The organism is Ideonella sp. (genome assembly GCF_044358605.1).
Lineage (GTDB): Bacteria > Pseudomonadota > Gammaproteobacteria > Burkholderiales > Burkholderiaceae_C > Ideonella.
On sequence record NZ_JBIKNQ010000005.1, the window covers coordinates 1 to 111,040 of the forward strand.

Below are 111,040 nucleotides of genomic sequence, written 5' to 3' on the forward strand. Positions count from 1 at the left end.
GGCCTGTAGGACTCACCCGTAGGGCAGGGCGTCCAAGGGCGCTGGCGGGTGTTGCTCTCCTTGCCCGGGCACCAGCCCGGGCTGCGGATTGCGCCTACTCCAGCGCCCTTGGACACTCCTGCGCGGGAAGGATTTGTATGTCAACAGACCCTAGCAGCGGCTCATTGACTGACGGCGTGGCAGCAGCAGTAGTCGGCCTGGGCCACGTCAGAGCTCTGCCAAGTGTTGGCGCGCGAGCCGACCGCCCCCACGCTCTGGCCACCCAGATAGAAGTCTTGGTCGTTCATCACCAAAGCACCCAGGTCACCCAAGCCACTGGGGATGAGCACCGAGCCGTCCCCCACTTTTTGTCGCAGTGACTTGCCCACCATGTTCCAGGCCTTGCCAAACTGGCTGCAGGCCCTGGCGCAGGTCTGGCTTGTACCTTCGTCTTGCTGGTCCGTGCTGCGGTCGAACACAAAGTTGCGGCGCACGGCACCCACCACGCCGGGCGAGGCCACCAGCTCATAGCCGTCCTTGGTGTAGAGCCCGGCGCGCTGCGAGTCGAGGATCTGGTAGGGGTGCTTGGCCATGCAATAGGCCGCTGCAGTCGCCCCTGTCACTGCGGGCTCAAAGGTAAAGCTCTGCGCCGGTGGGTCTGCCGCCCAAACAGCCGAAGCCAACCATGGCGCCACCAAGACACCGATCAATGTGTGCACAAGACTTTTCATGTGGATCTCCCTGAAGTGCCGCGCGCTGCGTTGACCCGATGTCAAAGCATGCGGCGCGTGGCGGCACTATCGAAGAGATCCGTGCGCGGTGGAGCCCCTGAGGCGGGGGAGACGCCCCCTTCAAGCAAGGGGCCTAGGGTCTGTTGAGCCTAGACCAATCCCAGCAGCCGCAGCGCCAAGTGATGCAGGCGTGAAGCCGGGTCGGCCAGGCCGTTGACGATGTTGAGATGGTGGCAATACGGCAGCGTCTCGCAGATAGGCACGGCGCTCGGCCCCCATTGGTGGCGGATCAGCAGGTTTTGGCGCAGGAACTCTTCGCTTTCTTCCACCCCCACCACTGCCATCAAGGGCCGCTTGGGGCGCGGAAAGAAGGCCGGGCTCAAGCGTTTGACGCTGGCCGGGGTCAAGCGCAGATCGTCTTTCAAGAAGGGCGTGTGACGCAGCGGCTCCAGGTCAAACAAACCCGAGATGGACAAGCCGCCATGCACCAACTGGGGCGGCAGGTCAGTGCCAAGGTCGCGCCAGCGGCAGCACAGCAGCATCGCCGCCAAATGCCCGCCCGCCGAATGGCCGGCCACCACGATGCGCTTGGGGTCGCCGCCCCAATCGCTGGCATGGCGGTAAACCCAGGCCAGCGCCTGCGCCATCTGCAGGGCAATCTGTTCGATGCTCACCGCCGGGCATAAGCTGTACTCGGGCAAGACCACCGTGGCCCCGGCCTGCACCAAGGCGGGGGCGACGAAAGAGTGGTCATCTTTGCTGAGTGAGCGCCAATAGCCCCCGTGGATGAAGACCAAGATGGGCGCACCCGGCTGAGACGAGGGGAAGACATCCAAACGCTCGTCGGGGTGCTCACCATAGGCCTGGTTCAGCAAGGCCCCTGGGCTGCCTTGGCGTGCCAGACCAGAGGCTTCGCGCCAGCGCTCAAACAGCGCCGCATGGTCGGGGATGCGCGCGCGGTTGTTGTACTGCACATCGAGCCACTGGGTATCCATTGCACTCATGCAAGCCTCCTGGGTTGACGGGGAGGCCTCAAGGATAAACGCAAGTTCAGTCCGTGGGCGTCTGCAGGCCCAGCGTGTAGACATGGACGATGCCGTGGCCCGCCGCCGCGTCGTCAAACCGATAGCGTTCGGCATCCAGGCGCAGCGTCAAGGTGCGGTTGAGCGCGTACTGCACCCCGAGCCCCAGTTTGACGCTGCCCGTCGAGCGGCTGATGCTGTCATGCCGCGGCACCAGGCCGCCCTCGCCCTGGTAGTTCACCACCGTGCGCGCATACACGCCACCCACTCGCGCACTGAGCGCCCAGTCGGCGCCCAGCGGCATCAAGCCCACCACATCAAGATGCATACCTTGGAGCTTGACGCGACCCGACAAGCCCCCGGTGGGCAGCGCAAGGGCCCGCACGCCCAGGTCACCCAGATGAAAGTACCCCCCTTCCAAGGCCCAGAAGCTGTTGAAGCGGTAGCCTCCAAAGAGCTTCAAGGCGGGGCTGCTGCGGTCGTGGCTGACGGCCCCCAAGCTACTGCCCAGGGGCAGTGGGTGTTGCAGCAGCGTCTGCGCATCAAACTCGCCGTGGGCTTGGCCTGCGGCGAGGCCCATATAGGCATGGCTGTCTTGTGCACTTGCAGTGGCGCAAGTGCACAGCAGACCGAGCCCACAGGCCCAGCCCCGCAAACGAAAGACTTTGTTCATGGCGATCCTCTTGGTGATGATGCGGAAATGGCGAACCGGTTAACGGGGGCGGTGCGGCCCGACGCCGTCAGACAACACAATTTCCACGCGGCGGTTCAGGGCCCGCCCCTCCGCGCTTTGATTGCTGGCCACAGGGCTGCTCTCACCCACGCCACGCATGGACATGCGGTCAGCCGAAATGCCCGCTTCGCGCAGCACCGTGCCCACCATGTCGGCCCGCTGGCTGGACAGCGCCAAGTTGTGGGCCTCGGTGCCGGTGCTGTCGGTGAAGCCTTCAATCGTCAAGGTGCGGTGCGGATGCTCCTTGAGCACCACGGTCAACTGATCCACCAAGCGCAGGCCGGCAGGCTTGAGCTGGGCTTGGTCGGAGTTGAACAGCACATCGTCCAGCGTCAGTACCATGCCACGCGGGCCGGGCCGGGCCTTGAGCTCGCGCAGGCGCTCTTGCAAGGCGCGATTCTCGGCGCGCACCAAGTCGGTCTGCATCTGCGAGCGTTGCATCTGCTGCTGCGCCACCCGGGCCTCTTCGGTGCGGGCATTCAGGCGAATGGCATCACGCGCGGCGCCCGCATTGCCAGATGACTCCTCGGCAGCGCGCTGGTCCATGGCCTCACGGGCGATGGCCACGCGCTGCCGAGCCAGATAGGCCAGGTGGCTCACCTCTTCCGCCGGGTCTTGGCGCTGCCAAGAGGCTTGCGCGGTTGTGAGCGCACCTTGGGCCTGGCGCATCTCCGTGCTGGCATAGCGGTTGGCCCGGGGGTCCATCTCGGCGCTGCGGTAGTCCGCGCTGGCTTGGGTCAACTGGGCATTGGTGTCGGGCGTGGCGCTGCAAGCCGCCATTAGCGCCGCACTCAGCAAAGCCAGAGTGAAGGGAAACTTTGAAGTCATGATGAATCCTTGAGAAGTCGTGGATAAGGCCGGTAGGTTTAAGGGGTCACACGCCGAAGCTCTTCGCGCAGCACGCGGTTGCCTTCACCCAGGGCCGCAGCGGCCTTTTGGGCTTTGGCACTGCGCGCTTTGGCTTCGGCCAGGTTGGCGTCGGCCTGGGCCTCCATCGCCAAGCGCTGAGCCGCCTTGGGCTTGTCATCGGCCAAGGCCACCTGCGCCTGCGCCAGCTTGTCGCGAGCGCTGCGCAGCTCAGTGGGGGCCGTCTCGGCCGCGCCCGCACTGGCCGCACTGGTGACGGCTGCCTGTGCGCTCAGCATGGGTTGGGTGGGCGGTGGCGTAAGGCTGGCGCAGGCTCCCAGCAGCAAGGCCGCGCTGCTGAGCCCAGCGAGCGCCGCCGTGGAGCGTCTCGACCAAAGTGTGAGAAGAGTCGACCGTGTGTGCATGGGGTCTCCTGGTGAGCATTGAGGGCCAGCAATGCCTCAGAAGGCACGGCTTGGGTTGGCCCTCAGTCTGCTAACTAACGCAAGCGTTGTCGGTACGACGGCGTACAGACTTCATCACGGGGTCTCCCTACAGTGCATTCAGGGCCAAGCCAGGGTTGCACCGACTCCAGCAATGGCGTGCTGCGCTCTAGGCCCTTCATCGACCTCCACACCTTCAACCCAGGACCCCCATGACAACCCCCCAAACCGATTCCCTGCGCTCTAGCGCCCATGCCACCGCCGCACAACTCGGTGATGCACTGAACTCTGCCGAAGGCATGGCCAAGCACGCCACCCACTCGGCCGCAGATCAGGTCAACCAAAGCCTTCATGCGCTGGTGCAAGAAGTCAGCCCCAAACTCACCAGCATGGCGGAGCGTGTGGCCCAGATGTCGCGCCAAGGCATGGCGGCCATGCAGAATGGCCAGCACCAAGTCAGCGACTCTCTGCACGATGCCAAGGACAGCACAGTCAGCTACATCCGCCATGAGCCTGTCAAGTCGGTGCTGATCGCTGCGGCCTTGGGGGCTACTTTGGTCACCGTGTTCACGATGCTGACCCGCAGCAAGCACTGAGCGCACCGGTCATGGCTCACTCATTCCTCAGACTGGTGGCTGCGCAGCCCGAGCTGCTGGCCGAGCATGCCCTGGGCTATATGCAACTGGCGGCCGAAGAAATGAGTTGCTTCTTGGCGCACTGCCGCCTTCGACTGTGGTTGACGGTGGGCGCGGTGTGCGGCGCCACGGCGGCCGTGGTCTTGGCCGGTGTGGCGCTGCTGCTGTGGGCCATGCTGCCGATCACCCCGGACAGCGCAGCTTGGCTGCTCTGGGCGGTACCCACCGCACCCGCCTTGCTGGCCGTGGCTTGTGCCCTGCGCTTACGAGCGATGATGCAGCGGCGCCCCTGGCGCGCCTTGCAAGTGCAATGGGCACTCGACGAGGCCGCATGGCGGGCGTGAGCCTCAGCGCAGTGGAGCGCTTGGCCGCTTCGCGCTTGCGCTGGGCGCAAGCGCGACACGCTCCAGCGCCTGCGCCCCTGTCGAGCCAGATCCAAGCACTGCTTGCGCCGACCATTCAGCGTCACCCTTGGCGCTGGATGGTGGGGGCACTCGCGTCGGGCGGTGTCTTGGCCGCCACATGGAAGCACCTGCCCCGTGCCAGTCGAGAAGCGCTACTGAATGCCGCCCAAGCGCTGGGGCAAGAGGCTTTGCTGCAAGCTTGGATACAGGCGATGTGCGTTGGCACCGTGCCTGATGCGGCCAGCGCCGACGCACCAGCGCCGCCTTGAGAGCGACGCTGGCGGCGTGTGCTCAAAGACTGCCAGTGAGCAGCAGAACGATCACCACCAGCAACAGCAGGCCCAAGGCCCCTGAGGGCGCATAGCCCCACCCTCGGCTGTGTGGCCAGGTGGGGATCACCCCCACCACCATCAGAATCAAGACGATCAAGATCACGGTACCTAAGCTCATGGGGTGTCCTTGCAAATGGGGAAAAAAGTCACCCCCAGCATGAGCGCCTGCCAAGCGTTCGACTGTTCGCCGCCGCACGGTGGTGCAGCGCAGCGCAGCCTAGAGTCGCCGCATGCCACACCCGCTGTTAGCGCGCCCCCTTCTCCTCCTCTTCTGCACCCTGGGGGGCCTGCTGAACAGTGCCTGTACCGCCTTGTTGCCCAGCACGCGCCAAGAGGTGTCGGCGCCCTGGGCCAGCTATGAAGAGGCTGTGCAATCGCTCAGCGCCTTGAAGCCCTATCAGACTCCTCGGTCCGCCGTGCATGCGCAAGGGCTGGATCCACAGCATGCGCCAATGGTCAAGCGCTTGCACTTTGCGGATGTGCTGCAACGCCTCTCACCCGCCATGCTGCTGCACCCCAGCGAGACGGACCGTGGCATTCGAGACTGCTGGCAGGCCGGCCAGCGCTGCATGGGATACGCCGTCGCTGTGCGCAAGGTGACGCGCCTGAGGGTCGGCAACTTTTGGTTGGACTCCCTGAACTTCAAGCGCATCACCGTCACCTCTGGTTGGAGTGTGGAGGCTCTGTTGGTGTTTGTTGACGATGAGCTGGTCTATGCCTTGGTGGGCGGGCATCCCACCATCCTGGCCCATGAAGAAACACGCAACCCCCTAGGCCCGCTACAGAGCTGGGGCAATCACCTGATGGACTGAGTGCAAGCCTCGGCTCGTGTTCGTCAACGCACCGACAGCCAACGCGCTGCTCAGCAATGCTCGGTACTCCCTCACTTCTCAAGGAAGCCACCATGTCCTCACATTCGACGTCATCTTCAACCCACGCAGACTCTGCGGCATCAACGCATCGAGACACCCGAGCTGCCAGCACGGTGGCGGCGGATCTCTTTCATGACTCCACCATCACGGCGCGTATCAAAGGACAGTTCCTCTCCAAAGACCGATTTGATGGCACCGACATCAGTGTCTCCACCCAGCTAGGCCGTGTGACCCTAGATGGGCAAGTCAAGACCCAAGCGCAGCGCGAATGGGCCGAGAACGCCTGCATGGCGGTGGACGGTGTGCTGAGCGTACGCAACGCGCTGAACGTGGTCCCTGAGCCGCATGAAAACCACGGCGACCACGCCTCAGCCAAACACCAAAGCAAGACCGAGCGCTTGGCCTCGGACACCTGGTTGACCACCAAGGTCAAGGCCGAACTGCTGGCCGACAGCGTGACCAAGTCCTTCCAGATCCATGTGAAGACCTTTCATGGCGTGGTCAGCTTGCATGGTGAAGTCGCAAGCCACAAGGCCATCACCCATGTCACCGCACTGGTGGCCGCGATGGACGATGTCAAGCATGTCGATCCGTCCGGCCTAAAGGTCAAGCATCCACCGCTTTGAGTAGGTGCCTCAAGCGCGGCGCTTCTCAGCGCCGCAGCTTGAACACCTTGCGGGCTTGAAGATCCTCACCGTAGCACGCGCACGACGCTGTACACAAGGCCGCATGATCCAGCACGGTGAACTCGCCACGGTGGTAGTCAATCAAGCCTCGGAGCTGGAGCGCCCTGGCCGCCAGCGTCACACTCACCCGCCGCACCCCCAGCATCAGGGCCAAGACCTCATGGGTCACATGAAATTGGTGCGCAATCGAGCGGTCATCGCACATCAGAAGCCACCGCGCCAAGCGCTGCGCGATGTTGTGAAAGCACAAGCACGCCACGGCCCGCGCCAGTTGATCCGTCTGGCACGCAAGGTATTGCAGAAGCTTGCTGCGCAGCACGCCGCTATCATTCAAGGCCTGGCCGAAGTCTTGCCGAGAAACACGCCAGGCTTCACCCGCATACAGAACACGCGCGGCCATCGGCGCCTGGGGTATACCCAGCACCAAATGGGCGCCGATCACGCCCTCGTGCCCCACCAAGCTCACCGCGAGCGCGGCGTGGCCGTGCGCCTGGCCCAACAAGGCCACCGCCCCCGAGCCCGGGAAGAGCAAGAACTTAGCAGCATCTCGGTGCCCACTCAGCGTGAGCGCCGCCGCCAAGCTCATGGGCTCGCAAATGGCCAGCAAGTGGCGCCGGTCGGCAGCAGGCAGGGCGGCAATGAGGTCGTTCGTCATCATGCAGTGCGGGCTATGGCGAAGGGTTTATTCAGCCACCACATGGGGCAACAGGCGGCCATACTCGCGGCGCACCACTTCATAGCACTCACAGGTACGGGCCTCCAGGCCGGGCCGGTCGAGCACCGAGATATGGCCTCGAGCGTACTTGATGAGGCCAGCGCGTTGCAGCTTCAGCGCCGCCTCGGTGACGCCCTCTCGGCGCACACCCAGCATGTTGGCGATCAGCTCCTGGGTCATCCAGAGGTCGGGGCCGGGCAACCTATCGAGGCTCAACAAGAGCCAGCGGCAGAGTTGTTGGTCCAGCGAGTGATGCCGATTGCACACCGCCGTTTGAGCCATCTGGGTGATCAGCGCTTGGGTGTAGCGCAGCAGCAAGTGCATCACCGGGCCAGAGTCATTGAACTCTTGCTTCAAGAAGCGGGCGCTCAGCCGATAGCCCTGGCCGGCGCTTTGCACCACGGCGCGGCTGGGCGTGGATTCACCGCCCATGAAGAGCGCAATGCCCACCAAGCCTTCAAAGCCCACCACCGCAATCTCGGCCGACCCACCGTCTTCCAAGACATAGAGCAAGGACACGATGGCCGTGGTGGGGAAGTAGACATGACCGATGGTGGCACCCGACTCATAAATCACCTGCCCCAACGGCAGGTCGACGGGCTCCAGTAGCGGCTCCCAGCGCTCCCAGATGGAGCCCGGTAGTGCCGCCAAAAGGTGGTTCGTTCGGGCCTTGCTGTCCAAAATCATGTGTAGATCCTCACTCAATTTTGTTAGACGAACTCGCTGATGACAGCAGCACGCGAGGACGATGGCTGACTGTAAACCTACGCTGCGGTTCCCACCGTTCGATAGCGCACAGACCCCTATCGGCCAGCCTTGCATGCTGCGTGCTTTGCAAGGAACACCATGTCTCAGCCTCCTGCCCATGACCTGTCTTGGTGTACGGCCTGCAGTGCCGCCCCGCCCGACTTGAATGCTGCGGAGGTGAGCCACTTGCAGGCGCATCTCGTGCTGTGTAAGCGTCAGCGCAGGTGGGGCGAGCGCTGGCAATGTGTGGCGCAAGACCTGCTGGTGCTGGCCACGGCGCGCCTGCTCACCACAGCCCTGTTGATCGCGGCGGCGGTTCTGTTGCTTCAAGCCCTATAGGGCGGCGGACGTGTTGTCCGCACGACCCCGCGACTCGGTAGATGTGGCCGCGCTGCCGCCGCTGCTGAGTGCCTTGCGCCACCCGCTGCAAGCCCCGCTGCGGGCCGAACTGTTTGGCCCGCAGCGCTTTGGCCAGCATGGGCGCAGCTTGGCCATGAGCCATGCTGTTGCGCCCCAGCCTTGGCGCAGAGCGAGCTTTGCACCAGCGCTGCGCAGCAATGTCGCTGCGCTGCGTGAGGCTCACAACGCCATGGCCGAGCAGGCGCGCCTAGGGCACGACCTATCCCCCGCCACCGAGTGGCTGCTGGACAACTTCCACCTCATCGAAGCCCAGGTGCAAGCCGTTCATGAGGGCCTGCCCCACCGCTACTTCCGCGCCCTGCCCAAGCTCAGCACGGCCCCATTGAGTGGCCTGCCACGCATCTACGGTGTGGCCTGGGCCTTTGTGGCGCACACCGACAGCGCGTTTGATCTTCAGCTGCTGGAAACCTTCTTGTTAGGCTATATCAGCCAAGGCACGCTGACCTTGGCTGAGTTGTGGGCCCTGCCGACGACCCTGCGAGTGGTGCTGATCGAGAACCTGCGCCGCTTGGCCGAGCGTGTCGCCACGCAGCAGGCCGCCGTCGACTTGGCCAACCTCTGGGCGGACCGCGCCGAGCCTCCACCCTTGAGTGTGTTGATGCAGCAGAAGGAGGCGTTGGAGCGGCGCGGCGTGGCCACCGTCTTCTTGAATCAGTTGGCACAGCGCTTCAGCGCTGAAGAGCCCAGCGCACTGTGGGCCAGCGCTACCCTGCAATCCTGGTTGCTCCAAGCCCTGCCCCGGCCCGCCGCCAGCGCCGCTCAACAGGCGGCTGAGCAAGCCGCCGACAACCTCAGTGTGAGCAACGCCGTGCAGTCGCTGCGCGCCATCGACGATGCGGACTGGCCGGGTGTGGTGGCGCGGGTCAGCCCGCTGATGCACCGCATGCTCGGCCACGCCTTGTTTGCGGCGGAAAGCACGCCCACCCAAGACGACAGCCTGCATGCCCTGGAGCGGCTGGCGCGCCGCAGCGGGCGCGGAGAGTTAGAGGTCGCCGATGCCTTGCTGCAACGTTTGCAAGCAGCCGCGCCAGATCAGCCTTGGCAGGCCACGGCCCAGCATTGGCTGCACGGAGAGGGGTTCAACGCTCTGGCGGCTGACTTGGGCCTGCCCCGCAGGGGCCAGTGGCTGCAGCGTGCCCGCAAGCTGGGCAGCAGCGCCTACATCGCTTGTGTGCTGGGAGCCAGTGCAGCGGCAGTGATGTGGGCTTGGCCCCAGGCGCCACTCCCGCTGAGCCTGATGATCTTGTTGGCCGCGCTGATGGGCATCACGCTGTCAGAGGCGGTTCAGGCCGTGCTGAACCGGCTGATCAGTGAGTCGGTGCGGCCCAAGCGCCTGGCGCGCCTGGCCTGGCCCGAGGGCGTGCCGGCTGCTCACCGTGTGCTGGTGGTCATACCCGCCTTGCTGAGCGACGCCCCGACGCTGCGAGCGCTCTTGCTGAGGCTGCAGTTACACCAGTTGGCCAACCCCGAGCCGCAAGCCCAGTTTGCGCTGCTGACCGATTGGCCCGACGCACCGCAAGAGCACCTGCCCTCCGATGCAGGCCTGTGGGCCGAGCTGCAAGCGCAGCTGCAGGCGCTTAACAAGGGCGTTCAGCCTTTGCCCTGCTTGCCAGGCGACGCGCTGCCGCCCCCGCGCTTTGTGGCTCTGCACAGGCCGCGCGTCTTCAGCCCCGGCGAGCAGTGCTGGATGGGCTGGGAGCGCAAGCGCGGCAAGCTGGAGCAACTGCTGCGCCAGTTGGCCACCGGCTCGGGCGGAGATTTTTCAGTGCCCGGCCCCAGCGGCGCCTTGGCCAGCGGCATCACCCATGTGCTGACGCTGGACAGCGACACCGAGCTGCCGCCGGGCCGCTTGCGCGAGCTGCTGAGTGTGGCGGCCCACCCCTACAACGCACCGTCGCTCAGTGCAGAGGGGCGGCACCTGCGGCATGGCTGGAGCATCTTCCAGCCGCGCCTGGCGAGCCCGTTGGCACAGGGCGCCCAGGACACCCGCTACCACCGCCTGATGTCAGACGGCGGGGGCCTAGACCCTTACAGCGCTGCCAGCTCGGACGTCTACCAAGACTTGTTTGGGGAAGGCAGCTTCAACGGCAAAGGCCTGCTGCAGGTGCAGGCTGTGCAGGCCTTGCTGGGCGGGCGCCTGCCCAGCAATCAGGTCTTGAGCCATGACCTCCTGGAAGGGGCCATCGCGCGCTGTGCCGTGGTCAGCGACCTCAGCGTGGTGGAGGCCAGTCCCTGCCACAGCGATGTGGCGGCCGAGCGGCTCTCGCGCTGGACACGCGGCGACTGGCAACTGCTGCCCTTTGTGCTGCAAGCCGGCCGCTATGGCCTGAGTGGCTTGCAAGTCTGGAAGATGGTGGACAACCTGCGCCGCTCGCTGCTGCCGCCAGCCGTGCTGCTGTGGTGGGGCCTGAGTCTGGCCGGATTTGGCCCCGGGCCGCTGCAGGTGTTGGCAGCAGCGGCCGCGGCCTTTGGCGCGGGGCCTGTGATGGGGGCGCTGGCCGGCTTAGTCACCCGCCGCAGTGATGTCGCACGCAGGCACTTTTGGCATCGCGGCCTGATGGAGGTGCTGCGCGCCTTGGGTGTGACGCTCTGGAGCCTGGTCACCCTGCCCTTGGCAGCTTGGCGTGCGCTCAATGCGGTGGGCTTGGCGCTGTATCGCCAATGCATCAGCCGCCGTCACCTGCTGCAATGGACCACCTCGGCCAGCGTGGCAGCGCGCCAAGACCACAGCCTGACGGGGGCCTGGCGGCGGCATGGCTTGTTGAGCGCGGCCGCCCTGCTGGCAGGGGGCGCGGCCGTGGTGGCGGGCACGCCCTGGCCGCTGTGGGCAGCGGGCAGCGGCCTGCTGTGGGGTTTGGCGCCGTTGATGTTGTGGTGGATCAACCAGCCGGCTCAAAACCCCCAGGCCGAGGCGGCCCTGCAGCCCGACGAGGCGGAGGCCCTGGCCCAGATTGCCCGCGAAACCTGGCGCTACTTCGAGCGCGTGGTCGGGCCTGAAGATCGGCACTTGCCGCCCGACAACCTGCAAACCAGCCCGCATGAGATGCTGGCCCACCGCACGTCACCCACCAATATCGGCCTGTATCTGCTGAGTGCGGCCTGCGCCCGGCAATGGGGCTGGCTGGGCACTGAAGACTTGCTGGACCGCCTAGAGGCCACGCTGGCCACTGTGCAAAGCCTGCCGCACTATCGGGGCCACTTGATGAACTGGACGGCCACCCGCAGCCCCCAGCCTCTGCTGCCGCTGTATGTCTCCACCGTGGACAGTGGCAATCTGGCCGCCCATTTGCTGACCGTGGCCCAGGCCTGCCTGGCCTTGGCCGCCGAACCCTATGCCGCAGCGCCTAGGCTGCTGGCCCAGCAGCGGGCCGAGCGCGAGGTTCGGCGCTGCTGGCCGCTGCGCCACCACAACGGCGCGGCGCGCGTGCAGCTTTGCGATGCACTGCTCGATGCACGCCGCAGCCGCCAGTCGGCCCAGCGCGACGAACACGCCGCCGCCCAAGGCCTGGCGCCGCAGGCCGCACGCCGCCTGCACGCTGTGGCGGCGCAAGCCCAAGCACAGGCCGAGGCCATGGACTTTGGCATGCTTTATCACCCGCAGCGGCGCCTGTTTCACATTGGCCTGCGGGTGGCCGAACAGGCCTTGGACCCCGGTTTTTTTGACCTGCTGGCCTCGGAGGCCAACCTCACCAGCCTGCTGGCGGTGGCCCAAGGGCAGGTGCCGGTGCAGCACTGGAAGGCCTTGGGGCGGCCCTTTTTTGCCGTGGGCGTCAGGGCCGGCTTGCGCTCTTGGTCGGGCTCGATGTTTGAGTACTTGATGCCGCGCCTGGTTTTGGCCGCACCGCCCGGCAGCGTGCTGCACGACGCTGCGCTGACGGCTTTGGACGAACAGCGTGCCTTTGCGAGCCACCACCGGGTACCCTGGGGCTTGTCTGAATCGGCCTATGCCGGGCGCGACCACACCTTGGCCTATCAATATGCGCCCCAGGGCGTGCCACGCTTGGCGCTGCGGCGCACACCGCCAGACGACTTGGTGATTGCGCCCTACGCCACCGCTTTGGCGGCCATGCTGGCGCCGCGCCTGGCCTGGCGCAACTTCGTCGCCCTGCAGCGCTGGGGTGCGCGAGGGCGCTACGGCTTCATCGAGGCACTGGACTTCAGCCTCAGCCAGCGCCACGGCGGCCAGGCTTGCAGCCTGGTGCAGACCTATATGGCGCACCACCAAGGCATGACCATCGTGGCGCTCAGCAATGTGTTGTTGGGCGAGGTGGTGCAAGGCTGGGGTGCGGCGCACCGGCCGTGGCAGGCGGTGGCGTCGCTGTTGCACGAGCGCTCGCCTCGGGCCGTCTCGCGCCTGGGGCCTTGTGCAGCGGTGCCGCCGCATCGGGCCGCCTCGGCACACGCCACCGGGGGCTTGCGCGAGGTGCCCCCCGGCGCCACAGCCCTGGCGCCGACGCATCTGTTGTCCAACGGCCGCTACCGCGTCAGCCTCAGGCCCAACGGTGCCGGCTGGAGCCGCTGGGGCAGCACGGGCCTGAGCCGCTGGCGCGACGATGCGCTGCGCGACGCCTATGGGCACTTTCTGTACCTTCAGCGGCCGCATCATCCGACACCGCATTCCCTGACCCTGCACCCAGCGCCAGACCCCGGCGCCATCTATCGCTGCCACTTTCATGCCGACCGGGTGAGCTTTGAGGCCGAGTGGCCGGACCTGCTGGTGCGCACCACCGTGTGGGTGAGCCCCGAAGATGACATTGAATTCCGCCAGGTGGAGTTCAAGCACCTGGGTGATGCCCCGCTGACCCTGACACTGATGTCCGCCTTTGAGCCCACCCTGAGCGACGACCGCGCAGATGAGGACCATCCCGCCTTCAGCAATCTCTTTGTGCAGGCCCACTGGCAGGCGCAGGCCCAGAGCCTGTTGTTCAGCCGCAAGCCCAGGCTCACCGAGGACCCGGCCACGCATCTGGTCCACTTTCTGGCGGACCGCGACCCGGCAGTCACAGGGCTGCACTACCAGACCCGCCGCCTCGACTGGCGCGGGCGCCAGCGCGATGTGAGCCAGCCCTTGGCCCTGTTGCAGCCCGTGCCGCTGAAAGACACCGAACTGAACACGGGCCTGGACCCGGTCTGCGTGCTGGCCGCGACCCTGACTCTAGCGGCCGGAAGCACCGCCCGCCTCACCTGGGCCACCGCCGCCAGCACCGATGTGGGGGTGCTCTGGGCCGTGGTGGACAAGTACAGCCAAGGGCTGCAGGTGCAGCGGGCCTCGTTGATGTCCAGCACCCTGGCGGCCAGCCGCCTGCAGGCTCAGGGGCTCAGTGGCGAGGCTTTGCTGGCTCTGCAAACCCTGAGTACCGCCATGCTGCTGAGCTTGACCCGCGCAGACAGCCACGGGCCAAGGCCGAGCCGGGTGGCAGACCGCCGCGACCTGTGGCGCTTTGGGCTCTCGGGCGAGCGCCCTCTGCTGCTGGTCAGCGTGGCCACAGCGGCCGGCATGGGCCTGCTGCGCACTTTGGCCCAAGGCTTGCGGCTGTGGGCCTGGGGTGGCGTAGCCTGTGACTTGGTGGTGCGTTGCACTGGGCCGAGCTCCTACCACCAAGCGGTTCAACATGAGGTGGCCGGGCTGGTGGACAGCTATCGAGCCGAAGAGCCTGAGGCCCACCCGCAACGCCCAGGGTTCTTTTGGCTGCGCGGTGAAGACCTCAGCGCTGCGGAGTGGGACAGCTTGCGCAGCCTGGCCCGCTTGCATCTGCACGCCGATGGCCGGCCCTTGGCCCATCACCTGTTGCTGCGGCTGGACCGGCATGAACATGCCCTGGCCACCCGCCGATCGCAAGGCCACGTAGTGCTGCCACAAGGCCCCGGCGCTGGCCCCGCCTGCGTGCCTGCGGTGGGCCGCTTTGCCGCCGATGGCTCCGGCGAGTTCACCTTTGAGGTCAGTGCCCAGCAGCGCCCCCAACGGCCCTGGATCAATGTGTTGGCAAATCCCAGGTTCGGGGCGCAGTGCAGTGAAGCCGGCGGCGGCTACACCTGGGCCGGCAACAGCCGACTGCAGCAGCTCACCGCCTGGTCTAACGACCCCATCAGCGACCCCGCCTCGGAGTGGTGGTGGCTGCAAGACGAAGACAGCCAAGCGCAGTGGCCGCTGGCCGCCGCCGCCGGCTGCGAGCCCAACCTGCTCTATCAGGTGACGCACGGCCAAGGCTACACGCGCATCAGCCACCAACGCGGCACACTCAGTGTGAGCGCCACCTGGTGCGTGGATGCCGAGGCTTGCGTCAAGCAGGTTCAGGTGCGCTTGCACCACGCCGGGCCGCAGACCCTGCACTTGCGGCTGGTGGGAGTGGCCGAGTGGCTGATGGGCGCCCACCGACGCGACCGCAACACCGTCAGCACTGCCCTCTTCAAGCAGCGGCTCGAAGGCCACGGCCGCACCCTCACCGCGCTGCTGTGCAGCCAGAACGACCACGCTGCAGGCTTTGGCGGTCAAACCGCCTATCTGGCGCTAGTGGGCGAGGCCGACGAGGACGCAGACTGGACCTGTGACCGCCGAGAGCTGTTTGATGCCCAAGGGCGGCGTGTCTTGCCCCAGCACTTTGGCCAGCGCAGTGGTGAGGGTTTGGACCCGTGCGCCGCGCTGAGCCTGTCGGTGAGGCTGCGCCCCGGGCAGACAGTGGAGCGGACATTTCTGCTGGGCCATTCCGGCAGCGCTGAAGGGGCGCGCGGCCAGGCCTTGCAAGCTGCACTGGTGGCGCCTTCAGAGCGCTTGGCGCTCAGCCGCCACCACTGGGACCAACGACTGCAGGCGCTTGAAGTCACCACCCCCGACCCTTTGTTTGACGCCCTGGTCAATCGGTGGCTGCTGTATCAAACCGTGGTCTGTCGCCTTTGGTCCAAGGCCGGCTTCTATCAGGCTGGCGGGGCGACCGGGTTTCGGGACCAGTTGCAAGACGCGATGGCCCTGGCCTGGGCTGAGCCCGCACTGCTGCGCCGCCAACTGCTGCGCTGCGCCGGGCGCCAGTTTGCCGAGGGCGATGTGCAGCACTGGTGGCACTGGCCCAGCGGTGCGGGCGTGCGCACCCACTGCAGCGATGACCGGCTGTGGTTACCGCTGGCCTGCGCCCATTACCTGCGCTGCACGGCAGAATTGGCCGTTCTGGAGGAAACGCGCCCCTTCTTGGTGGCCCCGGCACTGGCCGCAGGCGCCGAAGATGCCTACACCACGCCGCAACTCGGTGCGGAGGCGACGCTGTATGAACATGCGGCGCTCGCGATAGACGCCAGCCTGGCGGTGGGTGAGCACGGTCTGCCCTTGATGGGCGGTGGCGACTGGAACGATGGCATGAACCGGGTCGGCGCCGAGGGCCGTGGCGAGTCCGTCTGGCTGGGCTTTTTTCTATGCCACGTGGTAGAGCAGTTCGCGCCGATAGCCAGAGCCCGCCAGGACCTCGCCCGCGCCGAGGCCTGGCAGGCGGCGGCGGCCGGCCGGCGCCAGGCGCTGGCCGGCCCGGCTTGGGATGGGCGCTGGTTTCGGCGAGCCTTCTTTGACGACGGCAGCACTTTGGGCAGCAACGCCGATGCCGAAAGCCGCATCGACCTGGTGGCGCAGGCCTGGAGCGTGTTGTCTCAAGCCGCACCGGCGCCAATGCAGGGCTTGGCGCTGGAGGCCATGTTGTCTCGCCTGGCCGAACCAGACTATGGCCTGTTGCGCTTGCTGGCGCCACCTCGCCAATCGGCCCTGCCCAGCCCCGGCTATGTGCAGGCCTACCCACCTGGGGTGCGCGAGAACGGCGGGCAATACAACCATGCGGCAGTGTGGGCCTTGATGGCGCTGGCCGAAGCACAGCAGCATGCCGCCACACAGCGCGCGCAGGGCGCCGAGGAAGTCTGGCAGCTCTTTACTTGGCTCAGCCCCGCTCATCGCAGCGCCCACCCCCTGCGCGGCCCGGCCTACGGGCTGGAGCCCTATGTGATGGCGGGGGACATCTGCAGCCAAGCGCCCTACCTCGGCCAAGGCGGCTGGAGTTGGTACACCGGCTCGGCGGCCTGGATGCACCGGGCCGCCGTGGAATCTCTGCTGGGCCTGCACTGGAGTGCCCACAGCCTGCATCTACAGCCCTGCCTGCCCAAGCACTGGCCGCAGGCGGAGGTGGTGCTGCGCCGCGACGGGCGGACCATGACCTTCACCTTGCTGCGCGTGACGCCCGAACAAGCCAGTGCCGAGTGCCTACGACGCCAGGCCCACCGACTGGAGGTGGGCGAGCGCCTGGCTTGGCCTGACTTACCCACCCAAAGCCACTTTTTGGTGCCGTTGCTGCTGCACTCGGTCGGCTAACGCACGGACGAAGGCACTCGCGCATCGCATGCTGGTGGCTCATCAACGGAGGTTTCACATGTTTTCTTTCAAAGCTCCCCTCTTGGCCTTCTTGGTCGCCAGCTCCGTGCTGGGGACGCTCGGCGGCTGTGCGGTGACGCGCGGTCAAGAGTCGCTGGGCGCCTACATCGACGACGCCAGCATTACCACCGCCGTCAAAGCACGCTTTGTCGACAACCCAGATGTCGACGCCAGCAGCATTCGGGTGGAAACACTCAACGGCACCGTGATGCTGTCGGGCTTTGCCAAGAACAACACCGAGCGCAGCACGGCGGAGTCCTTGAGTTGGAAGGTGAAGGGCGTGCGGGCAGTGCGCAACGAGCTCGTCGTTCGGCCTTGAGTGCCCTATGTCTGCGAACAAGCCTTCCGCCTATCTGCACGCAGACAGCGGCGCCGTGCGATTTTGGGTGCGGGTCAATGAGCTGCCTGTAGGCGCTAGCGTACCCAGTCATGTTCTGCGTTATTTGTATCAACCCGACGGCCCAGACGGCGATGCCCTGGCCCTGTATCTGGCCCATGCCGAGGCCCTGGCCGAGGCGGTGAGGCGGCGCGTGGCGGGCGGCTCCATCGAGCCCGTCATGCTACGCCAGAGCGACCTTGACCAGCCCCCCGGTTGAGCCCTCGGCTGCCCCGCCCAGCATCGGCCCCGGCCTGACGGCGGCGGAGGCGGCCAGAGCGCTGCGACTGTTCGGCCCGAATGCGCTGCAAAAGCCGGTGAGACGGGGCCTGTGGCGGCTCACGCTGGAAGTTGTCTCAGAGCCCCTCTTCATGCTGTTGACGGCAGCTGGCCTGCTGTACCTGGCATTGGGGTCGCGGGTGGATGCGCTGATGCTGCTGGGGTTTGTGCTCCTGAGCCTGGCGATCACCCTGACTCAGGCACACCGAACGCAAGGGGTTCTGGCGGCACTGCAAGACCTTGCGACGCCCCAGGCCTGGGTGCTGCGTGACGGCCAGCGACTGCGCATCCCCGGCGCCGAGGTGGCGCGAGGCGACCTGATGTTGCTGAGCGACGGCGACCGCGTGGCCGCCGACGCAGACCTGCTGCAAGCGAGCGACCTGTTGGTCGACGAGTCCATCCTCACGGGCGAATCCCTGCCCGTGGCCAAGGCGGCGGCAGGGGCAGAGGCTGATCGTCGAGTGCTCGCCGGTTGTTTGGTGCTGGCCGGAACAGGTTGGGCCCGGGTCACCGAGACGGGGCTCAGCACCGTGCTCGGGCGCATGGGCAGCAGCCTGCAAGACCTGAAGAGCCCGGACAGCCCGATGGCGCTGGAGATACGGGGGTGGGTTCGTCGCTTGAGCTTCTGGGCCTTGGCTTTGAGTGCAGGCTTGGCCCTGGCTCAAGGCTGGCTGTACCAAGATTGGCTGGGCGGCCTCTTGGCCGGCATCACCCTGGCCATGGCGCTACTGCCGCAAGAGTTGCTCATCATCTTGACGGTGTTCAGCGTGATGGCCGCTTGGCGGCTCGCGCGCCAGGGCGTTCTGGTGCGACGACCCGCCACCGTTGAAGCCTTGGGCAGCACCAGCGTGCTGTGCATGGACAAGACAGGTACCTTGACCCAAAACCACATGGCTGTGGTGGCCTGGGTGAGCCAGACAGAACAAAGGTGGCTGCTGGGGACAGGGCCGCCGCAGTCGCCGGAAACCTCAGGGCTGGCCACGGTGGCGCTGCTGGCTTGTGAATCCGAGCGATTTGACCCCATGGATCAAGCCATCGTGGCCTGGGCCAGCGACGGCATTGCTGGCCCGCAGACAGAGCCGCGCCTGAAGCTGGTGCATGAGTACGGACTGAGCCCTGAGTTGATGGCCATGACCCATGCCTGGCAAGGCCGCAGTGAAGAGCCCGCTCAACTGGCCATGAAGGGCGCCCCTGAGGCCGTGATCTCCTTGTGCCGCCTATCACCAGCCCAGCAAGGGCCAGTGTTGGCGCAGGCCAATGATCTTGCAGCCAAGGGATGGCGGGTGCTGGCGGTGGCCTCCGCCAGCCACACGGCCGAGGTCTGGCCGGAAACGCCTCATGGCTTTGACTGGACCCTGCTCGGTCTCCTGGCTCTGGCAGACCCTTTGCGGCCGGAAGCCCAAGGCGTCGTGCAGGCTTGTACCGCCGCCGGGTTGAGGGTGCTGATCATCACCGGGGACCACGCAGGCACCGCACAATCGATTGCCCAACAAATCGACCTCGGCCGCAGCACCGGCGTGATCACGGGGCTGCAATTGGAAGCCCTGCCCGCAGGGGACTGGGGGCCACTGGTTCGGCAGACGGCCGTATTCGCCAGGGTGACGCCTGTGCAAAAGCTGGCCCTGATACAGCACCTTCAGTCGGAGGGCGACGTGGTGGCCATGACCGGCGACGGAGTCAATGACGCCGCAGCCTTGAAAGCAGCTCATATTGGCATTGCGATGGGTGCGCGTGGCACCGATGTCGCACGTGAGGCGGCAGCCCTGGTCTTGATGGATGACCAACTCGGCGGCATCGTGCACGCCCTGCGCGCCGGTCGGCGTTTGGAGGACAACCTTCGCGATGCCATGGCATTTGCTATCGCTGTTCACGTTCCAATTGCAGGCTTAGCCCTGACACCTCTGTTGTTGGGTTGGCCCACGCTGCTGGCACCTGTCCACATCGCGTTTCTGGAGATGGTCATCAGCCCGGTCTGTGCCATTGTGTTGGAGGCCGAGCCCCTGAAACCACAGGCCATGCATCGGCCTCCTCGCTCGGCCGGGTCACCCTTGTTGTCGGGCGCTCTGCTGCGCCAAAGTTTGCTGCAAGGCATGCTGGTGTGGCTGCTGGTCAGTACCCTCTATGGTATGAGCTGGTGGCTCAGCGGTTCAGTCGACACGGTGCGCAGCCTTGGGTTCACCGCCTTGCTGACGGCTTGCTGGGGCCTCATCCTGAAGCACCACACATGGCGTGGTGGTGCACTGTCGGCACAGGCCCCCTTGGCCATCGTCACTGGCCTGACCGTCACAACCTGGATCTTGATGATGAGCATCGAGCCGGTTCGCCAACATTTGGGCTTTGGCCCTGTGAGTGTGGAACTGATCGCCGCGTGCATCGCCTGTGGCTGGACGACTTATCTGGCTCTGAAGGGGCTTGATCACCGGTTTCATGCAGGTACCGAGGGTTCTCCATGAGTGTTTTCGGTATAAGGCGGCTTTCGCCCAAAAAGGGTGCATGCCACAATTGCAATCGATTGCTAAAAGAATAACTCGAAAGTTTCCTTGCTTTTTGGGGCCTTGAATGACGCAATCTTTGGCTGGGCACTAAACTGTTTGATGCAGTCCGCCTTACGCGAGGCTTTCGAACTCGTTCAACACTCGGTCACCCCCCCCTAGAAGCTCATTCCGTTCGGTTACCTCGTTGTTTCACCTGTCAAAGATTAGGGTGAAGCCCGAATTCGCTGAATGAAAGTTCTGGATATAGTTCAGGCTTCGCGACCCAAAAAGTCGCTTTTATGACATCAGCGCTCCTTGAGAGCGACTGGAGGAAAACGAGTGAATTACGCTGAAGCACAGCGCGACCCTAACAAAAACCGAGTTGGGTTGAGCGTCGTGGTTGGGCTCCATGTCATCCTCGCTTGGGCCATTGTCACGGGCAATGCGAAGAAGGTGGTCGACGTGGTCAAAGGCCCAATCGAGACCAAAATCATCGAGGAGGTCAAGCCGCCCCCGCCTCCACCACCGGAAAAGTTGCCGCCGCCACCACCCAAGAACCTGCCGCCGCCGCCCGCTTGGGTGCCTCCGCCCGAAGTGAACGTCCAGGTGCAACAGCAACCGACGATCACGACGCAAAGCGTGAACCCCCCGCCCGCCCAGGAATTTAAGCCAGCGGCAGCGACACCGCCTGGGCCGCCTACGGCGCCCCCGGCACCGCCCGCGCCTCCGGCACGAACGGCGCCGTCGATTCGCTTTGGTGAGGCTGATAAGCCCGAGTACACCCCGGCGGCTCGACGTGCCGAAATCGAGTGCGAGGTGGTGGTGTCTTATGTGATGGAAACCACGGGTGTCATCACTGAGGCCAACGTCGAGAAATCTTGCGGATCGTCCCGAGAGCACAAGCAACTGGACAGAGCCACGGTCGATGCCGTCAAAGCCGTTCGCGGCAAACCCGGCACGGTTGACGGAAAGGCCGAGCGGCTCTCCGGCCGCGTGGTTTATGTCTGGAAGCTCGAGTAAGCCCTCACCGATCTGACCTTACCCCATCCCTGCGCAACCATCTCTTATCGAACCGCGAAAGCCTAATGGCTGCGCTCTGACCCTTTGTATTCCGGAGGAACCATGTCCTTTTTGAACACCATCCGTGCCCCGTTCTTGGCGGCCGCCCTTGCCATCGCTTCCCTGAGCGTGGCTCCCACCGATGTCCTGGCGCAAGCTGCATCCGCAGCTGATGCAGCGGCGCCTGCTGCGGCCTCTGCACCTGCTGAGCCCGTTGCGGCTCCCCCCGTCGGTGTGGCGACTCCTGAAGTCAAGAAGGAAGAAATCGAGAACCCCTATGGCCTGAAGGCCATGGTGAAGCACGCTGGCTGGTTCAGCGTGACCACCATCACCCTGGCCATCATGATCATCATGTCGGTCGGCAGCTGGTACATCATCATCGTGCGCCTCTGGGAGCAGAGCAAGCTCTACAAGAGCGCCCGCGAAGCCGCTGGCTTCTGGTCCGCTGGCACCGTGAAGAAGGCCACTGAAGCTCTGCCTGAGCGCAGCGCCTTCCGTTATGTGGCCGAAGAAGGCATGAAGGCCGCCGAGCATCATGAGGGCACGCTAGTCGGGCAAATCGACCGCCACACCTGGATCGGCATGAGCGTGCAGCGCGCCGTCGACACCATCAACTCTTCGCAGCAGAACGGCTTGGCCTTCTTGGCAACGGTTGGCTCTACCGCTCCTTTCGTTGGTCTGTTCGGCACGGTGTGGGGCATTTTGCAAGCGTTGACCCAGATCGGCGTTTCTGGTCAGGCCTCGATCGACAAGGTGGCAGGCCCCGTGGGTGAAGCGCTGATCATGACGGCCATCGGCTTGGCCGTGGCTGTGCCTGCGGTGATCGGCTACAACTGGTTGATCCGCCGCAACAAGCTGGCCATGGAGCAAGTTCGCTCTTTCGCTGGCGACCTGCACAACGTGCTGCTGGCTGGCAAGAAGTAATTGTCATGGGCTCCCGCCGGGGCTTTAAAAGGCCTCGGCAGCAACAAAGCGAGAGGAAACACCCATGGGAATGAATGTGGGTTCATCTGACGGTGACGATGACGGCGCGATGAACGCAGCCATCAACACCACGCCCCTGGTGGACGTGATGTTGGTGTTGCTGATCATCTTCCTCATCACCGTGCCGGTGGTGACGCAGTCAGTCAACCTGACTCTGCCCAAGGAAATCAACATCCCTACTCAAACCAAGCCGGAGAACGTGCTGCTGGCGGTGAGCAAGGATGGAGATGTCTATTGGGGCATCAAGAAGTACCCGGACGTAGACACCTTGGTGGCAGACCTTAAGAAGGAGGCCGTTAAAGATCCGCAGCCAGAAGTACATATTCGCGGTGACGAGGCCGTCCGCTACGAGTCCATCGGAAAGCTGATGGTGGCGGTCCAGCGCGCTGGTATTGCCAAGGTGGGGTTCATCACCGAACCGCCAGCTCGTCAGTAAGCTGCCGGAACATAAGAGAGGTCCCCAATGGGAATGAACGTCGGAAATTCCAGCAGTGATGATGTGATGGTGGACATGAACACCACACCGCTCATTGACGTGATGCTGGTGTTGTTGATCATGCTGATCATCACCATCCCGGTGCAGACACATGCGGTCAACATGAACATGCCCGTGAACTCGAACCAGGCGCCACCTCCAACGCCCCCGGAGATCGTGAAGATCGATGTGGACTTTGACGGTACCCTCTATTGGCAAGGTGAAGCCCTGGAGGGCCGCGGCGATCTGCAGGTGAAGCTCTATCGCGTCGCGCAGACCCCCGACCAGCCCGAGGTTCACCTGAACCCCAACAAGCTGGTGGAGTACAAGCACGTCGCCATGGTGCTGGCCGAGGCTCAGCGCCTGGGCGTCACCAAGATTGGTATCGTGGGTAACGAACGCTTCATGAATTGATCATGCTTGCGAGAGTTGGCCTCCCCATGGCCTTATCAAAAGAGGCACAAGCACTTGTGCCTCTTTTTGTTATTGGGCTCTTTTTGCTTGGCTTCTGTTCATTAGCCTTCGCGCAGAAGGATCCAAGTTACGTCCCTCCATTTGGCTTAAAACCCCAGCCTCTCAAGCAGCCCAGAGAGTCCTGTCTGCGCCCCCAATATCCACAGGCAGCACGGCGGGCCGAAATCGAATGCGAGGTAGTCGCAGCTTACGACGTAGAGATCGATGGCACGATTTCTGATGCACGGATCGTCAAGAGCTGCGGGAACAGCAGAGAACACAAACTGCTCGATGAGGCAGTTATCTCCGCATTCTTGGGGTGCAAAGCTGTACCCGGCAAGTACAGTGATGGAGCGCCACTGAAATCGACTGGCAATGTCATGTTTCAGTGGAAACTGGAGTAGCGAAAGATGATGAATGGTCAATGCTTAGTTCAACGACTGTGCACAAACCGATGCCAGAAGGAAGATACATGAAACCATCGAGTAAGTTTTTCGTAGCGGTTGCGCTCGGCGCAGCTGTCACATTGACCCAAGCCCAAGCCATCCGCCCCGAAGTGGCCAAGCCGCTGAAGGAGGCCAGCGACATGCTGAAGGCAGGCAAGGCCAAGGAAGCGCTGGCCAAGGCCAACGTGGCCAATGGTGTGGGCGGCAAGACGCCGGCCGAGCAGTTCACCATTGACCGCATGCGTGCTGCCGCTGCCCAGCGCGCAGGCGACAACGGCGCTGCGGCCGACGCCATGGAAGACCTGATGAACTCAGGCAAGCTCAGCGCGGCTGAGCAAGCGCAAACCGCCGAGTCGCTGGCCTATGCCTACTCCCAACTGCGCAACAACGCCAAAGCCACGCAGTGGGTCAGCAAGGCACAGTCGCTGGGCAATAACAGCGCCACCTTGAAGCAACTGCAAGCCTATCTACAGGCCAACAGCGGCGACTATGGGGCGATTGCTAAAGACGCGGCTGCGGCTGTCTCCGCCGCTGAACAAGCAGGCCGACGCCCTGAAGAAAACGACTTGCTGCGCTTGGCTGACGCTTACTCGCGCACCAATAACGCAGCGGGTCAGGCCCAAGCCCTGGACAAGCTGGTGACCTATTACCCCAAGAAGGACTACTGGGCCGCAGCCTTGGGTCGCCTGCCGCGCAAGCCGGGTTTCTCTGACCGCTTTTCACTCGACGTGATGCGCCTGAAGCTGGCAACGGGCAACCTGGAAGCCACCAACGACTTCATGGAAATGGCCCAACTGGCCCTGCAAGCCGGCTGCAGCACGGAAGCCAAGCAAGTGGTCGACAAAGGCTTTGCCGCAGGCGCACTGGGCACCGGCACTGACGCTGAACGCCATAAGCGCCTGAAGGCCTTGGTGGACAAGCGCGACGCCGAGGACAAGGCGGGGTTCACTGCCAAATTGGCCGAAGCCACCGCCGCCAAGGACGGCAATGCCTTGGTGCAACTCGGCCAATGCCGCATTGGCGCCGGTGATGCCGCTCAGGCCGAGACCTTGATCGGCCAAGGTATCGCCAAGGGCCAACTCAAACGGCCTGATGACGCCAAACTGGCCCTGGGCCGCGCCCAACTGGCCGCCAAGCAAAAGGCCAAGGCCCAGCAAACCCTGCGCGGCCTGCAAGGTACTGACGGCATTGTGGAGCTGGCGCGCTACTACCAGGCCTTGGGCAACTGACGCCTTCCGCCATGAACGGCATGGACACCCCGCCCCCGCACGCCGAGGGCGGCGGTGTTTACACGGTCGATACCGGCTTTCAGCGCCCGGCCTTTGATGCCGCCTACTTGGTGGTGGATGCGGGCGAAGCCGCTTTCATTGACAGCGGCACCAGCCTTTCCGTGCCCAGGCTGCTCGCAGCACTGGACCACGTAGGCTTAGCGCGCAGCCAGGTGCGCTGGATCATCCCGACCCATGTGCACCTGGACCACGCCGGCGGCGTGGGTGAATTGCTGAGCCACCTGCCCCAGGCCCAGGTGGTGGTGCACCCCAAAGGCTTGCGGCATTTGGTCGAGCCGCAGATGCTCAGGAGCGGTGCGACGGCCATCTATGGTGAGGCCGAAATGCAGCGCTCCTACGGCCATGTGAGGCCCGTACCCAGCTCACGCATTCAGCCCAGCCATGATGGCGAGCTTTTGCCGGTCGGGCAGCGGCATTTGACCCTGATCGACACCCCAGGCCACGCGCGCCATCACCACTGCATTTGGGACCCTGTGACCGAAGGCTGGTTCACCGGTGACACCTTTGGCATTTCGTATCGCGAGTTGGATGTTCAGGGTAAAGCCTGGATCTTGCCGTCGAGCACGCCCGTCCAGTTCGATCCGGTGGCGCTGGCAGCGTCTTGGAAAAAGCTGCTCGCGAAGCAGCCGCAATGCGTCTATCTGACCCACTATGGCCGATTGGATGATGTGGTTCGACTGGCGGCGCTGCAAAGCGAAATGCTGGCGGAGGTTGTGCGCCTGGGTGATGCGTGCCAAAGCCTGGACGCGCCCGAGGCCGCGCTGCAACAAGGCTTGGCGCAGATCTATCTGCGCAGCCTGAGAGCCCATGGCCACACGGACAGCGATGAGCGCTTGCTGGGCGTTTTGGCGGTGGACATTCAACTCAACAGCCAGGGCATGGCCGTTTGGCTGAAATCACGGCGAGGTGGACTCTCATGACCCCTGCCCTGCCCCCGGTACAAGGCGGCTGCCTGTGTGGCCGCGTGCGCTATGAAGCCCGCCCCGACCACCGCGAAGCTTATTACTGCCACTGCCGCATGTGCCAACTGGCGTTTGGCAATACGCGGGCGGCTTACCTCAATCTGCGCAAAGACGAAGTCCGTTGGACGGGGGCAGAGCAGCCCCGTTTCTACCAAAGCTCAAAGTTCGCGCAGCGTGGCTTTTGTGGGCATTGCGGCACTCCCTTAACGTTCGAGTTCCTCGACTCCCAACGCATGGATTTGTCGATCGGTAGCCTGAATGACCCCGCAGCCTTCACCCCAGCCAGTCACTTTGCCATCGAGAGCCGCATCGCGCCCTGGCACGCCGAAGACGGCCTGCCGGGCGAACGGCTCGATGGCTTCGACGGCATCATGAACCGCTGGCGCGAGGCCTACGGCCCTGAGGCTGAAGCGGGGCTGGCGGCCGTGCAGGCCCAGCCCCATCCTGAGCGCTGATCAGGCGCGCAAAGCCTGCGCTTCTTGGGCCAATCGCGTGATGCGCGCCCAGTCGCCCGCCTTCACGGCATCGGCTGGGGTCAGCCAAGAGCCCCCGCACCCCTTGACATTGGGCAGGCCCAAAAAGTCAGGAGCGGTTTGCAGCGAAATGCCGCCCGTGGGGCAGAAAACCACGTCCGGGAAGGGACCGGCCAAGGCCTTGAGCAGAGGGATGCCCCCCGCCGCCGTGGCCGGGAAGAACTTCAGGAAGTTGAGCCCGTCGGCCTGTGCGGCCATGACCTCGCTGGCCGTGGCCACGCCCGGCAGCAGCGGCAAACCAAGCTCACGGCAGGCTGCGCCCACCTCGGCGGTGTAGCCGGGGCTGACCCCAAACACCGCACCGGCGGCCTTGGCGGCCCGGGCATCGGCGGCACTGCGAATGGTGCCGGCCCCGACGATGGCGCCGGGCACCTGGGCCATGGCGCGGATGGCGTCCAGCGCCACAGGCGTGCGCAGCGTCACCTCCAGCACTTTGACGCCGCCAGCCACCAGAGCCTGGGCCAGGGGCACAGCGTCTTCCAAGCGGTCGATCACGATCACCGGAATCACCGGGCCATGGGTCACCAAATCAAGCGTGTTCATCGTGTCTCGTTTTGCGGTTTCAAGTCAAAGCCAAGAGCAAGCGCCGGTCTCGGCGGTGCTGACATTGCGGCGCAGGCCGGCGAACAACTCGCGACCCAGACCGTGGGCGTGGCTGTCGGCCAGTGCGGCATCACGCTGGGCCAAGGGGCGGGCGTCCCACTCTGCAGCTTGCACCAGGGCTTCCAGGGTTCCGGCCACAGCGTCCAGGCGAACCATGTCGCCGGTACGCACCTTGGCCAGCAGGCCGCCCGCCAGCGCCTCGGGGCTGACGTGGATGGCGGCCGGCACCTTGCCGGAGGCGCCTGACATGCGGCCGTCTGTGACCAAGGCCACCTTGAAGCCCTTGCCCTGCAGCACGGCCAAGGGAGGGGTCAGTTTGTGCAACTCGGGCATGCCGTTGGCTTGCGGGCCTTGGAAGCGCACCACGGCAATGAAGTCGCGCTCCAATTCCCCGGCCTTGAAGGCAGTTTGAAGCGCTTCTTGGCTGTCAAAAACGATGGCCGGCGCCTCGACGATGTGGCGCTCCTCAGGCACAGCCGACACTTTGATCACCGAGCGGCCCACATTGCCGGTGAGGAGCTTCAAGCCCCCGGTGGCCGAGAAGGGGGCGGACACGGTGCGCACCACGCTGTCGTCGCCACTCTGAGCGGGCAGGTCTTCCCAGCGCAGCACACCGTCGTCCAGCACTGGCTTTTGGCCGTAGGCGGCGATACCGCCGGCGGCGACGGTGCCGACATGAGCATGCAGCAGGCCGTTCTCGCGCAACTCGCGCAGCACAAAAGCCGGCCCACCCGCCGCTTGGAAGTGATTCACATCGGCCGCGCCGTTGGGGTAGACCCGCGACAGCAGGGGGATGACACCGGAGAGTTCAGAGAAATCGCCCCAGTCGATCAAGATACCCGCCGAGCGCGCCACAGCGATCCAGTGGATCAGGTGGTTGGTAGAGCCGCCCGTGGCCAGCAAGGCGATCATGGCGTTGACGATGCAGCGCTCATCCACCAAGTGGCCGATGGGCAGGTCGCGCTGCTGGCGGGTCAGGCTCAATACCGTGCTGACGGCCTCTTGGGTCAAAGCTTTTCGCAGTGGGTCATGCGGATGAATAAAGGCGCTGCCCGGCACATGCAAGCCCATGGCTTCCAACAACATCTGGTTGGAGTTGGCCGTGCCGTAGAACGTGCAGGTGCCAGGGCTGTGATAGGCGGCCTGTTCGGCCTGCATCAGTTCATCGCGGCCGACCAGGCCCTGGGCCGCCTTCTCGCGCACCTTGGCCTTGTCGCCGTTGGACAAGCCCGAAGCCATAGGGCCTGCCGGCACAAACACACAAGGCAGATGGCCGAAGTGCAAGGCGCCAATCAAGAGGCCCGGGACGATCTTGTCGCAGATGCCCAGCAGCAGCACGGCGTCAAACACATCGTGGGACAGCGCGATGGCCGTGCTCATCGCAATGGTGTCGCGCGAGAACAGCGACAGCTCCATGCCGGGGTAGCCTTGGGTCACGCCATCGCACATGGCGGGCACGGCGCCAGCCACTTGCGCCGTGGCGCCGAGTTTCAGCGCGGTTTCACGAATCAGGGCGGGATAGCCCTCGTAAGGCTGGTGGGCCGACAGCATGTCGTTGTAGGCCGTGACGATGCCTAGATTGGGCGCCTTCTGCGCCACCACCTTAAAGCGCTCGTCCTTCGGCAAGGCCGCAAAGGCATGCGCCACATTGGCACAACCCAGGCGATCAGGGCCGGGCGCGCGCTGGCGCAGCGCGTCTACACCTTGGAGATAGGCGCTGCGGGTGGCAGCGCTGCGCTCGCGAATGCGTTGGGTGACGCCGTCTACAACAGGATGAAGTGCAGTCATAAGCGAGAGGCTTGTTAAGAAACAAGTTTGTAACCGATGCATTCATTATCGTGTAACTTGATTACATGGTCAAACCCCTGTCGCCGTTGTCGGTATGCTCGCGATTCATGGCTTCCTCGCTTCCGTCACCCGCCACTCACACCCTGCCCGGCTGGCGCGACCCGGCCCCTTTGCTCGCTGCAGCCCTGGAACATTGGCGAGCCAGCCAGCAGGCGCTGTGGATCTTTGGCTACGCGTCCTTGCTGTGGAAGCGTGAGTTCGACGCGATGGAGATGCGAGAGGCCGGTGTCGCAGGCTGGCACCGCGCCTTTCGGATGCGCTCGCGCGTCAACCGAGGCAGCGTGGACTGCCCGGGCCTGGTCTTTGCGTTGATGGCCGGTGGCTCTTGCGTGGGGCGCGTGTATCGCGTGCGTGCGGGTAGCGAGCGAGACGTGCTGCAAGCCCTGTGGGAGCGCGAAATGCCCACTGGCGTGTATGACCCACGCTGGTTGAGTTGCCGCACGCCGCAGGGCCGAGTTCAAGCCCTGGCCTTCACCTTGCCGCACCGCCACCCCTCGCACACTGGACGACTCAGCGATGCAGCCCTGCTGGAGATCTTTCAGCGGGCACGTGGCCGCTACGGCAGCACCTTGGAGTACCTGGCACAAACCGCCACGCAGTTGGAGCGCATGGGCATCCGTGATGCTGAAGTGCAGCGCCTGATGCGCTTGGCCGAGCAGTTGGAGACCAACCCAACACACGCCGACCCTCAGGCCCGCTGAGCGCCGCCCAGCCGCTCATCACGCTGCGGCAATGCCCATTTGGGTGCGCCACTGCTGGTGCAGGCGAGCGTGATCTTCCAAAGTGTCGATGTCTTGCAGGCTGCCCGGGTCGTTCACCTCGATGGCATGAGCGGGGTAGCGCGCCAAGATGCGACGTGCCCCTTCATCACCGGTGAGCGCCACTAAGTCGGAGTAGAGCTCACTGCCAAAACCCACGGGATGGCCCCGGCGCCCCTGCACCTGAGCATAGGCCAAAGCATGGCGCTTCAAGGCCTCTGCGACTTGCCGGATGGTCGCTGGCAAAAGCATGGGCATATCAGCCGGCACCATCAGCCAACCAGACGACGACGGCCGCGACGCCACCCCCGCAGCGATCGAATCTCCCATGCCACCACGGGGCGGCCCATCAGGCCCGCCCATGACCACCACGTCTTTACGGGCAATGTGGCGCGCGGCCTCCTCCGCAAAAGCAGGTGTGGTGACCACCACCACCGGCAAGCCGGTCAAGACGACATGGTGCAGGGTGTGGCCCAGCACGGTGCGCTCGCCCCAGGGCTCGGCCAGCTTGTGGCGTGCACCTGCATAGCGAGCCCCCTGCCCCGCTGCCAACACCACCACGACCGGACCCGACTTCATGCCAACACTTTCTTTCAATGCAGAGATAGCGCTCACCCATGAGCGCACAAGTGAGAGGATGCTGGCAGTCGCCCGCGCCGACCAGTCGTGGCTTCACCTAAGGCATTGCCCTAGCTGGCAATTGTCAGAGAGTCACAGACGTACACTGGCGTGATGAAAGACATAGCCCAGTTACGCAAGAGTTACGAACGTGCTGAGTTGGATGAGTCCTCCTCAGAACAAACGCCCCTGCTGCAATTTGACCGTTGGCTGAAAGAGGCTCTGGCGGCGGAACTGCCCGAACCCAATGCCATGACGCTGGCCACCGTGAGCGCCGAGGGCCGCCCCTCGACCCGCATCGTGCTGATCAAAGGCTATGACGAGCAGGGCATCGTCTGGTACACCAACTACCAGAGCCGCAAAGGGCAGGAGTTAGCTCATACGCCCTGGGCTGCCTTGCAGTTCCATTGGGTGGAGTTGGAGCGAGTGGTGCGCATTGAGGGCCGGGTTGAGAAGACTTCCGAGCAAGAGTCGGACGAGTATTTTCATTCGCGCCCGCTGGACTCTCGCTTGGGGGCTTGGGCTTCGCCGCAAAGCCAAGTCATCAGCTCGCGGGCCACACTGGTGGCCAATGCGGCGCAAGCGGCTTTGCGCCATGCGCTCAACCCGCCCCGGCCTCCGCACTGGGGGGGTTATCGCCTGAGGCCCGACCGTTTCGAGTTCTGGCAGGGCCGCCCCTCGCGCTTGCACGACCGCCTGGCCTATCGGCAAGACGAGCAAGGGGCTTGGCTGCGCGAGCGCCTCGCCCCTTGAGCTGAGCGTTAAACCTAGATCCGGCAGTTGGCCGCTGAATTCCGCTTGAATTCGCCCATGGATCAACAGCTTATGCTCACGACACTCTTCACCATTTGGGTGAAGCCGCTGCGTGGCCGCTGGTCTGCCGCTTCAGACCTCTGGCGTTGTTGTTCCCACCTGCTGGACGGACAGTCCAGCAGATGCTCACGCCTAGCCAGAGCCCTGCTTCTGCAGCCCCTCGACCACGCCCAACTGCCGAATCTAGGTTAAAACCGCGCCTGCAGTCCCAGTGTCCAGGCCCGCCCGGCCTGTGGCGACAACTCCCGCACGGTGCGCACCGCCGTGGCGTTATAGGCCAGGGCATTGCCCAGGTTGTCGCCCTTCAAAAAGGCCTGCCAATCCCCACCGGCCCACGGCAAGGTGTAGGTGGTCCACACATTGACCAAGGTGTAGGCCTGCGTGGCTGCGTCACCTTGCGAGACGCGGCGCTGTGCCCAAGCGTGCTTGACGCCCGCGCCCAGCGACCAAGCGCCCTGATGCGCCGCCAGGCCAAGGTTCAAGCGCATGGGCGCCAAGCGTGGCAGGGGCTCGCCGGTGCGGCTGTTCTCACCCCGGGTCCAATCCCAAGTGGCGGTGCCGTCAATGCGCCATTGCGCCCATTGATGGCGGTGCTTGGCTTCCAATTCCAGGCCCCACAAGTTGGCGGGCACGCCTTGGAAGGCGTAGATGGGAACGCTGAAGGGCTCGCCGTCCTCGCCCACTTCGCTGAAGGTCTCGCCGGTGGCGTCCAACGCAATGAAGCGGCCAAATCGCATGGCAAACACATTGGCCTTGATGAGGTTCGCGCCGCTCTGCCAGCTCACCCCCAGGTCCGCATGGGTGCTGCGCTCCAGCCCCAAGCTGGGGTCGCCACGCTCGTAGGCGGCAGTCGCCACATGCACGCCGTCGGCGTACAGCTCATAGTAAGCCGGCGCACGTTGGGTGGCACCGAGGCTGCCTGTCAGGCTCCATTGCGGCATGAAGCGCCAGGCACTGGCCAGGGACACACTGCCTGGGCTGAAGCTGCGCGACTGGGCGCTGCCAAAACGCGGCTCCTCTACATCGGCCGCGTCACCTTCTGAGCGCACCGTCACGCGCTCCACGCGGCCCCCCAGGGTCAGACTGAGCGGGCCAGAGCGCCACTCTTCCATGCCAAACAGCGCCAGCGAGCGGGTCCGGGTGCCGGGCACAAAAGCTTCTTCACCCAAGGCCTCGAAACGCATGGACTCAGCTTGCAAGCCCAAGACGCCCTGCCAAGCGCCTTGTGGGGCATGACGCGCCTCGAGACGAAGCGCCTGCCCACGGCTGGAGAAGGTGGTACCCACCTCACCGCTGCCCTCAATTTCTTGGTGCTGATAGCGGGTGTCTGAGAGCTGGAAGCTGAGCTTATCGACGAAGCCGCCCAGGCTTCGCTCGCCGGCCAAGGTGGTACGGCGACGGTTCATGTCTATGGTCACGTCGGGTTCCACCGTCACCCCATAGCGGTTGTCATAGCGGTCAAAGGACAGACCGACAAAGCCCTTGGCATCGGACCAGGAGACGCCCACGGCGCCGCCCCGCGCTTGAGCTGCCGAGTTGCGGACGCGATCCGTCGCCTCCAGGGTGTCGCCATCTTCTACCGGTGTAAAGCGCGGCGCCTTGAGGTCCGAGGTCTTGCGATCAAAGGCATCCACATGCCAATTCCTGCCCGGTGCGAGGCGGCCCTCGACCACCGCCGAGGCACTGCGCTCGCTGGCCGCCCCCCCGCTACGCAGTTCAAGGCGACCGCCCAGGTCGGTGATAGCTTGTTTGGGGATGCGGTTGTCGATGGTGTTAACCACCCCACCCGTGGCATTGCCGCCGTAGAGCAAGGAGGCTGGCCCGCGGAGCACCTCGACCCGCTCGATCACCAGCGGGTCCATGGCCACGGCGTGGTCATAGCTGAGGTTGGAGGCGTCGATGGTGGCGCCGGCGTTGTCCAGCAGTCGCACCCGATCACCGTCCAGGCCGCGAATGACAGGCCGCTGGCTGTTGGGGCCAAAGCCGCTAGAGGCCACACCAGCCACCCCTTCCAGCGTCTCACCCAAGGTGCTGGATTTTTTGAGCAGCAGACGCTCACCCGTCAGCACCGCGCTGGGTTGAGCCAACTCGGCTTGGCCTAAAGGGTTGCCGGTGACCACCACACGTTCGGTGGTGTTGTTGGCAGAAGTGGTTTGCGCAGCGCAGGCGGCTGCACCCAGGCACAGGCCAGCGGCCCATGCGGTCGGAATCATTGGAAAGTTCATGGCACCCAGGCACGCAGAACAAGGCTACAGCCTTGCTGACGTGCAAAAAGAAGAGGCAGGATGAGACGCACTCACCCCGCAACAGCAGCCCGCTCATTGGGGAGCAGGCAGGCACAAAAGCTCAACTTACAGGGTGAGTTGGGGGCGCGCGGGCCGCATAGCTGGCCACCATGCGCGCTGCAGCGCCTAGCCCTAAGGCCGTCGCCGCTCGGGGCGGCGCGGCCAGCACCACCGGCACGGCGGTGAGAGCCAAACCCAGGCCATCCGTGCAAGCGGCTTGGTCCAGCAAGCGGCACTCGGCAGTGCCAGAGCCATGTCCGTCATGGGCCGCTGCGTTGAACTGCGGCTGCGCGGCCCCCTTCAAGCCCGGCGCATGCGCCACGTGGTGCCAAGCGCCCCACAGCGAAGGCAGCACCACGGCCAAGACCAAGGCCCACAGCCACGACCAAGCCCGCCCGCGTGCGGTGCGGCGCAAGGTCTGAAGTGAACCTGGGCTCATGAGAAAAACGCTTCAGCCCCTCAGGGAGCGCTCACGGGTTGCGCACCCAAGATGCGGTAGTAGAGGCCATATGGGTCTTTGGGCAACACCGAGAGCTTGCCTTCGACCATGACCGGTTCCAGCGTGTACTTAACCGGCGTCAGCGTCTTGACCTCGACCAAGCCTTCAGGCCCAGAGGGGACACAGAAGGTGCAACTGGTGGGCACCGAAGACAGCAAAAAATGCTTTTGCTTATCGCCAGGCTCCAGCGGCATCATGAAACCCTGGACCTTGACCGTCTGGTTGTTCAAGGCCTGTACCGGCTTGGGAAACACGGGCACCAAGCGGTTGCGCTCGGGCCGGGTGGTCACCGATGACAGCACCGACCAGGACACCACACCTTCCTTCTCCTGCAAGGGCTTGAAGGGGCTGCGCGGGTCGTGATAGCCCGGACCGGTGCCCAACACGCCGGGCATCGGAGAGCTCAATACAGCCGCGCCGGATGCGGCGGGCGCTGCCGGTGCAGCCGTAGTCGCTTGAGCCATGGCCAGACTGGGCAAGCATGCACCCAGCAGCAACGCGATCGACAAGGTGTGAGGTGTGGTCATATCAATGTGGATTCTGCAGCAAACGGGTGACATCCAAGCGCGCAGCCCGCCAAGCTGGCAGCGCAGCAGCCAAAACGGCCAGCCCATAGGCGCCCAAGATCAGCCACAGCGACTGGGGGCTCCACCACCAGCCCGTCACAGGCATAGCGTGTTGCGCAGCCAGCATGCGGCCCAGCACTTCGGTGAGGCCGTGGCCCAGGGTCAGGCCCACGATCAAGCCCAAGGTGGCTAGGTTGAGTGCCTCCAAAAGCACCACTTTGGCGATCCGAGCGCGTGACGCGCCCAGCATGCGCATCATGGCCAGGTCGGGCTCGCGCTCACGCACCGCATGGTAGAGCGCGATGAACACCGAGGCCCCTGCCACCAGCACCAGCAAAAGGCCAAAGCCACGCAGCACCTCGATGCCCACGCCCACCATGCGCAGCAGGCGAGCGCTTTCCAGGGCCGGGGCGGCCGCCTGCAGGCCGTCTTGGGCATTGACCCAGCGTGGCAGGCTGACAGCTGCCAAGGGGCTGCGATAACGCACCAACAGCAGGGTAACCTCACGGTGCTTCAGGTCAGGCTCAGCAGCAGCGCTGAGCACCGGCACAGCTTGGGTCTTGTCGTGGTCATGATCATCATGTGAGTGGTCATGGTCCTTGTGATGATCATGGCCGTCTCGGGGTGGCTTTGACGCCGAAGCGGCACTGGCGACTGGCGGCGCCCCATGGCCATGCGCCTCATGCACGGCCCAGACGGAAGCCACATCCGTCAACACCAGGCGGTCAAGCACACAGGCGCAGCGCTGCAGCACGCCCACTACGGTGTAGGGCTCTCCTTCGTGGGCAGGGCCGCCTTGGCCCAGGCCATGCACACCCTCAAAGGTCTGGCCCAAGCCTAGGCCTTGGGTCTGCGCCACTTCGGCCCCCAGCACCGCCTGCAGCGGCTTTTGCCACCATTGGCCTTGGGCCAGTGGCAGCTCATACAACGCGGCATAGGCGGGTGTGGTGCCGGCGATGCGATAGCCCGCCAAGCTGTCTCCCAGCGAGAGCGGCACCACGGTCTCGACCAGGGGATGCTCCGTCAAGGTGGTGATGGTCGTAGCCGGGATGTTGCCGCTGGGCACATCCAGGTGAAACACCCCCGCCAAGATCAGTTGCAGCGGGCTGCCTTTGGCTCCCACCACCAAGTCGATGCCGCGCAAGTCACGACTGAGGCCACGCTCGACCTGCTCACTGGTCAAGGCCACCAAGCTGACCGCCGCCAACCCGAGGGCCAACAGCGCAATATTCAGCAAGGCCAGCAGAGGCCGTGCCCACAAAAACCGCCATGACAAGCGCCACAAGCTCATGCCAGTTCCAAGCCGGCCAAGGCCGGCAAACGCAGCACATGGGCCTCGGGCCAGCGCGTGAGCAAACGTTGATCATGGGTGGCGATCAGCAACGTGGCCTGGACCGCCTGAGCGGCTTCATCCAAGAGACGCAGGGCGGCGTCAGCATGGGCGTCGTCCAAGTGCGCCGTGGGCTCATCGGCCAACAGCAGCTTGGGCGAGCGCATCACCGCTCGGCCAATCGCCACACGCTGCGCCTGCCCCACGCTCAGCTCATGCGGCTTGCGCTGGGCCAGCGCCGACAGGCCAAGCTGCTGCAGGCATTGGCTGACGCGTAGCGTGTCCACCGGCAAGCCTGCCGACACAAAGGGCAAAGCCAGGTTCTCGCGCACCGTGAGGGCCTGCGCAAGGTGCAGGCGCTGCGGCACCAAGCCGACCTGCTGCCCCCGCCAAGCATCACGCTGGGCGGCACTCAGGCCGAGGGGGCGGGTGTCACCCACCGCAAGTTGCCCCTGTTGAGGCGTCAGCAAGCCCGCGAGCACGGCCAGCAAAGTGGACTTGCCACAGCCCGAAGGCCCACAAACCACGACACGCGCACCCTGCGGTGCTTCAAAGTCTGCAAACCCAATCGGCTTGGCGCCGCCCGCCCACGCCACGGAAAGCCCCGTCCAGGTCAACATGATCAGGCCTTGAGGAGACGCGTGAAGCTGCGGCGGAACTTGTCCACCTTGGGCGCCACCACATAGGCACAGTAGCCCTGTTGGGGGTGCTGGGCGAAATAATGCTGGTGATAGGCCTCGGCGGGCCAGTACTGCGCCAGTGGGCACAGCTCGGTCACGGCCGAGCCGCGGCCTTCCGTTGCCAACGCAGCGTTGACCTCGGCCAGCACGGCTTGAGCCACTTGGCGCTGCTCATCCGTGGTGGCGTAGATGCCCGAGCGGTACTGCGTGCCCACATCATTACCCTGCCGGTTCAGTGTGGTGGGGTCATGGATGAGGAAAAACACTTCCAGCAGCTCGCGCAGGCTGACTTGCAGCGGGTCGAAATGAACCTGCACCACTTCGACATGCCCCGTTGTGCCTTCGCACACCTGCTCGTAGGTGGGTGCGTGGACATGGCCATTCGCATAGCCCGACTCCACGCGGATCACGCCGCGAACCTGCTCATAGACGGCCTCAAGGCACCAAAAGCAGCCCCCGCCCAGGGTGATGGTGGAAGAGTTTGAATCGCTCATGCGCCGCATGATAGTGGCTGCGCAATGCCATGGCATGAACAAGCCTAAGCACCAACTGGCCGCGTGACCAGGGCACCTATGCGAGCCAGAAACAACGAAGCCCCGACCAGCGAACCGGGCGGGGCTTGTGGAAGGCTAACCCTTCCAGTGAGGATCCGGCGAGTATCGGGCCGGGGCCTCAACAGCGCGGGAAGTGCGCCGTGGTGAATGCCTCCTCAAGAGGCAGTGCAAGCGTAGTCCAAGTCTGCGCGGACAACAAGCCCCGAGTGCCTATGGTTTACAAATTTCTGGCGCCAGCGGCCCAGTCGCCCATTTGTGCCAGCACACCGTCAACCCGCGCCAGCACATCGGCGTCCATGGCGATCACCCGCCCCCACTCTCGGGAGGTCTCGCCGGGCCACTTATTGGTGGCGTCCAAGCCCATCTTGCCGCCTAGGCCACTGACCGGCGAAGCGAAGTCGAGGTAGTCAATCGGCGTGTGTTCCACCAAGGTGGTGTCGCGAACGGGGTCCATGCGGGTGGTGATGGCCCAGATCACGTCTTTCCAGTCGCGGATGTTGACATCCTCGTCCGTCACCACGATGAATTTCGTGTACATGAATTGGCGCAAAAAGCTCCACAGGCCAAACATCACCCGCTTGGCATGGCCCGGGTAGGCTTTGCGGATGGAGATGACGGCCATGCGGTAGCTGCAACCCTCGGGCGGCAGATAGAAGTCCACGATCTCCGGAAACTGCTTTTGCAGGATGGGAACGAAAACCTCATTCAGGGCCACACCCAGCACCGCAGGCTCATCCGGCGGCTTGCCGGTGTAGGTGGAGTGGTAGATCGGGTCGCGCCGGTGAGTCAAGCGGTCGATCCGGAAGACGGGGAACCAGTCTTGTTCGTTGTAATAGCCGGTGTGGTCGCCGTAGGGGCCTTCCAATGCATGGAGGTAGCCATTGACGGACTTCAGCGGCACGCCGTGCTCGCTGACGCCCACCCAGCCCTCTGGGGACGGTGGGATATGGCCTTCCAGCACCATCTCGGCGCGGGCCGGCACTTGTAGCTTCAGATCGCCCTCGCCCACTTGGGTGTCGGCCAGCTCGGTGCGGCCACCGCGCAACAGCCCGGCAAATTGGTATTCGCTGAGGCTGTCCGGCACAGGCGTGACAGCCCCCAAGGTGGTGGCGGGGTCCGCCCCCAGCGCCACCGCCATGGGAAAGGGCTGACCCGGGTTGGCACGGGCAAACTCGCGGAAGTCCAAGGCGCCGCCGCGATGCGCCAGCCAGCGCATGATGACCTCGCGCGTTCCAATCACTTGCTGCCGATAGATGCCCAAGTTTTGGCGCCGACGCGGACGGGCCACCGATTGTGGGCCGCGGGTCACCACCAAACCCCAGGTGATCAGCGGTGCGGCATCACCCGGCCAGCAGTATTGAATGGGCCACTGGGTGAGATCGACCTCTGAGCCTTCGAGCACCACCTCTTGGCAAGGCGCATGGCTGACCTTGGCGGGCTTCATGTCCCAAACGGCTTTGGCCATGTCCCAGAGCTTGCCCGCTTCCTTGAGCGACTGCGGTGGCTCAGGCTCTTTTAACGCCGCCAACAGGCGACCCACATCACGCAGGTCTGACACCGACTCCGCACCCATGCCCAGCGCCACGCGACGTGGCGTGCCAAAGAGGTTTCCGAGCACCGGGCTGCTGAATCCCGTCGGGCGCTCAAACAGCAGCGCCGGGCCTTCAGCCCGCAAGACTTTGTCGCACAGCGCGGTCATCTCCAAGTGCGGAGACACCGGCACGCTGACGCGCTGCAACTCCTTGCCACGTTCCAATCCGCTGATGAAGTCTCTTAAATCACGGTATTTCATTGAATTGAGTAATAAGAGGACGTTTCTTTATGCTTGACTGGTTATTTGGGCACTCTCTACAATGCGCCAACGCAAACCATTACGGGTTAACCCTGGCTCCGTCGTTTTGAGCCCTTTAGGGAAAGCCCCTCCCGCCGCCGGGTCCCTGTCCACAGAGTGGCCAGTGCCCCATAGGCAGACGATTATCGCCACTGCAAGCCACCCTGCTGGGCACCCATGCCCCGATGGCCCCGATGTGCCTAGGGCACTTGTAGTGCGACGCAAAGGAAGCTGATGCCCCAGGTTCAATGGATCAAGCGCATGGTGACGAGCAGTCAAAACGCCATCACGGTGTTTGCTAAAGATGTCGGCCACGGTCTGCTCGAAGTCAGCCACAACATGCTGGCCTTGGTGGGCCTGTTGGTGATTGCCATCGCCATGTTTGCCGCCGGGCGTGCAGACCTGCGCCTGAGCATGGAGCGTGAAGTGCTGGGCTGGCTGCAGGAGCGGCATGGTGGCCAAGCAGGTGTAGCGGTTGCCGACTATGTAGCGATGCCGGATGACCCCGAGCACCTGTCACTCGCCCGCGCCTTGGCGGTGGACCCCGCTCAACTTACCCGCCAACAAGCGGCCGTGACCACTTGGTTGTCCCGCCGCTACCGCGTGGCCCCTGAGCCGGTGGCGCGCATTGTTCAAGAAGCTTGGCATGTGGGCCAGAAGGCCGGTATCGAACCGACATTGATCTTGGCCATCACCGCCATTGAATCCAGCTTTAATCCTTTTGCGCAAAGCCCAGTGGGTGCGCAAGGGCTGATGCAGGTGATGACCCGGGTGCACAACGACAAGTACCAAGCCTTTGGCGGCAAGTTGGCCGCCTTTGACCCCGTGACCAACCTGCGCGTGGGCGTGCAGGTGTTGCGTGAATGCATCGCCCGTGCCGGTAGCCTAGAAGCCGGCCTGCGCTACTACGTAGGTGCAGCCAATTTGGACGACGATGGCGGCTACGCCGTCAAGGTTTTAGGCGAGCAGCAATATCTGGAGCGTGTGGCGGCAGGTCAAAGCGTGTCGGTCACTGCCCCCATGGTCATGGTGGCTTCCGGCACTGCAGCCGCTTCGGCGCCCGCAACGGTGCCGGTGTCCCTGCCCTCGGTGTCCCCCTCGGCTTCATCCGCCCAAGACGCGCCCAACACCGGCAACACCACACCCAAGGTCAATGAGGCCAGCGACACGCCAGCGCGTGAGCAAATCGCCCTGGCTGACGTGGTGCGTTGAGCCCTGCGGCATCGCCGCCACGCTGCGGCCCTTTGCAGCCTTCTGGGCTGCGCTGTTCCGCTGAGGGGCGCTACACTTCACCCACTGCGCGACTGGCGATAAGTCAGCGCTGCCGGCGGCCCTGACCGTCGCAGCCTGGCGAGGTGGATCACCACTAGGAAGCGCGGGGCCGAGGCCTCTGCGCCTGGCTTCAGACAGCCGTTCGCCTGGGCAACCCACCCTTTGTGCTTCTTTGTGAGGCCGCTGCGGCTGGGCTCATCCGCCCTGACTTGAAGGAAATCTCCATGTTCGACCGTACCCAATCGACCCTGTCCAACGTCGATCCCGAACTGTTCGCTGCCATCCAAGCTGAAAACCAACGCCAGGAAGAGCACATCGAGCTGATCGCCTCCGAGAACTACACCTCGCCCGCCGTGATGGAAGCGCAGGGCTCGCAACTGACCAACAAGTACGCTGAGGGCTACCCCGGCAAGCGCTACTACGGTGGCTGCGAAAACGTTGATGTGGTCGAGCAACTGGCCATCGACCGTGTGAAGCAGTTGTTTGGCGCCAACTTCGCCAATGTGCAGGCGAACTCCGGCTCGCAGGCCAACCAAGCCGTCTTCTTCGGCCTGCTGCAGCCTGGCGACACGATTTTGGGCATGAGCCTGGCCGAAGGCGGCCACTTGACCCACGGCATGCCGCTGAACATGTCGGGCAAGTGGTTCAAGGTGGTGAGCTATGGCCTGGATGCCAACGAAGCCATCGACTACGAGGCCATGGAAGCCAAGGCCCGTGAACACAAGCCCAAGCTGATCATCGCCGGCGCCTCGGCCTATGCCTTGCGCATCGATTTCGGGCGCTTCGCCAAGATCGCCAAGGAAGTCGGCGCCTATTTCATGGTGGACATGGCCCACTATGCCGGCTTGATCGCTGCAGGCGCCTATCCCAACCCCGTGCCCCACGCAGACGTGGTGACCTCTACCACCCACAAGAGCTTGCGCGGCCCGCGCGGCGGCATCATCTTGATGAACGACGAAGCCATCGCCAAGAAGATCAACAGCGCCATCTTCCCCGGCATCCAAGGCGGCCCCTTGATGCACGTGATTGGCGGCAAGGCCGTGGCCTTCAAGGAAGCGCTGACGCCCGAGTTCAAGGCCTACCAAGAGCAGGTCGTCAAGAACGCCAAGGTCTTGGCAGAGACCTTGATCGAGCGTGGTCTGCGCATTGTCTCGGGCCGCACCGAGAGCCATGTGATGCTGGTGGACCTGCGTCCCAAGAACCTGACCGGCAAAGAAGCCGAGGCCATCTTGGGCGCCGCCCACATGACCTGCAACAAGAACGGCATCCCGAACGACCCGCAAAAGCCCATGGTCACCAGCGGCATCCGTCTGGGCACACCCGCCCTGACCACCCGCGGCTTCAAGGAAGAGCAAGTGCGCGCCACCGCTCACCTGATTGCCGACGTGCTGGACAACCCGCATGACGCCGCCAATATCGCGGCCGTGCGCGAAAAGGTCTCGGCCCTGACGCGTCAGTTCCCGGTCTACCGCTAAGCCGCCACCCAGCCCCGACGTCGCACCATGCGTTGCCCCTTCTGCGCCCACGATGAAACCCAGGTGGTGGAGACCCGTGAGTCGGACGAAGGTGACGTGGTGCGGCGGCGGCGGCGCTGCACCAAATGCGATAAGCGCTTTACCACCTATGAGCGGGCCGAGATTGCCCTGCCCGCCATCGTCAAGCGCAGTGGTGCCCGTGTTGAGTTTGACCCGGCCAAGCTGCGTGCGTCGATGACCTTGGCGCTGCGCAAGCGCCAGGTGAGCATTGAGCAGGTGGATGCTGCCATCGAGCGCATCCAAGACAAACTCTTGGCCAGTGGCGTGCGCGAAGTCCCCTCCACGCGCATTGGCGAGTTGGTGATGCGGGAGTTGAAGCGGCTGGACAAAGTCGCCTATGTGCGCTTTGCCTCCGTCTACCGCAGCTTCGAAGACGTCGACGAATTCAGTCGGCTGATCAAAGAGATCTAAGGAAGCTCTGCATAAATCGGGACGAGGCCGGGTAGTGCGGATCGGGATGGGTTGCAAGGCGCAGTTCTCGCCAATAGCCGTAGCTATTGGCGAGAACTGCAACGCCGCAGACCGCCCGAGCCCGCGCTAGCCCGGGCCGGCCTGATTTGTGCAGAGCTTCCCTAAAGCACAGGTTGGCGCCACAGGGCGCTAACGCCACGAGCACCGCTGGCCGGTGCCTTAACGCCAGCAGTCCGCCACCTCTTTGGTGCCTGATTCGCCCTTTACGCCTTTGTGATCCAGACTGAGATTGCCGCAAGCGGCATCCGTCAGACGCGGTGTAGCGATCAGCTTGAACGCGTACTCATCGGCGGTGGTGGTCGCCGCATCCAGGCTGATGGTGTAGTGCTTGTTGCTGTCGCTGGCACCCTTAGGCGCGGCCAAATAGTCGGCAGGTAGCGCCGCATCCTTGAAGGTGTTCTTGGCGGCGTAGTAGCGCTGCATGTACTGCGCGGCTTCCATCAGCACGGTGTGCGCGTCACTGCGACGGCTACGCTGCACGTACTCGGTGTAAGACGGATAAGCAATGGCCGCCAAGATACCGATGATCGCCAGGACGATCATCAGCTCCACTAAGGTGAAGCCGCGTCTCCATGCCGCCGCAATCGTCCTCATTTGGGTTGGGGCGGGGAAATGATCTGTTTCCATACGCGGTCCGATATCTTGCAGTTCAGGTTAACGCAGTAAGTGCGCCAGTTGATGGACTCGGTCGATGAGTTCGAACTCCCACCGGGTTCGCCATCAGTGCCCTTGCCAATCGTGCGGGTGATGAAGTCCACGCCATCAGATTCCGACTCATAGCCTCCGGCTAAGACGTCTTTCTCGTCAAAGACACCGTCCTTGTTGAGGTCTAGACGATCGTTCTTGTCCACCAAGCCATCCCCATTGATGTCCAAAACAGGACGCTCGTAGACCTCACCCGAAACAGCCAAAAACACGAAGTTGTAGCCTTTGCCCGATGTGCTCTCGCAAGGCGCGGGGTCTGGGCTGGGCTTAACGGTGTAAAAGAAAGCGAACTCATCCACCATCTCGACCGGATAAATCACCCGCTGCCCGCCAGCAGTGGCGTTGCCCGCCGTGCCCCCCGGCAAGGTCAAGTCCATGTACCAGCCCCGGTGGGTATCCCAGTTCATCTTGTTGGAAGACGTCTGATAGAAGGTGCGTTTGCTGCCATCGGTCTGGGACACAACGACCGGCCTGGTGGTAATCGCCTGCTGCAAGAAGGCACTGCGCTGATTGCTCAAGCTGTCCCAAGGTGCTTCAGTGCTCGACGGCCCACCGTTGGTGCGATCCCAGACACCATACAAAGACTGCATGTCGTTGTTGTTGGGGTCCGACTCATCCAGCAGCTTACCGGTCCCAAACACAATCACCTGCCCACCCATAAAGTGGGGCGCAATGCTGGGCTTGACGGTGATGGGCTGGGGGCGGCCCGTGCCGTCTTTGGCTTGGAACAGGGGCTTCTCTCCAAAGCCAATCCGCCAATCTGTGACCTCAGGCTTGTCGTCGAAGTCCACACGCCAGACTTGTCCCTTGAGGTCTACGCCATAAATGGCGATCAACTCGCGCTCTGCATTCCGCAGCACGCGAACGCCGGTCAGGCCGTTCCCCCCTGTGGTGTCCAGTTCCTTCCGGTGCAACTGGCGAGACTCCAAATCCACTGCAAACAGCACCGCATTGCCAGAACTGCTATGGGTGCCATTGCCGAAGAAGGCATACCACTTGCCCTTGACACGCCCCAACTCTGGAGCCGTGTTGATATGGCCGAGGTCAGGGTTGCCTTCGTCAGAAAAGTCCCAGAGCACTTTGCTGGCGGCTGTCGCCGGGGCGGCCAACTCAGCGGGATTGGTGACATCCAAGGCGTAAACCCCACGCCCGCCTGACCCCAAGGTACCGATCAACACATTGCGCCATTGGCCCCCGATACATGCATCGCTTTCAAGCATCGGGCCATCCACAAAGTACTGATGAGGCTTGGCGTCCGTACCGTAGCCCTGATCGGCCAGACCAGCCGCTTTACGCTGCACACCCTTGGGCATGTAGGCGAACTTCTCTGCGCCTGTGGTGGCGTCAAAGCCGTGCAAGAAACCGCCACCACCGCCCAGGTAGACCATGCCGTCGCGCGCCGCTTTATTGGCCACAAAAGTGGGGTAATCGTTCCAGGTGTAGCCCATGTTCACGAGGTTCTTCACGTAAACCGGCGGGGCATTCACAAAAGCGGGCAACTTAGCGCCATCCCGGGCGCGCAGCTTGTCGCTGGTGACGCCTTCATTGCTGGTGTCGCCACGCAAGTAGTCGATGATGGCATCGGTTTGGGCGGTCCCAGCAATGCGTTGCTTCAGGGCAGTGTCCATGCTGATGTTGAAGGAGACCGCAGCCTCAGCCGTGCTGCCGGTGTTCCAAGTCAGCATGGTGCGGGCATCCCAAGCAGGGCGCTGTGCAGAGGCTTTCCACTTGTAGTCCTCGCCTGACTTGAAGACCAAACCGCCTTTGCCGTCCGAGACCAACTCGTAGGCCTTGAGGTCACCGTTCCAAATGCCACTCTGATAGCTCGGCACGAACTTCAGCAGACCGGCTTGCGCCACCGAACCAGACCCAGCCACCCCCGCGTCCACCCGACCAGCCGCACTGGCGCGCCCAATCGCCTGCTGGAGCGCCAAGGTCAGCTCGCTGGAATTGCTGGCTCGAAAGAAGTCTCCACCGGTGTTGACGGCCGCATGAAACAGGTCATCGATCTTCTCGGCCAAGATGGTGTCGCCGCCCGTGCCGGGATTGGGCCAAGACAAGCTGCCGCTGCGCAGTTGGGCCACCGTGCTCTGCCGCTCGGCTGCGGTGCCGGCCGGCAACTGGCCAGAAACACCCAGGCCTACGGTGAACTGGCCTAAGTGCTGCCAGGAGTTGGGGTCGGCTAAATCTCCCGTCAGGGGAGACACTTTGTTGGGAATGGAGGCCGCCAGATCACGCACATAGAAGTAAGACGCGTAATCGGCCAGGGTGTTGCTGAAGCTGTCGCTGAAAGGCCGTTGAGCCAGGTATTGGTCGGCCAGGTTGGGATACCGGGCCTGCATGTCTGCTTCCAGGGTCTGCTTGGCACCATTCGAGCCATCCACATTGCCCAAATTGATAGCCGGGTCACCGTTGTAGTACCCATCGGTCATCAGGATGTTGTAGGAGCGACGGCAGGACAAGGTCTCGCTGTAGGCCGAGGAGCCCGAAGGTGCTGGGTCGGTGCGCCACGGGCTGCCGGTGCTGCGCGAGCCCAAGCTAGCGCCGTTGTCCCCTGCGAAGGTGAAGTAGCTTCCCACTTGCAGCAGCGCGTTCTTCAGAGGGGTGCCTGAGACGGCCACCATAGCCTGCAGGTCGGTCAGCAAAGTAGTGCGGTGGCTGCCGGAATAGTCACGCACACCTTTGCGCACCACGGAAGTGCTGAGCCCATCCACAGTTTGGGCGCCGGAGTTGATGGATGCCGTGCCAAAGCGCGGCGCTGTGGCCGGGTTGGCGCCTCCGATCACCTCGGAGATCGCCGCCTTGGTCAGCAAGATGCGCGAGCGGTAGAACTGAAACCAGTTGGCGAAATTCTGGCGCTCCTCGGCTTGGGTGCATTTGCTGCCCGCGCAATCGGTGCGGGCTGGGTTCTTGACGGCGGCAGAGTGCGCCGCTCCGTCGTTGATGTCGTACTCGTCGTAGCTGGCCGCAAGGTTGGGGTTGGCACCGGGCTTGAGCACATAGTAGAGACCGGGATACCAAGGCCTTTGGGCAAGGTCGCACTGGTTGTAGGCCACACACCAATACCGAGAGGGTGCATTGCCGCCCCATTGCATGCCGGTAAGGTTGGTGGTCAGGTCCACGGTGTTGCTGGGGTAGTTGACCACCGGGTCCCAACGTGCGGCCGTGGGTGATGCGTTCGCAAAACGAGTGCCGTCTGGTTTGTACCAAGGCAGATAGCGCACGGCCGGGTCGTAATAGATGCGGTTGACAGCCGCCGAGCGCATTTGCCGTTGAAAGACGTTTTGATCACCCTTGACCGCCTGGGCTACCGCATAACCCATGACCCCTCCACCCAGGTAGGCCTGGTGCGTGGGGTCAAAGATGTAGATATCCATGAAGTACTGCCACGTCGGATTGGTGTACTGCGACGGGAAGGTCACGGTGAAGCCATTGACGGTGGTGGTGCCTTCAGGGATGTAGTTCACCTGCATCGACCCTGAGTCGTCGACGGTGATCATCATGTTGGGCGCCGGGGCCTTGGCCGCTCGGTTGAGCAAAGGTGTCTGCGCAGGGGCAGCCTGCACCGTAGAGGCCAGCGCGAACAGCATGCCGCTCAAGGCATAGGCCCAGAGCGTTTCGGAGCGGGGGGTTCGGATGTGCTTGTTCATGCTTTCCTCCTGGGATCAAGAGCCACTGGACGAACCCAAGGCCACGGTGGACTGCAGCCAGACCACCGATCCGGTCTTGGTGCGCCCTTTGCTGTCGGCGCTGAAATCTGGGCTGAAGCCGCGCGCTGTCACGTAGTAACTCTGGCCACCCGCAATACCGGTCGCTTCCACCAAACACTGCGGCTTGGTATTGGGGGTGATACTGCTTTGAGTGGTCTTCAAGACACTTTCTGGCACCACCACCGCTTTGACATTGGCGCCAAACCAGTTGTCGAAGTTCTCCCACAAATAGTCCGCCCCGGAAGTAGCAGGTGCCGGATGCAAGACGATGTCGCGGTCGGCTTCAGGCAGATCAATCTGCGACTCGCAGTACCGCAACCCCAGTTGCGCAGCCTGCATCGCAAAGTTCTGAACCCGCGCGTTGTTGGCCACCATGTCGGAGTTGAGTGAGCCACGCATGATGGCGATGGAGGTGAATCCAATCACCACCAGCATCACCAAGGCCACGATCAAGGCCACACCCTGTTGAGAACCTGTTCGGACTCGCATCATGGCCTCACAACACTCGGTTCTGCAGCACCACGGTGCTGGTGAAGGCGCGATACATGCGGCGGTCGCCTGCGGCAGGCGTGGTCTGCGCAGCAAACGGGTCACAGCCCTGATAGGGCGTGACCGCGTCCAAAACATTGCTGCTACTGGCCACCACCACACAGAGGCGAACCGACACCACATCGGTATAGCTGGCACCTGCGTTGGTCAACTGCTGGGCGGTGAGGTAGCGGCGCGCCTCCTGCCTACCGGCTTCGGCCAAGCCGTAGAGCACTTGCATGCTCTGAATGTTTTCCACCAAAGCTTGGCCCCCGGTGCTACCGGCCGAGGAGCCTCTGCAATACAAGGCGTTGCCTCCGGAACCGGAGGACGCAATGTAGAAGCGGCTGTAAGAGAGGAAATACTTGCCCGGCGTGGCAGAGCCCAACTCCGCCAGACCATTGCCAATGCAGTCCAGCGGCACCTTCGGTGAGCCCCCCATGATGCTGTTGCTTTCGTCGGCCTCAAAGGCCACGGCAATGGCATGCTGACTGCTGGACCCGCAAGTCAGGGCGTCAATGCTTTTGGAGAGATCCGCAAAACCTGTGTTGCAGCCGAACAAGCTGGGGCCTGTATAGACAGGAACAATCTTGCCGCCATTGAAGGCCACTGGGCGGCTGTAGCCCGATTGCGCAATGTGCGAACGCATGATATTGAGTGCAACCGTGGCGTCTTCGGTGATCTGCGCCATGGCTTGGCTGTGCTTGCTGCTGGCCCCCGAGCCCAGATAGGCGGCCAGCACTGCGGCCACCACCACCATGCCGATGACCATGGAGATCATCAACTCAATGAGCGACAACCCCCGGGTGCGGGTCAGCCTAGGCCGCAAGGTTAAAGGCAAGGGGCTCATCGTGCGACCCTGAAGTACATGCACACCGGCCGTGGTGTGATTGAAAAATTAGGCGGGCAGCTCGTGGCGAGCTCGGCGTCCGACAATATCTTGGCGCTGTCTGTATCCGACGCGGAGGGGTCACGCCAGACGATCCACAAGTCGGCGGTATCGGTGTTGCTGTCGTAGCTCACGTAGCCGGTTCCTGCAGGCAGGCTGTTGAACAGAGTGGCTCGCCACTGGGCCACATCCAAGGCCGCGATCTGTGCGGCTGTACAGGCAGTGGTGCAGGAGGCAGCGGGCGCCGTGGCCCGGCTGCTGGCCAGCACGGTGGGGGTCAGGTTGTACTCACCGGCATCGGCGGCCGACGCATTGGCCCGCAGCCGATCGGCCATGTCTGCCGCCAGCAATGAAGCCACTGAACGGAACTCACTGGTCTTGCCAAACCGGGTGGAGGTGGCCATCAGACCGGCCAGGGCCAGGATGCCCACCGACACCACCAAGATGGCGACCAGCACCTCGATCAGCGACATGCCCTGGGTGGTACGTCGTTGACGCTTCATGTTGGCCTGCTGGGTGGGGCGCATGTCACAAACCCGCTAACACTTGAACCCGCCCTTGCAGGTTATGTTCCACCCGTCTATGGGCGGCTGCGTATCCGCTGTCTGAGCTGCTGATGTTGGGCTCAATGGTGAAGACCGCACTGCCGGCGGCCGCAATGCCGTTGGGATGAAAGCCGGTGAAGGCCCTGGCCACACCGGCACCGTCTTTGGCGACCAAGGATTTGACGCTGGCCTGAGGCACGTGGGTGGCCAGCACCTGTTCACCCTGCGCACTGTCAATCGCGCCATTGAGATTGCTGTCGGTGAACACCAACCAGCCCTTGGCCCAATCGGCAGCTCCCGAGCAGGCCGGGTTCGCCGCTTGGGGGCTGCCGGACGCACAGACCGACACGGCGCCGCCTCGCTTGAGGGCTTCCGAGCGCGCCAAACGCAGGGACGATGCCAACTCATCGGCCCGTGCGGTCACAGCGCGGTTGGTGACAAACTTCTGCAGTGAGGGCACCGCCACACTGGCCAGAACGGCGACAACCGCCATCACCACCAGCAGCTCCACCAAGGTGAAGCCCTGCTGCCGCTGCGATGAAGATGGGTGATTGAGCTTACACATCCCTTCATGATGCAGATCTGCCAAGTTTTGAGTCTGCCGAAAAGACCAGCGGAAGCCGAAAACAGATAAACGGCACGACTCAACATGCAATCCCTATAACTAGTCGGGGCCTTCCGGGTTTGTTTACACAAACTAACATTTGGACTGCATGACTCGTGGCGTCAGAGGCCGCACTGGGCGGCAGGAAGGTGAACCTTGCCGAAGCACTGGAAGACACACCAATGCGCAGGTAGGTGATGGCATCCAGCGTGGACAGAACTCGCCCATGCTGGGGCAAGCCTTGGTGCACCAAGAGCACGCGGTCCCCATCGTCGAGCTCACCCCGCCGACTTTCGTCCACAAAGACCACCCAACCTGCACTCCAGTCTCGGGTGTCTTGCGCGCACGCAGGTTGCTCGACTGAGCCGCCTGGAGGCAAGGCGCATACGGTGACCTCGGCGTCTCGGCGCATCGCTTGGGCTCTTGCCAAGCGCAGGGCGCTGCGCAAGCTCTCCGCATGATCCTGCACCGCCCGCTGATCGATCCATTGGCGCAAGGTTGGCAAGGACTGCAAGGTCAGGATGGCGGCGACCGCCACGCCGATCAGCAACTCAATGAGTGAGACGCCGCGCTGCGAGCAAGCGAGGTCAGTGCAGTCAGAGAAGGTTCGCATGGCTGTGTCCTGGTGAGGTCGGGAGCGGGTACTGCGAACTGCCCCGACAGTGTCTGGCTGTCGGCCCCTCCTGCGCATTCCCCCTGCCGGGTGCGATGGACTCCCCCCAAGGAGCCAAGGGTCTACACTGAGTCTTGTGTCGATCAACGCCCCACCCCGATGACGGATCTGGACTCCCTGCACCTGCGCTCTGCCCTGGCGCTGGCCGAGCAGGCCATTGGCCTGAGTGACCCGAACCCCCGCGTCGGTTGTGTGTTGACCAGCGCCTCGGGCACGGTGGTGTTAGGCCAAGGCCATACCCAAGCGGCCGGGCAAGCCCATGCTGAAGTGATGGCGCTGCGCGATGCCGCACAGCGCGGCAGCGACTTACGCGGCGGGACGGCCTACGTCACTCTGGAACCCTGCTCACACCACGGGCGCACGCCACCCTGCTGCGATGCGCTGGTGGCCACCGGGCTGGCTCGGGTGGTGGTGGCCCTGGGAGACCCCAATCCAGCGGTCAACGGCCAAGGGGTGGCACGCCTGCGAGCAGCCGGCATGCAGGTGGAGTGGGCCACTGAAGAGATCGCACAAGCCGCCCGCGAGCTGAACATCGGCTTCATGGCCCGCATGGAACGCGGCCGCCCGTGGGTGCGGGCCAAGGCGGCCTGCTCGCTGGATGGACGCACAGCCTTGGTTGACGGCCAAAGCCAGTGGATCACCGGGCCCGAGGCGCGCGCCGATGGGCACGCATGGCGCAAGCGTGCTGGCGCGGTGCTGAGCGGTGTCGGCACCGTGTTGGCCGATGACCCACGGCTGGACGTGCGCTTGGTGGCCACCCACCTTCAGCCGCAGCGGGTGATCGTCGACGCACGGCTGGACACCCCGCCAAACGCACAAATTTTCAGCAGCGGTGCAGCCCCGCTGATGGTGGCCGCACAGCCCAGCCCTGAGCGTGTGGCCGCGCTTCAAGCGCGCGGCGCGGAGGTTCTGTGCCTCCCCAACGGTCAAGGTCGTGTCGATCTGGCTGCCTTGCTGACGGAAATGGCACAGCGAGGCATCAACGAATTGCACGTGGAAGCCGGCGCAGGCCTGAACGGCGGTTTAGCTCAGGCCAATCTGGTGGACGAGTGGTTGGTCTACATGGCCCCAATCCTGATGGGGCCCGGACGCGCCTTGGCCGAGCTGCCCGCCCTGAGCGATTTGGCGCAGGCCCAACGCTGGCGCTATCAGGACATCACCCCGGTTGGCCCGGACCTTCGCCTGCGCTTGCGCAGGCTTTGAGTGAAGCCTCTCGGCTGCGGCAAGCCCGCCGCCTACAATGCACGCATGCCGATTTCACCCATTCCAGAGCTGGTCGCCGAGCTGGCAGCTGGCCGCATGGTCATTTTGGTGGACGAAGAGGATCGCGAGAACGAAGGCGATCTGGTTTTGGCCGCTGAGCACGTGACCCCCGAAGCCATCAACTTCATGGCCAAATTTGGTCGTGGGCTGATTTGTCTGACGCTGACCAAAGAGCGCTGCGAGCGCCTGCGGCTGCCGCCCATGGCCAGCCGCAATGGGACCGCTCATGGCACGGCGTTTACGGTCTCCATTGAAGCGCGCGAAGGCGTGACCACCGGCATCTCAGCCGCAGACCGCGCCCGCACCGTGCAAGCCGCGGTGGCCAAAGACGCCACCGCGAACGACCTGGTCCAACCCGGCCATATCTTCCCGCTGCAAGCCCAAGACGGCGGCGTGCTGATGCGCGCCGGTCACACCGAAGCGGGCTGCGACTTGTCCGCCATGGCCGGGCTCACGCCCTCGGCCGTGATCTGCGAGATCATGAACGACGACGGCAGCATGGCTCGACTGCCCGACCTGGAAATCTTCGCCCGCGAGCATGGCTTGAAGATCGGCACGATTGCCGACCTCATCACCTACCGCAGCCGCAATGAAAGCCTGGTCACCCGGCTGGGCCAGCGCCCCTTGCAAACCGCGCAAGGCACGTTTGAGGCCCATGTCTTCAAAGACCGCTCCGGTGGTGTGCACATGGCCTTGACCAAGGGCCAGTGGAGCGCCTCTGACGAGGTGCTGGTGCGTGTGCATGAACCGCTGTCGGTGATGGACCTGTTGGATGCCAGCAGCGCCAACAGCCATTCTTGGGCCTTGCCCAAGGCGCTGGCGGCCTTGCAAGCGGGACCAAGCAGCGTCGCTGTTCTGCTCAACTGTGGCCAAGAAGCGGCCGATGCCTTGGTGGGCAGCCTGCTGCCCGGCAGCCAAACGGCCACCACACGCGGCAGCATGGACCTGCGCACCTACGGCGTGGGTGCACAAATCTTGCGCGAGCTGGGCGTGGCCAAGATGAAGCTGCTGGGCAGCCCAAGGCGCATGCCCAGCATGACGGGCTACGGGCTGGAAGTCACCGGCTTCGTGGCCGCAGACTGAACACACCCGCACACAAACCCAGGAAGGACGACGACATGCTAGGTGCAGACAAAGGTCAAAGCGCATCGCTCGATGGCGAAGACTTGGCCATTGGCATTGTTCGCGCTCGCTTCAACGACGCGATCACGAGCAAATTGGCGCAGGCCTGCGTGGCTGAGTTGGCCGCCCTGGGTGTTGCCGAGAAGCACATCACCGTGATCACCGTCCCGGGTGCATTGGAAGTGCCAGTGGCGCTCAAGGCCATGGCCGACTCCGAAGACTACGACGCCCTGATCGCCCTGGGCTGCATCATCCGCGGCGAGACCTACCACTTTGAACTGGTGGCCAACGAAAGTGGCTCGGGCGTCACCCGTGTCTCGCTGGACCACCAGATCCCGATCGCTAACGCGATTTTGACCGTTGAAAACGAAGCCCAAGCCTGGGCCCGTACCGAAGAAAAAGGGCGCGATGCTGCCCGCGTGGCCGTTGAAATGGCCAACTTGATGGACGATTTGTTGTGACCTCAGAAGTAAACCCCGGCGCCAAGACCGCCTCCCCCGCAAGCCCCAAGCGCGCTGCTCCTAAGTCAGCGCGCCGTCGCTCGCGCGAGATTGCGCTCCAAGGCCTGTACCAGTGGTTGATCTCTGGGGAAGATGCGGGGGTCATCGACGCCCATATGCACGACCAAGAAGGCTTTGGCGCCTGCGATAAGGCGCACTTCGACGCACTGCTGCACGGCTGCATTCGTGAAGCGGCCGACCTTGACGCCGTGCTGGCCGCGCAGGTGGACCGCGCGACCCAAGAGTTGTCGCCGGTTGAGCATGCCGTGCTGATGATTGGGGCTTACGAGCTGAAGCATTGCCTGGACGTGCCCTACAAGGTCGCCATCAACGAAGCCGTGGAGTTGGCCAAGAGTTTTGGCGGCACCGATGGCCACAAGTATGTGAACGGCGTGCTGGACAAAGCCGCCGCCGACCTGCGCCCCACCGAGGTCGCCGCGCTGCGCAAGCGCGCTCGCTGAGTTTTGCCTCGCCGGGCGTTCTGCCCGGCCTTCCCTGCCCTGGTGCCCCCATGAAGCTTGCCGCACGCCTGGATCACATCGATCCCTTCTATGTGATGGAGTGCGCCAAAGCGGCGGCCGAGATCGCCCGCAGCCCCGTCTGCGACCCCGCCCAGGGCGGGCGGCGCATGATTTACCTCAACATCGGCGAGCCGGATTTCACCGCCCCGCCCGCCGTGCAAGCCGCCGCGCACACCGCCATAGACGCGGGCCGGACGCAATACACCGATGCCGTAGGTTTGCTCGCCCTGCGGCGCAAAATCTCAGAATGGTATGCCAGCCGCTTTGGGGTCGAAGTGGCCCCCGAGCGCATCATCATCACTGCGGGTGCATCCGCCGCGCTGCAATTGGCTTGCCTGGCTTTGTTTGAGCCCGGAGACGAGGTGCTGATGCCGGACCCGTCCTACCCCTGCAACCGGCATTTCGTGGCGGCTGCAGGTGCCAAGGCGGTGGGCTTGGCCGCCGGGCCTGAGGCCCGGTTTCAGTTGGACCAGCACAGTGTCACGCAGGCCTGGACGCCGCAGACGCGAGGCGTCGTATTGGCGTCCCCGTCTAACCCCACAGGCACCTCCATCGACCCAGAGACACTGAGAGCCATCGTCAGCCAGGTGCGGGCACGCGGGGGTGTGACCTTGGTGGACGAGATCTACCTCGGCCTGTCTTACGACGAGCAATTCGCCCACACCGCACTGGCGCTGGGCGAGGACGTGATCTCCGTCAACAGCTTTTCCAAGTACTTCAGCATGACAGGCTGGCGCTTGGGCTGGTTGGTGGTGCCGCCCGCCTTGGTCGCCCCCATCGAGAAGCTCCAGCAAAACCTGTTCATCTGCGCCTCAACCGTGGCTCAGCAAGCCGCCTTGGCCTGTTTTGAGCCAGAGAGCTTGGCCGAATACGAGCGCCGCCGCAGTGCCTTCCGGGAGCGGCGGGACTTCATCGTCCCGGCCCTCAATGCCCTGGGGCTGACCGTGCCGGTGATGCCCGATGGTGCCTTTTATGCGTGGGCTGATTGCAGCGCTTTCGGCAACAGTTGGGACCTCAGTTTTGAGCTGATGCGCAGCGCCCAAGTGGCCCTGACGCCAGGGCGAGACTTTGGCCCCCATGCCGCTTCGCAGTACCTGCGCCTGTCATTTGCCAGCAGCATGGCCGATCTGCGCGAGGCCGTGCAGCGCCTCGACGTAGCGCTGAAATGTCGCTGAGCAGCCGCTGCTTCGCAGAATTTGGTCACTCTTAGCGCACTCTGATACATCGGCGTAGAAAGATTTCTCGCTGCCAGCACTTATCCTTCACGCCATGCGACGGCCCTTCTTCTGGCGCTCGGCTCCTGCCCCTGCGCCTGAAGCCTCCCAAATTTCAGACTCCACCTTTGAAACCACCGTGGTGGTGGAGCCCCCCTGCCCGCCTGATAGCGAGCAGGCGCCACCGACGGCAGACGCCGCCGACGCCAAAGACGCCGTGGCCGCCATCGGCCATGTCGGGCGCTACACCTTGCAAAGCGTGCTGGGCGAAGGCGGTTTGGGCACGGTGTATGGCGCCTGGGACCCGCTGCTTTCGCGGGCCGTCGCCGTCAAAACCCTGCACCGTGGCGCCAGTTTGTCGCAAGACTCCACCATGCGAATCTTGCATGAGGCGCGCGCCGCTGCGCGCCTGAGTCACCCCCACATCGTGACGGTGTTTGACGCAGGCACCTCAGAGCGCGGCGTCTACATCGCGATGGAGCCGCTGCAAGGGCAAGACCTGCGGCAGGCTCTGCGCGACGGCTGGCGCCCGACGCCCACCGAGGCGGTGGGCCTGGTTCGCAAAGTGGCGGACGCCCTGGAGTACGCCCACAACAAGGGCGTCATCCATTGCGACATCAAGCCCGCCAATATTTTCTTGGTCAGCCGCAAGCACCCCAAGGTGCTGGACTTCGGCATTGCCCGGCTCAGCCACGGCAGTCGAATGGCAGTGGACATGCCCGTCACAGGCTCGCCCTTCTACCTGGCCCCGGAGCAATTGCGCGGCGAGCACATTGACCGACGCTGTGACGTCTACGCGCTGGGCGTGGTGCTGTTCGAAATGCTGGCCGGACAACGGCCTTTTGTGGGCGACAGCATGGAGGCCATCAGCCAAGCTGTGCTGAACGCCCCCACGCCACAGGCGCGCAGCATCGACAGCAAAATTCCGCCCAATCTGTCGGCCCTGATCGCCAAGGCCATGGCCCGCAACCCAGCAGAGCGCCCCGAGTCGGCGCGTCAGTTCTCGCAGACCTTGCGGCGCTGGTTGGAGTCCTCGGAAGCCGATGCGATGCGCCGCAAGCAACTCAGCCCCCGGACATGGGCCTTGCTGGGCGGCGCTTCCTTGTTGGCGGCGCTGGGCACGGCTTGGGTTCAGAACCATTGGTCGCATGCCGACGAGCCCACTGTTGGCGCTAGCCCGAGCCTGCCACCCGCACCCGTGGCCCTGGTGTCGGAGCCGATTGCGTCGGCCCCCGGCTCTGGAGCCCTGGCTGCAGAGGCCGTGAGCGTGACAGCGTCTTCGCCGGTCATCGAGGTCCCCTCGCAAGAGGCGGTAGGCAGCATGCCCCCCAAGCCGCAGGCTGTGGCGCCTTCCGCACCAGCGCCTGCACCGCGCAAAGCCGTTGCACCGCCGGTCGCTAACAAGCGCAACACCGAGACCCCGCCCAAAGTGGTCGACAAACCCGCTGCGCCATTGGCGACGGGCACCCTTCGCCTTGCCGTCAGCCCGTGGGGTCAGGTCGAAATCGACGGCCGAGCCGTCGGCACCACCCCCCCGCTGACCCAGATTCAGTTGCCTGTCGGGACCCACACTGTCACCATTCGCAATGGTGACCTTCCCCCTTACACCACCTCAGTGACCGTCCACGAAGAGACCGGCGCCAGAGTCCAACATCGATTCGCTCAGTGATCATGTCGTCTCTTTTCAAGTGCCGCAGCACGCGGCCGCTGCTGGCTTTGGCGACGCTCGGCGTGGCAGCGCTGTTGTCCGCCTGCGTGACACCTCAAGCCAGCGTGGTCGAGGCCAGCAGCCGCCCAGCCGAGCGAGCGCTGCTCGACGGACTGCGCGCCTACGACGAAGCCCGCTATGCCGATGCAGAACGGCTCTTGAATTTCAGCCTAGGACAGGGCCTGGGCAGCCCAGCAGATCAAGCCGCAGCCCGTAAGACGCTGGCCTTCATCTACTGCACCAGCAACCGTGTTGCTGCCTGCGAACAGTCTTTCAGAGCCGCGCGCGCGGCCGATCCTCGTTTTGCACTCAGCAAGGCAGAAGCGGGCCATCCCTTGTGGGGCCCGGTTTACCAAAACTCCCGTCGCTGAAGCCCGGCAACGCAGGTTCGCTCGCGTATCATCGCCAGCGGCATGACTGACTCCGTAACGCCCGTTTTGAACCCTGCCTCTGCGCCGTGCTGTGCCCAGCCTGCCCACCCTGAGGGGGTGTTTCATCACCCTGTGCGGGTCTACTGGGAAGACACCGATGCGGGGGGCATCGTGTTCTATGCCAACTATCTGAAGTTTTTCGAACGCGCGCGTACCGAATGGCTGCGTGCCCTGGGCTTTGAGCAGCAGAAGCTGGTGGATGACAGCGGGGCTATCTTCGTGGTGGCGGATGCACAAATCCGCTACTTGCGCTCAGCCCGATTGGACGATGCACTGGACATCAGTGTCCAAGTTCAAGAGCTGACCCCCACCACCATGCGCATTTTTCAGCAAGCCCACTGCGGCAGCACCTTGCTGTGTGAAGCCACCATCCGCATCGCTTGTGTCCAGCGTGAGCGAATGCGCCCCTGCCGTATTCCAGCCCCCATTCTTCAAGCCATTCGCCCATGAACCAGGATCTGTCCATTGTTTCCCTCGTCATGCAGGCCAGTTGGGTCGTCCAGTTGGTCATCGCCGGGCTTTTGCTGATGTCCTTGGCGAGCTGGGCCGTGATCTTCGGCAAGCTGATTGGGATCTCACGCATCCGCGGCCAGAACGAGAGCTTCGAGCAGGAGTTTTGGTCGGGCAAGAACTTGGCGGATCTGTACAAGACCGCCAGCAACAAGGTGGACTCCGCGCCCATGGAGCGGCTGTTTGCCAGTGGCATGCGCGAGTTTTTGAAACTGCGCGACCGCCAGCTCGATGCCGGTTCTCAACTCGACGGCGCACGCCGCGCCATGCGGGCCAGCCTGCAGCGTGAACTCGACACCATGGAAGGCAATATTGGCTTTTTGGCCTCGGTGGGATCGGTCAGCCCCTACGTGGGCTTGTTCGGCACGGTGTGGGGGATCATGCATGCCTTTGTGGGCCTCTCCAACCTGCAGCAAGTGACTCTGGCAACAGTGGCCCCCGGCATCGCGGAAGCCTTGGTGGCCACCGCCATTGGTCTGTTTGCGGCGATTCCTGCGGTGGTGGCCTACAACCGCTTCTCGCGCGACATCGATCGCATCGCCATCCAGTTGGAGTCCTTCATGGACGAGTTCTCCAACATCTTGCAGCGCAATGTGGGCAATGCCGTAGGCACCGCTCCGATGCGTTGAAGCGAGACCATCAGCATGCCCTCCGTTGCATCCCGAGGTCGTGGCCGCCGCCGCGCGATGAGCGAGATCAATATGGTCCCCTTCATCGATGTGATGCTGGTGCTGCTCATCATCTTCATGGTCAGCGCGCCGCTCATCACCACCGGCGTGGTGGACCTGCCTTCCATGGGCAAATCCAAGCAGCGCCCGCAAAGCGTCATTGAGGTCATCATCGGCCCTGACGAAAAGCTCAAAATTCGCGTTGACAAGTCCGAGCCCACAGCCATTGGCTCCACCCAACTCGCGGCCAAGGTCAAGGAAGCGCAGGCCGGCAGCGCCGAGGTGCCCGTCATCATTTCGGCAGATAAGCAAGTGCGTTACGAGAGCGTGGTCAAGGTCATGGACACCTTGCAGCGCGCCGGTGTATTGCGCGTGGGCTTGGCGGTGCGGCAGGGAAGCTGAGTCGCATGCATCAAGCCCTGCGTCACTCCACCATACCGCTGGACGCCCTGCATCCGCCCAAGGCGGATGGCGTCACAGCAGGCGTGGCGCTGTCCATTCTGGTCCACATGGGCTTGATCACCGCACTCACCTTAGGTGTGCAATGGCGCAGCCAGTCAGACGAGGGCGTTGAGGCTGAGTTATGGGCCAGCGTGCCTCAATTGGCCGCGCCGCCCGCGCAAGCACCGCCCCCAGCGCAGGAGCCAGCCGAGGTCGCCCCACCCCCACCGCCGCCCATCAAGGTCAGCCCGCCGCCGCCACCCCAGGCCGCCCAGCCCGACGCTGAGATTGCGCTGGAACAGGCCAAAAAGGCGAAGCTCGAGAAACAGCGTCAAGCCGACGCAGAAAAGCGCGCCGAGGCCAAGAAACAGGCCGAGCAAGACAAGCTGGACAAAGCCAAAGAAGATAAAGCCCGCAAGGACAAGGCTGAGAAGGAACAGGCGGCCAAAGACAAGGCCGAGCAAGAGCGCAAGGAGAAGCTGGCTGCCAGAGAGAAGGCCAAGGCCGAGGCTGCAGAAGCCGCCGAAGAGGCGGCTCGCGAAAAAGCGCGGCAGGCGCACTTGCAGCGCATGAAAGACCAGCTCTCAGGCAATGGCGGCCCGCAGAGCACCGGCACAGCCCCTGTGAGCGCCGGGCCTTCGGCCGGTTATGCAGGGCGCATCAAGGCCCGCATCAGGCCCAATATTCGCCTGTTAGACCCCGTCAGCGGCAATCCTGAGGCGACCGTGGAGGTCAAGGTCACGCCGGACGGCACCATCATTGGCCGTCGACTGATCAAGCCGAGTGGCGATAAAGCTTGGGACGAGGCCGTGCTCAGGGCCATTGACCGCACGGAGCGCCTGCCTCGCGACACCGACGGCAGCATTCCGCCGGTGTTCGAGATCAAGTTCAACCCGCGCGATTAAGCGCCGCTTCCGCAGCGCTCCGGCGCTCAGCGCTTCAGGCGCGGCTCTTGTACGTCGCGCGCAGCACGCGCATCAGCGCTTTCTTGTCGGGGTCTGGTGCGCCACTGGCCACGCGCTTTTCAATGGCTTTGTCGAGGGCACCCTCCAAGCCATGGCGTGCGGTCGACCAGCTCGATTGCGCGGGCTTGCCTTCGGGCGAGGTCCAAGAGGCCACCACATACAGCACGGCGGACTCTGAAAACTCCTCCCACACGAAGCGAATACCCGCTGCGGGGGTGGAGCTGCGGACATTGGGCTGACCTTTCGGTGCGCCGCCGCGCCCCTGGCCCACGATCAGGCCTTGGGCTTTGGCCTCCTCCATGGCGGCACGCAAGGCTTTGCGCGGACCGCCATACTTATTGACGGAGAAAGATTTGGTTTCCCCCGGACCACCTCGGCCACGGCGAAGTTGGTAGGACACCACTTCCCCCGAATAGCGAAGTGCCACCACATGGGCGCGCCCAGGGGTCTTTTGGCTCGTGCTTTGGCTCATGAGAAACTTCCTTTACGGTGTTCGACAGCGATTCGGAGAATCTACAGCGCGACATCATGGACATAAGGCGACATGAAGCTTGGGAATACCCCCCAAATGAGTCGCCCAATGATCCTAACGTGTTGCTGACAAACACAGTCGAGATGTGGGAACTGTGAGACAGCCCCAATGCAAAAAGCCTGATTTCAACAGAAATCAGGCTTTGCACGCTGACGCGGAATCGGTGGGGTGGCTAATGGGACTCGAACCCACGACAACCAGAATCACAATCTGGGACTCTACCAACTGAGCTATAGCCACCACTGGAGAAGCAAGCATTATAGACTGCCTTTTGATCGATTTTGTCAGCCCCCTGCAGAAGGTGCGGAGGCCGCTGCGGCCGCACTGGTGGCCGCAGGGATCTTGACCTTCATGCGGCGCTTCAGTGCTTCGTAGTAGGCCGCTTCTTCGGCCTTGGCCAAAGCCTGCGCCACATAGGGCTTGGCGCGCTCGTTGTCTGGGTCTGCGGCTTCACGAGGCACCAACTTGGTCACCTTGATCACGGCATAGCCTTGGTTGCCCAAATCCACACCCACCACGGCCGGGCCCTTGCTGATGTCCGCCTTCAAGACAGCGTCGATCACCTGGCGGGGTTGATTCTGTGCCAGGGTGCGCGACACCGTCTGCGCCGCAGACAGCACTTCATTTGCATTGGCCTTTACGGCCGCCAGACGGGCTTCGCCGTCTTTGACGGCTGCCTTGGTGGCCTGCTCAACGCGCACGCGCTCTTGGACCTGCGCCTTCACTTCTGCCAAGGGCAGCACACGCTCGGGCTTGTGCTCCACGATGCGGGCCGACACCAATTGGTTCGGCGCAGTTTCCACCGCCTCGGTGTTGCGCTTGTTCTTGATGGAGTCTGCCGAGAAGATGGCGTCCAGCAGCTTCTGCGAGGCCAGCGGGCCAGTCGCGCCTGGTGTGGGCGACTTGCGCACCACGGCCTGAGACTTCACGAGCTTGTACTTGTCGATCACGGGCTGCAGGCTGTCCGACTGCTCATACACCGTGTTGGTGAAGGTTTCGGCTTCTTTGAGGTAAGCCTCTTTGGCCTTCTGCGCCGTCACTTCGGCCACGATCTCAGCCTTCACGGCTTCAAAGGGCTTGGCGGTACCACCACGCTGGCCGGTCAAGCGAATGATGTGATAGCCAAACTCGGACTCCACCACATTGCTGATCTCGTCCACCTTGAGCGCGAAGGCTGCATCTTCAAAGGGCTTGGTCATGGCGTTGCGACCGAAGTACTCCAGATCGCCACCGTTAGGGGCCGAGCCCGGGTCTTGCGAGTTTTTCTTGGCCACCTCTGCAAAGCTGCCTGGCGCCTTGCGGACTTCAGCCAACAGGGCTTCGGCTTTGGCCTTAGCGGCCGCCTTATCTTCGGCCTTGGCGTCCTTATCGGCTGCGATCAGGATGTGGCTGGCGCGACGCTCTTCAGGTGCAGAGTAGCGGGCCAAGTTCTGCTTGTAGTAGTCCTGCAGATCACTGTCGTTGAGCGTGATCTGCTTCTTCAGCACGTCCAGGTCCAGCACGGTGAACTCGATGCTGGCTTCCTCGGCGGATCGGAACTCTGCGCTACGCGCCTTGTAAAAGGCCTCAATGTCGGCATCGGTGGGCTGCACCTTGGCCATGTAGTCCTGCATATTGAAGCGCTGAATCTGCACTTCACGGCGCTCCAGCATGGCGTCCAACGCAGTGCCCGTCACCACCGCGCCCACAATCTGCGAGCCCGTCACACCTTGGGTGACTTGACGCAAGGTCATGTCGCGCCGCACTGCCGCCTCAAAGCTGGCCGGGGTGTAACCCTGTTGAGCCAGCATGTCGCCATACGCCTTGGTGTCGAACTTGCCATCCGCGCCACGCAGCTTGGCCAACTCTGGCATGCGCTGCAGCTCAGCAGCCAAGCGATCATCGCTGACCAAGAGGTGCGACTTGGCCGCCGCCGTGGCCAGCACACGCTCGCGCACCAAGCCGTCCAAGGTGCTGCGCTTCATTTCAGGCGTGTCGAACATCTTCACGTCGACATTGGGCATTTGCTGCCGAATGCGCTCAATCTGCTGCCGATGCGCCGCATCCAGCTCTGACTGCTTGATCTCACCCCCGGCGATCTCTGCCACCGTCTTGTTGGAGGCATCCATGAAGGAGGAGTAGCCCTGCACGCCGAAGAAGACGAAGGAAGGGAAGATCAGCAGAACCAGCAGGAACTGCAACCAACGTTTGTGATCGCGAACGAAATCGAACATGTGTCAGCCTTGTAGGGAGGGCAGTCGCGCAAGCGCCAGATACGACAAAGGCGAACCTGGGTTCGCCTTGAGTGGGTCAGGATGCGACGCTTGAGATTCTAATCAAAGCTTGAGTCGCAGACCCATGAGTGGGGTGGCAGTGGTGGGTGCTGAGGGGCTCGAACCCCCGACCTACGCCTTGTAAGGGCGCCGCTCTACCAACTGAGCTAAGCACCCACTGCGCAATCAGTTCAGTGCGTCCTTCAGGCCCTTGCCCGGACGGAACTTCGGCACCTTGGCCGACTTGATCTTGATGGTTTCCCCGGTCTTGGGGTTACGGCCGCTGCGAGCAGCACGCTTGGTGACCGCAAATGTACCAAAGCCAACGATCGACACGCTGCCGCCCTTTTTGAGAGTGGTCTTCACGCCGCCGATGATCGCTTCCAGAGCGCGCGCTGCGGCGGCCTTGGAGATGTCGGACTTCTGGGCGATGTGCTCGATCAGTTCAGATTTATTCACGAAGGTACCCCCTCTCAAATGACTCAAAAAATCGCGTGGTGGGCGACAAGGCACTGCCCATGCAGCACCCAATCTGAAAGATGGTTCGCCCGGGTGGGACGAAAAAATCATTACAGCCGTCGCACCTACCAGTGTCAAGCGCGGATGCGGATTCTATGCGCAGTCTGAGCCTGTTCTGCGGCGTCGACGCTGGAGATTGTGCGGATCATCCTTGAAGTGTTTCGGCAATGGCACGACCCAGATCAATCGTGCCGGCTTTGCCACTTAAATCAGGGGTGCGCGGTGCAGCCGGATCGGCCAACACGGTCTCTATCGCCGCGACGATGGCGTCATGGGCTTGGGGGTAGCCCAAGAACTGCAACATCATCGCGCCTGACCAGATTTGCCCAATCGGGTTGGCAATGCCCTGCCCCGCGATATCAGGCGCTGAGCCATGCACAGGCTCAAAGAGCGACGGCCACTGGCGTGTGGGGTTCAGGTTGGCCGAGGGGGCAATGCCAATCGTGCCAGTGCAGGCAGGCCCGAGGTCGGAGAGGATGTCACCAAACAGATTGCTGGCCACCACCACATCAAATTGCTGGGGCTTGCGCACAAAGTGGGCCGTGAGGATGTCGATGTGGAACTGGTCTACGCGCACCTCCGGATACTGCGGCGCCATGGCAGCCACGCGCTCGTCCCAATAGGGCATAGAGATGGCAATGCCATTGCTCTTGGTGGCCGAGGTCAAATGCCGCTGGGGCCTCGTCTGGGCCAACTCGAAGGCGTACTTCAAGACGCGGTCGACACCGTGACGAGACATCACCGTTTCCTGAATCACGATCTCGCGCTCGGTGCCCTCATACATGCGGCCACCCAGGCTGGTGTACTCGCCTTCGGTGTTCTCACGCACGATGAGCATGTCGATGTCACCGGGTGCCAAGCCTGCCAAGGGAGAGCGCACGCCGGGCATCAGGCGCGCTGGGCGCAGGTTGATGTACTGATCAAACTCGCGGCGGAACTTGAGCAGTGAGCCCCACAAGGACACGTTATCCGGCACGGTCGCGGGCCACCCAACGGCTCCGAAAAAGATGGCGTCGTAACGCGACAGCGTGGCCTTCCAGTCCGACGGCAGCATGTCGCCATGCTGCTGCCAATAGGCGCAGCTGGCAAAGTCAAAGTGGTCGAACTGCAGAGCGATGCCAAAGCGCCGCGCCGCAGCGTCCAGCACCTTCAGCCCTTCGGGCACCACTTCATGGCCAATGCCGTCACCGGGGATGACGGCAATGCGGTGTGTCTTGTTCATTTCACAACTCCAGATTGACGAACCACCAAGGCCACGCCCGCCACGGTGAGCGCAGCCCCCATCAAGGACGGTGCGGTCAAGGCTTCGTCAAACAAAGCCCAGGCCAACACCGCGGTGCAAGGAGGCACCAAATACATCAGGCTGGTGACCTGTGTCGCCGCGCCGCGCTGGATCAACCACACCAGCAGGGAGCTGCCGCCAATCGTCAACACCAGCACGGACCACACCATCGCGCCCACCATCTGAGGCACCCAGTGCACCGACTCGGTCTCCAGCAGCGCCAAGGGGGCAGTCAGCAGCAAAGCGCCGATGAGTTGCACCGTGTTGGCTGACCGAACATCCACGGGCAGCACATAGCGCTTTTGATAAAGCGTGCCCACCGTGATGGAGGCCAAGGCTCCCAGCGCCAGCGACAGATTGGCCGCAGAGATTTCAGGCGTCCCGACTTTGCCGCCAACCACCAGCACCAAGCCCCCAAAGCCCAAGGCCAAGCCCAACCATTGCCAGCGGCCAATCTGGCCGCGCCCGCCTTGCGCAGAAAGCCAGATCGCCGTCAGCAGCGGCTGCAGCCCCACGATGAGCGCGACCGCCCCTGCAGTGAGGCCCAGCTTCACAGCCGCCCACACACCGCCCAAGTAGCCGCCGTGCAGCAGCATGCCCGCCACCAGCAGATGGCGCCATTGACCCCAGCCCTCGGGCCAGGCCACGCGACTCACCCGCACCCACAGGCAAAGCAGCACGATCGATAGGAGATAGCGCCAGGCCAGAAAGCTCATGGGTGGCGCATGAGGCATGCCGTAACGCGCCGCCACAAAGCCCGTGCTCCAGATCAGCACGAACACCGCTGGCGCCATGCTCACCCAGGGGGAAGCGGCGGAGGCGGTAGAGCCAGAGGACTGCACGCGGGATAGGAGCGGCTGCGCGCGATCAACGCGCCTTGGCGCGGATCTCCGGCAAAGCCTTTTGCAGGTAGTACACCATGGACCAGATCGTCAGCACCGCAGCGGCAATGATGAGCAAAGTGCCCCAGAGCCGCGTGTCGATCAGGCCAAACAGCGTGCCGTTATAGAGCAAGAAGGGAATGGCCACCATCTGCACCGTGGTCTTGAGCTTGCCCAGCATGTGTACGGCCACGCTGCGCGAGGCGCCGATCTGGGCCATCCATTCACGCAGCGCAGAGATGGCGATCTCGCGGCCGATGATGATCAGGGCGATCAAGGCATCAACGCGTCCGTGCTCCACCAAAATCAGCAGGGAGGCGCACACCAAGAACTTATCAGCGACTGGGTCGAGAAAAGCGCCAAAGGCCGAGGTCTGGTTGAGCTTGCGTGCCAAGTAGCCGTCCAGCCAATCGGTGAGCGCGAACACCACAAACATGACGGTGGCCAGCAGATTGCGCGTGGCCATGTCCCAACTCTCCATCCCGTAGACGGCCACGATGAGCGGAATCGCCGCGATGCGCGCCCAAGTCAGCAGGGTGGGGATGGTGAAAAACATGCGCGCATTCTGCCCTTGAAACAGCCCACGCGCCGTCACTGATCCAAGATCATCGGCTTGAAGCGCCGTGCATCGTCATAGAGAAAGGTCTCGCGGAACTTCCAAGGCTTGGGCAAGCGGCCCACCTCGCCAAAGGGTGCGGCGCGGCGCACCGCCTCCTTGGCCAACTCCACCGTGTCTTTGGCCTGGGTGGGCACGCGCACCACGTCGATGCGGTCAATGCTGCCGTCGGCCTTGACGGTAATCTCCAACACCGGGATCGCCAACAGCGGATCGGGCGGATCGCTCAGATAGCTTTTGTCGGGGTTGGCCGCCACCATGCGCTTGGCGGCACGCACGCGGTACTCGTCCCAGTTCTTCACCGCCCCTTGGAGGCTGGGCAGCGCAGCCTGAGGCTGGACCGTCGTACTGGGCGCCGTAGGAGACGTCGGCTTGGCAGGCGCCTGCGGCGCACGATGGGCACAGCCCGACATCAAGGCAGTCACCCCCGCCGCCACGGCGGCCGACACCACCATCACCGCCCGTCCCAATGCCGTATTAGCGAAGCGCACGATAAATCTCCTCTGCCAAATCTCTTGAAATGCCATCCACAGTGGCCAAGTCTTCCACACTGGCTGCGGCCACGCCGCGCACACCGCCGAATCTTTGCAACAGCCGTGCGCGCTTTTTGGGCCCCACGCCCGGAATATCTTCCAGCCGGCTGCCACCCGTGCGCACGCTGGCCCGCTTGGCCCGCATGCCCGTGATAGCGAAGCGATGGGCCTCGTCGCGGATCTGTGCCACCAGCATCAGGGCTGCGGCGTCGGGCGGCAAGGTCAGCTTGTCGCGCCCATCGGCAAAGACCAGCTCCTCCAGACCCACCTTGCGGCCCTCGCCTTTCTCCACCCCGACCAAGAGGCTGAGCGGCAAGCCGAGCTCTTCAAACACCTCGCGGGCGACCCCAATCTGGCCTTTGCCGCCGTCGACCAAGACCACCTCCGGCAAGCGCTGCTTGCCCCCCACCGGTGCGCCGCCCTGCTCTGCGGCGGCCTCACGCCACGCCTGTGCCAAACGGCTGTAGCGGCGTGTCAACACTTGGCGCATGGCCGCGTAGTCGTCGCCCCCGGTGATGCCTTCGATATTGAAGCGGCGGTACTCGGCGTTGGCCATGCGGTGGTTCTCAAACACCACGCAGGACGCTTGGGTGGCTTCACCCGCCGTGTGGCTGATGTCAAAGCACTCGATCCGAACTTGGTCGATGTCATCGACGACCAAGTCCAGCACATCCACCAAGGCCCGCGTGCGCTCGCGCTGCGAGCCTTCTTCAGAGAGCAAGCGGGCCAGCGCCAGCTCGCAGCCGGTGATGGCCATGTCCAGCCAAGCGCGGCGCTGCTCGCGCGGTTGATGCTGGGCCTGAATCTTCACGCCCGTCTGCTCGCTCAAGGCTTTCAGCAGCTCTTTGTCCACGGCATGGCTGGTCACCAACAAAGGTGGCGGCGCACCTTGCAAATAGTGCTGGCCCATGAAGGCTTCCAGCACCTGCTGCTCGGCCAGCGCCAAGCTTTGAGCGGCCGTCAATTCGGACGCCGCTGCGGCGTCATCCGAAGCCAGCACCGCCTCGGCCAGCGCGGTGGCCTCTTCCACATGGCTGGGGAAAAACGCCCGGTCCCCCAAATGTCGGCCGCCACGCACCATGGCCAAATTGACGCAGGCCCGGCCACCTGCCAGCTTGACCGCCAGGATGTCCACATCCCGAATGGTGGAAGAAGCGGAGCTCTCTTCGACCGACTGCTGGTGCTGCACCTTGGCCAGCAGCGAGATGCGGTTGCGCAGCTCGGCCGCCTTTTCAAAGGCCAACACCTCCGCGTGCGCCATCATCTGGGCTTGCAGCTCGTCCATCACCTGCTGCTGCTCACCCAGCAAAAAGCGCTCGGTGTCCAGCACATCGCGCTGATAGTCCTCGTGCGAGATCAGACCCACACAAGGTCCGGAGCAGCGGCGGATTTGATACAGCAAACAAGGCCGCGAGCGGTTGTTGAACACCGCGTCTTCACAGGTGCGCAGGCGAAACACCTTTTGGATGATCTGGATGGCCTCGCGCACCGCCCAGGCATTGGGGTAAGGCCCGAAGTAGCGATGGCGCCGGTCCACCGCACCGCGGTAATAGGCCACCCGCGCAAAGCGAGCGGCCGTGGGCGAGGCCTTGGCATCTTGGGCCCGGGTGCCGGTGAGCTTGATGTAGGGGTAGCTCTTGTCGTCCCGAAACAAGATGTTGAACTTGGGGTTCAAGGCCTTGATCAGGTTGTTTTCCAGCAGCAAGGCTTCGGCCTCGCTGCGCACCACGGTGGTCTCCAGGCGCGCAATGCGGGCCACCATCAGGCCAATGCGGGTGCCGCCCAAATCCTTCTGAAAATAGCTGGACACCCGCTTTTGAAGGCTGGCCGCTTTGCCCACATACAGCACCTGATCCGCGCTGTCGAAGTAACGATAAACCCCTGGCAGCGCAGGCAAGGCCGCCACCTCGGCCAGCAGGCGCTCGCGCGTGGCGGCGTCAGGCAGGCTGGGAGCAGGGGCGGCCGGCGCAGCGTCCAGCACCGCTGGAGGCGTCTGGTCTGGGGGCGAAGTTTCCGTGGTGCTCATCGGGTGCGCATTGTGCCGCTTCGATAATGCCCGCCATGACAAACGCCGCCGTACCCCGCCAGGCCCTCGCCCGCTGGGACATCTATTGCCGGGTGATCGACAACTTTGGCGACATCGGCGTGTGCTGGCGGCTCTGCCAAGACTTGGCCGCGCGCGGCCACAGCGTGCGCCTGGTGACCGACGACGCCAGCGCCCTGGCCTGGATGCGCACGCCCGAAGCCCACCCGGTAGACGTGTGGGCCTGGACCGCCAGCGAAGCCGCCGCCCTGCCCGGCCTAGCTGCCGACGTGGTGGTCGAGGCCTTTGGCTGCGACCCGCCCGCTGCACAGGTGGCCGCCTGGCGCCAAGCCGCCCAACCACCGGTCTGGCTCAACCTGGAGTACCTCAGCGCCGAGCCTTATGTCGAGCGCAGCCATGGCCTGCCCTCGCCGCAGTTCACTGGGCCTGGCCAGGGCCTGACCAAATGGTTTTTCTACCCAGGGTTTACCGAAGGCACCGGCGGCCTCTTGCGCGAGCCTAAGGTGCTGCGCCGCCAACAGCGCTTTGATGCCCCCGCTTGGTGGGCCAAGATGGGACTGCCCTGGCAGCCGGGGCTGCGCAGCGTGAGCCTGTTTTGCTATCCGCAAGCCCCCCTGCCCGCCTTGCTGGCCGCCCTACCGGCTTGGAGCGAGCAGGCGCCTGTGCGCTTGCTCAGCACCGCCAGCGTAGACGCCACGCGCCTTGAAGACGCCGTCCGCGCGCTGGGGCTGGCGCAGCACATCCAGGTCGTCCGCCTGCCTTGGCTGAGCCACGCCGACTACGACCACCTCTTGTGGGCCTGCGACCTGAACCTGGTGCGGGGCGAGGACTCCTTGGTGCGAGCGCAGTGGGCCGGGCGCCCCTTTTTGTGGCAGCTCTATGCCCAAGACGACGGCGCCCACGGCCCTAAGCTTGACGCCTTCATGAGGCACCACTTGGCTGGGACCGAGGACTCGGCGTGGGCGCCCCAGTTGCGCCAAGCTCTGCGGCATTGGAATGGCTTGACGCCCCGCGACAGCGCCCTGACCTTGCCGCCTGCAGCGGACTGGCAAGCCCATGCCTTGGCATGGCGTCAGCACCTGTGCCAGCAGACGGACTTGTGCACGCAGTTAGTGGCCTTCGTCCAGCAAAAGGCGAGTCAAGGGGCTGGTGGGCGTCCTTCAGCCTGATAGAATCGCGGGTTTTCCGCATGGGGCGAGCGCGTCACCTAAAAACCAAACGGCTTCTGGCACACCTCGTCAGGGCCGAGCAGCAGGGATCTCAGCCACTGGCGTCGTCAGCGGCCAAATCCTGGTTCTGCAGGTAGACGACGAGAAACGTAGCCCCGCCCCCTACACCCGAATCTGGAATTCACCATGAAAACCGCACAGGAAATCCGCGCCGGCAACGTGATCATGCAGGGCAAAGACCCGATGGTCGTGCTCAAGACCGAATACAGCCGTGGAGGCCGCGGTGCAGCCACCGTGCGCATCAAGATGAAGAGCCTGCTCAGTGGTTTCGGCGCCGAAACCGTGTTCAAGGCCGACGACAAGATGGACCAGATCATTCTGGACAAGAAAGAGTGCACCTACACCTACTTCGCTGACCCGATGTATGTGTTCATGGACGCTGAGTACAACCAGTTCGAGGTGGAAGCCGAGAACATGGGCGACGCCATCTCCTACCTCGAAGACAACATGACCGTTGAAGTCGTGTTCTACGACGGCAAGGCCATCTCTGTCGAGTTGCCCACCACCGTGGTGCGCGAGATCCAAACCGACCCCGCCGTCAAGGGCGACACCTCGGGCAAGGTGCTCAAGCCTGCCAAGCTCGTCGGCACCGGCTTCGAAATCTCCGTGCCCATCTTCGTGGAAAACGGCGACAAGATCGAAATCGATACCCGTACCCACGAGTACCGCAAGCGCGTCTGATCTCTCAGACACCGCACAATCAAGGCACCTTCGGGTGCCTTTTTTGCGTCCACTCCCCCTTGCCATGGGCCACTTCGACTTTCATCACGCCCTGACCACGCCGTTTCGCATGCAACCTGGCCTGCGCAAGCTGGCTGCGGGCACGCCGCAACTCACGCCGCTGCGGCCTGGTGCCACGCACCTGCGCGAGAAGCAGGCTGTCCTCGCCCATTGGCCCACCCAAGCCCTGTTGCAAAGCCCAGGCTTTGACGCCGGGCCCGCCCTGCAAGCCTTGGCACAGCAAGCCCAGCAAGAACACCCAGCAGCCTTCGAGCAGGTGGGCGGCACCTGGCATGCCCATCACCTGGGCTGGTGCGTCGATGGGGAGGGCCATGTCCGCCAAACCCAAGCGCTGTGGCCCGATGCGGGCCCTTGCTTGCAAGCCATGGCCCCGGCCTGGCGCCAAGCCGCCCTGCTCGGCTTGGCCTTTGCAGAGGACTTTGCCATACTTGACGCAGCGACCCAGCGCGTGCACTGGCTGGCCGTTTGCCTGCCCTCCCATTGGGCACCCGAGCACAAGATTGGCCTGAGTTTTGCCGAGCTGCATGCGCCCGTGGCCGACAACCAGCTCTTGACCTCGGCCAGCGCCCACCTGGTGCGCTTAGTCACCTCCGCGCAGCGCTGGGAACGCTTTGTGTGGACCGTCACCTCGCACCCCAGGCTCCATGCCCACCCCCGGCGGATGGGCCCAGAGCGCTGGCCTGCTGATCTGCAGGCGGGCAGCGTGGTGGACATGGCTTGGTGGCGCACAGAGCGCCAGACCTTCATCCCCTTGGTTGAGCACGGGCAAGCGGTGTTCACCATCCACACCCAAGTCACGCCGCTGCGGCAAGCCTTGCCAAGCCCAGAGCACGCTGCGCTCGTTCACGACAGCCTGGCCAGCATGAGCCCGGCCGTGCTGGCCTACCGCGAACTGACCCATGTTCAGGCCCCGCTCTTGGCTTGGTTAGCCCAGCGCGCCCAGGGCCTGCAGCCATGATGCCGGTGCTCGGGCCCGGCGCCTGGACCGGCTCGCCCTGCTATGTGGTGCTGAACACCCAGTGGGACGACGGCGCGCATTTTGTGGCGACCTGGGCCGCATGGCGGGCTGATGCCAAGCGCCCGCCACGCTTGGTCTATGTGGCCGTAGTCGACACCGTGTCACGCAGCGCCTGGCACACCGCGCTGGCCGCCAGCCGCAGCCCTGAACTGGCCGCGCAGTTGCTAGCAGCCTGCCCGCCGGCCAGCCCCGACCTGCACTTGCTGCACTTTGAAGACGGCGCCGTGGCCTTGCATCTGGCCGTGGGCAGCGCCAGCCAGTGGCTGCCGCTGCTGCAGTTGCAGGCCAATGCGCTCATCCTGCCGCAGCGCGAGGAGGCCGCGCACAGCCGCCTGTTCTCAGCCTGCGCCAGGCTCTCAGCGCCGGGCGCAGTGGCCCTCACCCCCGACACCCCAGCCGCCCGCCAGGGCCTGCAAACGGCCGGTTTCTTGGCACAGCCGCCTGAAACGGGTTTGCTGCGCATGCAGCGCCCTCGGCCCCAAGAGCCTGGGTACCGTCCGCTGGCGCCCGCGCCTCGGGGCCGACGCAGCGCCGCGCCGTCTCAAACTGCGGTGGTGATTGGCGCGGGCTTGGCCGGGGCTGCTGCGGCCCAAGCCTTGGCGCGCCAGGGCCTGCGCGTCACGGTGCTGGAGCAAGCGCCCCGCCCCGCCCAGCGGGCCTCGGGCAATGTGGCGGGGCTGTTTCACAGCGTGGTTCATGCGCAAGATGGCGCCCATGCCCTGCTCTTGCGGGCGGCCGCCTTGTACGCCGCCACGCACTACCAAGGCTTGATGAGCGTCGGCGCTCGCGGTGAAGTGCGGGGCTTGCTGCGTGGCCTGCTGGACGACGAGGCCTCAGCCCCCCTCGCCACGCCAGGCCCGACACTCACCGCGCTGCAAGCCCAATTGAAGCGGCTCGGCCTTCCACCCGACCATGTGCAAGTGCTGGATGCAGCCGCCGCCAGCGCCTTGGCCGGCACGGCCCTGCCGATGAGCGCTTGGCACTGCCTGCAAGCGGGGTGGATGAACCCACCCAGCGTGGTGCAAGCCTGGCTTGCCGCGCCTGGGGTCACGCTGCAAACCCACGCCGACGTGCTGGCGCTGAGGCAAGACCCGCACAGCCATACCTGGCAGGCGGTGGACGGCCAAGGCCACGTCTTGGCCGAAGCGCCCCTCATGGTGGTGGCCAGCGCCCAAGACAGCGCACGGCTGCTCGCCCCTTGGAGCGATGCGGCCACTTGGCCGCTGGAGAACACGCGCGGCCAAATCACCCACATTCCCCCGGCGCAGTGTGCTGCGTGGCAGGTGCCCCGGCCCGGTATGCCGGTGGCCAGCGGCGCGTATGCGCTGGGCCTGCCTGAGGATTTGGGCGGTGGTGTGCTGTGCGGTGCTACCAAGCAATGGGACGACGCAGACCCGTGCGTGCGGGCAGACGACCACCACCACAACCTCGGTCAGTTGCACGGGCTGCTGGGCTGGGCGGCACCTGCCAATGCCGACCTGGCAGCGCTGGGCGGCCGGGTGGCTTGGCGGCTGGCCACGACAGACCGCTTGCCCGTGGTGGGGGCCGTGGCCGCGACCGACTGGGCTGGGCTGCGTCAGCTAGAGCAGCCCCGTCATGTGCCTCGCGTGGCCGGCCTCTACGTGTGCACTGCTTTGGGCGCCCGAGGGCTCACCGTGGCCCCTTTGCTGGGCGAGGTGCTGGCCGCCTGGGTCACGGGCAGCCCCATGCCCCTCCCCAGCCGTGTGCTGGACGCGATCGACCCCGCGCGCTTCATCGCGCGGGCGCAGCGTCAGGGCGTTTGAGGCGGCGGGGTGTCGGCGGCCGCAGGGTCAGCGGCGCCTTCGTCGGTGTCAGGCAGAGGCGGCAGGCCCGCCGCTTTGCGGGCTGCTTTTTCTTCCTTCTTGCGCTTCTTGGCCAACTCACGTTGGCGCTTCTCGTAGCCGTAATTAGGGGTCGCCACAGGCTGTCCTTAAAGTAAGTAGGAGGGCGTCTGCCCCCGAAAGGAGCCTTGGGCGGCGGCGCCACGCTGGCGGCGTGGCACTGTCACCGGCATCAGGATACAAGCAAAAAGCGTCGCCTCAGCGCGCGAAGCTCAAGGTACGCACACCAGACGGTGTGCCCAACAAGCACACCTGGGCCGCATGGCGGGCAAAAATACCCACGCTGACGACGCCGGGCCACTGGTTGACCTCGGTCTCCATGGCCAGCGGGTCGGTGATCTTCAAGCCGCGCACATCGACGATGATGTTGCCGTTATCGGTGACCACGCCCTGGCGCACGGTGGCTTGGCCACCATAGGCGGACGCAAAGCGACGCGCCACTTGGGCGGCCGCCATGGGAATCACCTCAACCGGCAGTGGGAACTGGCCCAGGGTCTGCACCAGCTTAGATTCGTCGGCAATGCACACAAAGGCCTGGGCCAGGTCGGCCACGATCTTTTCGCGCGTCAGCGCTGCGCCGCCGCCTTTGATCATGCAGCCGGCATGGTCGATCTCGTCCGCGCCGTCCACGTAGACGGGCAAGGACTCGACCTCTGAGGCCTCAAAGACTTTGATGCCATGGGCCTGCAGCCGCTCGGTGCTCTTGATGGAGCTGGACACGGCGCCCTTGATCTGGTCCTTCATGGTGGCCAGCGCATCGATGAAGCAATTCACCGTTGAGCCTGTACCCACCCCCACGATGCTGCCGGGGACCACATGGGCCAGTGCAGCTTGCCCCACCAGGGCCTTGAGTTCGTCTTGCGTCATAGGCTGGGATTATCGCTGGGTGGCGGGGCACTGACGTCGTCGCGCAGGTGAATCTCCACCGCATTGGGCCCACGCTCGGTACTGACCACCCTGAAGCGCACGGGCGCGCCCGCGCTCAGATCCGCCAGTTCGCAGTTCTGCAAGGCGCTGAAATGGAAGAAGAGATTGGTCTGCGCGCCTTCAGGCCGGATGAAGCCATAGCCCTTGTCCGTATTGACATTGGCAATCGCGCCCTCGGTGGCTTGCAGCAAGAACTGCGGGTCATCTTGAGGGCGGCTGGCGGCGGGCGCGCCCACCACGGCCTCGGGCAGGGGGCTGGGCGCACCCGCCTCGCGCACCCGCTGCACAAAGATCTGGGCCACGGAGGAATCGCGCTGGCGACCACGGCTGTCGATCTCGTCGGCCATCATCACCGGGTAGGTGACCTCATTGATCAGGGCTTGCGAGGTGCGCGTGGCAATGGTGCGGCCTTCTCGCTGGAACTCGAAGTCCCAGGCCAGCAGCATCACCCGCGTGCCCAGGGTGTTGAGCTTGCGCACCAAGGGCACAAAGTCGCCGTCGCCGGTGATCAGCACCGTCACATCAAAGTGCTTCTGCACGGCCAGCTCAAAAGCTTCAAGAGCAAACCAAACGTCGATGCCCTTTTCAGAGATGTCGCCATGCGGGTCGGCCGTGACGGGCAAGAAATGCAGGGTGACGCCTTCGCGGATCAGCACATCGTCAAACTGCCGCTCGCGAAACAGCACGTCTTGCGCCTGTGCCAGCTTGGCCGGCAGGCGGCCGCGGAAGTAATGGGCGTCAACGATCTGGCAGAAGCGCTTCTCGACGCTTTCTTGCTGAGCGACTTGCTCGCGAATGAATTCATGCAGGCCGCCGATGGAGAGCCGGGCGCGGCGCTCATGCTCATACAGGTAGAAGTTGGAGACGTGGGAGAGATAGGTACCGTCATAAAACACCCCGATGCGCAAAAGGCCTGGGTGCTGAGATGAGTTTTTCACAGATAAATGAACAGGTTAAGAAGGTTGGACAATAGAGGCTTGAGAGCATCTCACAGTTTGGCCGAGCTTCCCGGCCTAGGCTGGACCGCCCACCCCTCATTTCTGCACCCATGGCCCTGATTCCCTACGCCCTGACCCGCCCGTTTCTCTTTGGCATGGACGCTGAAGCGGCCCATGAACTGACCCTGGGCCAAGTGGCCAAGCTGCAAAACACGCCGCTGCAATGCCTGTGGGCCGAAACGCGGGTGAATGACCCGGTGACCGTGGCCGGACTGAAGTTTCCGAACCGCGTGGGCTTGGCCGCAGGCCTGGACAAAAACGGCCGCTGCATTGACGGCTTGGGCGCCTTTGGCTTTGGCTTCATCGAGGTGGGCACCGTCACTCCCAAGGGCCAGCCGGGCAACCCCAAGCCGCGCATGTTCCGCCTGCCCGAGAAGAACGCGCTTATCAACCGCCTGGGTTTCAACAACGAAGGCTTGGCCTCGTTTCTGGCCAATGTGCAGCGGGCCAAGAGCTTCAGGGCGAATGGCGGGATCTTGGGGCTGAACATCGGCAAGAACGCTGCCACCCCCATTGAGGAGGCCGCCAGCGACTACTTGACCTGCTTGGATGGCGTCTACCCACATGCCGACTATGTGACGGTCAATATCTCCAGCCCCAACACCAAGAACCTGCGCGCCCTGCAAAGCGACGAGGCGCTGGATGGCTTGCTGGGCGCGCAGGTCGAGCGCAAAGCCAAGCTGGCCAGCCAACACGGTAAGTCCGTGCCCATGTTCTTGAAGATCGCACCGGACCTGGATGCCGACCAGATCAAGGTGATTGCCGCCACGCTCAAAAAGCACGGCATGGACGGCGTGATCGCCACCAACACCACCCTGAGCCGCGAGGCTGTCAAGGGCTTGCCGCATGCCGAAGAAGCGGGCGGTCTCTCAGGCGCGCCGGTTTTGGAAGCCAGCAACATCGTCATCGCGGCTTTGCGGGCTGAGTTGGGCAGCGGCTTCCCCATCATCGGGGTCGGCGGTGTGCTCTCAGGGGCCGATGCCGCCAGCAAGATCAAGGCGGGTGCAGACCTGGTGCAGATCTACACCGGCCTGATCTACCGCGGCGGCCCCTTGGTGCGAGAGGCCGCGCAGGCGCTCAAGCCAGCTTGAGCCTGCGCTGCAGCCAGGGGCTGAGCCAGTTGTCCAGGGCCCACTTACCAGGCCCCCACAAGACCAAGGCGGCCAGCAAGCTGCCCCAGAACAGATGCTGGGTCATGGCCGCTTCCGGGATGTCTGTCAGGCTGATCACGGCCATCACATTCACCACCGACAAACCCAGCGCCGCAAAGCGCCCGCCCAGGCCCAACACCAGCAAGACGGGCAGCACGATCTCGCCCGCTGTGCCGGCCACCGCAGCCACTTCGGGCGGCAGCAAGGGCACGTGGTATTCCTCGGTGAACAAGAACACCGTGGTCTCCCAATCGCGTAACTTGGTCAAGCCCGCCATGAAAAACACCTTGGCCACGTAGAGCCGTGCCGCCAGTTGCGCCAGGGGCTGAAGCTTTTCAAGTGTGCTGCTCAGCAGGGTCCAAAGATTCAGGCCATTGGCCAGCATAGAAGTCATCGCAGAGATCTTTCAAGTTGAGAAATGGGCGCGCCCCGCCCCGCGCGCGCCTTGGAGGGGCGTGTAGAGGCGACGACCCGATATGGGGCGGACGCTAATGGGGCGCTAGAGGAGCTGCACTCGGCAGAGCCAGGCATCACCCAAAGCCCGCAACAGCCAAGACTGGAAATCAAAGTCCGTGTCTTGCGCGCCTTCCAGCGCCAGAGCCAAGCTCTGCCCCTCAGCCAAGCCCTGCATGAACTGCGCTTCGGACGACGTGACCGTGCCCGCACGCGTCTGCCAGCCTTGGCGCCACACCAGCGTCACACCGGCCAGAGGGTGGTCGGGCGACAGCAACTGAGCGATGACTTCAGGGTCAGGCTCGGCCGCCAAATGCGCCTGTCGCAACTCAGCCAGTGGCCAGAGGCTGTGGACCTGCACCAAGCCGGGCACCAGCACTAGGCTCAATTGTTCGGGGTCTACCTCAGCCAGCAAATGCAGGTCTTCCACCCCCTGCGGCACATCAGCCAAGGTCGCCGCACAGTGCACAGCCCAATCCAAACGCGCACAGTCGGGCAACCAGGGGTAGTCGGCCAGGGGCTCAAAGCCGGCCAGCCAATCGGCCAGACCACCGCCCCAGCGGCCTAAGTCACCCAAGGTGGGCGGCGCTCGCCACCACAGGTCACGCGCCAGCACCTGCATGGCCTCTTCGCCGATCATGGCGGCCACGCTCGGGTAGGCCGCCATCAAGGCGCGGTGGGCCACGGCCAAGCCGTTGGCGCGATACGCTCGCAAGCCCGACAAAGCCTGGGCTTGGGCCTGCGGCCCCGGCAAAGCGGCCATGCCCGCGGGCAACTGTTGGGGCGCCTGAGCGCTGAGCACAGCCGCCAAGAAACTCCTCTGGGACAGCGCCTCGGCAGCTGCCGCTGCATCGGTTTGCTCAAGATCATTCGCCTGGGTCATGTGGCCTCCCGCAGAGCCGCCGTGACAGCTTGAGCCACAGACTCCGCACGCCGAACCTCGTCCAGCAGCACGTCCAGTGGGGGCACATCGGTATCCCATTCGATCAGCGTGGGCACCCGGCCAAAGCGGGCCAGCGCATGGGCATAGACCTGCCAGACGGGTTCATGGACTCGGCTGCCATGGTCGTCAATGACCAGTACACCTTCGTCGTTATAGCCGGCCAAATGGATCTCGCCCACCGCAGCAATGTCCAGCGCATCCACCACGGCACAGGCAGCCGCCACCGGGTCGGGCTCTGCCGTGTTGAGTGCATTCACCACTAAGTTGTTCACGTCCAACAACAAACCGCAGCCGCTGCGCCGTGCCAGCGCATTCAAGAACTCAGCCTCACTCAGGGTGCTGGTGGTCCAGCGCACATAAGCTGAAAGGTTCTCCACCAGAATCGGGCGGTGCAAGCGGTCTTGAACCTGCTGCACATTACTGACCATGACGTCCAGGGCCGCCGGGTTGAACGCCACGGGCAGCAGGTCCGCCCCGTGCACAGGCACCAGCCCAGGGCTCAAGGGAGCCCGCGCAAAAGAGGCGTGGTCGGACACGCGCACCGGCTGCACCTGCTCGACCAAGCGCGCCAATTGATCCAGATGCCATGGGTCCAAACCGGCCGCAGAGCCCAGGGCCAGGCCAACGCCATGCAGGCTGATGTCATAGGCCTTACGCCCTTGACGCAGCACCTCCATGGCAGCCCCCCCTTCGGCGAAAAAATTCTCCGAATGCACTTCCAAGAAGGCCAGCGGCTCGCGCCGCTCCAGCAAGGCTTGGTAATGGGGGCTGCGCCAGCCCAGACCCACGTGGCTCATACCCCGCGATTACTTCTTCATCGACCTGGCTTTGGCTTCGTCAGCCGTCATGCCCTTCATGTCCTTGCAGGTGCCCTTGGCAACGAACTTCCACTCGCCCGGGTCGTTATCCACCTTAGCTTGGCCGGCGCAGGAGTGGGTGCCCGCCAAGTTGGCGCAATCATTGGCACCGGCTTTGGCAATGCCGTAGCACTTTTCTTTGCCCTTCTCTTGGGCATGCGCGTTGGCCGCACCCAAGCCCAAAGCCAAAGCGGCGGCCAATGCGGAAGAGACGATTTGACGCTGGTTCATTACGATTTCCTAAACGTTGAAGGGAATGCACCGAAATTGATGCTGAACGTGAGTCGCACGGACAAGAGCATCCTTACACTCGCATCGACAAGTTTTTTGGAGCCCGACTCAATGGTCGATTTTGCGAAAGATGTGGAAGCGCTGCGGCCGCAATTGATGAAATACGCCCGCAGTCAGCTCAGAAATGAATCCTGGGCCGAGGATGCGGTCTCCGAAACCTTGCTGGCCGCCTTGGAGAAGCCGCAGGCCTTTGCCGGCACCTCCCAGCTCAAGACTTGGCTCGTGGGTGTGTTGAAGCACAAGCTGGTGGATCAATTGCGCCATCAGAGTCGCGAGGCCACCATTCTTGACAAGGACGACGCCGAGGACATCGACGACTTGCTCTTTAACGAAACAGGGCACTGGCGAGACAAACCCGCTGACTGGTCCGATCAACCGGAGAAGCTGATGGGGCAACGGCAGTTCTTGGCCGTGTTGGATGCCTGCGTCGAGCACCTCCCCCCCGCACAGGGGCGAGTGTTCATGATGAGGGAGTGGCTGGAGCTAGAAACTGAACAGATTTGTAAGGAGCTGGACGTTACGGCGACCAACCTGTGGGTTTTGCTGCACAGAGCGCGCATGCGCTTGAGAGAATGCCTGCAGGAGACCTGGTTCACGCCCAGTCGGCACACCTAAATCTCTCTCAATCGACATGAAACCTATGCTTTCGTGCAGGGAGTCCGCCTCCTTGCTGCTACGTGCCAGCGATGTCCAGTTGACCCTTGGGCAAAAAATGCAGGTCCGGCTGCACTTGATGATGTGCGGGGCGTGTACCAATTTCAGCAAGCAGGTCAAGGTGATGAATGGCGCCATGGGGCCTTGGCGGGCCTATCGCAACGACGAAGAACGCGCCGACCCATAAAAAAGGGTGGCGATGGCCACCCTTTCCTGAAGTGCAAGCGTCTCAGTGGGCGAGCAGCGCTTTGTCTGCGGCCACTCTGGCCGCCTGTGTCGAAGAGCGAGCGGCGGTGCCTAAGGGTGGCGGCAGTGGCGTGGCGCGGCCCGTGTCGATGTAGAAATTCACACGCGGTGCGATAAACGGCAACTCAGATCCATCGCTCATGCGCCTGAACTCGCGCTCCAAGACCCAGCGGATCTTCCCCAGATTGCCGATGGGCTCCCAGGTTCGCACAGCAGTTGAAGTCACGCCGCTCCTGCGCGTTTGGACGATATTGGGGCCGTCGAAGACCCAGCTATCAATGGGCGCGCGCATCTCAGTGCCCGCGGCAAGGTCCAGGAAGATGCGCTCACCTGTGCCGTCACGATAGAGATAGATCAAGAAGGGGTTGTTGGTATCCACAAACAGGCCGCTGTTCCACTGCCGAGCCGCCTGGGTGAGCGTGCCGAAAGTGCCGCCAGCCAAAGAGCGGGTCACCAGAATTTCTTGGACCCAGGCCGGCTTGTCGGCCACAAAATCAGCCATCAACCAAGTCTCGGCTCCCGTGCTCGTATCGACTTTCAAGCGGGTGTACCCTCGGCTGAAGCTGGGAAAGCTCAGCATCAACCAGCCTTGGCTGTTCACCGCCGCAGGCACCGCTGTGCCCGTCCGTGCGAACTGCATCGAGCCCCCGGTCAGCAGTGTTGTGAGGTCCACCCCCAGCGAAGAGACTTGGCTTTGCAAGTCCGTTCGAGGCGTTTCGGAGAAACCCGCCCAGCGCGCACCCGGTATGGTGTCCGACATCGACGGGCGAGCCGACATGCGCAGATGGCTTTGGGCTTCGGTGATGTCGTCAATGGAGGTGCTGGACAAAACCAAACCCGCATCACAACCGTCCACCACCACACGGCTGGTGTCTGCACTGATCGCTGTAGTACCGGAACGCTCAGTCCCTGACTGCCTCAAGAAAGCGAAACGTGTCTCCGTGCTGCGCGCCGTCGCGGGCTGGCCGCAGCTGTCGAAATGCTCTCCAGGGAAATCGAAAACTCGGGGAATGGTCAAAGTGACGATGCGTCGGGTTCCGTCATCAGTGTAGGTACCGGTCATCTTGCCTTGACCGTCCACGATGTCAGCTTTGAGCTTGGTGTTGTTCCAGTCCACCAAGAAAGTATTCGTACGGCCATGAGAATCGACGTAGTACGCTGTCTGAATGACTGCAGCCTGCGCCGTCGCCCCAAAGAGGCCAACCGACATCAACAAGACAAGCCGCCGCGTGAGCGCAAACTGAGCCATCCACTTCTCCTGAGTGTTTTAAGTGGTGCGATTGTGCAGACTCAGGGACGAAAGAACATCCCTGATTTCACTGTACGGGGAGTGGCATTGCGGCCACTCCCGCACGTGGCTCACTCACCAGCGCCGCAGTTGCAGCGACGGTGCCAAGGCGTTCCGAAGGCCTGAATTCGGAGCTTCAGCGGGGCTGGAAACCAGACTTTGGCTGGTCTGGCGCTTTGCCAAGAACGGCTGGGAAGGCCCCTTGTCCACCTGAAGGTGCACGCGCCGGGGTGTGAAGGTCCAGGGGTCGCCGTTGGCCGGGTAGACGATGTCCTCCTCCATCACCCACTGCAGAGACCCGGCCGTACGAATTGGCTCCCAGGTACGCAGGCGATAGTCGGTGCCGCCGTGGGGAATCCGATGCACGACATTGGCACCCTCATAACGCCATGTCATGGGGCTGAAAGAGCCCACCTCGGTCAGGCTGTTCCAAGCGCCCCGCTCGCCGCTGCCATCGCGAAAGAGACGCTGCAAGAACCAGGCTTCTGGCTGATGCAGTGTGAAGCCCGCTTGCCAAACTCGAGCCGTATTGTTCAGCTCGCCAAAGCTGGCTGAGCGCAGTGGCTTGACGGCATGCACCTCCTCAACCCATTTAGGCTCACCGTCTTGAAGATCGGCCATCAGCCATGCCTCGGCATCGTAGGTATCCCTCTCGAGGCGCGTGTAAGCACGCTGCCCCCACGGGAAGTTCAACACCAGCCAGCCTGTGGGGCCTTCTGTATACGGCACACGAGTACCCGTGCGTTCAAAGCGCACGACACTGCGCCCGCGTTCAAACCGCGTGACATCCTGCGGCATCTGCCAACTATTGCCCGAGTCCGTTCGCAAAGCCTCGGACAGCCCCGCCAAGCGACCGCCCCCGGTCAGGTCATCGTGACCTTTGCGCGCTCTCATCTGCAGATGGTTGTAAGGCGTCGTGGCATCTGCCACGTTGAAGCTCCACAAAATCCTACCCGCTTCACACCCCTCGCTGATCACGCCCTGCTCATCGACGGTGATCGCCGTCTGTCCCCGGCGATCAAAGCCCCCGGTCGTCTTGAAAAAGAAGCGCTTCTGGGTGATGCGTATCGGCACTTTCTGCCCGCACCTGTCGAAGAGGGTGCCGCCGTCCATCACTCGGGGAGAGTCCAAGTTCATCATGCGGCCTGCGTTCTCAAGCGCCCAGGACCCCGTCACGACACCGTCCCGGTCCACCATCCTAGACCGACCGTGCGGAAAGTCAGAAGGCTCTTGGTACCAATCAACTAAGAAGGCCGACTTTTGTATGTATGCCGGTGCGTAGTAAGCCGTTTGGCTGCTGTGTGCGCTTTGAGCCTGTGCCAAACCGCCCAGCACACTGAGCCCCAGCGCCAGCCAATATCTGCTTTGCATAGAAAACCCTCCAGTGGATGTCGAGGGCTACAGCCTAGGCATGACCTCCGCGCATGTCTTCCGCAAACTTGTGGACATCAGTTCAGACTGCCTTGGGCCTGACGCACATCAGCCATGCCCCTGAACGCCAGACAAATCTCTAGCGTGCGCCGAATGGCCTGCACCTGCAGCGCCAGCGTCATGCTGGCTTGGCCAGGCCGATTCACTACTTGTTCAGGCAGCCACGGCACATGGATGAAGCCCGCCTGCACCCCAGGCCGATGGGCACAGGCGTGCATCAGCCCATAAAACACATGGTTGCAAACGAAGGTACCCGCCGTCTGCGACACACTGGCCGGAAGACCCACCTCCCGCAGACCCGCCACCACCGCCTTGATCGGCAAGGTGCTGAAGTAAGCGGCAGGGCCAGACGCCCGCACCGGCACATCCACCGGCTGAGCCCCAGCGTTGTCTGGGATGCGCGCATCGTCCACATTGATCGCCACCCGCTCAACGCTGATGTCGGTGCGCCCCCCAGCTTGGCCCAGGCAAATCACCAAGGCGGGTGCCAGGGTGTCTAGCGCCTGCTCCAGCGCTTGCAGCGATGCCCCAAACACGCAGGGCAAGATGCGGGCGTGAACGCGATAGATGCGGGCGTGAACGCGATGCGCGCCGATGAGTGCCCCATCGAGTTGCCGGGCAATGGCTGCGCTGGGGTTCAACTCGTCGTCCGCGAAGGGCTCAAACCCGGTCAGCAGAATAGGAGGGGTCGTCATAAGCTCTGGAGTGGCGGTGAGGGATAAACCGGGCTTTCAAGGCCCTGATTCTCGCTTCCTTAGGCCCGTTCAACATCTAGCATCAAGACAGCCATCAAAGTGCGGCATGGTGCGCGCTGGGCACGAGGTTGTCAGCCTATGTCTGATCTGTCTGAACTGTCACTGGTCCCCCGCGACGAGGAATTAGCGGCGGCTGCCTCCGGGCCAGCATATCCGCAAGCCTTTTCGTGGCCCACGCCGCCTTATGCAGACTACGCAGCGGCGACTCCGCAAAGCGATGCACAAGCCTGCGAAATCGAAGGCATGAACGGCAAGACTCAGCAGGCTTTGATGACGCTGTTCGACATCCAAGCCGGTGTGGTGCATGTGCAAGTGCCACCATCCCGCTCCATCATGCCGCTGCGGATGACGCACTTTCGCCGGCTCACGCTGACCGAGCCACTGCTGCCTCGCCCGGCGGCCGGGCCCAAAGGTGTAGCGCTTGAAGGCTTTCGCCTCGCAGTGGATTTTCAGATTCGACTGACAGGCGGCGGCGAATTCACCGGCCGCACCGTTGGTCATGTGGAAAACCCACTGGGCCTGTTTTTGTTTGAGAAATTGGATGATGCCGGGGCCGTCAAGCGCATCTTCCTGCCACGGGGCGCTTACGAACAAGCCCGCATTGGCGAGTTGGTGGGTGAACTGCTGGTACGCCAAAACACAGCCTCTCCGGCCCAAATTGCCCAGGCCATTGCCGAGCAAAAGGAGCTGCGCAATCAGAAGGTCGGCGACATTCTCATCAACCAGAAGGTCGTCTCAGCCAACCAGTTGAGCGAAGCGCTGGACGCCCAATCTCGCATGCGCATGATCCGCATCGGCGAGGCCTTGATTGGCTTGGGCCTGATCAACCAAGAGCAGCTCGATGCCGCACTGGCCCAACAACAAGTGCAACGCACCGTCCCCTTGGGCGAGTTGCTGGTGAGGGCCGGCCACATCCAACGCAGCGACCTGCGCCTGGCACTTGCCCGCAAGATGGGCTACCCGGTGGTGGATGTGGAGGCCTTCCCTGTGGACGCCCAAGCCCTACGCTTGGTCAACCTCAGCGCCGCCAAACGCTTGGGGGTGTTGCCGCTCCAGGTCTTGCCTGGTCGCTTAGTGGCCGCGATCGAAGATCCGTCGCGCCGCGATGCCATCGACGAGTTGGAGTTCATTGCGCAGTGCAAGGTGGTCCCCGTGCTGCCCGCCGCCGATGACTTGATGCGCATCATCGTCAGCACCTATGCCCGATACGGGTTTGAAGACACACCGAGTCCCATCCTCGGTGAGGCCTCGCTGGTGGGCTCGGGCTTTGAGGGTGGCGTGACGGACTCCCTGCTGGCCTCACTCGATGACGTGGGCAGCACCGGCCAGCAAGAGCAGGTGGACGAGAAGCCTATTGAGCAGGCCGACAACACCTTGGTGCGCTTGATCAACACCATGATTGTTGACGCTCACACTCAAGGCGTGTCCGACATCCACATTGAGGCCGTCCAAGGCAAAGAGAAAGTGCGGATCCGCTTTCGGCGAGACGGCATGCTCAAGCCCTATGTCGAGCTGCCGCACACCTACCGCAATGCCTTGATCGCGCGGATCAAGATCATGTGCGACTTGGACATCTCCGAGCGGCGCCGCCCCCAAGACGGCAAGATCAACTTCGCGCGCTTTGTGCCGGGCTGCCCCATCGAGCTGCGGGTGGCCACCATCCCCACAGCCAATGGCTTAGAAGACGCGGTGATGCGTATCTTGGCCTCTGCCAAGCCGATTCCGCTGGATAAACTGGGCATGTCCGAGCGCAATCTGCGGGAGCTGAAGGCGGCCGTTGAACGCCCTTATGGCATGGTGCTGTGCGTAGGCCCCACGGGCTCTGGCAAAACCACCACGCTGCACTCGGCGCTCAGCTACATCAACACGCCTGAGCGCAAGATCTGGACGGCTGAAGACCCGGTGGAAATCACCCAAGCCGGGCTGCGACAGGTGCAGGTCAACCCCAAAATCGACTGGACCTTTGCCAAGGCCTTGCGCGCGTTTTTGCGTGCCGACCCGGACGTGATCATGGTCGGTGAAATCCGAGACGGCGAAACCGCTGGCATTGCCGTGGAGTCTTCGCTGACAGGCCACTTGGTGCTCTCCACCCTGCACACCAACAGCGCGGCTGAGACCATCACCCGCCTGTTGGACATGGGCATGGACCCGTTCAACTTTGCGGACTCTTTGTTGGCGGTGCTGGCTCAGCGCTTGGTGCGTCGTCAGTGCCCCAAGTGCCTGACCTCCAAGCCTGCCACGGCTGAACAAGTGGAAGAGTGGCTGGACGACTACCTGCACGCCTGGGGCGGTCATGCCGAAGCGCCTGCGCGTGACAGCATCTTGGCAGACTGGGTTCAGCGCTTTGGCAAGAACGGCCAACTACAGGCCTATCACAGCCCCGGCTGTGACCATTGCGATCACACCGGCGTGCGCGGTCGTGCCGGCATTCATGAGCTGCTCACCGTCTCGCGCACTCTGCGGCGTTTGGTGCAAACCGGCTCGCGGGCGGAGGAGCTGCACCGCCAAGCCATGATCGAGGGCATGCACACCCTGCGCCAAGACGGGCTGGAGAAGATGCTGCAGGGCATCACCTCCATCGAGGAAGTGCGCGCGACCAGCAATGTGTAAAGCCTGGCGAGGCTGATCCAGCCCGCCAGCGCTCCGCTCATGTGTTCAGACGGGACGCCACTTGACGCGAGCCTTGGCGAACATCTCGGCGAGCTTGCCAGACGATGCCAACCCATTCATCGCAGCCTGCAAGGCTTGAGCCAAGTCCTGGGCCTCAGCCTTCACGGCGCACCCGACGGCCCAGCCTTCTTTCATGCGCGGTACAGGCAGTGGGTCGATGGCATACCGATCATCACCCGCCAGCACAGACTCCAGCTCTGAGGCCTGCCCAGCGGCTGCAGCCACCTCGCCGCGCTGCAAGGCCTGAGCCGCCTCGACACCGTCTTTCAGTTTCGTCAGGAGTTGGTTCCGATAGGCCCCACCTTCGGCGCCAATCAGCAGCCAGCCCGCCAATGTTTGGCCGGGAACCGCGATCTTTTTGCCCTTGAACGCGTCGAGTGAATCCGCCTGGGGCACATCGGCCACACGGCGTGCAAGCATCACCCGCTCGCGGTAGTAGGGGGCAAAAACCTGCACTTGCTTGTTGGCTTCCATCAAAGGGCGATCAACCGGCACATGCAGCATCACATCGGCCGGACCAAAGCCCAGATAGTGCCCACGCCACACCATATTGCGCAGATCGTCTTTCATGTCTTCGCCGGCATTGAAGGGCAGAAGCGATAACTTCAATCCCAGTGCCTGCGCCAAGGCTTCCGCCAGGTCCACCTCAATGCCTTTGCCCGCCACGTGGAACGGCGGCAAATCGTTGTAGATGGCCACACTCAGCCGCCCCAGTGTGCGCAGCTTGTCCAAAGTTGGCGTGGGCATGGCACTGGTCTGTGCAGGGGCCGCAGACGCGACCCCACCCAAAGCCAGTGCAGTAGTCGCGCCCAAAAAATGGCGGCGTTGAATTTGAGACATCAGCAACTCCCGACGAAAACGACGATCACATCTTAGAGCGGCTTCTCGCGACGGGTTTCCAGGTAGGCCTTGATGGCCCACATGGCTTCTTGCGACAAGGTGCCTTCAAAGGGTGGCATGTAGACGGCGCCATTACGCACACGACCTCGACGCGCGGTGGTCAGATAAAACTCATCGATCTCATTGACGCAGGCTTGCTTGCGCTTGGCATCCTTGAGATTGGCGCACTCAGCGTCCATTTTGCGCAAGTCTGGCGCAATGCCACCAGAGATAGCCTCCAGACCATGACACCGGGCGCAGTTCTGGTGGTAGGCAGACGAGCCGATCTTGATCGCTTCGGCGTGGCCACGGAAGGGATTCTCGACGCGCCAGGCCTCGCCAAGCTGAGGCAAAGTCTTGGTGTCTACCGCTTGTGGCGTGACATCTCCGTGGGCGCTGGCTGCGCCAGCCGCCAGTGCAAGCACTGTCAAAGAGGCCAAGCGGGCCAAGCCCAGGGGCATGCGAAAAGTAGTCATCTGCGTCTCCTAATGATGGTGTAAACCCGAAGTTTTGAGCGATTTACTCGCTGTCAGGCACTAAATCTGCAAGGGATGTGCCAGCTTTGAGTTTGGGCGCGCCTACATGGTTTGAGACTTCAGGCCATCGGGGTGAGTCCTAGTCAAAGTGTCCCGGTCTGGCACGCAAGCCAGCGCTTGACCGGACGATGACACAGTCGTACTGTTCGCCTGTTCAATTAAAGAGCAATTCGGAGACAAGCCGGTCGCCACAAGGGGCCGGCGCCTTGGAGTATCTGCATGGCAGCTTTTCTGCCGCCCGGCGCACACAGCGCGGGCCAACGTCGTGGGTCAGAGTCGACCAGCCGCACGGTCGTGCGTTCGGGTCCTTTTGGGCCATCGCACACTGAAGCGATAGAGCATTCGCATCAGCGATGTGCCGCTTTAGGGCTGTCGCGCATCGAGCGCCCCGACTTCTCTCCGCTCGGTCGCACCGATCTCACCGTGGCCAGAGAACGCAATCTGCGCCTTTACAGCCATGCGGCGCCGGTGATGGAAATGCTCTATGAGCAGATCGTGGACACCGACTCCATGGTGGTGCTCACCGACGCCACAGGCACCATCCTGCACTCCACGGGTGATGACGATTTTCTGGGCCGCGCGGCCAAGGTTGCCCTGGCCCCAGGGGCCAACTGGTCCGAGGCGGCCAAAGGCACTAATGCCGTTGGCACCGCCTTGATGGACGAAGTGCCGACCCTGGTGCATGCCGAAGAGCACTTCATGCATGCCAACAATTTCTTGACTTGCTCGGCCGCACCCATCCTCGACCCGCGCGGCAACATTTTGGGCGTGCTGGATGTCTCGGGCGAGCAGCGCAGCTATCACCAGCACACCATGGCGCTGGTGAAGATGTCGGCGCGCATGATCGAGAACCACTGGCTGACCGACGACTACCGCAATGTGATGCGTCTGCACTTCCACAGCCGGGTCGAGTTCATCGGCACCCTGATGGAAGGCATCTTGGCCGTCTCGCCCGATGGCAAGATCGTCGGCGCCAACCGCGGCGCCCTCGAACTGCTGGGCCTCTCGGGCGCGGCTTTGCGCATGCACTCCCTCAGTTCGCTGTTCGGCACCGCCATCGGCAATCTGGTTGACCGCTTCCGCTCACCGCTGGCCGTGCCGCTACCCGTGGAGATGAGCGATGGTCACCAGTTCCATGTGCTGGCCAAGTTCAACTTCCCTGTCTGGTCACACACCGAGAGCCCCAGCGACGAAGCGCGCTCCACCTTGCGCCAATCAGCCTCTGCGGCCGAAGAAGCCACACTGCGCGCCGCTCCTGCTGCTGCGGCGGCCGCCGCTTCAGCGTCTGCCGACAGTGGCCTGCGTCACCTTCAAACTGGCGACGCTCACATGGATGCAGTCGTCGAGAAGGTGCGCCGTGTCCTGAACCGGGACATTCCCATCCTCATCTTGGGCGAAACCGGCACCGGCAAAGAGCTGCTGGCGCGCGCCATTCATCAAGACTCCGAGCGCTCCCGCCAGCCCTTTGTGGCCGTCAACTGTGCATCCATTCCGGAGACCCTGATCGAAGCCGAACTCTTTGGCTACGAGGAAGGTGCCTTCACCGGCGCTCGCCGCAAAGGCTCGGTGGGCAAGATCGTGCAAGCCAGTGGCGGCACGCTGTTCTTGGACGAAATTGGCGACATGCCGCTGCAACTGCAGGCCCATCTGCTGCGCGTGCTGCAAGAACGCCAAGTCACGCCGCTGGGCAGCACCAAGTCGGTGGCCGTGGATGTCAGCATCATCTGCGCCACCCACCGCAACCTGCGCGAGATGATCGCCGCCAAGCAGTTCCGCGAAGACCTGTACTACCGTCTCAACGGCTTGGCCGTCAAACTCCCGGCACTGCGGGAACGCAGTGATTTGATGGTGCTGACGCGTCGCATTCTGGAGCGCCAAGTACCGGGCAAGCGGCTGGAAGTCGCCGAGGACGTGCTGCGCCTGTTCCGCAGCTATGCCTGGCCGGGCAACATTCGCCAACTCTTCAATGTGCTGCGCACCGCCGCAGTGATGGCCGCAGGCGATGCCCTGATCACCCGCCATCACCTGTCGGACGACTTTCTGGACGAAGCCCAGCGCGCCGCGACCCCCGCTCCCAGCGGGCCCGAACTGAGCATGCCCCTCAGCGCGGCTCCAGCGACTGCGGTGCCGCAGATGCAAGCGCCCGCCACGCCGGAGCCGACCGCAGCGGCCGTAGGCCCGGCCGAGCCCACGGCCCCGCGCTCCTTGCAAGACATGGAGATCGACGCCATCCGCCAAGCGGTTGATGCGGCGGGCGGCAATATCTCCGAGGCCTCCAAGACCTTGGGCATCAGCCGCAATACCATCTACCGCAAGCTGCGCTGGAAGTAAGCTACTCCTCCTCGATCTGCCGCCAAGCCCGTTGCCAGTTCAAGGCATGGCGTGGGTGCTCGCCCCAGCCGGCAGGCAGGGCGGGCCAGCGGGCTGGGGCGTCGGTTTCCAGCCCACCGCCCGCTTGCCGCGCGCGAATCGCCTGCGCCAAGGCTTCCAAGTAGTCGGCCGACTGCGCCAACAAAGCCAGGCCCTGTGCGGGCCCTTGCTCGGGCAGCCAGACCACGGTCGCGCCATCGTGTCGAGACAAGCTGCCCAATTGCTTCAGGCTGGCCTGCAAGGTGCGCAAGTCCGCATCACGCAAGTCAGGTGGCCCATCGGCCCACAACAGACCGGGCGCTGACCAAACGGCGGCACGCTTGAGCCGCCACACCAGCACGGGCTGTTCCGGCGTGCGCTTCAGCCTCCACCACACCCAAGGCCCCAGCTCGCCTTGATCGCCAGACACCAACCCTCCGGCCAAACCGGGTGCACCGGGCACGGTGACCACCGTGTCCGCCCCCAGGTCTTGGGCCGCCGCCCCCATGCGCACCTTCAAACGCTCCTCGCAATGGGCGCACTGTTGCTGCATGGCAGCCGCTACCGCCTCATGAGCCCAGAGGGCAGCCCGCGGCCAAGCGCGGTTACCCAGCACCAACTCAGGCCGGGCCCAGGGGTTGACGATGTCGCTGACCTGCCAGCCTGTTTGCTGGGTCAGGCTGCAGGCCAGCGCCTGGCCCAGGGTGGGCGAAGGCCCGCTGCCCAAGAGCCACACTCGCCCATCACCCGGCACCTGGACCGCCATCAGGGCCGACACCCGGCCACGATTGGTGGCGTCCGCATCGCCTGCTTCTCCGGGCAGCCAATAGGCCTGATCCGTCAAGCGCAGCCACGCCAACCCCTGGGCGGAACAGGCTGCGGCCCACGCCCAACCAGAGCAAGCCCACAGCCCCAACAGCAGGCACAAGGCCCGGCACCACTGTGTCAACATCGAACACTCCTCTATGCCCTTACTCAGGCTGCTGTCACATCTACGGATCCTTGCCCGTTTTTCTGAGGGGCGACCCGATGTTCGGAATCACATTTCGACCCATTCCATCAGCCTGTACCGTCGGCACAAGTCTTGCACCGTGTGTCAGTTATCGCTCACATAGAGCCGCACCGCACACGCTCTCTGCTTCATGCCATTGACTGACATCTTCGCACCTGCGCCGGGAGAACGCCGCCCATGAAGGCCGTGATTCTTCAAGGCGCTGCCAGCGCTCCCCCACCTCCTGCGGCCCTGGCGCATACAGCACGCACATCGCTGCGCAAAGGCCCGTCCGTGGGCCGCAGCCCGCGCGACAGTGCGCCCACCAGCCGGCATGGCGTGGTGGCACTGTCTGACACGGGTGCCCAGTGGGTGCTCGTCAACATGGCCGCCAATGTGGCAGACCGCCTGCAAGCCGATGCCGCCGCCAGCAATCACATCGGCTGGTGCGCGGCCCAGCACCGCGCCATCGTGTTGACCGACGCCCAAGTGGACCATGTCGCGGGCCTGCTCTCCTTACGAGATGGCAGCCCCATCGACCTGTACGCCACCCCTGCCGTCTTCGAGGCTCTGAGCCGCAGCCTGCCGGTGTTGCCCCTGCTGCAGCACTATTGCGGCGTGCATTGGCACATCATCCCCGTGGCGGGTGAAACTCAGTGCGCCAGCTTCCGCATTGAGCAACTGCCACACCTGGAGTTCACCGCGCTGGCCACCCAAGGCCCCACACCGCCCTATCTGGCCGAGCACGAGACCCAGTCTGCCGCCGGCCACAGCATCGCCATTGCGGTGCGAGACCGAGACACCGGCCAGCGCCTCTTCTGCGCCCCCGGCGCGGTGGCCTTGGGCTATACCGAACTGGATTGGATGCGCAGCGCCGACTGCGTGTTGATTGACGGCCTGACCACCTGGCCGGCCGACGAGCCCGAAGACGACTGGCAAGCCCGGCGCAAAGTCTTGCTGGGTGTACCGCCGCGCGCGCAAGGCGGGGCTTGCCCCGATGGCTTTGAGTGCGCCAGTGATGGCATGGTGATCGACCTCTGACCCATCCTCTCACATGCTTCACCTCACCGCCCTGACCAAGCGCTATGGCCAGCGCACCGCGCTGAACCAGCTCAGCCTGGCCCTGCCTGCGGGCCAGTTCACGGCCTTGCTCGGCCCCAATGGCGCCGGCAAGTCCACGCTGTTTCAGGTGCTGACCGGCCTGTTCGTGGCCGATGCGGGCGAGGCGGTCGTCGCGGGCCATTCCTTGCGCACCGACGCGGTCAAGGCCCTCAAGCACATGGGCGTGGTGTTTCAGCAGATGTCGCTCGACCTGGACCTCAGCGTGCGGCGCAACCTGCAGTTCCACGCGGACCTGCACGGCCTGCCCCGCAAAGTCGCGCAGCAACGCATCCAAGAAGGCTGCGAGGCATTGGGCACGGCCGCTGACTTGGACCGCTCAGTGCGCGAACTCTCTGGTGGCAACCGCCGCAAGGTGGAGCTGGTGCGCGCGCTGCTGCACCGCCCTGCCGTGCTGCTGATGGACGAGCCCACCGTGGGCTTGGACCCCAAGTCGCGACGCGACCTGATGGCCGCCGTGAAGGCCGACGTGGCCGCGCGCCAAACCACCGTGCTGTGGGCCACCCACTTGGTCGAAGAGGCCGAAGCCGCCGACCGCGTGGTGGTGCTGCACAAAGGCCAACTGCTGGCAGATGGCCGCCCCGACGATGTTCGAGTCACCCTGAGCGGCCCCACCTTGGAAGCCGCCTTCATTCACGCCACCCAATAGGCACACACCTAGGAGACCCTGATGACACGCCTTGCCCTCCGCACCACCTTGGCCGCTGCCGCCGCCCTCGCCATGGCCTCAGCCGCCGTCGCCCAAACCGCCTGGGTCTCCAGTGAGAAGGACAACACCCTGACCTTGGTGGACTTGAAGACCATGGCCGTTACCGGCACCGTCGCCACCTGCAAGCGGCCCCGGCACATGCAAATCGCCCCCGGCGGCAAGCAGTTGATGGTGGCCTGTGGCGACTCTCAGCAGGCCGATGTGATTGACCTGGCCACCAAAAAATCTACCGCCAAGATCGCCCTGGGCGACGACCCCGAGATCTTTGATGTCTCGCCCGACGGCAAGACGCTCTACGTCAGCAATGAGGAAGACGCCGAAGTCGGCGTGATCGACATTGCCAGCAACAAGCGCAAGAGCGCCATCAAGGTGGGCGAAGAGCCTGAGGGCGTGCTGCTCTCCAAAGACGGCAAAACGCTGTATGTGACCTCCGAAGTCGCGTCATTGGTGCATGTGATCGACACTGCCACCGGCAAGGTCACCCACAACGTCAAGGTGGGCAAGCGCCCGCGCCGCTTTGCCCTCACGCCCGACGGCAGCCAACTCTGGGTCAGCAATGAGTTGGGCGCCAGCGTCAGCATCCTCAGCACCAAAGACCACAGCGTGCTGGCCACGCTCAAGTTCGCCGTCAAGGGCGCCCGCGAAGCCGACATCACCCCGGTCGGTCTGTTGATGTCGGCCGACGGCAAGCAGGCCTTCGTGGCCTTGGGCAAGGCCAACCATGTCGCCTTTGTCGATGTGGCCAGCCGCAAGGTGACTCAACTGGTGCTGGCTGGCAAGCGCGCCTGGGGCTTAGGCGCCAACAAGGCCGGAGACAGGCTCTTGGTGGCCAATGGGCTGTCGGATGACTTGACCGTGATTGATGTGCCCAACGCCAAAGCCCTCAAGACACTGGCCGTGGGCCGTGTGCCGCACAGCGTGGTGGTGGTCGAATGAGGCTGCTGGCCAGCACCCTCCTTCTCTTAGGGGCGGCCAGCGCTGAGGCTGCCGCCTTTAAGGCCACACTGCTGGTGCTGGACGACGACCCGCGCCTGCAACGCAGCCGTGTGGAGCGCGCCTACCTCGGCCACCCCACTGGCCCAGCGGCCGATGCGGTGGCCGTGGCGATCAAAGAGTCGACGTTAGAGCTGGACGCCGCCGGGGCCAGCCTCAGCATAGCCACCGTGGCGGCTGCCGATGTGAAGGGCCTGCAAGAGGCCGCGCGCAAAGCGGAGAAGGCAGGCGCCGTCGCCCTGCTGGCCGACCTGCCCGCCGACGCGCTGCTGGCCGTGGCCGATGCGGTGAAGCTGCCGGTGATCAACCTCAGTGCCACAGACGACCGCCTGCGCCAGCAAGACTGCCGCGCCCAGCTTTGGCATATGGCCCCCAGCGAGCGCATGCGGGCCGACGCCCTGGCGCAGACGCTGGTGGCCCGCAAATGGAGCACCGTGCTGCTGCTGACTGGCCCGAGCCCGGCTGACGCGCAACGTGGCGCGGTGGCCCAGGCCGCACTGAAGCGCTATGGCTTGAAGCTCGCGGCCGCCAAGCCCTTCAAGCTCTCGGGTGACCCGCGCGAGCGCGACCTGGCCAACGCCACCCTGCTGACCCAAGGCAGCCATGAGGTGGTGTGGGTGGTGGACAGCGATGGCGAGTTTGCCCGCAGCCTGCCCTACCGCACCGCCACACCGCGCCCCGTGGTGGGCGACGGCGGCTTGGTGGCCTTGGCCTGGCATGCTCAGTATGAACGTTACGGCGCGCCGCAGGTCTCACGCCGCTTCAGCAAGGCCAATAACCGTGCCATGACAGCGCAAGACTGGCAGGCTTGGTTGGGTGCCAAGGCGCTGGCCGCCGCTGTGATGGCTGCCCCTAAAGGCCCGGCAGCCGCCGTCGCCAAAGCCCTGGCCACGGCAGAGTTGGATGGCTCCAAAGGCGTGGCCATGTCCTTCAGGCCCTGGGACGGCCAACTGCGCCAGACCCTGCTCTTGACCGACGGCCAAGGCGTGATCAGCACAGCGCCCATAGAGGGCATCTTGCACCCCAAGAACGCGCTGGATACCGTGGGTGCGGATGCCCCTGAGAAACTCTGCAAGGCCCGACTGTGACCCACGCCCTGCAAGCACTGCGCGCCATCGTGATGCGTGAGCTGATGAAGTTCATGCGACAGACCAGCCGCTTGGCCTCCGCCGTGGTGCGCCCGCTGCTGTGGCTGGCGGTGTTTGCGGCGGGCTTTCGCAATGTGTTTGGTGTGGCCATCAATGAGCCCTACGACACCTACATCCCTTATGACGTCTACATCGCCCCAGGCCTGATCGGCATGGTGCTGCTGTTCAACGGCATGCAGTCCAGCTTGGCCATGGTCTATGACCGCGAAATGGGCCTGATGCGCCTGCTGCTGACCGCCCCGCTGCCCCGCTGGTGGATCTTGTTCGCCAAGCTCAGCGCCACTGCCATTCTCAGCCTGCTGCAAGCCGCCGCCTTTATCGCCGTGGCCGCACTGCTGGGCACCACCCTGCCGCTGTGGGGGCCACACACCCCCATGGTGCTACTGGCTGCCGTGAGTGCGGCGCTGATGCTGGGCGCCTTGGGGCTGCTGCTGTCGGTACACATCAAGCAGTTGGAGAACTTCGCCGGCACCATGAACTTTGTGATCTTCCCCATGTACTTCATGTCCACCGCGCTCTACCCGCTGTGGAAGTTGGAAGAGTCCGGCGCCGAGTGGGTCTGGTGGATCGCCAGCGTCAACCCCTTCACCCACGCCGTGGAATGGCTGCGCTTTGCGCTCTACGGCAAAGACCCCGGCCTGGCGCCCTATGTGGTGCTGGGCACGCTGGCCGCCTGCTTTGCGCTGGCCGCCTGGGGCTATGACCCGCAGCGCGGCTTTGGGGCGCTGGCCAAGCGCGGCCCAGGGAGCACCCCGTGAAGTTGCTCTCTTGGCCCCTGGTCTCGGTGAAAGATGCTGCGGAACGGCTGTTTTGGGCCTGGGCCCTCTCGGCTGGCTTGGTAGCCTTTGGAGCGGCCTGGATGCAGTATCGCGGCCTTTGGCAGACCTTGATCCAAGGCGACCCCAGTGGCATCAGCTTAGGACTGCTGGCCTTGAGTGTGCTGACCACAGCCTGGTGCGGCCGCCGGGCCTGGGTGCTGCGCCAGCAGGCCCAGGCGCCCGCTGCCGACACCCACTCGTCCTGGCGCGCAGCCTGGCGGGCCGACCGCCGCCAAGCCCCAGACTTGGCCGCCAGCCTGCTCTCCGAGCGCAGCCACGGCCCTCACGAGACCGCCTGGTGGCTTGCCGCAGCCACCATCAAGCTGGGCCTGCTGGGCACGGTGGTGGGCTTCATCGTCATGGCCACCCAGATCGGCCGCTTGCCCACCTTTGACATCGACCAAGTGCAGACCTTGCTGCAAAAAATGACGCAAGGCATGGCGATAGCGCTCTACACCACGCTCTTGGGGCTGATGGCCAACCTCTGGCTGGGCCTGCAACTGCTGCTGCTGGACCGCATGGCCGACCGCATCGTGGCCGACATCGTGGCCGAGCCACTGGCTGAGCCCGAGGCCTGAGCCATGGCCTTGCTGCGCCAACGCCGCCACGACGAGATCGATCCGTTCAGCGATCTCTTGTTCAACACCTTGTTGGCATTCGTCATGCTGTTCGCGGTGGCCTTGGTGGTGATGAACCCCAAGGCCAAGACCGGCGTGATCGACGCCAAGGCCGAGTTCATCATCACCGTGACCTGGCCCGACCTCAACCCCAATGACATCGACACCTGGGTTGAGGACCCGGCGGGCAACAAGGTGTGGTTCCGCACCCGTGAGGGCGGCATGATGCACCTGGACCGCGACGACAGAGGCCTGGCCAACGACACCCTGGTGATCAACGGCCAGCAGGTGGTCAACCCGCTCAACCAAGAGGTGGTGACCGTGCGCGGCTTTGCGCCGGGCGAGTACACCGTCAACCTGCACTACTACGACACCAAAAATGGTGAACCCGTGACGGCCACCGTCTCGGTGGTCAAAGTCAACCCGCGTGCCGAAGTGGTGTTCTACGGCAGCGTGGACCTGGCACGCAAAGGCGATGAAGCCACGGCCGCCCGCTTTGTGGTCAACCGCGACGGTGGGGTCGAAGGCGTCAACACCCTGCCCAAAACGCTGATCGAGAGGATGTGATGGCCACTGACGCTTTGCTGTGGACTTACGTCGCCCTGGTCTTTTTGGTGGGCCTGGCCTGCGTGGCCTCGGCCTGGCCCCGGGCGCTCAAGGCCGTGCTGGTGCTGGCCACGGTGGGCCTGTACTTTGGCGCCGAGCAGGCGCTGGACGATGTTTGGGGACGCCCCTCACGCGCCGCCCTGCCCGAGCGCTTTGTGCTGCTGGCCGCCGTCATTGAAGAGCCCAGCAAGACCAAGCCCGGCGCCCTCTTCGTCTGGGTCAATGCCCTGGAAAACGGCAAGCCCCTGGCTGAGCCGCGCTCCTACCGCCTGCCCTACACCAAAGACCTGCACAGCCTGCTGAACGAAGGCCTGAAAAAGGTGCGGCAAGGCGTGAGCCAGATGGGCACCGCCGAGCCAAAGCGCGGCCCCAAGGGCTTCTCTTGGTTGCGCCCCGGCAGTGACGAGCAGGAGGTCAAGATCCGCGACCTGCCCATGCCGCAACTGCCTGAGAAGTGAGGCTCAGCCATCATGTTTGCCGCCGCCCTCCGCACCCGTGCAGCCCCGCTGGTGGCAGGGCTGTGCGTGGGCTTGAGCGCCTGCGCCCCCAAACCAGTGGGCCATGACCTGTTCCCTCTGGGAGAGGGTCATCAATGGCGTTATGACGTGAAGACCGAGTGGGAGAACAACGTCGTCGAGCATGAACCCTTGGTGATGGAGACCTTGGGCCAGAGCCCCTTGGACGACGGCCCGGCGTGGCTGCGCCGCAGCGACGCCGGCATCAGCTACTGGCTGCGCGGGGACGAAACAGGCATTTACCGCGTGGCCACCAAGAGCGAGCTGGACGCCGACCCGCGCTACGACAAAGAACGCCGCTACGTGCTGAAGGCCCCGCTGACCGCAGGCAGCACCTGGCAGAGCGACACCACGGCCTATCTACTGCAACGGCGGCAAGAGTTCCCCCGCGAGATCCGCCACACCCACCCCGCCGTCAAGATGGTCTACAGCATTGAGGCCACCGGCTTGGTGGTGGACAGCCGAGCCGGCCGCTTTGAAGGCTGCCTCAAAGTAAAGGGCCAAGCCAGCCTGCGCCTGTTTGCCGACCCCGTGGTGGGCTGGAGAGACATGACGCTGACGACCCAAGAGTGGTACTGCCCCGGCGTGGGCTTGGTGCGCCTGGTGCGCGAGGAGCCCGCCAATTCCACCTTCCTGACCGGCGGCACCTTGACCATGGAGTTACTGGAATGGAAATGATCACCCGCCGCCGAGCTTTGAGCCTGGGCATGGGCGCGGGCCTGGCCGCCTTGGCTCCGCTGGGCAACCGAGCCCAGGGCGCCGAGCCCGCCTTCCCCAGCCGCCCCATCACCTTGTGGGTGCCCTGGCCTGCGGGCGGCGCCACCGACCTCACCATGCGGGTGCTGGCCGAGGCCGCCGGCCGCCATCTGGGCCAAAAAGTGCTGATCGAGAACCGCCCCGGCGCGGCCGGCACCCTGGCCATGCCCGTGTTGCAGCAGGCCGCCCCCGACGGCTACACCATTGCGCAGCTGCCCCAACCCGCCCTGCGCGCACCTTGGACGCAAAAAGTCCTGTGGGACCCGATCCGCGACACCACCCCTTTGCTGCAACTCAGCGGTGTGACCTTCGGCATCTTGGTGCCAGCCGCCAGCCCGATCAAGACCCTGGACGACCTGTTCGCCCTGGCCAAAGCCAAGCCGGGCGAGATGAGCATTGCCACCAACGGCGTGGGCACCACCCCGCATGTGGTGATGGACGAACTGTTGGGCCACAAAGGGCTGCGCTATGTGCACGTGCCCTACAAAGGCACGGCCGAACAGATGCTGGCGGTGTCCTCCGGCCAAGTGCAGGTAGGCGTCAACTCCAACGGCTTTGCGCCCTATGTAGACAGCGGCAAGCTGCGGCTGATCGCCACCTTTGCTGAACACCGCACCAAGCGCTGGGCCCAAGTGCCCACGCTCAAAGAACTAGGCCACGGCATCGTCGCCACCTCGCCCTACGGCCTGGTCGGCCCCAAAGGCCTGCCCAGCGCGGTGGTGCAAGCCCTGCACGACGCCTTCAAAGCCGCGCTGTTCGACCCGGCCCATGTGGCCGAACTGGCCAAGTACGACCAAGAGCCACTCTACTTGGGCTCAGACGACTACGGACGCAGCCTGCGCGAGGCTTATGCGGCGGAGAAGCGCACAGTGGACAGGCTGGGGCTGGCCAAGGCGAATTGAGGGCTGTCAAGCCCCCCAAGTTCGTGGGCGCTCGCAACCCTGGCTGCATTGAAAATGCCAGCATCCACTTAAGCCCACCATGAAACTCATCGTCGTCTTCGCCACGCATCGCAGTGGCACCAATTACCTCGGGTCGGTGCTGAAGCAGCGGCCACAGATGTTCAGGCTGGGGGAGTTGTTTCACCCCCAAGAGGCGTATGGCCTGCGGCCCGCCCATTTGCAGCGCCTGGGCAAGTTGGCCTCTCAAACCTTTGCCAAGGCCAATGACCCGGCCCTCTTGGCATGGCTGCATGAACACCCTGTCCAGGCCGTGCAAGCGCTGTATCAAATGGCAGAGCGCAAGGAGCGTGAGGCCATGTATTTCAAGGTCTTCTTCAGCCACTTCACCACCCCCGTGGTGGGCACGGTGGCCAAGCTGGCAGGCCTGCCGGGGTTTACGCCCGTGGTGCTGCAGCGGCGCCCGCTCGACGTGTACATCTCCAACGCCAAAGCGACCCAGGTCGGCTCTTGGCAAAAGGCCGACACCACCGATTTGCGCATCAAGCTCAGCGCCAAGCACTATGCGGAATGGGCTGAGAAAGCCCGTCGTTGGTACGCACAGGTCAATGAAGGGCTGAAGAAGGCAGGCGCTACCCCGTGGCGCTGCACCTACGAGCAAGACGTGGACATGGCCCCCGAGGCCTTGGCCGCTCATTGGGCCACGCACTTGGGGCTGACACCACCGGCCAAGCTGGACACCAGCAAAGTGCTGGCCCGCCAAGACCGCAATCCCGATTGGCGGCTCAAGGTCAGCAATGCCGCTGACTTTGAGCAGGCTTTGCGCCAAGCCAATTTGTGGGACGAAGCCCTGGGCGGCTTTGCCGGGCCGCGCTGATCTCAGGCCGGCACCGGCACGGCTGCTGCCAAGCGCAAGCCGGGCCGGGGACTCCCCGTGTGGGCCGGTCCGATCTCCAAGTCTGCACCCCAGGCCCACAGCCGCTCTTTCAGCCCCGCCAAGCCATGGCCGCGCTGCAGCGCGTGCTCGGGCTGAGGCTCTCCTCGGCCATCGTCTTGCACGGCCCAGACAAGGCGCGCAGCTTGGCTGGGCACTTGCTGCCACTGCAGGCTGAGGCGCACCACCTGGGCCTGCGCGTGTTTGGCGGCATTGGTCAGAGCCTCTTGACTGATGCGATAAATCATCAAGATCAGGTCACGCGGCAGCGGCTCCTGCGCGTGGTCGCCCAGGTCCAACTCCACACTCAAGGCGAAGCCCGCACCGGCGCTGCGCCGCCAGGCGGTCACCAGTGATTGCAGCAAGGTCTGCAGCGTGGCCACAGTGCAGGCCTCGTCGCTCACGGCCAAGGGCCGCAACTGGGCCAAGACCGATCCAATGTCTTGCTGAATGGCCGCACAGTGTTGATCCATCTGCTGCACCACCGCCTGCAACTCAGGCGCTTGCGTGGTTTGGCGCAGCAGCCAACGAGTGTCTAGGCGCAGTGCGGTGAGGCGTTGGCCAAATTCGTCGTGCAACTCGCGCGCCAAGTGGGCGCGCTCCTCTTCTTGCAGGCCCAAGACTTGTTGGGCTAGGCGGCGGCGCTCAGCGTCGGCCTGGGCCAGTGCAGCATCCAAGTGGCGCAGGGCCGCAGCCAAGGCCTCCAACTCGGCGATGGGCATGGGCGGCAAGGCCTGCACCTCAAAGTGGCGCTGACCCGGTTGGGCGTGCTCCAGCCCTTGAATGGCGGCCAAAAGGCGCGACAAAGGGGCCAAGGCGCGGCGCGTGTTCCAGGCCATCAAGGCCAGCAAGGCCAGAGCCATCAAGATCAAGACCCCGCTGGCCTGCAGCAAGGACTGCAGGGCCTCGTGTTGCTCACTCTCAGGCGCCGCGCCCAGCACCACCGACCACGGCTGCCCCTGTGGCCGCGCCAGGGCCCACGCCACAGTGAAGGGGTCGTCCGCCTTGAACAAGTGCGCTTGCAGGCCAGGCCACAGGCTGGCTACTGTGTTGGGCCGCGTGGCGTCTGCGGCCTCTGCGGTGGGGCCTGCCTTCAAAATCAGCCCGCCCTGGGCGTCCAGCACCCTCAGGTTCAAGTGCCGCAGTTCGCTCTCTGCCGCCCATTGCTGCAAGGCCCGCGCGGCCTGGGCATCGTCCAACAGGCTCAAGGTGCTCAGGCGCTCCACCAGGACCGCCACCGCCTTGGCCCCGTCCAATTCATCGGCCACATCGTCGCGCATCCCCAGCAGACCCAGGCCCAAAAGCGCGAGCACCCCAAGTGCGACCACCCCTACGGCACGACGCAGAATCTGACCCGGAAGGTCCAAACGCAAAGGAGCAGAAGGAGAAGACATAGACCGGTCACGCAGCACCACAGAGCTTCTATGATGACTCAAGCGCGAAGGCCGCTATCAGCAGTCGACTGGTATTGGTTCGGTCGTCTCGACAAAAATCACTCTACCGTTTGCTGTTTGAGGGTTTGCCGGCTTGCTATGTGGTCCCATCTGGTACTATAGTGGCATCACTTTAGCGCCCCTTCTGTTTCATGAGCCACCCTCCCCCCAGCCTACCGCCCTACCTGATCGGCATTGACGGCGGCGGCACCGGCACTCGGGCCCGCCTGGTGTCCAGCGATGGGCGTGTCTTGGCTCATGGTGCGGCCGGGCCCTCTGGCCTCAGCCAAGGTGTGGAGCAAGCTTGGCGTCATGTGCAGCACGCCATTGCTCAAGCCTTTGCCGCAGCCCAACTGCCGCTGGCCACCCCGGGCGACTGCGCTTTGGGCCTGGGCTTGGCAGGCGCCATCTCCCCAGCCAGGGCCGAGGCCTTTTTGCAAGCGGCTCCGCCCTATGCTTTGCTGGCGCTGGAGTCTGACGCAGCCACAGCCCTGCGTGGCGCGCATGCCGGCCAGCCCGGCGTGGTGCTGGCCTTTGGTACGGGCAGTGTGGGCGAGGCACTGTTGGCCGATGGCCGCAAGCTTTCCGTGGGCGGCTGGGGCTTTCCGTCGGGTGACGAAGGCTCAGGCGCTTGGCTGGGCTTACGCGCAGTGCAAATCGCCCAACAGGCCCTAGATGGCCGCCGCTTGGCTGGCGCTTTGGCCCAAGCTGTTTGGCAAGCCACAGGCGCCGGCCGCCAAGCCTTGTTGGAATGGTGCGGCAGTGCAGGCCAGCGCGCCTATGCGTCGCTGGCCCCGCTGGTGTTTGACGCCGCCGAGGCCGACCCTGCGGCCAGCCGATTGCTGCAAGAAGCGGTGAATGCCTTGATCCAAATGGCCCAAGCGCTGGACGCCTCGGGCCGCCTGCCCCTGGTCATCACCGGCAGCGTGGGCCAACGCCTGCTGCCGCTGCTGCCCCACGAGTTGCTAGACCGCTGTGTACCCTCTGCAGGCGACGCCGCCGATGGTGCCCTTCAATTGGTGCGCGAACGCCTCGCCCACCGCCCACGCTGACGCCTGAGTGCTCTGCGACAGGCCTGACCATGACATCCCAAAATTCTCATCCACAACGCTTGGACGGCGACATCCTGACGCCCCAGGGCTGGCGCCGGGGCTGCGCCCTCCTGAGCCAAGGCCGCATCACTGCGATTGACGGCCCCTTGGTTACCGAGCCTGAAGTGCGTGCCGCACGCCGCACGCTCATCCTGCCGGGTTTTGTCGACCTGCATGTCCACGGTGGGGGTGGCTTCGACACCATGGAAGGTGGCCCGGCCATTGCCCACATTGCGCGCATGCATGCCCGCCACGGCACCACCAGCCTGCTGGCCACCACCATGACGGCCCCGATGAGCGAGCTGCGTCAGGCCATGACCGCCTTGGCCCCCACCATCGCCGGCCCGGCCGGAGGGGGCGCACGCGTGCTGGGCGTTCACCTTGAAGGCCCCTACATCAACAGCGGCAAGCTGGGGGCACAGCCCGACTTCGCCCGGCCTGCATCGGTCGATGAAGTCCTGGCCTTGCATGCCCTGGCCCCCATTCGGCTGATCACTTTGGCGCCTGAGATGCCTGGGCATTTGGACATGATCGAACCGCTGCGTGCGGCCGGGTTTGTCGTGCAAGCTGGGCACAGCAACGGCACTTATGAAGACGGCGTGGCAGCCTTGGAGCGCGGTGCCAGCGGCTTCACGCATTTGTTCAACGCCATGTCGGGCCTGCACCATCGCGCCCCGGGCATGGCCGGTGCCGCGCTGGCCCATGCGCGCTTTGCAGAGGTCATCCCGGACCTGTTGCACGTACACCCCGGGGCTTTGCGCGTGGCACTGCGGGCCATTCCCTGCCTCTACTGCGTCACCGACTCCACGGCCGCTGCGGGCATGCCCGACGGCGAATATCGCCTGGGCCGCCACACCGTGACCAAGTGCCTGGGCGGCGTGCGCCTGGCCGACGGCACCTTGGCTGGCAGCACGCTGACCATGGACCAAGCCCTGCGCAATTTGGTGGGCTTAGGGCTGGAGATCGAAGACGCCTCGCGGCGCGTCTCCACCTATGCCGCTGAGTTTTTGGGCCTGCCCGACCGCGGCCACCTCAGCCCTGGGGCCATGGCTGATGTGCTGGTGCTCAACCCGGAATTGCAGATTCAACGCGTCATTGTCGAAGGAGAAGAGATTGACCTCGCGCATGAGGGCTGAAGCCCTGGAAGCCCCCCACGCCGTGGCCCGACAGTTGGCCCAGGACGCTGGCACGTACCGTGCCCTCGGGGCCGCTCTTCGCAGCCAAGAGCCTAGCGCCGTGCTGACCGTGGCTCGCGGCAGCTCCGACCACGCTGCCAGCTATATGGCTTACCTGACCATGGCGCGGCTCGGTCGCTTGGTCACCTCCTTGCCCATGTCGGTGATCACGCTCTACAACTCCCGCTTGCGCTGCGAGGGCTTGGTGTCGCTGGCGTTTTCGCAGTCGGGCCAGAGCCCAGACCTGATCGCGCCCACCCGCCGCTTGCGGGAAGGCGGCGCACGTACCGTGGCCCTGGTCAATGACGTGAACTCCCCACTGGCCGAAGCAGCCGAGTTCTTGTTGCCTTTGCACGCGGGGCCAGAGCTGAGCGTGGCCGCCACCAAGAGCTACCTCTGCCAGTTGGTGGCCGGTGCCCGTGTGGTCGCAGCTTGGCAAGACGATGCCGCGCTGAGCGCTGCCCTCGAAGCCCTGCCCGAGGCGCTGACCAAAGCCGCGCAGGCCGACTGGTCGCTGCTGCCCGAGGCGCTGCTCAGCACCGACAAGCTGTTTGTGATCGGCCGTGGCCTGGGCCTGGCCGTGGCCCAAGAAGCCGCCTTGAAGTTCAAAGAAACCTGCGGCATTCAGGCCGAGGCCTTTTCGGGCGCTGAAGTACGCCACGGCCCCATGGCCTTGATCGACGCAGGCTACCCGCTGCTCGTGTTTGCACCGCGCGGCCCGGCCCAAGCGGGCTTGCTGTCTCTGGCGCAAGACATGCGTGCGCGGGGTGCTCGTGTGTTGCTGGCTGCCCCAGCAGGCACGCCCGGCGCGCAGTTGCCACTGAGCCCCACCGCCCACGAGGACCTGGACGCCATTGCCGCCATCCAGAGCTTCTACCCGGCCGTCGAAGCGCTGGCGCGCGCCCGTGGCGGCGACCCCGATCAACCCCCTCACCTGGCCAAGGTCACGCGGACCCACTGACATGAGCAGCTCCACTCGCACCTCTCTCAGCCCCAGCTTCAACATGCCCATGCCCAGCTTTCATCCTGGCCAACTGGTGATGGTGGACATCCCCGGCAAGACCCTGGCCCCGGAGACCGCCGCCTTTCTGCGCGACCACCGCGTGCGCGCCGTCTGCCTGTTCCGCAAGAACCTGGGCACCGAAGACGAGATCCGCCGCCTGACGGCCGACCTGGCCGCCGTGCTCGGCCCCAAGGCACTGATCGGCATTGACCAAGAAGGCGGCTCGGTGATCCGCGCCACCTGCATGCCCCAAGCCCCGGCCGCCATGGCCCTGGGTGCGGCGGATGACGAAGCCCAGGCCGAAGCCGTGGGCGCGGCCGTGGCACGCGGCCTGCGCGCCTTGGGCATCAACTGGAACTTTGCGCCGGTGCTGGATGTCAACTCCAACCCCGCCAACCCCGTGATCGCCGAGCGCAGCTTTGGTGCCGACCCGCACCGCGTCGCCCGCTTGGCTGCGGCCTGGATGCGCGGCTCCCTGAGCGAGGGCGTGGCCTGCTGCGTCAAGCACTTCCCCGGCCACGGTGACACCCATGTGGACTCTCACCATGCCCTGCCCACGGTAGACAAATCGCTGGCCGCGCTTGAAGCGCTGGAGCTGATCCCCTTCCGCGCCATGGCGCAAGGCGAGAACGCCGCGCCTGCGGTGATGACCGCCCACATCGTCTATCCCCAACTCGACCCCCTGCACCCTGCCACGCTGTCGCATGCTGTGCTGACGGGCGTGCTGCGCCAGGCCCTGGGCTACCAGGGTGTGGTGATCACCGACGCGCTGATGATGAAAGCTGTTTACGAACGTTATGGCCATGCCCGAGCCGCTGTGCTGGCCCTGCGTGCCGGTGCCGACATGCCACTGGCCCAAGGCACCGCAGCCGAACAAGCGGCGGCGATCGAAGCCATTGGGCAAGCCCTGGTCGAAGGCGACATCGATGAAGACGCCGCGCTGCAAGCCTGCGCGCGTTTGGATGCCCTGGCCCAGCGCTTCCCGCTGCAAACCGTGCCCTATGCGCCCGAGCAACGCGCTGCTGACGATGAGTTGATGCATCTGGCGTGGGCGCGCGGCTTGTGCGTGTTGCGCCAGGCCCAACCCCCTGCACACGACGCCGCCTTGCGCGTCATCACCCAAGCGCGGGTGGACAGCGACGGCGTCTCTGAAGCAGGTCTACCCGCCTCTGAGGTCATGGCCTTGTTTGAAGGCTTTGCCAATGTCGAGTACGTGACCTTGAACGACCTCGCCGTCTTGGAGCCGCACCATCTGCCTGAAGACGGCCGGCTCAACATCCTGGTCAGCAACCACCGAGCGCGCTACGCCCAAGGCGCCCGCGTGGCTCAACCCCATCTGCACTTGGCCTTATGGAACCCCTTCCAGGTGCTGGACATCGCCGCACCCGCTGTGGTGAGTTGGGGCTATGCGCAAGGCGCGCTGCGGGCCGTTAAATCGTGGCTCAAGGGTGAGTTGGTCGTCAGCGCCACGCCGCCCGTGCCGCTGCCCTGATCTCGAACCACACCACAACATCGTTGGAGCACCGCATGGGCCTCACCGCAGCCGCCACCCGATCACCCGCGACATGGGTGTTGAGCCTTTACTTCGTGCAGGGCTTGCCCTTCTTCATGGTCAATGTGGTGGCGGGGCTGATGCTCAAGAGCATGGGCGTGCCCAATGAGGAGATCACCCGCTGGACAGGCCTGCTGGGCCTGGCCTGGGTGTTCAAGCCCTTGTGGAGCCCTATCCTGGAGTTGGCCCCTAGCAAGAAGTGGCTGGTGATCGCCTTTCAAGGCCTGGGCGCGGTGGCCCTCACCTTGGTGGCCTTGTCGCTGCACTTGCCCAACTTCTTTGTGGCTTGTATTGCGCTGTTGGCCGTGGTGTCCATCGCTTCGGCCTCGCATGACATCGCCTGCGACGGCCTCTACATTGCCACCCTCAGCGCCAAGCAACGCGCCATCTGGGCCGGCTGGTTGGGTGCGTGCTTCAATGGTGCCAAGCTCTTCGCCATGGGCGGCTTGGTCATTCTGGCCGGGCATCTGGAAGGCCGCATTGGCGTCATCGGTGCTTGGGCCACGGTGTTTGTGCTGGCCGCTGCGGTGATGGGCGTGTTGGCGGCTTATCACGTCTGGGCCTTGCCCGACACGCGTGAAGCCACCGCCGCCCCCACTGGCAACAGCCTGGGCGGCACTTTGGGCGAGGTGATTCGCAGCTTCTTTCAGATCAAGGGTGTGTGGCTCGCCATTGCCTTCATCTTGCTGTTCCGAGCGGGTGAGTCTCAAGTGCAAGCCATTGGCCCGCTGTTCTTGAAAGACGCCACCAATGTTGGCGGCCTAGGACTGGGCACCAGCGAGGTGGGCTGGTCCTACGGCACGGCGGGCACCCTGGCCTTTCTGGCCGGCAGTGTGTTGTCGGGTTACTTCACCGCTTGGTTGGGCTTGCGCCGGGCCATGGTGTGGTTGGTGTTGGCCATGAATGTGCCCAACCTGGCCTTCTACCTGATGGCTGTGTTCCAACCTAGCGCGCTGTGGGTGATCTCGGCTGCTGTGAGCTTGGAGACCTTTGGTTATGGCTTTGGCTTTGTGGCGGTCATCTTGTTCATGATGCAGTTCGTCGAAGGCAGCAAGTACCAAACCGCGCACTACGCCCTGGCCACCGGCGTGATGGCGTTGGGCTATGTGATCTTCAAAACCATCAGCGGTGATGTGCAGCAAGCGCTGGGCTATCAAAACTTCTTCTTGGCCGTGGTGCTCTCTGCCGTGCCCGTGTTCGTTCTGCTGCGTTGGCTCCCCATCCGCGACGAACAAGCGGCGGCCCCAGCCCCCGCAACAGACGCCACCGCATGAAGACTCGGTTCCTCGTCGGCGGCGCCTTGGGGCTAGCGCTGGCGGCATCTCTGGCCGCGCAAGCTGCCAACACGCCTGCCCCGCAACGCTTTTTTGACGACTTCAGCCAAGCCAGCATTAGCGCACTGAGCCAGCAGGGCTGGATGGTGCGCACCGCCACTGGCCACCCGGGTGTGCCGGGCGCACGTTGGTCGGTCGAGGGCCTGAGCTTGGTGAAAGACCCGCAAGCGCCCAGCCAGCAGTGGCTGCGCCTGAGCGCACGCACCGATGGCACCCCCGAAGGCACCCAGCAGACCCAGCTCTGCCAGCCGCGCAAGTTCCTGGAAGGCACCTATGCGGCTCGCGTGCGCTTCACTGACACGCCCGTGCAGGGCGAAGACGGCGACCCGGTGATCCAAACCTTCTATGCCGTCTCTCCGCTAAGGCATGACTTCGACCCCGAGTTCTCAGAAATTGACTGGGAGTTCTTGCCCAACGGCGGCTGGGGCAGCCCCACGCCGCGCCTCTATGGCATCACCTGGCAGACGGTGCGCCTAGAACCCTGGCTGGCTTATAACGATAAGTTTGAGCTGCCAGAGGTCAAGGCCGGTTGGCACACCTTGGTGGTCCAAGTGATGGGCGGCCAAACCCGTTGGTTTGTGGATGGTCGCCCGGTGGGCCAGCATGGTGGGCGCAATTACCCCGTCGTGCCCATGGCGCTGAGCTTCAACCTCTGGTTCTCGCCCGGCGGCTTGCTGCCGCCCAGCACCACGCCGCGGGTCTATGAGCAAGATGTGGACTGGGTGCTGCATGCACGTCAAGTCGCCTTGAGCCCCGCCCAAGTCGAGCAAGAAGTGCAGCGCCTGCGCCAAGCCGGACACGCCGCACTTGACGAGCTTCCCCCCGCCCCTGCGGAGCTGGCCCATCGCTGCGATTTCTGATGCGCTTGCCAGCCATTGATGCCCTGCGGGGCTGGACCGTGGTGGCCATGTTGGTGGTCAACAACCCGGGCGATTGGGGCGCTGTGTATGCGCCCTTGCTGCATGCCCAGTGGCATGGCTGCACGCCTACTGACCTGATCTTCCCCTTGTTCTTGTTCCTGGTCGGTGTCGGCCTGGCGCTGGGAGGGCCTCAGGCCAGTGAGGCCCCTGAGCTGCGCGCAGCGCAAGGCCAGATGCTGCAGCGTGGCCTGAAGCTCATCGCCGTGGGCTTGGTGCTGCACCTTATCGCGCACTGGGCGCTGGACACCCGCAGCTTCAGGCCCGCCGGCGTGCTGCAACGCATTGGGCTGTGCGTGGCACTGGTCGGCGCCTTCAGTCTCAGCCGCTTCGGCCGCAGCCCACACGGGCTGCTCATCGCCCTGTGCGCGGTGTTGTGCGCACACAGCCTGCTCTTGCTGATGGGTGGCTCGCTGAGCCATGAGCTGCGCTTCCACCATTGGGCCGCCAGCCTAGACACCTGGGCCTTTGGCACCCACAACTACGAGTGGCAAGCCAGCCTACAGCGGGGCCTGGACCCAGAAGGCCTGCTCAGCAGCCTGGGCGCGGTGGTCAGCACCGGCCTAGGTTTGAGGGCCGGGCGCGTGCTGCGCCAGCTTGGCGCCCCGGCGGCGCAAGCCCCCTTGTTGAAGCTGGCCGCAGCGCTACTGCTGCTGGGAGGGCTCGGTCAGTGGCTGATCCCGTTCAACAAGACCTATTGGACGCCCAGCTATGCGCTGTGGACGGGGGGCTGGGCCACGCTGGCCTTGTGCGGCGCCTTCGTGCTGCAGTCGCTGGCGCCCCAGTGGCTTTGGGGTCAGCGCTTTGGCCGCCACGCCATCACGGCTTATGTCTTGGCCTGGCTGGGCGTGTGCGTCTTGGGCGCCACCGCCTGGCAGGCGCCGCTATGGGCAGCGCTGCAGCACGCGCTGGGGCCGGGCTGGCCAGCGCCGGCCGTGTCCTTGGTCTGGGCGCTCAGCTTCTTGCCCCTCTGGTGGGCGGTGCTGCGGCTGATGGACGTCCGTGCTTGGCGCTGGCGGATTTAGTGCAATGCTGAAAGAGTCCTTCGCAGCGCTGCCTTAGCGCGCTTGAGAGCGCAACCAGGCCTGCCACAAGCGAGCCAGTTCGGCTGAACCATCGGCCCCCTTGATGCTGTCCAGCACCTTCACGGCTTCGTCGTTGTTGCCGGCCTTGACCCAAGCCCACGCCAAGTGCAGGCGCGCTTCCTCGGGCTTCTTCACACCGCCACGGGCCAGGCCATCGGCCAGCGCCTTGGCCGCGTCGGCGGGGTTGCCGGCCGACACCATGGCTGTACCGACCAAGGTCAGGGCATTGCCGTCTTTGGCAGCTTGCGCTGCACTGCGGTCACCGCCCAGTTGGGCCTTCTCTTTTGCTGAGGCTTTGGCCGCCTTGTCGCGCAGTTTCTGGTGTTCGGCAGCATTTGGCCCGCTGCCCAGGCGGCCTGCCTGGGTGCCCGCTTCCAGGGCCAGCAAGGCCTCGGTGAACAGGCCGCCCTCCATGGCCAAGACCGCCAATTCCAGGTCTTCGGCTTCTTCACGCAGGGCGCCGGAGGCCTGCTTCAAGCGCAAGAGGTCCAAGGTCAGGCTGTCGTTGAAGCCGGGACGCGTGGAGACACGGCTGAGCAGTTGAGCCCAAACCTCAGGCTTGGGATACAGCGTCGCTTGCCGCTCCAGGGCCGCATAGACGCCCGCCTCGTCGTTCGCTTTGGCATAGGCGCTGACCAACAAGCGCAGGGTCGCTTCAGAGGGCTTTCGGCCAGCCGCCTCGTCCGCCTGCAGCAGCGGCAAGAGCTCCTTGGCCGCTGCAGTGGCATCACCGCTCAGATAAAGCGCCTGGGGCAACAGGGCGCGCACGGCGGCGTCTTGCCCGCCCTCTTGGACATAGCGGCGCAAAGTGGCGGCTGCTGGGCCGTATTGACGCAATTGCAGGTGCGCGCGCGCCAGAGTGTCCAGCAGTGAGGGCCGATCAACGGCAGGCGTCAGGGGCGAGGCCAGCGCGGCCTCGAAGGCCGCCACCGCCACGGCCAACTCATTGGCTTTGAGCGCTGCGACCGCGCGTGTGCGGGCGATGAGATAACGCTCGTAGTCATTGAGCGATCCCACCTGCTCGGCCACCCGCAACTCTGCCAATGCCTCCAAGGATTTGCCGGCCTTGAGCAGGTCTTGGGCCAACTGCAAGGGTTTGGCCACCTCGGCTCGCGCCGTCGGCGCAGGGCTAGGGTTGGCCGCTTGCGCCCAGAGCACGGGGGCGGTCGTGGCCATCAGCACGGCCAAAGAAACTCGGCGCAGCGCGGGGAGAGCGAAAGCAGTCATGGGAGGGTGCAAAGCTAGTGTTCGAAGCGGACAGGGGCTTCAGCGCCCCAGCCAAACCCGCGAGTTTGTCACAGCGATCGGGTTACAGGGCGGTTTCAAGTGGGGCCAAAGCGCTGTGCGAGCTGACTCATCATGTCTGGCACCTGCTCTGGCGGCACGGGCTTGCCCACCCACCAACCCTGGATCGCAGTGACGCCGCAATGCGCCACAAAGTCGCGCTCGGCCGCAGTCTCTACACCCTCGGCCACCACCTCATAGCCCAGCCGGTGCAGTGTGCTGCAAATCTCTCGGTAGAGCAGTTCGCCGCGCGGCTCCACCGCAGCCTCTAAGAGCGAGCGGTCCACCTTGACCACATCGATCTCCGCACTGTGAAACAGCGCCAAATTGGAGTAGCCCGTGCCAAAGTCATCCACAAACACCCGAACGCCAGCGGCACGCAGGTCAATGAGCCGGGCCCGCACTTGCTCAGGCTCATCGATCAAACTGCTCTCCAACAACTCCACCTGCAATTGGCCCGGTGGGAGCTTGGCCAAGGTGCTCATCAGCCGCGCAAAGGATTCGGCATTGCACAGCGTCGCTGCGGTCAAGTTCATGGCGACGGGCACATTAACACCTTGCGCATGCCAGCGCTCCATGTCCTCGACCACCCGACGGACGACCCACAAGTCGAGCAGGTCGCCAAAGCCCACACGCTCCAATGAAGGCAAGAAGCGCTGCGGCGCGATGGCCCGCCCCGCAGAGTCCTGCAGACGCAGCAAGGCTTCAAAGCCTAAGACCCGCCCGGAGTGGACATCCAGTTTGGGTTGGTAGTGCATGCTGAGTTGGCCTTCGCGCAACAGCTTGAGTGCGGCCTGTGCTTGCCGGCTCCAATCATGCTGGGCCTCTTGCCTTTTGACAAAGCGCGCCTCAGAGAAAAGCTCCAGGCCCGGCCCCAGGTTCATGCGGTTGGCCAGGTCCCACGCGGCCTCACCCAGTTGCTCTTGCTGAACCCAGCGTTTGACAATGGGGCGATAGATCAGCACCGAGAGCCCAAACAAAAAGACCTGCAACGCCCACACCCTGTCAGATGGAGCACTCATGAACAGAGGCTTGAGGAAATGCGGAATCACCCAGGCCACATCCCAAGAGCCGGTGGCCCGTATCCACTGCCACTCGACCACCACCAAATAGGTCACCAAGGCGTTGAGCGTCGGGCACAGCACGAAGGGCAGAAAGAACACCCAGTTGC

General features: G+C 64.1%; 110 protein-coding genes, 2 tRNA genes and 1 riboswitch (1 of these 113 cut by a window edge). Of the genes, 61 read left to right on the forward strand and 51 right to left on the reverse strand.

Annotated elements, in window-relative coordinates:
* Positions 1–161: 161 nt before the first annotated feature.
* The 5 genes from ACIQ3Q_RS02820 to ACIQ3Q_RS02840 form a co-directional block, all read right to left on the reverse strand.
* A complete protein-coding gene (locus tag ACIQ3Q_RS02820) occupies positions 162–710 on the reverse strand; it encodes a hypothetical protein (RefSeq protein WP_396267456.1) in 549 nt (182 codons plus the stop codon).
* A gap of 149 nt (positions 711–859) precedes the next feature.
* Complete coding sequence (locus ACIQ3Q_RS02825) at positions 860–1,714, reverse strand: alpha/beta hydrolase (protein ID WP_396267457.1); 855 nt, start codon at positions 1,712–1,714, stop codon at positions 860–862.
* A gap of 46 nt (positions 1,715–1,760) precedes the next feature.
* Positions 1,761–2,405 (reverse strand): outer membrane beta-barrel protein, encoded by a 645-nt coding sequence (locus ACIQ3Q_RS02830; protein WP_396267458.1) that lies wholly within the window; start codon positions 2,403–2,405, stop codon positions 1,761–1,763.
* Positions 2,406–2,444: 39 nt separating this feature from the next.
* Entirely contained in the window at positions 2,445–3,293 is an 849-nt protein-coding gene (locus ACIQ3Q_RS02835; protein WP_396267459.1) for an OmpA family protein, read from the reverse strand.
* 38 nt (positions 3,294–3,331) lie between these two features.
* The gene (locus ACIQ3Q_RS02840) at positions 3,332–3,736 is read right to left on the reverse strand and encodes a DUF4398 domain-containing protein (protein WP_396267460.1); all 405 of its coding nucleotides are present in this window, start codon (positions 3,734–3,736) and stop codon (positions 3,332–3,334) included.
* Between the two features lie 230 nt (positions 3,737–3,966).
* Here ACIQ3Q_RS02840 and ACIQ3Q_RS02845 point away from each other — a divergent pair, with 230 nt between their 5' ends.
* Genes ACIQ3Q_RS02845 through ACIQ3Q_RS02855 form a run of 3 tightly spaced genes read left to right on the forward strand, consistent with a single transcriptional unit; the run spans position 3,967 to position 5,062 of the window.
* Positions 3,967–4,350 carry a hypothetical protein gene (locus ACIQ3Q_RS02845; protein WP_396267461.1) on the forward strand — a complete coding sequence of 128 codons (384 nt, stop codon included), beginning with the start codon at positions 3,967–3,969 and terminating at the stop codon, positions 4,348–4,350.
* A gap of 11 nt (positions 4,351–4,361) precedes the next feature.
* Entirely contained in the window at positions 4,362–4,733 is a 372-nt protein-coding gene (locus ACIQ3Q_RS02850; RefSeq protein WP_396267462.1) for a hypothetical protein, read from the forward strand.
* Complete coding sequence (locus tag ACIQ3Q_RS02855; protein ID WP_396267463.1) at positions 4,721–5,062, forward strand: hypothetical protein; 342 nt, start codon at positions 4,721–4,723, stop codon at positions 5,060–5,062. The genes ACIQ3Q_RS02850 and ACIQ3Q_RS02855 overlap by 13 nt, the downstream gene beginning before the upstream one ends.
* A 22-nt stretch (positions 5,063–5,084) precedes the next feature.
* Here the strand turns inward: ACIQ3Q_RS02855 and ACIQ3Q_RS02860 are convergent, their stop codons facing one another.
* Positions 5,085–5,243: a DUF3309 family protein gene (locus ACIQ3Q_RS02860; RefSeq protein ID WP_396267464.1), complete on the reverse strand. Its 159-nt coding sequence runs from the start codon at positions 5,241–5,243 to the stop codon at positions 5,085–5,087.
* Positions 5,244–5,436: 193 nt separating this feature from the next.
* On the opposite strand from ACIQ3Q_RS02860, the gene ACIQ3Q_RS02865 reads away from it, so the two are divergent.
* Both ACIQ3Q_RS02865 and ACIQ3Q_RS02870 read left to right on the forward strand, forming a co-directional pair.
* The gene (locus ACIQ3Q_RS02865; RefSeq protein WP_396267465.1) at positions 5,437–5,937 is read left to right on the forward strand and encodes a hypothetical protein; all 501 of its coding nucleotides are present in this window, start codon (positions 5,437–5,439) and stop codon (positions 5,935–5,937) included.
* 92 nt (positions 5,938–6,029) lie between these two features.
* Positions 6,030–6,623 carry a BON domain-containing protein gene (locus tag ACIQ3Q_RS02870; RefSeq protein ID WP_396267466.1) on the forward strand — a complete coding sequence of 198 codons (594 nt, stop codon included), beginning with the start codon at positions 6,030–6,032 and terminating at the stop codon, positions 6,621–6,623.
* A gap of 25 nt (positions 6,624–6,648) precedes the next feature.
* Here ACIQ3Q_RS02870 and ACIQ3Q_RS02875 read toward each other — a convergent pair whose 3' ends face one another.
* The gene (locus tag ACIQ3Q_RS02875) at positions 6,649–7,338 is read right to left on the reverse strand and encodes a Crp/Fnr family transcriptional regulator (protein ID WP_396267467.1); all 690 of its coding nucleotides are present in this window, start codon (positions 7,336–7,338) and stop codon (positions 6,649–6,651) included.
* A 27-nt stretch (positions 7,339–7,365) separates the two neighbouring features.
* Entirely contained in the window at positions 7,366–8,085 is a 720-nt protein-coding gene (locus tag ACIQ3Q_RS02880; protein ID WP_396267468.1) for a Crp/Fnr family transcriptional regulator, read from the reverse strand.
* Positions 8,086–8,244: 159 nt separating this feature from the next.
* On the opposite strand from ACIQ3Q_RS02880, the gene ACIQ3Q_RS02885 reads away from it, so the two are divergent.
* The 13 genes from ACIQ3Q_RS02885 (at position 8,245) to ACIQ3Q_RS02945 (ending at position 26,215) form a co-directional block, all read left to right on the forward strand.
* Positions 8,245–8,484: a hypothetical protein gene (locus ACIQ3Q_RS02885; RefSeq protein ID WP_396267469.1), complete on the forward strand. Its 240-nt coding sequence runs from the start codon at positions 8,245–8,247 to the stop codon at positions 8,482–8,484.
* A 13-nt stretch (positions 8,485–8,497) separates the two neighbouring features.
* Positions 8,498–16,903, forward strand: a complete 8,406-nt coding sequence (locus tag ACIQ3Q_RS02890; protein ID WP_396267470.1) for a GH36-type glycosyl hydrolase domain-containing protein — start codon at positions 8,498–8,500, stop codon at positions 16,901–16,903.
* Between the two features lie 58 nt (positions 16,904–16,961).
* On the forward strand, positions 16,962–17,282 hold the full coding sequence (locus ACIQ3Q_RS02895) for a BON domain-containing protein (RefSeq protein ID WP_396267471.1): 321 nt from the start codon (positions 16,962–16,964) through the stop codon (positions 17,280–17,282).
* Positions 17,283–17,289: 7 nt separating this feature from the next.
* Positions 17,290–17,559 (forward strand): hypothetical protein, encoded by a 270-nt coding sequence (locus tag ACIQ3Q_RS02900; RefSeq protein WP_396267472.1) that lies wholly within the window; start codon positions 17,290–17,292, stop codon positions 17,557–17,559.
* Entirely contained in the window at positions 17,540–20,071 is a 2,532-nt protein-coding gene (locus tag ACIQ3Q_RS02905; protein WP_396267473.1) for a cation-translocating P-type ATPase, read from the forward strand. The genes ACIQ3Q_RS02900 and ACIQ3Q_RS02905 overlap by 20 nt, the downstream gene beginning before the upstream one ends.
* Positions 20,072–20,488: 417 nt before the next feature.
* Positions 20,489–21,112: an energy transducer TonB gene (locus ACIQ3Q_RS02910; RefSeq protein WP_396267564.1), complete on the forward strand. Its 624-nt coding sequence runs from the start codon at positions 20,489–20,491 to the stop codon at positions 21,110–21,112.
* A 102-nt stretch (positions 21,113–21,214) separates the two neighbouring features.
* Positions 21,215–22,075 carry a MotA/TolQ/ExbB proton channel family protein gene (locus tag ACIQ3Q_RS02915; protein WP_396267474.1) on the forward strand — a complete coding sequence of 287 codons (861 nt, stop codon included), beginning with the start codon at positions 21,215–21,217 and terminating at the stop codon, positions 22,073–22,075.
* Positions 22,076–22,139: 64 nt separating this feature from the next.
* Positions 22,140–22,571, forward strand: a complete 432-nt coding sequence (locus ACIQ3Q_RS02920) for an ExbD/TolR family protein (RefSeq protein WP_396267475.1) — start codon at positions 22,140–22,142, stop codon at positions 22,569–22,571.
* Between the two features lie 27 nt (positions 22,572–22,598).
* Positions 22,599–23,024, forward strand: a complete 426-nt coding sequence (locus ACIQ3Q_RS02925; RefSeq protein ID WP_396267476.1) for an ExbD/TolR family protein — start codon at positions 22,599–22,601, stop codon at positions 23,022–23,024.
* Between the two features lie 26 nt (positions 23,025–23,050).
* Complete coding sequence (locus ACIQ3Q_RS02930; RefSeq protein WP_396267477.1) at positions 23,051–23,467, forward strand: energy transducer TonB; 417 nt, start codon at positions 23,051–23,053, stop codon at positions 23,465–23,467.
* Positions 23,468–23,535: 68 nt separating this feature from the next.
* On the forward strand, positions 23,536–24,738 hold the full coding sequence (locus ACIQ3Q_RS02935; RefSeq protein ID WP_396267478.1) for a hypothetical protein: 1,203 nt from the start codon (positions 23,536–23,538) through the stop codon (positions 24,736–24,738).
* A gap of 20 nt (positions 24,739–24,758) precedes the next feature.
* Complete coding sequence (locus ACIQ3Q_RS02940; RefSeq protein ID WP_396267479.1) at positions 24,759–25,718, forward strand: MBL fold metallo-hydrolase; 960 nt, start codon at positions 24,759–24,761, stop codon at positions 25,716–25,718.
* Positions 25,715–26,215, forward strand: coding sequence for a GFA family protein (locus tag ACIQ3Q_RS02945; RefSeq protein ID WP_396267480.1), 501 nt, complete (start codon positions 25,715–25,717; stop codon positions 26,213–26,215). Before ACIQ3Q_RS02940 ends, ACIQ3Q_RS02945 begins: the two co-directional genes overlap by 4 nt.
* On the opposite strand, the gene eda is transcribed toward ACIQ3Q_RS02945, so the two are convergent.
* Both eda and edd read right to left on the reverse strand, forming a co-directional pair.
* Positions 26,216–26,836: a bifunctional 4-hydroxy-2-oxoglutarate aldolase/2-dehydro-3-deoxy-phosphogluconate aldolase gene (gene eda, locus ACIQ3Q_RS02950; protein ID WP_396267481.1), complete on the reverse strand. Its 621-nt coding sequence runs from the start codon at positions 26,834–26,836 to the stop codon at positions 26,216–26,218.
* Positions 26,837–26,860: 24 nt separating this feature from the next.
* A complete protein-coding gene (gene edd, locus ACIQ3Q_RS02955; RefSeq protein WP_396267482.1) occupies positions 26,861–28,684 on the reverse strand; it encodes a phosphogluconate dehydratase in 1,824 nt (607 codons plus the stop codon).
* Positions 28,685–28,791: 107 nt separating this feature from the next.
* Between edd and ACIQ3Q_RS02960 the strand changes: the two genes are divergently transcribed.
* On the forward strand, positions 28,792–29,445 hold the full coding sequence (locus tag ACIQ3Q_RS02960; RefSeq protein WP_396267483.1) for a gamma-glutamylcyclotransferase: 654 nt from the start codon (positions 28,792–28,794) through the stop codon (positions 29,443–29,445).
* Positions 29,446–29,463: 18 nt separating this feature from the next.
* Here ACIQ3Q_RS02960 and ACIQ3Q_RS02965 read toward each other — a convergent pair whose 3' ends face one another.
* The gene (locus ACIQ3Q_RS02965; protein ID WP_396267484.1) at positions 29,464–30,081 is read right to left on the reverse strand and encodes an NTP transferase domain-containing protein; all 618 of its coding nucleotides are present in this window, start codon (positions 30,079–30,081) and stop codon (positions 29,464–29,466) included.
* 153 nt (positions 30,082–30,234) lie between these two features.
* Here ACIQ3Q_RS02965 and pdxH point away from each other — a divergent pair, with 153 nt between their 5' ends.
* Positions 30,235–30,873 carry a pyridoxamine 5'-phosphate oxidase gene (gene pdxH / locus ACIQ3Q_RS02970; RefSeq protein WP_396267485.1) on the forward strand — a complete coding sequence of 213 codons (639 nt, stop codon included), beginning with the start codon at positions 30,235–30,237 and terminating at the stop codon, positions 30,871–30,873.
* Positions 30,874–31,121: 248 nt separating this feature from the next.
* Here the strand turns inward: pdxH and ACIQ3Q_RS02975 are convergent, their stop codons facing one another.
* From ACIQ3Q_RS02975 to ACIQ3Q_RS03005, 7 genes are all read right to left on the reverse strand, one after another.
* Positions 31,122–33,158 (reverse strand): TonB-dependent receptor, encoded by a 2,037-nt coding sequence (locus ACIQ3Q_RS02975; RefSeq protein WP_396267486.1) that lies wholly within the window; start codon positions 33,156–33,158, stop codon positions 31,122–31,124.
* Between the two features lie 121 nt (positions 33,159–33,279).
* Positions 33,280–33,657 carry a hypothetical protein gene (locus tag ACIQ3Q_RS02980; protein WP_396267487.1) on the reverse strand — a complete coding sequence of 126 codons (378 nt, stop codon included), beginning with the start codon at positions 33,655–33,657 and terminating at the stop codon, positions 33,280–33,282.
* A 20-nt stretch (positions 33,658–33,677) separates the two neighbouring features.
* The gene (locus ACIQ3Q_RS02985) at positions 33,678–34,244 is read right to left on the reverse strand and encodes a DUF3299 domain-containing protein (RefSeq protein WP_396267488.1); all 567 of its coding nucleotides are present in this window, start codon (positions 34,242–34,244) and stop codon (positions 33,678–33,680) included.
* A 1-nt stretch (position 34,245) separates the two neighbouring features.
* On the reverse strand, positions 34,246–35,574 hold the full coding sequence (locus ACIQ3Q_RS02990; protein ID WP_396267489.1) for an ABC transporter permease: 1,329 nt from the start codon (positions 35,572–35,574) through the stop codon (positions 34,246–34,248).
* The gene (locus ACIQ3Q_RS02995; RefSeq protein ID WP_396267490.1) at positions 35,571–36,233 is read right to left on the reverse strand and encodes an ABC transporter ATP-binding protein; all 663 of its coding nucleotides are present in this window, start codon (positions 36,231–36,233) and stop codon (positions 35,571–35,573) included. The genes ACIQ3Q_RS02990 and ACIQ3Q_RS02995 overlap by 4 nt, the downstream gene beginning before the upstream one ends.
* A 2-nt stretch (positions 36,234–36,235) precedes the next feature.
* Positions 36,236–36,787 (reverse strand): peptide-methionine (S)-S-oxide reductase MsrA, encoded by a 552-nt coding sequence (gene msrA, locus ACIQ3Q_RS03000; protein ID WP_396267491.1) that lies wholly within the window; start codon positions 36,785–36,787, stop codon positions 36,236–36,238.
* 277 nt (positions 36,788–37,064) lie between these two features.
* On the reverse strand, positions 37,065–38,639 hold the full coding sequence (locus ACIQ3Q_RS03005; protein ID WP_396267492.1) for a UbiD family decarboxylase: 1,575 nt from the start codon (positions 38,637–38,639) through the stop codon (positions 37,065–37,067).
* A gap of 300 nt (positions 38,640–38,939) precedes the next feature.
* Here ACIQ3Q_RS03005 and ACIQ3Q_RS03010 point away from each other — a divergent pair, with 300 nt between their 5' ends.
* The 3 genes from ACIQ3Q_RS03010 (at position 38,940) to nrdR (ending at position 41,896) form a co-directional block, all read left to right on the forward strand.
* Entirely contained in the window at positions 38,940–39,890 is a 951-nt protein-coding gene (locus ACIQ3Q_RS03010) for a transglycosylase SLT domain-containing protein (RefSeq protein ID WP_396267493.1), read from the forward strand.
* A 78-nt stretch (positions 39,891–39,968) separates the two neighbouring features.
* Positions 39,969–40,109: riboswitch (ZMP/ZTP riboswitch) on the forward strand.
* Between the two features lie 65 nt (positions 40,110–40,174).
* Positions 40,175–41,425, forward strand: coding sequence for a serine hydroxymethyltransferase (gene glyA, locus ACIQ3Q_RS03015; protein ID WP_396267494.1), 1,251 nt, complete (start codon positions 40,175–40,177; stop codon positions 41,423–41,425).
* Positions 41,426–41,452: 27 nt separating this feature from the next.
* The gene (nrdR, locus tag ACIQ3Q_RS03020; RefSeq protein ID WP_396267495.1) at positions 41,453–41,896 is read left to right on the forward strand and encodes a transcriptional regulator NrdR; all 444 of its coding nucleotides are present in this window, start codon (positions 41,453–41,455) and stop codon (positions 41,894–41,896) included.
* A gap of 219 nt (positions 41,897–42,115) precedes the next feature.
* Here nrdR and ACIQ3Q_RS03025 read toward each other — a convergent pair whose 3' ends face one another.
* The 7 genes from ACIQ3Q_RS03025 to ACIQ3Q_RS03055 form a co-directional block, all read right to left on the reverse strand.
* Entirely contained in the window at positions 42,116–42,499 is a 384-nt protein-coding gene (locus ACIQ3Q_RS03025; protein ID WP_396267496.1) for a type IV pilin protein, read from the reverse strand.
* A 47-nt stretch (positions 42,500–42,546) separates the two neighbouring features.
* Positions 42,547–46,311 carry a pilus assembly protein gene (locus ACIQ3Q_RS03030; protein ID WP_396267497.1) on the reverse strand — a complete coding sequence of 1,255 codons (3,765 nt, stop codon included), beginning with the start codon at positions 46,309–46,311 and terminating at the stop codon, positions 42,547–42,549.
* A 15-nt stretch (positions 46,312–46,326) separates the two neighbouring features.
* A complete protein-coding gene (locus ACIQ3Q_RS03035; RefSeq protein ID WP_396267498.1) occupies positions 46,327–46,860 on the reverse strand; it encodes a hypothetical protein in 534 nt (177 codons plus the stop codon).
* Positions 46,861–46,867: 7 nt separating this feature from the next.
* The gene (locus ACIQ3Q_RS03040; RefSeq protein ID WP_396267499.1) at positions 46,868–47,749 is read right to left on the reverse strand and encodes a PilW family protein; all 882 of its coding nucleotides are present in this window, start codon (positions 47,747–47,749) and stop codon (positions 46,868–46,870) included.
* Positions 47,746–48,291: a type IV pilus modification protein PilV gene (gene pilV / locus ACIQ3Q_RS03045; RefSeq protein WP_396267500.1), complete on the reverse strand. Its 546-nt coding sequence runs from the start codon at positions 48,289–48,291 to the stop codon at positions 47,746–47,748. The genes ACIQ3Q_RS03040 and pilV overlap by 4 nt, the downstream gene beginning before the upstream one ends.
* 25 nt (positions 48,292–48,316) lie before the next feature.
* Positions 48,317–48,898, reverse strand: a complete 582-nt coding sequence (locus tag ACIQ3Q_RS03050; protein WP_396267501.1) for a GspH/FimT family pseudopilin — start codon at positions 48,896–48,898, stop codon at positions 48,317–48,319.
* A gap of 79 nt (positions 48,899–48,977) precedes the next feature.
* Positions 48,978–49,550 carry a GspH/FimT family pseudopilin gene (locus ACIQ3Q_RS03055; protein WP_396267502.1) on the reverse strand — a complete coding sequence of 191 codons (573 nt, stop codon included), beginning with the start codon at positions 49,548–49,550 and terminating at the stop codon, positions 48,978–48,980.
* 159 nt (positions 49,551–49,709) lie between these two features.
* On the opposite strand from ACIQ3Q_RS03055, the gene ribD reads away from it, so the two are divergent.
* From ribD to tolA, 11 genes are all read left to right on the forward strand, one after another.
* The gene (ribD, locus tag ACIQ3Q_RS03060) at positions 49,710–50,813 is read left to right on the forward strand and encodes a bifunctional diaminohydroxyphosphoribosylaminopyrimidine deaminase/5-amino-6-(5-phosphoribosylamino)uracil reductase RibD (RefSeq protein ID WP_396267503.1); all 1,104 of its coding nucleotides are present in this window, start codon (positions 49,710–49,712) and stop codon (positions 50,811–50,813) included.
* A 45-nt stretch (positions 50,814–50,858) separates the two neighbouring features.
* Positions 50,859–51,956, forward strand: coding sequence for a bifunctional 3,4-dihydroxy-2-butanone-4-phosphate synthase/GTP cyclohydrolase II (ribBA, locus tag ACIQ3Q_RS03065; protein WP_396267504.1), 1,098 nt, complete (start codon positions 50,859–50,861; stop codon positions 51,954–51,956).
* Between the two features lie 35 nt (positions 51,957–51,991).
* Positions 51,992–52,456 carry a 6,7-dimethyl-8-ribityllumazine synthase gene (ribH, locus tag ACIQ3Q_RS03070; RefSeq protein WP_396267505.1) on the forward strand — a complete coding sequence of 155 codons (465 nt, stop codon included), beginning with the start codon at positions 51,992–51,994 and terminating at the stop codon, positions 52,454–52,456.
* Complete coding sequence (nusB, locus tag ACIQ3Q_RS03075) at positions 52,453–52,956, forward strand: transcription antitermination factor NusB (RefSeq protein WP_396267506.1); 504 nt, start codon at positions 52,453–52,455, stop codon at positions 52,954–52,956. Before ribH ends, nusB begins: the two co-directional genes overlap by 4 nt.
* Positions 52,957–53,006: 50 nt before the next feature.
* Entirely contained in the window at positions 53,007–54,191 is a 1,185-nt protein-coding gene (locus ACIQ3Q_RS03080) for a pyridoxal phosphate-dependent aminotransferase (protein ID WP_396267507.1), read from the forward strand.
* A gap of 94 nt (positions 54,192–54,285) precedes the next feature.
* Positions 54,286–55,899 (forward strand): serine/threonine-protein kinase, encoded by a 1,614-nt coding sequence (locus ACIQ3Q_RS03085; protein WP_396267508.1) that lies wholly within the window; start codon positions 54,286–54,288, stop codon positions 55,897–55,899.
* Between the two features lie 2 nt (positions 55,900–55,901).
* Positions 55,902–56,309, forward strand: a complete 408-nt coding sequence (locus ACIQ3Q_RS03090; RefSeq protein ID WP_396267509.1) for a TssQ family T6SS-associated lipoprotein — start codon at positions 55,902–55,904, stop codon at positions 56,307–56,309.
* Between the two features lie 42 nt (positions 56,310–56,351).
* Positions 56,352–56,819, forward strand: a complete 468-nt coding sequence (gene ybgC / locus ACIQ3Q_RS03095; RefSeq protein ID WP_396267510.1) for a tol-pal system-associated acyl-CoA thioesterase — start codon at positions 56,352–56,354, stop codon at positions 56,817–56,819.
* A complete protein-coding gene (gene tolQ / locus ACIQ3Q_RS03100; protein ID WP_396267511.1) occupies positions 56,816–57,508 on the forward strand; it encodes a protein TolQ in 693 nt (230 codons plus the stop codon). Before ybgC ends, tolQ begins: the two co-directional genes overlap by 4 nt.
* Positions 57,509–57,523: 15 nt before the next feature.
* Positions 57,524–57,949, forward strand: coding sequence for a protein TolR (gene tolR / locus ACIQ3Q_RS03105; RefSeq protein ID WP_396267512.1), 426 nt, complete (start codon positions 57,524–57,526; stop codon positions 57,947–57,949).
* Positions 57,950–57,954: 5 nt separating this feature from the next.
* A complete protein-coding gene (tolA, locus tag ACIQ3Q_RS03110) occupies positions 57,955–58,893 on the forward strand; it encodes a cell envelope integrity protein TolA (RefSeq protein ID WP_396267513.1) in 939 nt (312 codons plus the stop codon).
* 34 nt (positions 58,894–58,927) lie between these two features.
* On the opposite strand, the gene ACIQ3Q_RS03115 is transcribed toward tolA, so the two are convergent.
* The 10 genes from ACIQ3Q_RS03115 to ACIQ3Q_RS03160 form a co-directional block, all read right to left on the reverse strand.
* Entirely contained in the window at positions 58,928–59,425 is a 498-nt protein-coding gene (locus tag ACIQ3Q_RS03115) for a hypothetical protein (protein WP_396267514.1), read from the reverse strand.
* Positions 59,426–59,649: 224 nt separating this feature from the next.
* Positions 59,650–59,725, reverse strand: a tRNA-His gene (locus tag ACIQ3Q_RS03120).
* A 44-nt stretch (positions 59,726–59,769) separates the two neighbouring features.
* Entirely contained in the window at positions 59,770–61,698 is a 1,929-nt protein-coding gene (locus tag ACIQ3Q_RS03125) for a SurA N-terminal domain-containing protein (RefSeq protein WP_396267515.1), read from the reverse strand.
* Between the two features lie 140 nt (positions 61,699–61,838).
* Positions 61,839–61,914, reverse strand: a tRNA-Val gene (locus tag ACIQ3Q_RS03130).
* Positions 61,915–61,923: 9 nt separating this feature from the next.
* The gene (locus tag ACIQ3Q_RS03135; RefSeq protein ID WP_396267516.1) at positions 61,924–62,196 is read right to left on the reverse strand and encodes an HU family DNA-binding protein; all 273 of its coding nucleotides are present in this window, start codon (positions 62,194–62,196) and stop codon (positions 61,924–61,926) included.
* Between the two features lie 205 nt (positions 62,197–62,401).
* Complete coding sequence (locus ACIQ3Q_RS03140) at positions 62,402–63,478, reverse strand: tartrate dehydrogenase (protein WP_396267517.1); 1,077 nt, start codon at positions 63,476–63,478, stop codon at positions 62,402–62,404.
* Complete coding sequence (locus tag ACIQ3Q_RS03145) at positions 63,475–64,332, reverse strand: DMT family transporter (RefSeq protein ID WP_396267565.1); 858 nt, start codon at positions 64,330–64,332, stop codon at positions 63,475–63,477. Before ACIQ3Q_RS03145 ends, ACIQ3Q_RS03140 begins: the two co-directional genes overlap by 4 nt.
* Positions 64,333–64,405: 73 nt before the next feature.
* Positions 64,406–64,975 (reverse strand): CDP-diacylglycerol--glycerol-3-phosphate 3-phosphatidyltransferase, encoded by a 570-nt coding sequence (gene pgsA / locus ACIQ3Q_RS03150; protein ID WP_396267518.1) that lies wholly within the window; start codon positions 64,973–64,975, stop codon positions 64,406–64,408.
* A gap of 35 nt (positions 64,976–65,010) precedes the next feature.
* Positions 65,011–65,526 carry a hypothetical protein gene (locus ACIQ3Q_RS03155; protein ID WP_396267519.1) on the reverse strand — a complete coding sequence of 172 codons (516 nt, stop codon included), beginning with the start codon at positions 65,524–65,526 and terminating at the stop codon, positions 65,011–65,013.
* Positions 65,513–67,594, reverse strand: a complete 2,082-nt coding sequence (locus tag ACIQ3Q_RS03160) for an excinuclease ABC subunit UvrC (protein ID WP_396267520.1) — start codon at positions 67,592–67,594, stop codon at positions 65,513–65,515. The genes ACIQ3Q_RS03155 and ACIQ3Q_RS03160 overlap by 14 nt, the downstream gene beginning before the upstream one ends.
* A 35-nt stretch (positions 67,595–67,629) precedes the next feature.
* Between ACIQ3Q_RS03160 and earP the strand changes: the two genes are divergently transcribed.
* The 4 genes from earP (at position 67,630) to mnmC (ending at position 72,384) form a co-directional block, all read left to right on the forward strand.
* On the forward strand, positions 67,630–68,781 hold the full coding sequence (gene earP, locus ACIQ3Q_RS03165) for an elongation factor P maturation arginine rhamnosyltransferase EarP (protein ID WP_396267521.1): 1,152 nt from the start codon (positions 67,630–67,632) through the stop codon (positions 68,779–68,781).
* A gap of 186 nt (positions 68,782–68,967) precedes the next feature.
* Positions 68,968–69,522: an elongation factor P gene (gene efp / locus ACIQ3Q_RS03170; RefSeq protein WP_396267522.1), complete on the forward strand. Its 555-nt coding sequence runs from the start codon at positions 68,968–68,970 to the stop codon at positions 69,520–69,522.
* 64 nt (positions 69,523–69,586) lie between these two features.
* The gene (locus ACIQ3Q_RS03175; RefSeq protein ID WP_396267523.1) at positions 69,587–70,540 is read left to right on the forward strand and encodes a heme-dependent oxidative N-demethylase subunit alpha family protein; all 954 of its coding nucleotides are present in this window, start codon (positions 69,587–69,589) and stop codon (positions 70,538–70,540) included.
* Positions 70,537–72,384 (forward strand): FAD-dependent 5-carboxymethylaminomethyl-2-thiouridine(34) oxidoreductase MnmC, encoded by a 1,848-nt coding sequence (gene mnmC, locus ACIQ3Q_RS03180; RefSeq protein ID WP_396267524.1) that lies wholly within the window; start codon positions 70,537–70,539, stop codon positions 72,382–72,384. Before ACIQ3Q_RS03175 ends, mnmC begins: the two co-directional genes overlap by 4 nt.
* Here mnmC and ACIQ3Q_RS03185 read toward each other — a convergent pair.
* From ACIQ3Q_RS03185 to ACIQ3Q_RS03195, 3 genes are all read right to left on the reverse strand, one after another.
* Positions 72,372–72,542, reverse strand: coding sequence for a hypothetical protein (locus ACIQ3Q_RS03185; protein WP_396267525.1), 171 nt, complete (start codon positions 72,540–72,542; stop codon positions 72,372–72,374). The two genes, mnmC and ACIQ3Q_RS03185, sit on opposite strands and share 13 nt — an antisense overlap.
* Positions 72,543–72,660: 118 nt before the next feature.
* Positions 72,661–73,329 carry a ribose-5-phosphate isomerase RpiA gene (rpiA, locus tag ACIQ3Q_RS03190; RefSeq protein WP_396267526.1) on the reverse strand — a complete coding sequence of 223 codons (669 nt, stop codon included), beginning with the start codon at positions 73,327–73,329 and terminating at the stop codon, positions 72,661–72,663.
* On the reverse strand, positions 73,326–74,327 hold the full coding sequence (locus ACIQ3Q_RS03195; protein ID WP_396267527.1) for an NYN domain-containing protein: 1,002 nt from the start codon (positions 74,325–74,327) through the stop codon (positions 73,326–73,328). Before ACIQ3Q_RS03195 ends, rpiA begins: the two co-directional genes overlap by 4 nt.
* Before the next feature lie 110 nt (positions 74,328–74,437).
* Between ACIQ3Q_RS03195 and ACIQ3Q_RS03200 the strand changes: the two genes are divergently transcribed.
* Positions 74,438–75,478 (forward strand): quinone-dependent dihydroorotate dehydrogenase, encoded by a 1,041-nt coding sequence (locus tag ACIQ3Q_RS03200; RefSeq protein WP_396267528.1) that lies wholly within the window; start codon positions 74,438–74,440, stop codon positions 75,476–75,478.
* Here ACIQ3Q_RS03200 and ACIQ3Q_RS03205 read toward each other — a convergent pair.
* The 4 genes from ACIQ3Q_RS03205 to ACIQ3Q_RS03220 all read right to left on the reverse strand — a co-directional run bounded on the left by ACIQ3Q_RS03205 (position 75,465) and on the right by ACIQ3Q_RS03220 (position 78,022).
* Positions 75,465–75,932 (reverse strand): DoxX family protein, encoded by a 468-nt coding sequence (locus ACIQ3Q_RS03205; protein ID WP_396267529.1) that lies wholly within the window; start codon positions 75,930–75,932, stop codon positions 75,465–75,467. The two genes, ACIQ3Q_RS03200 and ACIQ3Q_RS03205, sit on opposite strands and share 14 nt — an antisense overlap.
* 105 nt (positions 75,933–76,037) lie before the next feature.
* Complete coding sequence (locus ACIQ3Q_RS03210; RefSeq protein WP_396267530.1) at positions 76,038–76,874, reverse strand: putative DNA-binding domain-containing protein; 837 nt, start codon at positions 76,872–76,874, stop codon at positions 76,038–76,040.
* On the reverse strand, positions 76,871–77,731 hold the full coding sequence (locus ACIQ3Q_RS03215) for a DUF692 domain-containing protein (protein WP_396267531.1): 861 nt from the start codon (positions 77,729–77,731) through the stop codon (positions 76,871–76,873). Before ACIQ3Q_RS03215 ends, ACIQ3Q_RS03210 begins: the two co-directional genes overlap by 4 nt.
* A gap of 9 nt (positions 77,732–77,740) precedes the next feature.
* Complete coding sequence (locus tag ACIQ3Q_RS03220; protein WP_396267532.1) at positions 77,741–78,022, reverse strand: DUF2282 domain-containing protein; 282 nt, start codon at positions 78,020–78,022, stop codon at positions 77,741–77,743.
* On the opposite strand from ACIQ3Q_RS03220, the gene ACIQ3Q_RS03225 reads away from it, so the two are divergent.
* Together ACIQ3Q_RS03225 and ACIQ3Q_RS03230 are read left to right on the forward strand one after the other, a co-directional pair.
* Positions 78,008–78,697: a sigma-70 family RNA polymerase sigma factor gene (locus ACIQ3Q_RS03225; RefSeq protein WP_396267533.1), complete on the forward strand. Its 690-nt coding sequence runs from the start codon at positions 78,008–78,010 to the stop codon at positions 78,695–78,697. The genes ACIQ3Q_RS03220 and ACIQ3Q_RS03225 overlap by 15 nt on opposite strands.
* A 52-nt stretch (positions 78,698–78,749) precedes the next feature.
* Positions 78,750–78,923 carry a zf-HC2 domain-containing protein gene (locus tag ACIQ3Q_RS03230; RefSeq protein WP_396267534.1) on the forward strand — a complete coding sequence of 58 codons (174 nt, stop codon included), beginning with the start codon at positions 78,750–78,752 and terminating at the stop codon, positions 78,921–78,923.
* A 42-nt stretch (positions 78,924–78,965) separates the two neighbouring features.
* Here ACIQ3Q_RS03230 and ACIQ3Q_RS03235 read toward each other — a convergent pair whose 3' ends face one another.
* From ACIQ3Q_RS03235 to pcp, 3 genes are all read right to left on the reverse strand, one after another.
* The gene (locus tag ACIQ3Q_RS03235; RefSeq protein ID WP_396267535.1) at positions 78,966–80,231 is read right to left on the reverse strand and encodes a hypothetical protein; all 1,266 of its coding nucleotides are present in this window, start codon (positions 80,229–80,231) and stop codon (positions 78,966–78,968) included.
* A 114-nt stretch (positions 80,232–80,345) separates the two neighbouring features.
* Positions 80,346–81,641 carry a hypothetical protein gene (locus ACIQ3Q_RS03240; protein WP_396267536.1) on the reverse strand — a complete coding sequence of 432 codons (1,296 nt, stop codon included), beginning with the start codon at positions 81,639–81,641 and terminating at the stop codon, positions 80,346–80,348.
* A gap of 77 nt (positions 81,642–81,718) precedes the next feature.
* Positions 81,719–82,396 carry a pyroglutamyl-peptidase I gene (gene pcp, locus ACIQ3Q_RS03245; protein ID WP_396267537.1) on the reverse strand — a complete coding sequence of 226 codons (678 nt, stop codon included), beginning with the start codon at positions 82,394–82,396 and terminating at the stop codon, positions 81,719–81,721.
* A gap of 138 nt (positions 82,397–82,534) precedes the next feature.
* Here pcp and ACIQ3Q_RS03250 point away from each other — a divergent pair, with 138 nt between their 5' ends.
* Positions 82,535–85,066, forward strand: a complete 2,532-nt coding sequence (locus ACIQ3Q_RS03250) for an ATPase, T2SS/T4P/T4SS family (protein WP_396267538.1) — start codon at positions 82,535–82,537, stop codon at positions 85,064–85,066.
* 45 nt (positions 85,067–85,111) lie between these two features.
* On the opposite strand, the gene ACIQ3Q_RS03255 is transcribed toward ACIQ3Q_RS03250, so the two are convergent.
* On the reverse strand, positions 85,112–85,966 hold the full coding sequence (locus ACIQ3Q_RS03255) for an ABC transporter substrate-binding protein (RefSeq protein WP_396267539.1): 855 nt from the start codon (positions 85,964–85,966) through the stop codon (positions 85,112–85,114).
* A 32-nt stretch (positions 85,967–85,998) separates the two neighbouring features.
* Positions 85,999–86,481: a cytochrome c-550 PedF gene (pedF, locus tag ACIQ3Q_RS03260; protein WP_396267540.1), complete on the reverse strand. Its 483-nt coding sequence runs from the start codon at positions 86,479–86,481 to the stop codon at positions 85,999–86,001.
* 279 nt (positions 86,482–86,760) lie between these two features.
* Here pedF and ACIQ3Q_RS03265 point away from each other — a divergent pair, with 279 nt between their 5' ends.
* On the forward strand, positions 86,761–88,872 hold the full coding sequence (locus ACIQ3Q_RS03265) for a sigma 54-interacting transcriptional regulator (protein ID WP_396267541.1): 2,112 nt from the start codon (positions 86,761–86,763) through the stop codon (positions 88,870–88,872).
* Position 88,873: 1 nt separating this feature from the next.
* Here ACIQ3Q_RS03265 and ACIQ3Q_RS03270 read toward each other — a convergent pair whose 3' ends face one another.
* Positions 88,874–89,842 carry a hypothetical protein gene (locus ACIQ3Q_RS03270; RefSeq protein ID WP_396267542.1) on the reverse strand — a complete coding sequence of 323 codons (969 nt, stop codon included), beginning with the start codon at positions 89,840–89,842 and terminating at the stop codon, positions 88,874–88,876.
* A 237-nt stretch (positions 89,843–90,079) separates the two neighbouring features.
* Between ACIQ3Q_RS03270 and ACIQ3Q_RS03275 the strand changes: the two genes are divergently transcribed.
* The 11 genes from ACIQ3Q_RS03275 (at position 90,080) to ACIQ3Q_RS03325 (ending at position 98,938) form a co-directional block, all read left to right on the forward strand.
* Positions 90,080–90,922 carry an MBL fold metallo-hydrolase gene (locus tag ACIQ3Q_RS03275; protein WP_396267543.1) on the forward strand — a complete coding sequence of 281 codons (843 nt, stop codon included), beginning with the start codon at positions 90,080–90,082 and terminating at the stop codon, positions 90,920–90,922.
* Between the two features lie 13 nt (positions 90,923–90,935).
* Entirely contained in the window at positions 90,936–91,649 is a 714-nt protein-coding gene (locus ACIQ3Q_RS03280; protein ID WP_396267544.1) for an ATP-binding cassette domain-containing protein, read from the forward strand.
* 21 nt (positions 91,650–91,670) lie between these two features.
* The gene (locus tag ACIQ3Q_RS03285) at positions 91,671–92,645 is read left to right on the forward strand and encodes a PQQ-dependent catabolism-associated beta-propeller protein (RefSeq protein ID WP_396267545.1); all 975 of its coding nucleotides are present in this window, start codon (positions 91,671–91,673) and stop codon (positions 92,643–92,645) included.
* Positions 92,642–93,790 carry a branched-chain amino acid ABC transporter substrate-binding protein gene (locus ACIQ3Q_RS03290; protein ID WP_396267546.1) on the forward strand — a complete coding sequence of 383 codons (1,149 nt, stop codon included), beginning with the start codon at positions 92,642–92,644 and terminating at the stop codon, positions 93,788–93,790. The genes ACIQ3Q_RS03285 and ACIQ3Q_RS03290 overlap by 4 nt, the downstream gene beginning before the upstream one ends.
* The gene (locus ACIQ3Q_RS03295) at positions 93,787–94,608 is read left to right on the forward strand and encodes an ABC transporter permease (RefSeq protein ID WP_396267547.1); all 822 of its coding nucleotides are present in this window, start codon (positions 93,787–93,789) and stop codon (positions 94,606–94,608) included. The genes ACIQ3Q_RS03290 and ACIQ3Q_RS03295 overlap by 4 nt, the downstream gene beginning before the upstream one ends.
* Positions 94,605–95,246, forward strand: a complete 642-nt coding sequence (locus ACIQ3Q_RS03300; protein WP_396267548.1) for a MotA/TolQ/ExbB proton channel family protein — start codon at positions 94,605–94,607, stop codon at positions 95,244–95,246. The genes ACIQ3Q_RS03295 and ACIQ3Q_RS03300 overlap by 4 nt, the downstream gene beginning before the upstream one ends.
* 3 nt (positions 95,247–95,249) lie before the next feature.
* Positions 95,250–95,852 (forward strand): hypothetical protein, encoded by a 603-nt coding sequence (locus ACIQ3Q_RS03305; protein WP_396267549.1) that lies wholly within the window; start codon positions 95,250–95,252, stop codon positions 95,850–95,852.
* A complete protein-coding gene (locus tag ACIQ3Q_RS03310) occupies positions 95,852–96,349 on the forward strand; it encodes a hypothetical protein (protein ID WP_396267550.1) in 498 nt (165 codons plus the stop codon). Before ACIQ3Q_RS03305 ends, ACIQ3Q_RS03310 begins: the two co-directional genes overlap by 1 nt.
* Positions 96,350–96,361: 12 nt before the next feature.
* Positions 96,362–97,084: a hypothetical protein gene (locus ACIQ3Q_RS03315; RefSeq protein ID WP_396267551.1), complete on the forward strand. Its 723-nt coding sequence runs from the start codon at positions 96,362–96,364 to the stop codon at positions 97,082–97,084.
* Entirely contained in the window at positions 97,075–98,064 is a 990-nt protein-coding gene (locus ACIQ3Q_RS03320; protein WP_396267552.1) for a Bug family tripartite tricarboxylate transporter substrate binding protein, read from the forward strand. Before ACIQ3Q_RS03315 ends, ACIQ3Q_RS03320 begins: the two co-directional genes overlap by 10 nt.
* Before the next feature lie 79 nt (positions 98,065–98,143).
* Entirely contained in the window at positions 98,144–98,938 is a 795-nt protein-coding gene (locus tag ACIQ3Q_RS03325; RefSeq protein ID WP_396267553.1) for a sulfotransferase, read from the forward strand.
* A gap of 2 nt (positions 98,939–98,940) precedes the next feature.
* Here ACIQ3Q_RS03325 and ACIQ3Q_RS03330 read toward each other — a convergent pair whose 3' ends face one another.
* Entirely contained in the window at positions 98,941–100,389 is a 1,449-nt protein-coding gene (locus tag ACIQ3Q_RS03330) for a sensor histidine kinase (RefSeq protein ID WP_396267554.1), read from the reverse strand.
* 191 nt (positions 100,390–100,580) lie between these two features.
* Here ACIQ3Q_RS03330 and ACIQ3Q_RS03335 point away from each other — a divergent pair, with 191 nt between their 5' ends.
* The 7 genes from ACIQ3Q_RS03335 to ACIQ3Q_RS03365 are packed head-to-tail and all read left to right on the forward strand — an operon-like array spanning position 100,581 to position 108,525.
* The gene (locus ACIQ3Q_RS03335; protein WP_396267555.1) at positions 100,581–101,480 is read left to right on the forward strand and encodes a BadF/BadG/BcrA/BcrD ATPase family protein; all 900 of its coding nucleotides are present in this window, start codon (positions 100,581–100,583) and stop codon (positions 101,478–101,480) included.
* Positions 101,481–101,509: 29 nt separating this feature from the next.
* Positions 101,510–102,655, forward strand: a complete 1,146-nt coding sequence (nagA, locus tag ACIQ3Q_RS03340) for an N-acetylglucosamine-6-phosphate deacetylase (protein ID WP_396267556.1) — start codon at positions 101,510–101,512, stop codon at positions 102,653–102,655.
* Positions 102,645–103,655 carry an SIS domain-containing protein gene (locus tag ACIQ3Q_RS03345; RefSeq protein WP_396267557.1) on the forward strand — a complete coding sequence of 337 codons (1,011 nt, stop codon included), beginning with the start codon at positions 102,645–102,647 and terminating at the stop codon, positions 103,653–103,655. Before nagA ends, ACIQ3Q_RS03345 begins: the two co-directional genes overlap by 11 nt.
* A gap of 1 nt (position 103,656) precedes the next feature.
* Positions 103,657–105,189, forward strand: a complete 1,533-nt coding sequence (gene nagZ, locus ACIQ3Q_RS03350) for a beta-N-acetylhexosaminidase (protein ID WP_396267558.1) — start codon at positions 103,657–103,659, stop codon at positions 105,187–105,189.
* 35 nt (positions 105,190–105,224) lie between these two features.
* The gene (locus ACIQ3Q_RS03355) at positions 105,225–106,523 is read left to right on the forward strand and encodes an MFS transporter (protein WP_396267559.1); all 1,299 of its coding nucleotides are present in this window, start codon (positions 105,225–105,227) and stop codon (positions 106,521–106,523) included.
* Positions 106,520–107,443 (forward strand): glycoside hydrolase family 16 protein, encoded by a 924-nt coding sequence (locus tag ACIQ3Q_RS03360; RefSeq protein ID WP_396267560.1) that lies wholly within the window; start codon positions 106,520–106,522, stop codon positions 107,441–107,443. Before ACIQ3Q_RS03355 ends, ACIQ3Q_RS03360 begins: the two co-directional genes overlap by 4 nt.
* Complete coding sequence (locus ACIQ3Q_RS03365) at positions 107,443–108,525, forward strand: heparan-alpha-glucosaminide N-acetyltransferase domain-containing protein (protein ID WP_396267561.1); 1,083 nt, start codon at positions 107,443–107,445, stop codon at positions 108,523–108,525. The genes ACIQ3Q_RS03360 and ACIQ3Q_RS03365 overlap by 1 nt, the downstream gene beginning before the upstream one ends.
* Positions 108,526–108,558: 33 nt before the next feature.
* On the opposite strand, the gene ACIQ3Q_RS03370 is transcribed toward ACIQ3Q_RS03365, so the two are convergent.
* Together ACIQ3Q_RS03370 and ACIQ3Q_RS03375 are read right to left on the reverse strand one after the other, a co-directional pair.
* Complete coding sequence (locus ACIQ3Q_RS03370; protein WP_396267562.1) at positions 108,559–109,812, reverse strand: tetratricopeptide repeat protein; 1,254 nt, start codon at positions 109,810–109,812, stop codon at positions 108,559–108,561.
* 95 nt (positions 109,813–109,907) lie between these two features.
* Positions 109,908–111,040, reverse strand: partial view of an EAL domain-containing protein gene (locus ACIQ3Q_RS03375; RefSeq protein ID WP_396267563.1) — the 3' portion only. The gene runs 661 nt beyond the window's last position; only the last 1,133 of its 1,794 coding nucleotides appear in the window; its start codon lies off the right edge, out of view; the stop codon is at positions 109,908–109,910.

Coding starts and splice junctions, on each gene's coding strand:
- ACIQ3Q_RS02820 (WP_396267456.1), bottom strand. CDS start 710: ATGAAAAGTCTTGTGCACACATTGATCGGTGTCTTGGTGGCGCCATGG.
- ACIQ3Q_RS02825 (WP_396267457.1), bottom strand. CDS start 1,714: ATGAGTGCAATGGATACCCAGTGGCTCGATGTGCAGTACAACAACCGC.
- ACIQ3Q_RS02830 (WP_396267458.1), bottom strand. CDS start 2,405: ATGAACAAAGTCTTTCGTTTGCGGGGCTGGGCCTGTGGGCTCGGTCTG.
- ACIQ3Q_RS02835 (WP_396267459.1), bottom strand. CDS start 3,293: ATGACTTCAAAGTTTCCCTTCACTCTGGCTTTGCTGAGTGCGGCGCTA.
- ACIQ3Q_RS02840 (WP_396267460.1), bottom strand. CDS start 3,736: ATGCACACACGGTCGACTCTTCTCACACTTTGGTCGAGACGCTCCACG.
- ACIQ3Q_RS02845 (WP_396267461.1), top strand. CDS start 3,967: ATGACAACCCCCCAAACCGATTCCCTGCGCTCTAGCGCCCATGCCACC.
- ACIQ3Q_RS02850 (WP_396267462.1), top strand. CDS start 4,362: ATGGCTCACTCATTCCTCAGACTGGTGGCTGCGCAGCCCGAGCTGCTG.
- ACIQ3Q_RS02855 (WP_396267463.1), top strand. CDS start 4,721: ATGGCGGGCGTGAGCCTCAGCGCAGTGGAGCGCTTGGCCGCTTCGCGC.
- ACIQ3Q_RS02860 (WP_396267464.1), bottom strand. CDS start 5,243: ATGAGCTTAGGTACCGTGATCTTGATCGTCTTGATTCTGATGGTGGTG.
- ACIQ3Q_RS02870 (WP_396267466.1), top strand. CDS start 6,030: ATGTCCTCACATTCGACGTCATCTTCAACCCACGCAGACTCTGCGGCA.
- ACIQ3Q_RS02875 (WP_396267467.1), bottom strand. CDS start 7,338: ATGACGAACGACCTCATTGCCGCCCTGCCTGCTGCCGACCGGCGCCAC.
- ACIQ3Q_RS02880 (WP_396267468.1), bottom strand. CDS start 8,085: ATGATTTTGGACAGCAAGGCCCGAACGAACCACCTTTTGGCGGCACTA.
- ACIQ3Q_RS02885 (WP_396267469.1), top strand. CDS start 8,245: ATGTCTCAGCCTCCTGCCCATGACCTGTCTTGGTGTACGGCCTGCAGT.
- ACIQ3Q_RS02895 (WP_396267471.1), top strand. CDS start 16,962: ATGTTTTCTTTCAAAGCTCCCCTCTTGGCCTTCTTGGTCGCCAGCTCC.
- ACIQ3Q_RS02900 (WP_396267472.1), top strand. CDS start 17,290: ATGTCTGCGAACAAGCCTTCCGCCTATCTGCACGCAGACAGCGGCGCC.
- ACIQ3Q_RS02915 (WP_396267474.1), top strand. CDS start 21,215: ATGTCCTTTTTGAACACCATCCGTGCCCCGTTCTTGGCGGCCGCCCTT.
- ACIQ3Q_RS02920 (WP_396267475.1), top strand. CDS start 22,140: ATGGGAATGAATGTGGGTTCATCTGACGGTGACGATGACGGCGCGATG.
- ACIQ3Q_RS02925 (WP_396267476.1), top strand. CDS start 22,599: ATGGGAATGAACGTCGGAAATTCCAGCAGTGATGATGTGATGGTGGAC.
- ACIQ3Q_RS02930 (WP_396267477.1), top strand. CDS start 23,051: ATGGCCTTATCAAAAGAGGCACAAGCACTTGTGCCTCTTTTTGTTATT.
- ACIQ3Q_RS02935 (WP_396267478.1), top strand. CDS start 23,536: ATGAAACCATCGAGTAAGTTTTTCGTAGCGGTTGCGCTCGGCGCAGCT.
- ACIQ3Q_RS02940 (WP_396267479.1), top strand. CDS start 24,759: ATGGACACCCCGCCCCCGCACGCCGAGGGCGGCGGTGTTTACACGGTC.
- ACIQ3Q_RS02945 (WP_396267480.1), top strand. CDS start 25,715: ATGACCCCTGCCCTGCCCCCGGTACAAGGCGGCTGCCTGTGTGGCCGC.
- eda (WP_396267481.1), bottom strand. CDS start 26,836: ATGAACACGCTTGATTTGGTGACCCATGGCCCGGTGATTCCGGTGATC.
- edd (WP_396267482.1), bottom strand. CDS start 28,684: ATGACTGCACTTCATCCTGTTGTAGACGGCGTCACCCAACGCATTCGC.
- ACIQ3Q_RS02960 (WP_396267483.1), top strand. CDS start 28,792: ATGGCTTCCTCGCTTCCGTCACCCGCCACTCACACCCTGCCCGGCTGG.
- ACIQ3Q_RS02965 (WP_396267484.1), bottom strand. CDS start 30,081: ATGAAGTCGGGTCCGGTCGTGGTGGTGTTGGCAGCGGGGCAGGGGGCT.
- pdxH (WP_396267485.1), top strand. CDS start 30,235: ATGAAAGACATAGCCCAGTTACGCAAGAGTTACGAACGTGCTGAGTTG.
- ACIQ3Q_RS02975 (WP_396267486.1), bottom strand. CDS start 33,158: ATGAACTTTCCAATGATTCCGACCGCATGGGCCGCTGGCCTGTGCCTG.
- ACIQ3Q_RS02980 (WP_396267487.1), bottom strand. CDS start 33,657: ATGAGCCCAGGTTCACTTCAGACCTTGCGCCGCACCGCACGCGGGCGG.
- ACIQ3Q_RS02985 (WP_396267488.1), bottom strand. CDS start 34,244: ATGACCACACCTCACACCTTGTCGATCGCGTTGCTGCTGGGTGCATGC.
- ACIQ3Q_RS02990 (WP_396267489.1), bottom strand. CDS start 35,574: ATGAGCTTGTGGCGCTTGTCATGGCGGTTTTTGTGGGCACGGCCTCTG.
- ACIQ3Q_RS02995 (WP_396267490.1), bottom strand. CDS start 36,233: ATGTTGACCTGGACGGGGCTTTCCGTGGCGTGGGCGGGCGGCGCCAAG.
- msrA (WP_396267491.1), bottom strand. CDS start 36,787: ATGAGCGATTCAAACTCTTCCACCATCACCCTGGGCGGGGGCTGCTTT.
- ACIQ3Q_RS03005 (WP_396267492.1), bottom strand. CDS start 38,639: ATGAAATACCGTGATTTAAGAGACTTCATCAGCGGATTGGAACGTGGC.
- ACIQ3Q_RS03010 (WP_396267493.1), top strand. CDS start 38,940: ATGGTGACGAGCAGTCAAAACGCCATCACGGTGTTTGCTAAAGATGTC.
- glyA (WP_396267494.1), top strand. CDS start 40,175: ATGTTCGACCGTACCCAATCGACCCTGTCCAACGTCGATCCCGAACTG.
- nrdR (WP_396267495.1), top strand. CDS start 41,453: ATGCGTTGCCCCTTCTGCGCCCACGATGAAACCCAGGTGGTGGAGACC.
- ACIQ3Q_RS03025 (WP_396267496.1), bottom strand. CDS start 42,499: ATGATCGTCCTGGCGATCATCGGTATCTTGGCGGCCATTGCTTATCCG.
- ACIQ3Q_RS03030 (WP_396267497.1), bottom strand. CDS start 46,311: ATGAACAAGCACATCCGAACCCCCCGCTCCGAAACGCTCTGGGCCTAT.
- ACIQ3Q_RS03035 (WP_396267498.1), bottom strand. CDS start 46,860: ATGCGAGTCCGAACAGGTTCTCAACAGGGTGTGGCCTTGATCGTGGCC.
- ACIQ3Q_RS03040 (WP_396267499.1), bottom strand. CDS start 47,749: ATGAGCCCCTTGCCTTTAACCTTGCGGCCTAGGCTGACCCGCACCCGG.
- pilV (WP_396267500.1), bottom strand. CDS start 48,291: ATGAAGCGTCAACGACGTACCACCCAGGGCATGTCGCTGATCGAGGTG.
- ACIQ3Q_RS03050 (WP_396267501.1), bottom strand. CDS start 48,898: ATGTGTAAGCTCAATCACCCATCTTCATCGCAGCGGCAGCAGGGCTTC.
- ACIQ3Q_RS03055 (WP_396267502.1), bottom strand. CDS start 49,550: ATGCGAACCTTCTCTGACTGCACTGACCTCGCTTGCTCGCAGCGCGGC.
- ribD (WP_396267503.1), top strand. CDS start 49,710: ATGACGGATCTGGACTCCCTGCACCTGCGCTCTGCCCTGGCGCTGGCC.
- ribBA (WP_396267504.1), top strand. CDS start 50,859: ATGCCGATTTCACCCATTCCAGAGCTGGTCGCCGAGCTGGCAGCTGGC.
- ribH (WP_396267505.1), top strand. CDS start 51,992: ATGCTAGGTGCAGACAAAGGTCAAAGCGCATCGCTCGATGGCGAAGAC.
- ACIQ3Q_RS03080 (WP_396267507.1), top strand. CDS start 53,007: ATGAAGCTTGCCGCACGCCTGGATCACATCGATCCCTTCTATGTGATG.
- ACIQ3Q_RS03085 (WP_396267508.1), top strand. CDS start 54,286: ATGCGACGGCCCTTCTTCTGGCGCTCGGCTCCTGCCCCTGCGCCTGAA.
- ACIQ3Q_RS03090 (WP_396267509.1), top strand. CDS start 55,902: ATGTCGTCTCTTTTCAAGTGCCGCAGCACGCGGCCGCTGCTGGCTTTG.
- ybgC (WP_396267510.1), top strand. CDS start 56,352: ATGACTGACTCCGTAACGCCCGTTTTGAACCCTGCCTCTGCGCCGTGC.
- tolQ (WP_396267511.1), top strand. CDS start 56,816: ATGAACCAGGATCTGTCCATTGTTTCCCTCGTCATGCAGGCCAGTTGG.
- tolR (WP_396267512.1), top strand. CDS start 57,524: ATGCCCTCCGTTGCATCCCGAGGTCGTGGCCGCCGCCGCGCGATGAGC.
- tolA (WP_396267513.1), top strand. CDS start 57,955: ATGCATCAAGCCCTGCGTCACTCCACCATACCGCTGGACGCCCTGCAT.
- ACIQ3Q_RS03115 (WP_396267514.1), bottom strand. CDS start 59,425: ATGAGCCAAAGCACGAGCCAAAAGACCCCTGGGCGCGCCCATGTGGTG.
- ACIQ3Q_RS03125 (WP_396267515.1), bottom strand. CDS start 61,698: ATGTTCGATTTCGTTCGCGATCACAAACGTTGGTTGCAGTTCCTGCTG.
- ACIQ3Q_RS03140 (WP_396267517.1), bottom strand. CDS start 63,478: ATGAACAAGACACACCGCATTGCCGTCATCCCCGGTGACGGCATTGGC.
- ACIQ3Q_RS03145 (WP_396267565.1), bottom strand. CDS start 64,332: ATGGCGCCAGCGGTGTTCGTGCTGATCTGGAGCACGGGCTTTGTGGCG.
- pgsA (WP_396267518.1), bottom strand. CDS start 64,975: ATGTTTTTCACCATCCCCACCCTGCTGACTTGGGCGCGCATCGCGGCG.
- ACIQ3Q_RS03160 (WP_396267520.1), bottom strand. CDS start 67,594: ATGAGCACCACGGAAACTTCGCCCCCAGACCAGACGCCTCCAGCGGTG.
- earP (WP_396267521.1), top strand. CDS start 67,630: ATGACAAACGCCGCCGTACCCCGCCAGGCCCTCGCCCGCTGGGACATC.
- efp (WP_396267522.1), top strand. CDS start 68,968: ATGAAAACCGCACAGGAAATCCGCGCCGGCAACGTGATCATGCAGGGC.
- ACIQ3Q_RS03175 (WP_396267523.1), top strand. CDS start 69,587: ATGGGCCACTTCGACTTTCATCACGCCCTGACCACGCCGTTTCGCATG.
- mnmC (WP_396267524.1), top strand. CDS start 70,537: ATGATGCCGGTGCTCGGGCCCGGCGCCTGGACCGGCTCGCCCTGCTAT.
- rpiA (WP_396267526.1), bottom strand. CDS start 73,329: ATGACGCAAGACGAACTCAAGGCCCTGGTGGGGCAAGCTGCACTGGCC.
- ACIQ3Q_RS03200 (WP_396267528.1), top strand. CDS start 74,438: ATGGCCCTGATTCCCTACGCCCTGACCCGCCCGTTTCTCTTTGGCATG.
- ACIQ3Q_RS03205 (WP_396267529.1), bottom strand. CDS start 75,932: ATGACTTCTATGCTGGCCAATGGCCTGAATCTTTGGACCCTGCTGAGC.
- ACIQ3Q_RS03210 (WP_396267530.1), bottom strand. CDS start 76,874: ATGACCCAGGCGAATGATCTTGAGCAAACCGATGCAGCGGCAGCTGCC.
- ACIQ3Q_RS03215 (WP_396267531.1), bottom strand. CDS start 77,731: ATGAGCCACGTGGGTCTGGGCTGGCGCAGCCCCCATTACCAAGCCTTG.
- ACIQ3Q_RS03220 (WP_396267532.1), bottom strand. CDS start 78,022: ATGAACCAGCGTCAAATCGTCTCTTCCGCATTGGCCGCCGCTTTGGCT.
- ACIQ3Q_RS03235 (WP_396267535.1), bottom strand. CDS start 80,231: ATGGCTCAGTTTGCGCTCACGCGGCGGCTTGTCTTGTTGATGTCGGTT.
- ACIQ3Q_RS03240 (WP_396267536.1), bottom strand. CDS start 81,641: ATGCAAAGCAGATATTGGCTGGCGCTGGGGCTCAGTGTGCTGGGCGGT.
- pcp (WP_396267537.1), bottom strand. CDS start 82,396: ATGACGACCCCTCCTATTCTGCTGACCGGGTTTGAGCCCTTCGCGGAC.
- ACIQ3Q_RS03250 (WP_396267538.1), top strand. CDS start 82,535: ATGTCTGATCTGTCTGAACTGTCACTGGTCCCCCGCGACGAGGAATTA.
- ACIQ3Q_RS03255 (WP_396267539.1), bottom strand. CDS start 85,966: ATGTCTCAAATTCAACGCCGCCATTTTTTGGGCGCGACTACTGCACTG.
- pedF (WP_396267540.1), bottom strand. CDS start 86,481: ATGACTACTTTTCGCATGCCCCTGGGCTTGGCCCGCTTGGCCTCTTTG.
- ACIQ3Q_RS03265 (WP_396267541.1), top strand. CDS start 86,761: ATGGCAGCTTTTCTGCCGCCCGGCGCACACAGCGCGGGCCAACGTCGT.
- ACIQ3Q_RS03270 (WP_396267542.1), bottom strand. CDS start 89,842: ATGTTGACACAGTGGTGCCGGGCCTTGTGCCTGCTGTTGGGGCTGTGG.
- ACIQ3Q_RS03275 (WP_396267543.1), top strand. CDS start 90,080: ATGAAGGCCGTGATTCTTCAAGGCGCTGCCAGCGCTCCCCCACCTCCT.
- ACIQ3Q_RS03280 (WP_396267544.1), top strand. CDS start 90,936: ATGCTTCACCTCACCGCCCTGACCAAGCGCTATGGCCAGCGCACCGCG.
- ACIQ3Q_RS03285 (WP_396267545.1), top strand. CDS start 91,671: ATGACACGCCTTGCCCTCCGCACCACCTTGGCCGCTGCCGCCGCCCTC.
- ACIQ3Q_RS03290 (WP_396267546.1), top strand. CDS start 92,642: ATGAGGCTGCTGGCCAGCACCCTCCTTCTCTTAGGGGCGGCCAGCGCT.
- ACIQ3Q_RS03305 (WP_396267549.1), top strand. CDS start 95,250: ATGGCCTTGCTGCGCCAACGCCGCCACGACGAGATCGATCCGTTCAGC.
- ACIQ3Q_RS03310 (WP_396267550.1), top strand. CDS start 95,852: ATGGCCACTGACGCTTTGCTGTGGACTTACGTCGCCCTGGTCTTTTTG.
- ACIQ3Q_RS03315 (WP_396267551.1), top strand. CDS start 96,362: ATGTTTGCCGCCGCCCTCCGCACCCGTGCAGCCCCGCTGGTGGCAGGG.
- ACIQ3Q_RS03320 (WP_396267552.1), top strand. CDS start 97,075: ATGGAAATGATCACCCGCCGCCGAGCTTTGAGCCTGGGCATGGGCGCG.
- ACIQ3Q_RS03325 (WP_396267553.1), top strand. CDS start 98,144: ATGAAACTCATCGTCGTCTTCGCCACGCATCGCAGTGGCACCAATTAC.
- ACIQ3Q_RS03330 (WP_396267554.1), bottom strand. CDS start 100,389: ATGTCTTCTCCTTCTGCTCCTTTGCGTTTGGACCTTCCGGGTCAGATT.
- ACIQ3Q_RS03335 (WP_396267555.1), top strand. CDS start 100,581: ATGAGCCACCCTCCCCCCAGCCTACCGCCCTACCTGATCGGCATTGAC.
- nagA (WP_396267556.1), top strand. CDS start 101,510: ATGACATCCCAAAATTCTCATCCACAACGCTTGGACGGCGACATCCTG.
- ACIQ3Q_RS03345 (WP_396267557.1), top strand. CDS start 102,645: ATGAGGGCTGAAGCCCTGGAAGCCCCCCACGCCGTGGCCCGACAGTTG.
- nagZ (WP_396267558.1), top strand. CDS start 103,657: ATGAGCAGCTCCACTCGCACCTCTCTCAGCCCCAGCTTCAACATGCCC.
- ACIQ3Q_RS03355 (WP_396267559.1), top strand. CDS start 105,225: ATGGGCCTCACCGCAGCCGCCACCCGATCACCCGCGACATGGGTGTTG.
- ACIQ3Q_RS03360 (WP_396267560.1), top strand. CDS start 106,520: ATGAAGACTCGGTTCCTCGTCGGCGGCGCCTTGGGGCTAGCGCTGGCG.
- ACIQ3Q_RS03365 (WP_396267561.1), top strand. CDS start 107,443: ATGCGCTTGCCAGCCATTGATGCCCTGCGGGGCTGGACCGTGGTGGCC.
- ACIQ3Q_RS03370 (WP_396267562.1), bottom strand. CDS start 109,812: ATGACTGCTTTCGCTCTCCCCGCGCTGCGCCGAGTTTCTTTGGCCGTG.